The organism is Nonomuraea angiospora, assembly GCF_014873145.1.
GTDB classification, from domain to species: Bacteria; Actinomycetota; Actinomycetes; order Streptosporangiales; family Streptosporangiaceae; genus Nonomuraea; species Nonomuraea angiospora.
Window position 1 is genome coordinate 7044676 of the sequence record NZ_JADBEK010000001.1, and the last position, 111563, is coordinate 7156238.

At 67.6% G+C, this 111563-nt stretch carries 109 protein-coding genes, 4 tRNA genes and 4 pseudogenes (1 of these 117 running past the window's edge); 68 read left to right on the forward strand and 49 right to left on the reverse strand.

Features of this window, described 5'->3' with window-relative positions; translation table 11 throughout:
• Nucleotides 1-362: 362 nt before the first annotated feature.
• Entirely contained in the window at nucleotides 363-1160 is a 798-nt protein-coding gene (locus tag H4W80_RS31820) for a DUF6414 family protein (RefSeq protein ID WP_192788457.1), read from the forward strand.
• Nucleotides 1161-1702: 542 nt separating this feature from the next.
• Here H4W80_RS31820 and H4W80_RS31825 read toward each other — a convergent pair.
• Entirely contained in the window at nucleotides 1703-2131 is a 429-nt protein-coding gene (locus H4W80_RS31825; protein ID WP_192788458.1) for an ATP-binding protein, read from the reverse strand.
• A gap of 186 nt (nucleotides 2132-2317) precedes the next feature.
• Between H4W80_RS31825 and H4W80_RS31830 the strand changes: the two genes are divergently transcribed.
• The 9 genes from H4W80_RS31830 to H4W80_RS31870 all read left to right on the forward strand — a co-directional run bounded on the left by H4W80_RS31830 (nucleotide 2318) and on the right by H4W80_RS31870 (nucleotide 9892).
• Nucleotides 2318-2614, forward strand: coding sequence for a putative quinol monooxygenase (locus tag H4W80_RS31830; RefSeq protein WP_225963776.1), 297 nt, complete (start codon nucleotides 2318-2320; stop codon nucleotides 2612-2614).
• 2 nt (nucleotides 2615-2616) lie between these two features.
• Nucleotides 2617-3813, forward strand: coding sequence for a helix-turn-helix domain-containing protein (locus tag H4W80_RS31835; RefSeq protein WP_225965481.1), 1197 nt, complete (start codon nucleotides 2617-2619; stop codon nucleotides 3811-3813).
• A 323-nt stretch (nucleotides 3814-4136) separates the two neighbouring features.
• Entirely contained in the window at nucleotides 4137-4466 is a 330-nt protein-coding gene (locus tag H4W80_RS31840) for an SCO3933 family regulatory protein (RefSeq protein WP_192788461.1), read from the forward strand.
• Entirely contained in the window at nucleotides 4459-5793 is a 1335-nt protein-coding gene (locus tag H4W80_RS31845) for an FtsK/SpoIIIE domain-containing protein (protein ID WP_192788462.1), read from the forward strand. Before H4W80_RS31840 ends, H4W80_RS31845 begins: the two co-directional genes overlap by 8 nt.
• Before the next feature lie 23 nt (nucleotides 5794-5816).
• A complete protein-coding gene (locus H4W80_RS31850; RefSeq protein ID WP_192788463.1) occupies nucleotides 5817-6512 on the forward strand; it encodes a DUF2637 domain-containing protein in 696 nt (231 codons plus the stop codon).
• A 14-nt stretch (nucleotides 6513-6526) separates the two neighbouring features.
• Entirely contained in the window at nucleotides 6527-6865 is a 339-nt protein-coding gene (locus H4W80_RS31855; protein WP_192788464.1) for a hypothetical protein, read from the forward strand.
• 246 nt (nucleotides 6866-7111) lie between these two features.
• Nucleotides 7112-8452, forward strand: coding sequence for a replication initiator (locus tag H4W80_RS31860; RefSeq protein ID WP_192788465.1), 1341 nt, complete (start codon nucleotides 7112-7114; stop codon nucleotides 8450-8452).
• The gene (locus H4W80_RS31865) at nucleotides 8445-8621 is read left to right on the forward strand and encodes a helix-turn-helix domain-containing protein (RefSeq protein ID WP_192788466.1); all 177 of its coding nucleotides are present in this window, start codon (nucleotides 8445-8447) and stop codon (nucleotides 8619-8621) included. The genes H4W80_RS31860 and H4W80_RS31865 overlap by 8 nt, the downstream gene beginning before the upstream one ends.
• Nucleotides 8621-9892, forward strand: a complete 1272-nt coding sequence (locus H4W80_RS31870; protein WP_192788467.1) for a tyrosine-type recombinase/integrase — start codon at nucleotides 8621-8623, stop codon at nucleotides 9890-9892. The genes H4W80_RS31865 and H4W80_RS31870 overlap by 1 nt, the downstream gene beginning before the upstream one ends.
• A gap of 21 nt (nucleotides 9893-9913) precedes the next feature.
• Here the strand turns inward: H4W80_RS31870 and H4W80_RS31875 are convergent, their stop codons facing one another.
• From H4W80_RS31875 to H4W80_RS31900, 6 genes are all read right to left on the reverse strand, one after another.
• Nucleotides 9914-10555, reverse strand: a complete 642-nt coding sequence (locus H4W80_RS31875) for a hypothetical protein (RefSeq protein WP_192788468.1) — start codon at nucleotides 10553-10555, stop codon at nucleotides 9914-9916.
• Nucleotides 10556-10634: 79 nt separating this feature from the next.
• Entirely contained in the window at nucleotides 10635-10967 is a 333-nt protein-coding gene (locus tag H4W80_RS31880) for an ankyrin repeat domain-containing protein (protein WP_225963777.1), read from the reverse strand.
• Between the two features lie 101 nt (nucleotides 10968-11068).
• Nucleotides 11069-11142 (reverse strand) — tRNA-Phe (locus H4W80_RS31885).
• 5 nt (nucleotides 11143-11147) lie between these two features.
• A tRNA-Asp gene (locus tag H4W80_RS31890) sits at nucleotides 11148-11222 on the reverse strand.
• A gap of 90 nt (nucleotides 11223-11312) precedes the next feature.
• Nucleotides 11313-11385 (reverse strand) — tRNA-Glu (locus tag H4W80_RS31895).
• Nucleotides 11386-12885 carry a metallophosphoesterase family protein gene (locus tag H4W80_RS31900; protein WP_318787159.1) on the reverse strand — a complete coding sequence of 500 codons (1500 nt, stop codon included), beginning with the start codon at nucleotides 12883-12885 and terminating at the stop codon, nucleotides 11386-11388.
• 93 nt (nucleotides 12886-12978) lie between these two features.
• On the opposite strand from H4W80_RS31900, the gene H4W80_RS31905 reads away from it, so the two are divergent.
• Both H4W80_RS31905 and H4W80_RS31910 read left to right on the forward strand, forming a co-directional pair.
• Nucleotides 12979-13329, forward strand: coding sequence for a metallopeptidase family protein (locus H4W80_RS31905; protein WP_225963778.1), 351 nt, complete (start codon nucleotides 12979-12981; stop codon nucleotides 13327-13329).
• Between the two features lie 110 nt (nucleotides 13330-13439).
• On the forward strand, nucleotides 13440-14720 hold the full coding sequence (locus tag H4W80_RS31910) for an MFS transporter (protein ID WP_318787160.1): 1281 nt from the start codon (nucleotides 13440-13442) through the stop codon (nucleotides 14718-14720).
• Here H4W80_RS31910 and H4W80_RS31915 read toward each other — a convergent pair whose 3' ends face one another.
• The gene (locus H4W80_RS31915) at nucleotides 14721-15005 is read right to left on the reverse strand and encodes a PspC domain-containing protein (RefSeq protein WP_192788471.1); all 285 of its coding nucleotides are present in this window, start codon (nucleotides 15003-15005) and stop codon (nucleotides 14721-14723) included.
• Between the two features lie 91 nt (nucleotides 15006-15096).
• On the opposite strand from H4W80_RS31915, the gene H4W80_RS31920 reads away from it, so the two are divergent.
• The 7 genes from H4W80_RS31920 (at nucleotide 15097) to H4W80_RS31950 (ending at nucleotide 24982) form a co-directional block, all read left to right on the forward strand.
• Nucleotides 15097-16251: an acyl-CoA dehydrogenase family protein gene (locus H4W80_RS31920; RefSeq protein ID WP_192788472.1), complete on the forward strand. Its 1155-nt coding sequence runs from the start codon at nucleotides 15097-15099 to the stop codon at nucleotides 16249-16251.
• Between the two features lie 49 nt (nucleotides 16252-16300).
• Nucleotides 16301-16376: transfer RNA gene (locus H4W80_RS31925), tRNA-Lys, on the forward strand.
• A gap of 194 nt (nucleotides 16377-16570) precedes the next feature.
• Nucleotides 16571-17983 carry a tyrosine-type recombinase/integrase gene (locus H4W80_RS63855; RefSeq protein WP_192788473.1) on the forward strand — a complete coding sequence of 471 codons (1413 nt, stop codon included), beginning with the start codon at nucleotides 16571-16573 and terminating at the stop codon, nucleotides 17981-17983.
• Nucleotides 17984-18044: 61 nt separating this feature from the next.
• A complete protein-coding gene (locus H4W80_RS31935) occupies nucleotides 18045-20720 on the forward strand; it encodes a TOTE conflict system archaeo-eukaryotic primase domain-containing protein (protein WP_192788474.1) in 2676 nt (891 codons plus the stop codon).
• A 96-nt stretch (nucleotides 20721-20816) separates the two neighbouring features.
• Nucleotides 20817-21062, forward strand: coding sequence for a hypothetical protein (locus H4W80_RS31940; protein ID WP_192788475.1), 246 nt, complete (start codon nucleotides 20817-20819; stop codon nucleotides 21060-21062).
• Nucleotides 21059-21448, forward strand: coding sequence for a type II toxin-antitoxin system VapC family toxin (locus tag H4W80_RS31945; RefSeq protein ID WP_192788476.1), 390 nt, complete (start codon nucleotides 21059-21061; stop codon nucleotides 21446-21448). Before H4W80_RS31940 ends, H4W80_RS31945 begins: the two co-directional genes overlap by 4 nt.
• Before the next feature lie 885 nt (nucleotides 21449-22333).
• Nucleotides 22334-24982: a tetratricopeptide repeat protein gene (locus H4W80_RS31950; RefSeq protein WP_192788477.1), complete on the forward strand. Its 2649-nt coding sequence runs from the start codon at nucleotides 22334-22336 to the stop codon at nucleotides 24980-24982.
• 179 nt (nucleotides 24983-25161) lie between these two features.
• Here H4W80_RS31950 and H4W80_RS31955 read toward each other — a convergent pair whose 3' ends face one another.
• Nucleotides 25162-26475, reverse strand: a complete 1314-nt coding sequence (locus H4W80_RS31955) for a serine/threonine-protein kinase (protein ID WP_192788478.1) — start codon at nucleotides 26473-26475, stop codon at nucleotides 25162-25164.
• A 107-nt stretch (nucleotides 26476-26582) separates the two neighbouring features.
• Between H4W80_RS31955 and H4W80_RS31960 the strand changes: the two genes are divergently transcribed.
• From H4W80_RS31960 to H4W80_RS31980, 5 genes are all read left to right on the forward strand, one after another.
• The gene (locus H4W80_RS31960; RefSeq protein WP_192788479.1) at nucleotides 26583-28310 is read left to right on the forward strand and encodes a PD-(D/E)XK nuclease family protein; all 1728 of its coding nucleotides are present in this window, start codon (nucleotides 26583-26585) and stop codon (nucleotides 28308-28310) included.
• Nucleotides 28307-29233, forward strand: a complete 927-nt coding sequence (locus H4W80_RS31965; RefSeq protein WP_192788480.1) for a pPIWI_RE_Y domain-containing protein — start codon at nucleotides 28307-28309, stop codon at nucleotides 29231-29233. The genes H4W80_RS31960 and H4W80_RS31965 overlap by 4 nt, the downstream gene beginning before the upstream one ends.
• 9 nt (nucleotides 29234-29242) lie before the next feature.
• Nucleotides 29243-32968 carry a pPIWI_RE_Z domain-containing protein gene (locus tag H4W80_RS31970; protein ID WP_192788481.1) on the forward strand — a complete coding sequence of 1242 codons (3726 nt, stop codon included), beginning with the start codon at nucleotides 29243-29245 and terminating at the stop codon, nucleotides 32966-32968.
• Nucleotides 32965-35688, forward strand: coding sequence for a pPIWI_RE module domain-containing protein (locus tag H4W80_RS31975; RefSeq protein ID WP_192788482.1), 2724 nt, complete (start codon nucleotides 32965-32967; stop codon nucleotides 35686-35688). The genes H4W80_RS31970 and H4W80_RS31975 overlap by 4 nt, the downstream gene beginning before the upstream one ends.
• A 981-nt stretch (nucleotides 35689-36669) precedes the next feature.
• Nucleotides 36670-36840: a hypothetical protein gene (locus H4W80_RS31980; protein ID WP_192788483.1), complete on the forward strand. Its 171-nt coding sequence runs from the start codon at nucleotides 36670-36672 to the stop codon at nucleotides 36838-36840.
• An 18-nt stretch (nucleotides 36841-36858) separates the two neighbouring features.
• Here the strand turns inward: H4W80_RS31980 and H4W80_RS31985 are convergent.
• A pseudogene (locus H4W80_RS31985) lies at nucleotides 36859-38017 on the reverse strand (IS3 family transposase).
• Here H4W80_RS31985 and H4W80_RS64680 point away from each other — a divergent pair.
• The 4 genes from H4W80_RS64680 to H4W80_RS32010 all read left to right on the forward strand — a co-directional run bounded on the left by H4W80_RS64680 (nucleotide 37985) and on the right by H4W80_RS32010 (nucleotide 41938).
• On the forward strand, nucleotides 37985-38314 hold the full coding sequence (locus H4W80_RS64680) for an SDR family oxidoreductase (protein WP_225963780.1): 330 nt from the start codon (nucleotides 37985-37987) through the stop codon (nucleotides 38312-38314). The pseudogene H4W80_RS31985 and the gene H4W80_RS64680 sit on opposite strands and share 33 nt — an antisense overlap.
• A gap of 104 nt (nucleotides 38315-38418) precedes the next feature.
• Nucleotides 38419-39258, forward strand: coding sequence for an SMP-30/gluconolactonase/LRE family protein (locus tag H4W80_RS31995; protein WP_318787161.1), 840 nt, complete (start codon nucleotides 38419-38421; stop codon nucleotides 39256-39258).
• A 304-nt stretch (nucleotides 39259-39562) separates the two neighbouring features.
• A complete protein-coding gene (locus H4W80_RS32005) occupies nucleotides 39563-40003 on the forward strand; it encodes a FadR/GntR family transcriptional regulator (protein WP_192788487.1) in 441 nt (146 codons plus the stop codon).
• A 432-nt stretch (nucleotides 40004-40435) separates the two neighbouring features.
• Entirely contained in the window at nucleotides 40436-41938 is a 1503-nt protein-coding gene (locus H4W80_RS32010) for a glycosyl hydrolase 53 family protein (RefSeq protein WP_192788488.1), read from the forward strand.
• A 65-nt stretch (nucleotides 41939-42003) separates the two neighbouring features.
• Here H4W80_RS32010 and H4W80_RS32015 read toward each other — a convergent pair whose 3' ends face one another.
• Entirely contained in the window at nucleotides 42004-43050 is a 1047-nt protein-coding gene (locus tag H4W80_RS32015; protein WP_192788489.1) for an aldose epimerase family protein, read from the reverse strand.
• A 226-nt stretch (nucleotides 43051-43276) separates the two neighbouring features.
• On the opposite strand from H4W80_RS32015, the gene H4W80_RS32020 reads away from it, so the two are divergent.
• The 7 genes from H4W80_RS32020 (at nucleotide 43277) to H4W80_RS32045 (ending at nucleotide 49577) form a co-directional block, all read left to right on the forward strand.
• The gene (locus tag H4W80_RS32020) at nucleotides 43277-44878 is read left to right on the forward strand and encodes a glycosyl hydrolase 53 family protein (RefSeq protein WP_192788490.1); all 1602 of its coding nucleotides are present in this window, start codon (nucleotides 43277-43279) and stop codon (nucleotides 44876-44878) included.
• Nucleotides 44879-45015: 137 nt separating this feature from the next.
• Nucleotides 45016-45159, forward strand: coding sequence for a hypothetical protein (locus H4W80_RS32025; protein WP_192788491.1), 144 nt, complete (start codon nucleotides 45016-45018; stop codon nucleotides 45157-45159).
• 145 nt (nucleotides 45160-45304) lie between these two features.
• Nucleotides 45305-45460, forward strand: coding sequence for a hypothetical protein (locus tag H4W80_RS32030; protein WP_192788492.1), 156 nt, complete (start codon nucleotides 45305-45307; stop codon nucleotides 45458-45460).
• A 341-nt stretch (nucleotides 45461-45801) separates the two neighbouring features.
• The gene (locus H4W80_RS61295; protein ID WP_318787162.1) at nucleotides 45802-46863 is read left to right on the forward strand and encodes a beta-galactosidase; all 1062 of its coding nucleotides are present in this window, start codon (nucleotides 45802-45804) and stop codon (nucleotides 46861-46863) included.
• Nucleotides 46776-48152, forward strand: a complete 1377-nt coding sequence (locus H4W80_RS61300; RefSeq protein ID WP_225963782.1) for a hypothetical protein — start codon at nucleotides 46776-46778, stop codon at nucleotides 48150-48152. Before H4W80_RS61295 ends, H4W80_RS61300 begins: the two co-directional genes overlap by 88 nt.
• Nucleotides 48149-48787 carry a bifunctional 4-hydroxy-2-oxoglutarate aldolase/2-dehydro-3-deoxy-phosphogluconate aldolase gene (locus H4W80_RS32040; RefSeq protein ID WP_192788493.1) on the forward strand — a complete coding sequence of 213 codons (639 nt, stop codon included), beginning with the start codon at nucleotides 48149-48151 and terminating at the stop codon, nucleotides 48785-48787. The genes H4W80_RS61300 and H4W80_RS32040 overlap by 4 nt, the downstream gene beginning before the upstream one ends.
• Nucleotides 48780-49577, forward strand: coding sequence for a sugar kinase (locus tag H4W80_RS32045; protein WP_192788494.1), 798 nt, complete (start codon nucleotides 48780-48782; stop codon nucleotides 49575-49577). Before H4W80_RS32040 ends, H4W80_RS32045 begins: the two co-directional genes overlap by 8 nt.
• Before the next feature lie 13 nt (nucleotides 49578-49590).
• Here H4W80_RS32045 and H4W80_RS32050 read toward each other — a convergent pair whose 3' ends face one another.
• Nucleotides 49591-50307, reverse strand: coding sequence for a FadR/GntR family transcriptional regulator (locus H4W80_RS32050; RefSeq protein WP_192788495.1), 717 nt, complete (start codon nucleotides 50305-50307; stop codon nucleotides 49591-49593).
• A gap of 179 nt (nucleotides 50308-50486) precedes the next feature.
• On the opposite strand from H4W80_RS32050, the gene H4W80_RS32055 reads away from it, so the two are divergent.
• From H4W80_RS32055 to H4W80_RS32090, 8 genes are all read left to right on the forward strand, one after another.
• Entirely contained in the window at nucleotides 50487-51821 is a 1335-nt protein-coding gene (locus H4W80_RS32055) for an ABC transporter substrate-binding protein (RefSeq protein WP_225963783.1), read from the forward strand.
• A 1-nt stretch (nucleotide 51822) separates the two neighbouring features.
• Nucleotides 51823-52704, forward strand: a complete 882-nt coding sequence (locus H4W80_RS32060) for a carbohydrate ABC transporter permease (RefSeq protein WP_192788496.1) — start codon at nucleotides 51823-51825, stop codon at nucleotides 52702-52704.
• Entirely contained in the window at nucleotides 52701-53597 is an 897-nt protein-coding gene (locus H4W80_RS32065; RefSeq protein ID WP_318787163.1) for a carbohydrate ABC transporter permease, read from the forward strand. Before H4W80_RS32060 ends, H4W80_RS32065 begins: the two co-directional genes overlap by 4 nt.
• Before the next feature lie 13 nt (nucleotides 53598-53610).
• On the forward strand, nucleotides 53611-54849 hold the full coding sequence (locus tag H4W80_RS32070) for a cellulase-like family protein (RefSeq protein ID WP_192788497.1): 1239 nt from the start codon (nucleotides 53611-53613) through the stop codon (nucleotides 54847-54849).
• Nucleotides 54846-55598 (forward strand): SDR family NAD(P)-dependent oxidoreductase, encoded by a 753-nt coding sequence (locus H4W80_RS32075; RefSeq protein WP_192788498.1) that lies wholly within the window; start codon nucleotides 54846-54848, stop codon nucleotides 55596-55598. Before H4W80_RS32070 ends, H4W80_RS32075 begins: the two co-directional genes overlap by 4 nt.
• Nucleotides 55599-55609: 11 nt before the next feature.
• Nucleotides 55610-56755: a galactonate dehydratase gene (gene dgoD, locus H4W80_RS32080; protein WP_192788499.1), complete on the forward strand. Its 1146-nt coding sequence runs from the start codon at nucleotides 55610-55612 to the stop codon at nucleotides 56753-56755.
• Between the two features lie 97 nt (nucleotides 56756-56852).
• Complete coding sequence (locus H4W80_RS61305; protein WP_225963784.1) at nucleotides 56853-57308, forward strand: recombinase family protein; 456 nt, start codon at nucleotides 56853-56855, stop codon at nucleotides 57306-57308.
• 337 nt (nucleotides 57309-57645) lie between these two features.
• Nucleotides 57646-57957, forward strand: coding sequence for a hypothetical protein (locus H4W80_RS32090; protein WP_378526731.1), 312 nt, complete (start codon nucleotides 57646-57648; stop codon nucleotides 57955-57957).
• Between the two features lie 526 nt (nucleotides 57958-58483).
• Here H4W80_RS32090 and H4W80_RS32095 read toward each other — a convergent pair.
• Entirely contained in the window at nucleotides 58484-58945 is a 462-nt protein-coding gene (locus H4W80_RS32095; RefSeq protein WP_192788500.1) for a nuclear transport factor 2 family protein, read from the reverse strand.
• Nucleotides 58946-59060: 115 nt separating this feature from the next.
• On the reverse strand, nucleotides 59061-59576 hold the full coding sequence (locus tag H4W80_RS32100; RefSeq protein WP_192788501.1) for a nitroreductase family deazaflavin-dependent oxidoreductase: 516 nt from the start codon (nucleotides 59574-59576) through the stop codon (nucleotides 59061-59063).
• Nucleotides 59577-59663: 87 nt separating this feature from the next.
• Here H4W80_RS32100 and H4W80_RS32105 point away from each other — a divergent pair, with 87 nt between their 5' ends.
• Both H4W80_RS32105 and H4W80_RS32110 read left to right on the forward strand, forming a co-directional pair.
• On the forward strand, nucleotides 59664-60332 hold the full coding sequence (locus tag H4W80_RS32105) for a TetR/AcrR family transcriptional regulator (RefSeq protein WP_192788502.1): 669 nt from the start codon (nucleotides 59664-59666) through the stop codon (nucleotides 60330-60332).
• Between the two features lie 150 nt (nucleotides 60333-60482).
• Complete coding sequence (locus H4W80_RS32110; protein ID WP_225963785.1) at nucleotides 60483-60851, forward strand: serine integrase family protein; 369 nt, start codon at nucleotides 60483-60485, stop codon at nucleotides 60849-60851.
• 139 nt (nucleotides 60852-60990) lie between these two features.
• On the opposite strand, the gene H4W80_RS32115 is transcribed toward H4W80_RS32110, so the two are convergent.
• Nucleotides 60991-61506 carry an endonuclease/exonuclease/phosphatase family protein gene (locus tag H4W80_RS32115; RefSeq protein WP_192788503.1) on the reverse strand — a complete coding sequence of 172 codons (516 nt, stop codon included), beginning with the start codon at nucleotides 61504-61506 and terminating at the stop codon, nucleotides 60991-60993.
• 13 nt (nucleotides 61507-61519) lie between these two features.
• Nucleotides 61520-61864, reverse strand: a pseudogene (locus H4W80_RS32120) (Tn3 family transposase); the annotation flags it as partial.
• A gap of 208 nt (nucleotides 61865-62072) precedes the next feature.
• Here H4W80_RS32120 and H4W80_RS62940 point away from each other — a divergent pair.
• Nucleotides 62073-62303 (forward strand): hypothetical protein, encoded by a 231-nt coding sequence (locus H4W80_RS62940; protein ID WP_264086017.1) that lies wholly within the window; start codon nucleotides 62073-62075, stop codon nucleotides 62301-62303.
• 240 nt (nucleotides 62304-62543) lie between these two features.
• Here H4W80_RS62940 and H4W80_RS64685 read toward each other — a convergent pair.
• Nucleotides 62544-62930, reverse strand: a pseudogene (locus tag H4W80_RS64685) (helix-turn-helix domain-containing protein); the annotation flags it as partial.
• Between the two features lie 263 nt (nucleotides 62931-63193).
• Between H4W80_RS64685 and H4W80_RS32130 the strand changes: the two are divergent.
• Entirely contained in the window at nucleotides 63194-64312 is a 1119-nt protein-coding gene (locus tag H4W80_RS32130; protein ID WP_225965490.1) for a group II intron reverse transcriptase/maturase, read from the forward strand.
• Here the strand turns inward: H4W80_RS32130 and H4W80_RS32135 are convergent.
• Entirely contained in the window at nucleotides 64301-64864 is a 564-nt protein-coding gene (locus tag H4W80_RS32135; protein WP_192788504.1) for a transposase, read from the reverse strand. The genes H4W80_RS32130 and H4W80_RS32135 overlap by 12 nt on opposite strands.
• 790 nt (nucleotides 64865-65654) lie before the next feature.
• Complete coding sequence (locus H4W80_RS32140; RefSeq protein ID WP_192788505.1) at nucleotides 65655-66140, reverse strand: nuclear transport factor 2 family protein; 486 nt, start codon at nucleotides 66138-66140, stop codon at nucleotides 65655-65657.
• A gap of 103 nt (nucleotides 66141-66243) precedes the next feature.
• Here H4W80_RS32140 and H4W80_RS32145 point away from each other — a divergent pair, with 103 nt between their 5' ends.
• Nucleotides 66244-66837 carry a TetR/AcrR family transcriptional regulator gene (locus tag H4W80_RS32145; protein ID WP_192788506.1) on the forward strand — a complete coding sequence of 198 codons (594 nt, stop codon included), beginning with the start codon at nucleotides 66244-66246 and terminating at the stop codon, nucleotides 66835-66837.
• A 160-nt stretch (nucleotides 66838-66997) separates the two neighbouring features.
• Here H4W80_RS32145 and H4W80_RS32150 read toward each other — a convergent pair whose 3' ends face one another.
• From H4W80_RS32150 to H4W80_RS32200, 11 genes are all read right to left on the reverse strand, one after another.
• Complete coding sequence (locus H4W80_RS32150) at nucleotides 66998-67891, reverse strand: SDR family NAD(P)-dependent oxidoreductase (RefSeq protein ID WP_192788507.1); 894 nt, start codon at nucleotides 67889-67891, stop codon at nucleotides 66998-67000.
• A gap of 128 nt (nucleotides 67892-68019) precedes the next feature.
• A complete protein-coding gene (locus H4W80_RS32155; protein ID WP_192793859.1) occupies nucleotides 68020-68352 on the reverse strand; it encodes a DUF4331 family protein in 333 nt (110 codons plus the stop codon).
• A gap of 23 nt (nucleotides 68353-68375) precedes the next feature.
• Nucleotides 68376-68903, reverse strand: a complete 528-nt coding sequence (locus tag H4W80_RS32160) for a hypothetical protein (protein WP_192788508.1) — start codon at nucleotides 68901-68903, stop codon at nucleotides 68376-68378.
• Nucleotides 68904-69057: 154 nt separating this feature from the next.
• Nucleotides 69058-69273 carry a biotin/lipoyl-binding carrier protein gene (locus H4W80_RS32165; RefSeq protein ID WP_192788509.1) on the reverse strand — a complete coding sequence of 72 codons (216 nt, stop codon included), beginning with the start codon at nucleotides 69271-69273 and terminating at the stop codon, nucleotides 69058-69060.
• Between the two features lies 1 nt (nucleotide 69274).
• The gene (locus H4W80_RS32170; RefSeq protein WP_192788510.1) at nucleotides 69275-70639 is read right to left on the reverse strand and encodes an acetyl-CoA carboxylase biotin carboxylase subunit; all 1365 of its coding nucleotides are present in this window, start codon (nucleotides 70637-70639) and stop codon (nucleotides 69275-69277) included.
• On the reverse strand, nucleotides 70636-71421 hold the full coding sequence (locus H4W80_RS32175) for a LamB/YcsF family protein (protein WP_192788511.1): 786 nt from the start codon (nucleotides 71419-71421) through the stop codon (nucleotides 70636-70638). Before H4W80_RS32175 ends, H4W80_RS32170 begins: the two co-directional genes overlap by 4 nt.
• Nucleotides 71421-72416, reverse strand: coding sequence for a 5-oxoprolinase subunit C family protein (locus H4W80_RS32180; RefSeq protein ID WP_225963787.1), 996 nt, complete (start codon nucleotides 72414-72416; stop codon nucleotides 71421-71423). Before H4W80_RS32180 ends, H4W80_RS32175 begins: the two co-directional genes overlap by 1 nt.
• Nucleotides 72416-73378, reverse strand: a complete 963-nt coding sequence (locus H4W80_RS32185; protein WP_192788512.1) for a carboxyltransferase domain-containing protein — start codon at nucleotides 73376-73378, stop codon at nucleotides 72416-72418. Before H4W80_RS32185 ends, H4W80_RS32180 begins: the two co-directional genes overlap by 1 nt.
• Nucleotides 73379-73388: 10 nt before the next feature.
• A complete protein-coding gene (locus H4W80_RS32190; RefSeq protein WP_225963788.1) occupies nucleotides 73389-74951 on the reverse strand; it encodes a purine-cytosine permease family protein in 1563 nt (520 codons plus the stop codon).
• A 130-nt stretch (nucleotides 74952-75081) separates the two neighbouring features.
• Nucleotides 75082-76584, reverse strand: a complete 1503-nt coding sequence (locus tag H4W80_RS32195; RefSeq protein ID WP_192788513.1) for a helix-turn-helix domain-containing protein — start codon at nucleotides 76582-76584, stop codon at nucleotides 75082-75084.
• Between the two features lie 131 nt (nucleotides 76585-76715).
• Nucleotides 76716-77093: a hypothetical protein gene (locus H4W80_RS32200; protein ID WP_192788514.1), complete on the reverse strand. Its 378-nt coding sequence runs from the start codon at nucleotides 77091-77093 to the stop codon at nucleotides 76716-76718.
• A 33-nt stretch (nucleotides 77094-77126) separates the two neighbouring features.
• Here H4W80_RS32200 and H4W80_RS32205 point away from each other — a divergent pair.
• Nucleotides 77127-77511: pseudogene (locus H4W80_RS32205) on the forward strand (response regulator transcription factor).
• 329 nt (nucleotides 77512-77840) lie between these two features.
• On the opposite strand, the gene H4W80_RS32210 reads toward H4W80_RS32205, so the two are convergent.
• Entirely contained in the window at nucleotides 77841-78473 is a 633-nt protein-coding gene (locus tag H4W80_RS32210) for a response regulator (RefSeq protein ID WP_225963789.1), read from the reverse strand.
• A complete protein-coding gene (locus H4W80_RS32215; RefSeq protein ID WP_318787164.1) occupies nucleotides 78470-79669 on the reverse strand; it encodes a sensor histidine kinase in 1200 nt (399 codons plus the stop codon). Before H4W80_RS32215 ends, H4W80_RS32210 begins: the two co-directional genes overlap by 4 nt.
• 138 nt (nucleotides 79670-79807) lie before the next feature.
• On the opposite strand from H4W80_RS32215, the gene H4W80_RS32220 reads away from it, so the two are divergent.
• Both H4W80_RS32220 and H4W80_RS32225 read left to right on the forward strand, forming a co-directional pair.
• Nucleotides 79808-80746 carry a CPBP family intramembrane glutamic endopeptidase gene (locus H4W80_RS32220; protein WP_192788515.1) on the forward strand — a complete coding sequence of 313 codons (939 nt, stop codon included), beginning with the start codon at nucleotides 79808-79810 and terminating at the stop codon, nucleotides 80744-80746.
• Between the two features lie 103 nt (nucleotides 80747-80849).
• Nucleotides 80850-81164 carry an imine reductase family protein gene (locus tag H4W80_RS32225; protein WP_337960006.1) on the forward strand — a complete coding sequence of 105 codons (315 nt, stop codon included), beginning with the start codon at nucleotides 80850-80852 and terminating at the stop codon, nucleotides 81162-81164.
• Nucleotides 81165-81246: 82 nt separating this feature from the next.
• Here H4W80_RS32225 and H4W80_RS32230 read toward each other — a convergent pair whose 3' ends face one another.
• From H4W80_RS32230 to H4W80_RS32245, 4 genes are all read right to left on the reverse strand, one after another.
• Nucleotides 81247-81636 carry a VOC family protein gene (locus tag H4W80_RS32230; RefSeq protein ID WP_192788516.1) on the reverse strand — a complete coding sequence of 130 codons (390 nt, stop codon included), beginning with the start codon at nucleotides 81634-81636 and terminating at the stop codon, nucleotides 81247-81249.
• The gene (locus tag H4W80_RS32235; protein WP_318787165.1) at nucleotides 81633-81959 is read right to left on the reverse strand and encodes an ArsR/SmtB family transcription factor; all 327 of its coding nucleotides are present in this window, start codon (nucleotides 81957-81959) and stop codon (nucleotides 81633-81635) included. The genes H4W80_RS32230 and H4W80_RS32235 overlap by 4 nt, the downstream gene beginning before the upstream one ends.
• Nucleotides 81960-81981: 22 nt before the next feature.
• The gene (locus H4W80_RS32240) at nucleotides 81982-82416 is read right to left on the reverse strand and encodes an SRPBCC domain-containing protein (protein WP_192788518.1); all 435 of its coding nucleotides are present in this window, start codon (nucleotides 82414-82416) and stop codon (nucleotides 81982-81984) included.
• 146 nt (nucleotides 82417-82562) lie between these two features.
• Entirely contained in the window at nucleotides 82563-83522 is a 960-nt protein-coding gene (locus H4W80_RS32245; RefSeq protein WP_192788519.1) for a GntR family transcriptional regulator, read from the reverse strand.
• A 216-nt stretch (nucleotides 83523-83738) separates the two neighbouring features.
• On the opposite strand from H4W80_RS32245, the gene H4W80_RS32250 reads away from it, so the two are divergent.
• The 6 genes from H4W80_RS32250 (at nucleotide 83739) to H4W80_RS32275 (ending at nucleotide 88965) form a co-directional block, all read left to right on the forward strand.
• The gene (locus H4W80_RS32250) at nucleotides 83739-85106 is read left to right on the forward strand and encodes a carotenoid oxygenase family protein (protein ID WP_192788520.1); all 1368 of its coding nucleotides are present in this window, start codon (nucleotides 83739-83741) and stop codon (nucleotides 85104-85106) included.
• Nucleotides 85107-85339: 233 nt separating this feature from the next.
• Nucleotides 85340-86881 carry an OmpA family protein gene (locus tag H4W80_RS32255; protein ID WP_192788521.1) on the forward strand — a complete coding sequence of 514 codons (1542 nt, stop codon included), beginning with the start codon at nucleotides 85340-85342 and terminating at the stop codon, nucleotides 86879-86881.
• Nucleotides 86882-86995: 114 nt separating this feature from the next.
• The gene (locus H4W80_RS61315; RefSeq protein ID WP_225963791.1) at nucleotides 86996-87709 is read left to right on the forward strand and encodes a transposase; all 714 of its coding nucleotides are present in this window, start codon (nucleotides 86996-86998) and stop codon (nucleotides 87707-87709) included.
• Nucleotides 87706-87918 (forward strand): hypothetical protein, encoded by a 213-nt coding sequence (locus H4W80_RS32265; protein ID WP_192788522.1) that lies wholly within the window; start codon nucleotides 87706-87708, stop codon nucleotides 87916-87918. The genes H4W80_RS61315 and H4W80_RS32265 overlap by 4 nt, the downstream gene beginning before the upstream one ends.
• A gap of 18 nt (nucleotides 87919-87936) precedes the next feature.
• Nucleotides 87937-88206 (forward strand): hypothetical protein, encoded by a 270-nt coding sequence (locus H4W80_RS32270; RefSeq protein ID WP_192788523.1) that lies wholly within the window; start codon nucleotides 87937-87939, stop codon nucleotides 88204-88206.
• A 432-nt stretch (nucleotides 88207-88638) separates the two neighbouring features.
• Complete coding sequence (locus tag H4W80_RS32275) at nucleotides 88639-88965, forward strand: hypothetical protein (protein WP_192788524.1); 327 nt, start codon at nucleotides 88639-88641, stop codon at nucleotides 88963-88965.
• 57 nt (nucleotides 88966-89022) lie between these two features.
• Here the strand turns inward: H4W80_RS32275 and H4W80_RS32280 are convergent, their stop codons facing one another.
• On the reverse strand, nucleotides 89023-89448 hold the full coding sequence (locus tag H4W80_RS32280) for a hypothetical protein (RefSeq protein ID WP_192788525.1): 426 nt from the start codon (nucleotides 89446-89448) through the stop codon (nucleotides 89023-89025).
• 82 nt (nucleotides 89449-89530) lie between these two features.
• On the reverse strand, nucleotides 89531-90289 hold the full coding sequence (locus H4W80_RS32285; RefSeq protein WP_225963792.1) for an NBR1-Ig-like domain-containing protein: 759 nt from the start codon (nucleotides 90287-90289) through the stop codon (nucleotides 89531-89533).
• A gap of 543 nt (nucleotides 90290-90832) precedes the next feature.
• Between H4W80_RS32285 and H4W80_RS32290 the strand changes: the two genes are divergently transcribed.
• Nucleotides 90833-91177, forward strand: a complete 345-nt coding sequence (locus tag H4W80_RS32290) for a hypothetical protein (RefSeq protein WP_192788527.1) — start codon at nucleotides 90833-90835, stop codon at nucleotides 91175-91177.
• 366 nt (nucleotides 91178-91543) lie between these two features.
• On the opposite strand, the gene H4W80_RS32295 is transcribed toward H4W80_RS32290, so the two are convergent.
• The 5 genes from H4W80_RS32295 to H4W80_RS32315 all read right to left on the reverse strand — a co-directional run bounded on the left by H4W80_RS32295 (nucleotide 91544) and on the right by H4W80_RS32315 (nucleotide 94973).
• A complete protein-coding gene (locus tag H4W80_RS32295; RefSeq protein ID WP_192788528.1) occupies nucleotides 91544-92137 on the reverse strand; it encodes a TetR/AcrR family transcriptional regulator in 594 nt (197 codons plus the stop codon).
• Nucleotides 92138-92195: 58 nt separating this feature from the next.
• Nucleotides 92196-92555, reverse strand: a complete 360-nt coding sequence (locus H4W80_RS32300) for a DoxX family protein (RefSeq protein WP_192788529.1) — start codon at nucleotides 92553-92555, stop codon at nucleotides 92196-92198.
• Between the two features lie 327 nt (nucleotides 92556-92882).
• A complete protein-coding gene (locus tag H4W80_RS32305; RefSeq protein WP_192793863.1) occupies nucleotides 92883-93983 on the reverse strand; it encodes an acyl-CoA desaturase in 1101 nt (366 codons plus the stop codon).
• Nucleotides 93984-93988: 5 nt separating this feature from the next.
• Complete coding sequence (locus tag H4W80_RS32310) at nucleotides 93989-94312, reverse strand: STAS domain-containing protein (protein ID WP_192788530.1); 324 nt, start codon at nucleotides 94310-94312, stop codon at nucleotides 93989-93991.
• Nucleotides 94313-94517: 205 nt separating this feature from the next.
• On the reverse strand, nucleotides 94518-94973 hold the full coding sequence (locus H4W80_RS32315; RefSeq protein ID WP_192788531.1) for a DUF5994 family protein: 456 nt from the start codon (nucleotides 94971-94973) through the stop codon (nucleotides 94518-94520).
• A 288-nt stretch (nucleotides 94974-95261) separates the two neighbouring features.
• Here H4W80_RS32315 and H4W80_RS32320 point away from each other — a divergent pair, with 288 nt between their 5' ends.
• The 3 genes from H4W80_RS32320 to H4W80_RS32330 all read left to right on the forward strand — a co-directional run bounded on the left by H4W80_RS32320 (nucleotide 95262) and on the right by H4W80_RS32330 (nucleotide 97753).
• The gene (locus tag H4W80_RS32320) at nucleotides 95262-96200 is read left to right on the forward strand and encodes a tyrosine-type recombinase/integrase (protein ID WP_192788532.1); all 939 of its coding nucleotides are present in this window, start codon (nucleotides 95262-95264) and stop codon (nucleotides 96198-96200) included.
• Nucleotides 96201-96381: 181 nt separating this feature from the next.
• On the forward strand, nucleotides 96382-96642 hold the full coding sequence (locus H4W80_RS32325) for a hypothetical protein (RefSeq protein ID WP_192788533.1): 261 nt from the start codon (nucleotides 96382-96384) through the stop codon (nucleotides 96640-96642).
• A 232-nt stretch (nucleotides 96643-96874) separates the two neighbouring features.
• Nucleotides 96875-97753 carry a universal stress protein gene (locus H4W80_RS32330; protein WP_192788534.1) on the forward strand — a complete coding sequence of 293 codons (879 nt, stop codon included), beginning with the start codon at nucleotides 96875-96877 and terminating at the stop codon, nucleotides 97751-97753.
• 97 nt (nucleotides 97754-97850) lie between these two features.
• On the opposite strand, the gene H4W80_RS32335 is transcribed toward H4W80_RS32330, so the two are convergent.
• On the reverse strand, nucleotides 97851-98753 hold the full coding sequence (locus tag H4W80_RS32335) for an STAS domain-containing protein (protein WP_192788535.1): 903 nt from the start codon (nucleotides 98751-98753) through the stop codon (nucleotides 97851-97853).
• Between the two features lie 472 nt (nucleotides 98754-99225).
• Between H4W80_RS32335 and H4W80_RS32340 the strand changes: the two genes are divergently transcribed.
• Nucleotides 99226-100548: a DUF5994 family protein gene (locus H4W80_RS32340; protein WP_192788536.1), complete on the forward strand. Its 1323-nt coding sequence runs from the start codon at nucleotides 99226-99228 to the stop codon at nucleotides 100546-100548.
• Nucleotides 100549-100612: 64 nt separating this feature from the next.
• On the opposite strand, the gene H4W80_RS32345 is transcribed toward H4W80_RS32340, so the two are convergent.
• Both H4W80_RS32345 and H4W80_RS32350 read right to left on the reverse strand, forming a co-directional pair.
• Entirely contained in the window at nucleotides 100613-101476 is an 864-nt protein-coding gene (locus H4W80_RS32345) for a sensor histidine kinase (protein ID WP_192788537.1), read from the reverse strand.
• A gap of 117 nt (nucleotides 101477-101593) precedes the next feature.
• The gene (locus tag H4W80_RS32350) at nucleotides 101594-102262 is read right to left on the reverse strand and encodes an SDR family NAD(P)-dependent oxidoreductase (protein ID WP_318787166.1); all 669 of its coding nucleotides are present in this window, start codon (nucleotides 102260-102262) and stop codon (nucleotides 101594-101596) included.
• 230 nt (nucleotides 102263-102492) lie between these two features.
• Between H4W80_RS32350 and H4W80_RS32355 the strand changes: the two genes are divergently transcribed.
• From H4W80_RS32355 to H4W80_RS32370, 4 genes are all read left to right on the forward strand, one after another.
• On the forward strand, nucleotides 102493-103398 hold the full coding sequence (locus H4W80_RS32355) for a helix-turn-helix transcriptional regulator (RefSeq protein WP_192788538.1): 906 nt from the start codon (nucleotides 102493-102495) through the stop codon (nucleotides 103396-103398).
• Nucleotides 103395-104243: an SDR family NAD(P)-dependent oxidoreductase gene (locus H4W80_RS32360; protein WP_192788539.1), complete on the forward strand. Its 849-nt coding sequence runs from the start codon at nucleotides 103395-103397 to the stop codon at nucleotides 104241-104243. Before H4W80_RS32355 ends, H4W80_RS32360 begins: the two co-directional genes overlap by 4 nt.
• A gap of 606 nt (nucleotides 104244-104849) precedes the next feature.
• Nucleotides 104850-106262, forward strand: a complete 1413-nt coding sequence (gene gad / locus H4W80_RS32365) for a glutamate decarboxylase (RefSeq protein WP_192788540.1) — start codon at nucleotides 104850-104852, stop codon at nucleotides 106260-106262.
• Between the two features lie 5 nt (nucleotides 106263-106267).
• Complete coding sequence (locus tag H4W80_RS32370; protein ID WP_192788541.1) at nucleotides 106268-107452, forward strand: cytochrome P450; 1185 nt, start codon at nucleotides 106268-106270, stop codon at nucleotides 107450-107452.
• Nucleotides 107453-107584: 132 nt separating this feature from the next.
• Here H4W80_RS32370 and H4W80_RS32375 read toward each other — a convergent pair whose 3' ends face one another.
• Nucleotides 107585-107818, reverse strand: coding sequence for a tyrosine-type recombinase/integrase (locus tag H4W80_RS32375; protein ID WP_378526738.1), 234 nt, complete (start codon nucleotides 107816-107818; stop codon nucleotides 107585-107587).
• A 234-nt stretch (nucleotides 107819-108052) separates the two neighbouring features.
• Between H4W80_RS32375 and H4W80_RS32380 the strand changes: the two genes are divergently transcribed.
• Complete coding sequence (locus tag H4W80_RS32380) at nucleotides 108053-108364, forward strand: hypothetical protein (protein WP_192788542.1); 312 nt, start codon at nucleotides 108053-108055, stop codon at nucleotides 108362-108364.
• A gap of 687 nt (nucleotides 108365-109051) precedes the next feature.
• Here H4W80_RS32380 and H4W80_RS32385 read toward each other — a convergent pair.
• A complete protein-coding gene (locus tag H4W80_RS32385; protein ID WP_192788543.1) occupies nucleotides 109052-109972 on the reverse strand; it encodes an NmrA/HSCARG family protein in 921 nt (306 codons plus the stop codon).
• An 87-nt stretch (nucleotides 109973-110059) separates the two neighbouring features.
• Between H4W80_RS32385 and H4W80_RS32390 the strand changes: the two genes are divergently transcribed.
• The gene (locus H4W80_RS32390; RefSeq protein ID WP_192788544.1) at nucleotides 110060-110650 is read left to right on the forward strand and encodes a TetR/AcrR family transcriptional regulator; all 591 of its coding nucleotides are present in this window, start codon (nucleotides 110060-110062) and stop codon (nucleotides 110648-110650) included.
• A gap of 417 nt (nucleotides 110651-111067) precedes the next feature.
• On the opposite strand, the gene H4W80_RS32395 is transcribed toward H4W80_RS32390, so the two are convergent.
• On the reverse strand, nucleotides 111068-111563 hold the 3' portion of the coding sequence (locus H4W80_RS32395) for a VOC family protein (protein WP_192788545.1). It continues 224 nt past the right edge of the window; the window shows 496 of its 720 coding nt (coding positions 225-720); its start codon lies beyond the right edge, outside the window; its stop codon occupies nucleotides 111068-111070.

The following is a 111563-nucleotide window of genomic DNA, read 5'->3' on the forward strand; positions in this document are numbered from 1 at the left end:
TGTCCCGCCCGGGGGTATGTCGCCCTCGCCACTGAGCTCAGGGACGTCGTCAGCGACCGGGGCAAGGCAGCGCACCAGCACCTTCTACGGTGTTGTACGTCGATCCGAGCATGCCTGAGGCACGGAGACCTACGAATTGTCTACTGTGGGCCGCACTGCCCTGACCCGTTGCGACTACCTGGCAGGCCGGCGCCGCGGCAGCACACTGTGATCAGCCACGCCGTCCGGTGGCAAGGCCCGACGAAGGAGGGCCGCGGCAGCCGATCGCCCTGACCCCGTGTGTTCAGCACCGAAGTGAGCGATCGTCACGGCCTAAGCTAAGCAAGATGCACTCCTACGAACATAGGAATACCCTGTCTGGCATGCTCAAGCGTTTCCTTTACCTGGACGAGCCCAAGCTCGCCGACTATGTAAGCGCCCTCGAAGGAGGGTTGCGTAGCTCTCGCGAGCTGAAAAGCACGCGTGGAGGAAAGAAGGATGCCGGCATTGACGTCAAGGCAGCGAAGGGTGGCATTGAACGGTCGGAACAAAATGAGGAAACACTCTCACTCACAGATACGCCACATGCACGTTTCGAACGCCTACTAGAACTCGCAACCGCTGCTCCCGAGGCAAGCGGGTGGATCGAAGTACTGGATACAAGCCACGGCCTTCAGGACGCTGGGTTCGGAGCGATGATAAGCGTTGAGTGCGACGCCTACATTCCAGAGATCATTAAGGCTTTGGCTCCGCAAGGCGGCCTTGCGGATACCCTAGATCAAATAGAGACCTTCCTGCCGTACGCCGCAACGTTCAATCTCGATGTCTCCGGACTTCCTTCAAGGGAAGAAATAGAAGCCATCAAGGGGGCATCTCAGCTATTCGGTGGAAAACTCGTCGTTGTTGGTGAGCTTGACGATGCAGATTGGCAGATCGCCGGACAACTAGACGCTACCAACATTCGTGATCCTGAGATTGAAGGGCGAGTTATTATCGTTGGGAAGATAACAAAGAAGTGGAGCGCCGGGCAGTGGAAGCCTCTTCTTGCTCTGCCGGGGACATCTCTTCTCCCACGCAACCAGCGTCGCGTTCTAGAGCGCAAGCCTCCAGAGGAGGGCCACGAGGACCAGTACCTGGAAGGTCCAGCAGTCATGATCGAGGTCCTCGCTATCTACCGATAGTCTCTACCGGCTTTGATCTATATCGACTGGACGCAAGTTTGCGTCCGATTGTGCGCCGGGGTGGCCGGGCGGGACCGGCCCGGAGAGGCCGCACGCCCGCCCGGACCACCCCGGCCGCCCGCCGCTCATCGGGCGGCGGCTTGAAACCGTAGAGAAAGTTCTCATCCGCGAACGCATGACCTCAAATGATCTTGATGTATCCAGGCGGAAGTCTCCGCGGTAGACGTCCGTTTCTGTCAATCCCGGCCGGAGGCATGGGTTCGCTCGCGCACGTGGCTACCGTGCGCGCCCTTCGAGTAGGGCGTGCCACGTGGCATACCCCTCTCGCGTGCTCATGCGGTGGGTCTCGAAGGCCTTTCTGGAGTTCGGCTTGGTACGCCTAAGGAACGCTTGGCCGCCGCTGGCGCACAGTTCGTAAATGACGCCATCGCAGTGGCAGGTCCAGAGGAGTGTCCTGCGCCGTGGCTCTTTGCGGGCAGTGAGCCATACGAGCCGTGTGCAGTTCGGTTGCGGCTCGGGCAGGTGGGGAGACAGGCAGTCGTTCATGCGGCTTGGCCGGCGGGGGCGAGCGGGATTAGGGCCCAGACTGTGCGGCCGACTTCGTCTCCTTGGACACCCCAACGCGTGGTCAGGGTCTCCACTAGGTGGAGGCCGCGTCCGCTCAGGTCGTCGTTTTCGGCTTGGCGCAGATGTGGGGCGGTGGGGCCGCCTTCGTCGAGGACGGCGAGGATCAGGAGAGTGCTGCCCGCGTGGAGGGTGACGCCGAATCGGCCACCGGGAAGTCCACTTCGGGTGTGGCGGATGGCGTTGGTGGCCAGCTCGGACACGACCAGTTGGGCGATGTCGGTCTCGGGGCGGTCGCCCAGGTAGTCGGTGACGAACTGGCGTGCCTCGCGGATCTGGGGTCTGGTGCCGGGAAAGTTGCGACACCACCGGTGGATCTCTTTGGGGCTGTTCAGCGTTGGGGACATCGCCGCTTCCTCGCGTTCGTGCAGGTCAAAGCACTGCCAACCGCTATCAGTACTTAAAGTACTAGTGCTATACTTCAAGTACAAGCGACTTGATGTACTTGCGCCGCACAATAAGTACTGGTCGAGTAAAGACAGCGAGATCCCAGACCGTGACGGCGAGCCAGGAGGGCGTACATGTTCGGACTAATGGTTCGATTCACCTGCAAGGACGAGGACAGCGCTGCGGCGTTCGACACCCTCGTCGGTGAGACAATCGAGGCGATCCGCCAGCACGAGCCGGGAACAATCGTGTACGCCTCACACCAGGTGGACGGCCAGCCGCTCCAGCGGATCTTCTACGAGCTGTACCGGGACCGAGACGCCTTCGACGCCCACGAGCAGACCGAGCACACCAGGCGCTTCCTGGCGGCTCGCGATGAGCTGCTGGCCTCGGTCGAGGTCGACTGGCTGAGACTGCAGAGCGGAAAGGGCACGACGTCGTGAGCATGGAGTATCAGCGGGCGCTCGGACGGCGTATCGCCCAGGAACGCAAGCGGCGTGGCCTGTCGCAGGCCGAGCTGGCCCGGTTGGTGGATCGATCGGTGGCGTGGATCTCGCAGGTAGAGCGGGGCGTGCGCAAGGTCGATCGCATGTCCGTGCTGGAGAAGGTCGCCGAGACGCTGGATGTGCCGCTGTCGGAGCTGGCCGCCGAGGCGCCTGTGGTCGCGGCTACCAATGAGGAGATGCCGGGGACGGCCGGGTTGCGGCTGGTGTTGTCCGGCGCCCATTCGCTGCAGGCCATGTTGCACGCCACGCCGGTGCCTGCCACAGATCAGCTCAAGCCGCGGGTGGATCACGCATGGGAGCTGGCGCATGAGAGCCGCTACGTCGAGCTGACGGAGCTGTTGCGCGGGCTCGTGCCGACCCTGGAGAGCGCGGTGCGGTCCGCACCCGCAGACCGGCAGGCCGAGCTGTTCGAGCTGCTGGCGGTGACGTATCAGGCGTGTTCGGCGTCACTGGCCAAGCTGGGTGAACCGGAGGCGGCGTGGATCGCGGCGGATCGCGCCATCGGCGCGGCTGAGCGAGCGGGCAATCCGTTGATGATGGCGGCCGGGGCGTTCCGGCTGGGCTTCGTGTTCCTAGGAGCGCGTCACTTCGACCAGGTGGAGGAGACGGCGCGCACGGCCGCTGAGGCGCTGTGGTTCCTGACCGATCAAGGCAATCTGGAGGCGATGTCGCTGTGGGGTGGGCTCACCTTGCAGCGGGCAGTGGCGGCTTCGCGGCTGAATCAGGCCGACGTGGCGTACGGGCACCTGTCGCGGGCCCGTGAGATGGCGGCGCGGGTTGGCGAGGGGCGCAACGACTACAACACCGAGTTCGGGCCGGCCAACGTAGCGCTGCATGAGGTGGCCGTGGCGGTGGAGGTGGGCGACGCCGGGCATGCGCTGCGTGTCGGTGCCGCGGTGGATGCCTCGACGCTGTCGTTGGAGCGGCGGGCGCGGCTGGCGGTGGATCTCGCGCGGGCGCATGCGCAGCGTCGTCAGGTGGATGAGGCGATGGCTCAGTTGTTGGAGGCCGAGAGCATCACGCCTGAGCAGGTCCGTAACCATCGGGTCGTGCGGCAGCTCGTGTCCGACCTACTGTCGATGCAGGATCCGACGTCGTCTGAGCTGCGGGAACTGGCCGATCGAGTGGGGGCGTAGAAAAAGTACGTGCACACGTACTCTAAGTACTAGCGATTACTCTCAGTATCAGGTAGCGTTCGTGTTGTAGCTGGAACTCTCCGTAATCGGAGGGTGGCAGCCCAGCACGAACGCTCTTCGCGTTTCAGGGGTGGATCAAGGAGGTCCGCTCACGAAAGGCGGAGAGAAGGCCACACATGAAAGTGGCCTGAGCGGGAGACCCGCCCAGGCCGGATGCGTTAGCACCCTAGTTGGCGCTTCGATGCTATCGCGTCCGAGCTGACGGCACGGTCTCCCTCGTCCTGAAACGCCTGATCAACAGGCTGACGAGAGGTGTATTCGCCATGCGTACCGTCCCCATCCCCGTGGACGTCAGCAAGCTCAGCATCACCTGCGTGAAGGCCCCGCGCCCTCGCGTGCTCAACAAGGACACCGGCGAGATCAAGACCGACAAGAACGGCAACACCGTCTACGAGGTCACCGTCTCCGTGGAAGACGAGTTCGGCCGGATCGAACTCGTCAAGATCGGCATCACGGGTGAGCCGCCCATCAAGGCCGGCGACGCCGTCAACGCGGTCGGGCTGCTCGGCTACGTCTGGGAGATCGCCGGACGCTGGGGCATCTCCTACCGGGCCACCGCCCTGCTCCCGCAGCAGGAGGCCACCGGTGTCTGACCAGCTCTACACGGTGCTCGGAGTCCTGGTCGCCCTCGCGGCCGGGCTCTGGGCCTGGCACCGCTGGCACTACCGCTCCTTCTGGCTCTTCATCGGCTTCCCGATCACGGCCATCAGCATCCGGGCGTCCTGGCGCAAGGTCGCCCTCGGCTGCAACCTGACCAAGAAGCGGCAGCGCTTCTGGTTCACCACCGTCCCCGGCCTGGTCGCCTCGACCGGCGTCGTCCGCGTCGGGCGCAAGTGGCAGCGCATCGCCGTGGACACCAAGCCGTTCATGTGGCTACCGCTCCCGACCCGCTACGGCTGGCGCGTCACCCTGCACACCCTGGAAGGACAGATCCCGGCCGACTACGCCGACGTCGCCGAACGACTGGCGCACTCCTGGGGCGTGCATGCCGTGCGCGTCTCCTCCGACAAGCCCGGCCGGGTCCGTGTGGCCGCCACCGTCCGTGACCCGCTGGTCAAGGTGGACGAACTCCCGCCGTCCGCCGAACTGCTCAAGGTCACCGTGGGACGGCTGGAGACCGGTACGCCGTGGGTCATCGACTTCCGCACCGTGCCGCACTGGCTGAACGCAGGAGCGACGCAATCCGGCAAGTCCAACCTTGCCAACGCGCTCATCGTGGGCCTGGCCCCGCAACCGGTCGCCCTGGTCGGCTTCGACCTCAAGGGCGGCGTGGAGTTCACTCCGTACGCGCCGCGGCTGTCCGCGCTGGCCACCACGCGAGCGGAGTGCGGTGGGCTGCTGGATGACCTGGTGGCGCTCATGACGGACCGGATGGGCGTGTGCCGGATGGCCTCGGCCCGCAACATCTGGCAGCTCCCGCCCGGCATGCGGCCGGTGCCCGTCGTGGTCCTGGTCGACGAGCTGGCCGAGCTGTACCTGATGGCTGATAAGTCGGAGAAGGACGAGATCGCCAAGACCTCGACCGCACTGCTCCGGGTCGCCCAGCTCGGTCGAGCGTTCGGCATCTACCTGTTCTGCTGCGGCCAGCGCATCGGCTCAGACCTCGGCCCCGGCGTCACTGCGCTCCGGGCCCAGTGCTCCGGACGGATCTGCCACCGGGTCAACGACCCCGAGACCGCCACCATGACCCTCGGCGACCTCGACCCCGCCGCCCTCGACTCAGCACGGGCCATCGCCGCCGAGACGCCAGGCGTCGCCATCGTCGCCTCACAAGACGGCCAGTGGTACCGCGCCCGGTCCTTCTACGTCAGCGAACAAGCGGCCGAACACGCCGCCCGCATCTACGCCAACCAGGCACCGACCTGGGCCGACGTGATGACCGCTCAACCCATGGAGACGCCCGACCAGCAGACGGCCTGAAACGGCACCGAAAGGGGGTCGAGATGCGCCACATCACCGCCTGGCTGCTCAACACCGGTCCCGTCCTCGTCCTGGCCCTCATCGCAGGAGCAGGCTCATTCACCCACATCCGCGACACCGCCAGCCAGCACGGCCAGACCGGCTGGATGGCCTGGGCCGTGGCCGTCTGCATCGACCTGACCTGCGTCATGGCCGCCCGCGAACGCCAACGCGACAAGAAGACCGGCCGAACCCAACGCGGACTGATCTCCTGGCCCGTCCTCGTCCTGACCGGAGGCATTGTCCTGTCCCTGGCCGCCAACCTCGCCCAAGCCACACCGACCGTCTGGGGCTGGATCACCGCCGCCACCCCGGCCGGCGCCTTCCTCGTCGCGGTCTCCATGCTCGAACGCCGCGCCACTACCCGTACCGACACACCGAAGGACGTCCCGCAGACGTCCTCACCAACCGCGCAGACGTCCCAAGCCGTCTCCGGGGAGTCCCGGCACGTCCCGCACGCTGACCGTCCTGCCCTGACTCCGGCCCACGAAGTCGATCACCAGCACGACGCTCCCGCGCCCGATCCGGCCCTCGTGGCCTACGCCCGCCGCGTCGCCTACGAGCACCACTCCAAGCGCGGCAGCCCGATCACCTCAGACCTCATCCGCGCCCGACTGGGCGTGTCCGACCAACTCGCTGCTGACCTCCTTCACATCCTGCAGCCCGCCCATAGCCAGTGAAAGGAACGCCCTCGATGTCCACCAGCCACTCACGGCCCGCGTTCGTAGCTGGACTCCGCGCCCTGGCCGACCTGCTCGAAGCTCGCCCCGAGATCCCCACGCCTTGGGGCACGACCGTGCACCACTTCGTGCCCGACGCCCAGGACGCGGAGATGCGCGCCGAACTCGACCGCCTGGCCGCCCTGCTCGGCAGCCACATCGACGGGGCGGACGGCCACTACACGACCACGCTGTTCTTCGGCCCGATCGAGTATCGCGCCGTGGCGATCCTGGCCGAGTCCCGCGCCCGCTACGCCGCCCATGACAGCTACCGCGGCTGCGTCATGCCCGACAGCCCGCACGAAGACCGATGACCATGGACGCCACGCTCGCCCACTACCGCTGCTGCACCTGCAACGGCACCGGCCTTACCGACGACCAGACCTGCGCCGACTGCAACGGCAGCGGCATCGACAACCACGGCGCATAGCCGCAAGTGCCCCGGCCTGGCCACACATCCGCCAAGATCCGCGCCAGGCCGGGGGCCATCCACACCAGAGTCACTGGATAGGACAGGACCCATCTTGCTCCACCTTGCTCACAGCCACGCCGTGGCTGGAATGATCCACCGGCTCAACCAACCCGACTACGACCGCTGGGCCAGCCAGATCAAGCGCACCGGCGGCTGCCGTCAGCCCATCCACCTGCACGGCAAAGTCGAACACTACGACCAGGCCACCGGCCAACTCCTACACCGCTACAGCACCACCACCGAACCCAACGGCGTCCTACGCGTCCCGTGCAAGACCCGCCGCGCCTCCCGCTGTCCGGCCTGTGCCGAGGTCTATCGCGCCGACACCTACCAGCTCGTCCGTGCCGGCCTCGTGGGCGGCAAGGGCGTGCCCGACACGGTCAGCGCACACCCATGTTTGTTCGTCACGCTCACCGCACCCTCCTTCGGAGCTGTCCACGTGCGGCGGGAGAAGAACGGCAAGGTCTTGCCCTGCCACGCCCGCCGTGACGCCCAGACTTGCCCGCACGGACAGGTCATGTCCTGCACCGACCGGCACGGCACCGGCGATCCACGCCTCGGAGAGCCACTGTGTCCGGAGTGCTACGACTACGACGGCTCGGTCCTGTTCAACGCCATCAGCCCAGAACTGTGGCGGCGCTTCACGCTCGCCCTCCGTCGCCGCTTCGCCAAGCTAAACGGCCTGACCGTCAAGGCCCTACGCGAACACGTCAGCATCGCCTTCGCCAAGGTCGCCGAATACCAGCGCCGCGGCGTCGTCCACTTCCACGCCGTCATCCGGCTCGACGGACCCGACGGCCCCAACTCACCACCACCCACCTGGGCAACAGCCGACGCCCTGGCCCAAGCCGCCCAACACGCTGCCACAGTCGTGACAGCAGAGATCAAGCCACAGCACCGCACCTTCCAGTGGGGCACACAGCTCGACGTCCGCCGCATCACCATGGACGGCGACCTCACCGAACAAGCCGTCGCCGCCTACATCGCCAAGTACGCCACCAAAGCCGCCGAATGCGTCGGCACCCTGGACCGCCGCATCCAACCCCTCGACAACCTCGACGCCCTACCCATCCGTGACCACGCCCGACGCCTGATCGCCGCCTGCATGCGCCTGGGCGAACATCCCGGCCTGGCCGACCTGAGACTCACCCACTGGGCACACATGCTCGGCTTCCGCGGCCACTTCTCCACCAAGAGCCGCCGCTACTCCACCACGCTCGGTGCACTCCGCGCAGCACGAGAAGAGCACATGCGCACCGAGCAGGTCACCACCGGACGGCTCCCGCTCTTCGACGAGGACACCGTCCTGGTCATCGCCCACTGGACCTACGCCGGACAGGGCTTCTCTGCTGGCGACCAGCTCCTTGCCGCCGCTCTAACCGGCACACCGCTCACAGATCCCGTTCGACCGGAGGCCGCACATGAATGACCTCGTGCTGACCGTCGACGAGGCCGCCGCGCGGCTCCGCGTCAGCCGGTGGACCCTCTACACCCTGATCCGCTCCAACCAACTCCGAAGCTTCAAGGTCGGCCGTCGCCGCCTCATCGAAGTCGAGGCCCTGACCGAGTGCATCAAGACCCTGGCGGAGGTGGCCTGATGGCGAAGACGACACTCAGCACGCCCGAGGAAGAGCCCAAGCGCCGTACCGGCCGCCGGATTCGCAAGCGCTCCAACGGCGAGGGAAGCATCTGGCCACGCAAAGATGGCCGCTACGGCTACGCCGCCTTCGTCCAGACGACGGCAGGCACCGTCAAGCGTGTCCAAGGCTCCGCTCGTACCCAGGAGGACGCAAGGAAGAAGCTGACCGAGCTTCTTCGCCAGGCCGACGAGGGCATCCCCGTCTCGTCCGAGAACTGGACGCTGGCCGACTTCCTGACGTACTGGCTCAAGCACATCGTCAGCCAGGAAAGGCGCCCGAAGACGTACCAAGGGTACGAGGGCGTGGTCCGCCTCCACCTCATTCCTGGCCTGGGCAAGAAGCGCCTCGGCAAGCTCAACGCCCAGGACGTCCGGCTCTTCATCAATCGCGTCCGCACCGAGTGCCAGTGCTGCCGGAACGGCTGGGATGCCTCCCGCGACAAGCCCGTATGCTGCGCTCTCAAGGCCGGCGCGTGCTGTGAATCCCGGCTCTCGACCCGCATGGTCCAGTCCATCCACGCCGTCCTGCGCAACGCCCTAGAGTGCGCCGTCCGAGAGGAGATCATCTCCCGCAATGTCGCCAAGCTCGTCAAGGTGCCAGTGCCCAAGTACAAGGTCAACCGCGGCCTGACCGTCCCCCAGGCTCGCGCAGTCCTCAAGGCTGCTCAGGATCACCGGCTCTATGCCCTGTACGTCCTGGCTCTCTGCCTCGGCCTACGCCGCGGGGAACTCCTCGGACTCCGGTGGGAAGACGTCGATCTCGAAGGCGGCAAACTCGAAGTGGTCCAGAGCCTCCAGCGCGTCGCCGGCCGCCTCCAGTTTGTCCGTCCGAAGACCGCCGACTCGGAACGATCGGTGCCGCTACCTCCTATCTGCATGGAGGCCCTGAAGCAGCACCGCAAGAAGCTGTTCACGGAGCGCTCGGACCGCTGGGAGGAGTGGAAAGAACATGGCCTCGTCTTCCCGTCGCGCTGCGGCACTCCGATGGAGCCGGACAACCTACGCCGAAGCTGGGAAACCATCCGCAAGGCTGCAGGGCTCGACGAGATGCGATTCCACGACTTGCGCCACACTTGTGTGACGCTCCTGCTGAACCTCGGTGTCCCACCCCAAGTCGTCCGCGACATCGTCGGCCACAGCGACATCGAGGTGACCATGACGATCTACGCTCACGCGTCACTCGATGACAAGCGGACGGCTCTGGGCAAGCTCGGTGATGCCCTCAGCTGATCTATCCCTACTCGCTGCGCCTCAGCTCGTTTCGGCTGGGGCGCCTTCTTTCTGCTCGACCGCCTTCTCTTCGGCGGATGCCAACTCTGGCGCGCTGTTCAAGTCCTCATACGGATCTGGCCCATACAAACCAAGATCCCACCGGCATACGTTGCGTAGCTTCCCCACCAAGGGGCCTACGAGGGAAGTAAGCTCCCTGGCCTTATCCTGCTCTCCTGCTTCCAAGGCATCCTGGGCTGCTTCGCCTTCTTGAAGGAGTTGCCGCAGTACATCGCCAACAAGGGGGTGCTGCGCGTGAACATCGACCTCAAAGACCAGATCTTCGAGCTCTGCCCTGGCTGTGTGCAGTTCCTCCCCGAGGGGGTGCGGAACCTGCTTGTCGCCAACCGAAGTCGAAGCCTGCTCGGTGATCGCTTCGAGTTGCCGGCCGTATGCCGCGACCCGCCTTAACAAGGTGGCGTAGGTCTGTCGCCGTGCGTCCAGCCCCTGAACGGTGATGTCCCACTCGCGATCACGAGCTCTACGGGCTTGCTCTCTCTTGTCCTCGCGCGCCTCGGCTGCGGCCTCCTGGCGTGCCCGGAGAAAGACGGAAGCGATCGCGACCAGACTTCCGATCGCGGCGCCAAGAGCAGTCCCGATCACACCGATCCACTGAGGGGTCACAAATCCCGGAAGTTAGCTACGCATCTCCAACCCCGTCAATGATCGCCAGCGCTACAGTGGCCGACGTCGCTGTCAGCGGCTACTCGGGATGATCCCGCAGCCATGCTTCGATCAGCCGGGTCGCCAACCAGTGACCGTTGACGAAGGCGAAGTGCCCCGCCGAGACACCTGCGCCGGCGTGCGATCGCCGCCGTGGATCTGCTCCGTTGGCGAGCAGGAGCGCCGTCATGTCGACATGGAGCCGATCACCTGTTTGCGCGTGACCGTCCACTTCCACATCGATCGCGTGGTGAAGCAGCGTGAGTCCACCGTGTTCCTCGTGAACACTCAGACCTTCATCGAGGAGCCTCTGAAGCTTCTCAGCGTCCTCCATCTCGACGGCGAGATGCGCGGGAGTCATTCCGTGGTCCAACCCATGCTCCATCGCGACGTTGCTGTCACTGTTGCTGTCAGAGAAAACCAAAAAGCCTCGAACGACAATCCGTTCGAGGCGTTTTTGCAGGTCAATGGAGGTGGTCAGGGGCGGGGTCGAACCGCCGACCTTCCGCTTTTCAGGCGGACGCTCGTACCAACTGAGCTACCTGACCCAGAGCGGTCCTGACGGGACTTGAACCCGCGACCTCCACCTTGACAGGGTGGCGAGCACTCCAAACTGCTCTACAGGACCTTGCGTTTCTTGCTGTTTGCGCTCGTTTAGCTTACCAGCTCTTCGGTGGTCTTCGACCATCCGTTTTTCCGGTGCGCTAACCGCTCGCAGTGCCCCCAACGGGATTCGAACCCGTGCCGCCGCCTTGAAAGGGCGGTGTCCTAGGCCGCTAGACGATGGGGGCTCAGGATTCCCTGTCGCCTTCCGTCGGAGACCTCTGAAGCATAGGGGACGATTGCCCCTGATGCCAAAGTGGCTTACCGGCGGACGGCGATTGCGTGCCAGTGATCGGTCCCGTTGGCGACGGGGCGTTCGTTGGCTCCGGGGAAATCATACGTTGTGGGTCGGGCTCCACGTGACGCTGGATGTAGACCGACTGCTCCCCCAGGCCGCCCAGCGTGATGTCGTCCCATGCCTGCATGCGCTTCGTCTCCCTGTCGAAGTACAGAACCGAGGCCTGGACCGGTGTGGGCTGGGCGTGTTCGAGGGCGCGCAGGCCGGCGCCGCCGGTCGAGCCCTGGACGAGGAGGCGGGTGCCCGAGGGGAGCATGGACGTCTTCCGGGCGTGGGTGTGGCCGGCGAGGATCATGGGGGCCGCGCCGGAGAAGCCCTTGCCGACGTCCGGGTCGTGGACGGCGATCACGTCCGGCTGGTTCACCTTGGCGAGGTGGGAGCGGGCGTACGCGCCGAGCACGGCCGGGTCCGAGTCGGCGGCGACGGACTTGTCCGGGGTGAAGCGGGGGTCGCCCAGGCCGTAGATCTTCAGGCCCGCCACGGTCTCGGTGGTGTCGTCCAGGACCACGGAGTTCTTCTGCTTCTCGACCGCTTTCTGGGTGGTCATCGAGTCGTGGTTGCCGCGTACGTACACGTACGGGACTCCGAGGCGGCTGATCTCGTCCACGAACTTGTTCTCGGCCTTGGTGCCATGGTCGGAAATGTCGCCCGTGTCGATGACCATGTCCACGCTGAACTGGTCCTTGAGGGAGCGGATGACGTTCCAGGCGATGGGGTTGATGTGGATGTCGGAGACGTGCAGGACCCGGATGGTCTTGGGGTTGGCGTCGTACAGCGGCAGGGTGGAGACCGTGTCGTACAGTTTGGAGACGTTCGTGACGAGTTTGGTGAGTTGCGAGCGGTACGACTCGAAACGCGTGACGATCGACTCGGCGCTGCCCACGAGCGACGGCGCGGCGGCGACGAGGCCCGAGTAGCGGGGCTCGACGAGAGAGCTGGGGCGGAACGTCAGGGCCGCGAGGGCCCCGGTGCCCGCCAGCGCCACGGAGGCGGCCAGAAGGCCCATCAGGGCCACTCTGGGGCGTCTGAAGACCATCAGGACCGCGATCAGGGCCCCGGCGCCCGCGCAGAGCAGCGAGCGGATCACCAGCGCGCGTACGCCGTCGAGGAGGTCGCCCTCGACGAGCCCCGGCAGGCGGTCGGCCAGGCGCGGGTCCTCGATGAGGGATTTGGCGCGTTCCTGGTCGATGTTCTCGAGCGTGATGCGCAGCCTCAGCGGCGCGTCGTGCGTGCGGAACGTGAGCGTGCCGAGCGGGCTGGCGTCGACGATCGTCTCGCCGCTCCAGGCCGGCCGGAGCGACATGCCGGTCTCCACGGGACCGACCTGGGCTCGTACGGTGCCGCTGAGGAAGATCCCCAGCCAAGCACCCACCGCGGCCACGAGGAGCACCGCCGCGCCCCTCGCCACCCTGGACCGAATGGCTGCCTTTGACCTGTGAACGAACTTCATACGCTTTCTTGCCTACCCGGGGAACGAGGCAGAATGGCAAGGGTGATCGAGGTTACGCGGGAGAAGTTCGAGGAACTCGTGGCCGAGGCGTTGGACACGATCCCTCCCGACCTCACGCGCGCCATGAGCAATGTCGTCGTCACGGTCGTCGATGACCCGCCGGAGCCCCACCTGCTCGGCCTGTACACCGGTGTCCCCCTCACGGAACGCGGCGACTGGTACTCAGGGGTCTTGCCCGACCGCATCGAGATCTACCGCAATCCGATATGCCAGATTTGCGATACGGAGGACGACGTCGTCGACGAGGTGCGCGTCACGGTCGTCCACGAGGTCGGCCATCACTTCGGCATCGACGACGCCAGACTCCACGAGCTCGGCTGGTAACCCTTTGCTTTTGGTTGGCTTCTTTGGGTTGCGGCTTGCCATAATGATCGGGCACCTTAGGTGACGTAGCGACCACTGTTAGTCAGGCACAGCGGAGTCCAATGGGGGCCATGCGGGCAGGTCGTCCGCCGGGACGGCATCGCCGTGCTGAAGGGCACGCCACATATCGGGAAGTCATCGCACTCAGGGAGTTCAGAGCACTCTGGTACGGCCAGGGCCTTTCCCTCCTCGGCGACCAGCTCGCCCAGGTGGCGCTCGCCGTGCTCGTCTATGACCGCACCCAGTCACCGCTGGCCACGGCGGCCGTCTACGCGCTGACCTACCTCCCGTCCATCGTGGGCGGGCCGCTGCTGGCCGGGCTGGCGGACCGGTTCGCGCGCAGGGCCGTGATGCTGACCTGCGACCTGATCCGGGCGGCGCTGGTGGCCGCGATGGCGGTGCCGGGCATGCCGTTCTGGGCGCTGTGCGCGCTGGTGTTCCTGGTGGTGCTGCTCAGCGCGCCGTTCTCGGCCGCGCGGGCGGCGCTGCTGCCCGAGGTGCTCGAAGGCGACCGGTACGTCATCGGCTCGGCGATCCAGAACATGACGAACCAGGCCGTACAGATGCTCGGTTTCGCGGCGGGCGGAGCGATGATCGCCACCATGGGCCCCTACCGGGCGCTCGCGGTGGACGCCGCGACGTTCCTCGGCTCCGCGCTGATCCTCGTCTCAGGGGTACGCCGCCGGCCCGCCGCGAGCCACGACGGCTCGAGACCGTCCATGTGGACGATGACCAGGGCGGGAGCCCGGCTCGTGTTCGGGTCGCGGAACCTGCGGACGCTCGTCCTGTTCGCGTGGTTGTGCGGCTTCTACATCCTGCCTGAGGGCATCGCCGTGCCGTACGCGGCCAAGCTCTCCACGGGGACGCTGTTCGCCACGTGGACGCTGTCCGTTCCGGTGATCACCGGGCTGCTGATGGCGGCGATGCCGACCGGGACGGTGCTGGGGGCGTTCCTTTTCAGCAGGTTCGTGCCGCCGCCGCGGCGGCTGCGGCTCATGGGGTGGCTGGCCATGCTGAGCTGCGCGCCCCTGATCGTGACAGCGCTGTATCCGCCGCTTGAGGTGGTGCTCGCCGCGTGGGTTCTGTCGGGGGTCGGCGGGGCGTACCAGCTCGCGGCCAATGCCGCCTTCGTCCAGCAGGTGCCGGCCGAACGTCGCGCCCAGGCGTTCGGCCTCGTGCAGTCGGGGCTGATGGCCGTACAGGGGATCGGGATCTTGGTGGGCGGGTTCGCGGCGGAGAGACTCGGTCCTGAGCCGGTGGTCGCGCTGGCCGGATTCATCGGCCTGATCTGCGCGGCCGTGCTCGCCCTGCTCTGGACCGAGCCTCGCGAACGCGTGCCCGCCACGGCCTGATCACGACTGGGGCTTCTGCTCGCCGCTCCAGTCGGTCCTGCTGCGGTCCTGCTGCTTGTGGATGAGGTCCTGCACAATGGAGGTGTCGCTGTCCTCTTCGGGCATGAGGAGCCAGCCGATCGCGTACACGCCGACGCCCAGCCCGCCGAACAGCGTCGCGATCGCAAGTGCGATGCGCACCAGGTTGGCGTCGATCCCGACGAACTCGCCGATGCCGGAGCAGACGCCCGCGACGATCCTGCCCTTGTGGGTCCGACGCAGCTTCTTGACGTTGTATTCGCTCATGTCTCAAGACTGCCCCTGGGGCCGGTGTTAGCACATCAGGATTCCCCCTGGTAGAACCCTGGTAGCCCCCTATGTGACGAAGGGACCCGCGATGGACGACCTGCTGCGCCTGGACGACCGGCTCGACGCCGACCAGCGGCTGATCCGCGACACGGTCAAGTCGTTCGTCTCCGACCGCGTGCTGCCGCACGTGGGCGACTGGTTCGAGGAGGCGGTCTTCCCGGCGCGCGAGCTCGCGCCCGAGCTCGGCGCCCTCGGGCTGCTGGGGATGCATCTGCAGGGGTACGGCTGCGCCGGGACGGACGCGGTGTCGTACGGGGTGGCGTGCCGCGAGCTCGAGGCCGGGGACTCGGGGCTGCGCTCCTTCGTGTCGGTGCAGGGTTCGCTGGCGATGTTCCCGATCTGGCGGTACGGCTCCGACGAGCAGAAAGAGGAGTGGCTGCCGCGGATGGCGGCCGGTTCGGCCATCGGCTGCTTCGGCCTGACGGAGCCGGACCACGGCTCCGACCCCGCCAATATGCGGACTTATGCCAAGAAAGACGGATCCGACTGGATCCTCAACGGCTCCAAGATGTGGATCACCAACGGCTCCATCGCCGACGTCGCCGTGGTCTGGGCACAGACCGACGAAGGCGTCCGCGGCTTCGTCGTACCGACCTCCACCCCCGGCTTCTCCGCCCCTGAGATCCACAAGAAACTGTCCCTTAGGGCCTCGGTCACCTCGTCCCTCTATTTCGACGACGTACGCCTGCCCGCCTCCGCCGCCCTCCCGGGCGTCACCGGCCTGCGCGGCCCCCTCTCCTGCCTCTCAGAGGCCCGCTTCGGCATCGTCTGGGGCGTCGTGGGCGCCGCCCGCGCCTGCCTGGAGGCCGCGGTGGACTACGCGAAGACCAGGGTCCAGTTCGACAAGCCGATCGGGTCGTTCCAGCTGACGCAGGAGAAACTCGCCTGGATGTACGTCGGCACCGCCCAGGCCCAGCTCACCGCCCTCCATCTGGGCACGCTGAAGGACGCCGGCCAACTGGAGCCCCGGCAGATCAGCTTCGGCAAGCTGGCCAACGTACGCGCCGCCCTGGACATCGCCCGCCAGGCCCGCTCCATCCTGGGCGGCAACGGAATCACCCTGGAGTACCCTGTGATCAGGCACATGAACAACCTGGAGTCTGTGCTGACGTACGAGGGCACCCAGGAGATTCACACGCTGGTGCTGGGGGAGGCGCTGACGGGTCTGGCCGCTTACCGGTGATTTAGGCGTCGCGGGCAGGGCGGTAATCTCTGTACCCTTGCTGTTGCGAGGGGCGTTAGCTCAATTGGCAGAGCTGCGGACTTTTAATCCGTAGGTTCCGGGTTCGAGCCCCGGGCGCCCTACCACTCATAAGTGCAGGTCGAAAGCGCTTTCTTTGAGACGGCGGCACGACCCGGCGAGACCGGCTCGAAGATCATGTTCCCCCGATGTTCCCGCATCTCACCACGCGATGGCGAAAGGTCCGTTTGTTGATGCGAGTCGTGGCCGTCTGTGCCAGCTGTTTCCTTCACCATGCGTCCTTGGACCGTCAGGGGGAGTTGTGGCGCGGATCATCGAACGCATGGCTAAGAACGGCGCGAGATCGTGGCTGGTGAAGTGGCGTATAGGTGGGGGAAGAGGCGGAAAGGAAGACTTCGAGACCTGCTACGAGCGGCAGATCGCCGAAGACTTCGCGACCTTGGTCGAGCTCAGCGGCGAGAATCGTCCGCACGGCTACCCCAAAGGCTGCCACGGCATCGAGGATCCGCACTTCGACGGCACCCTCGACGCCGACATGCCGACCTTCGAGCAGTACGCGCGCCACGACTATGCCACCCGGCTCGGCGCCGCCCCCACTCAGCGCTTCGTCTACCTGACCGAGGCCGAACGGCATGTCTTCCCCTTTTTCGGCCGCCTGCCCCTGGATCGGGTCACCCGTCGAGTGCTGCGCGAATGGGCGGAATGGATGCTCGCCAAACCATCCGCACGCAACGAACACCAGCCCACCCCTCCCATGTCGGATGAGCAGGCGGCACGACGATGGGCACGAACCAACGACATCGCGGTCAAGAAGACCGGACGCGTGCCGCCCGGCGTGCTGCGGCAGTGGCGGGACGCAGGCTCTCCCCGACCCGCACCACCGGCCCCCGGGACGCTGTCCCCGGCCACAGCGGCGAAGGTTTATCGGGGCGCGATCAAGCCGGTCTTCAAGGCGGCCATGCAGCAGGGTGAGAACGGCGAGCCACCATTTCTCAGCTCATCTCCTTGTGACGGTTTTCGCCTGCCGACTGGCCCGGTGACTGCCCGGGCCATCCTGTACGGCCCCGAGGTCGGCACCTACCTCCAAGCAGTCCACGACATCGACCCTGATACCGCGTTGTTCATCGTTACCGAGATGGCCACCGGCCTCCGCTGGGGCGAGATCGCCGGGCTTCATGTATCCGGCCTGGATCCGGTCGGCTGCGTGATCCATGTAACTCAGACGTACGCCTATTTGCTGGACGAGACGACCGGCCGCCGTCGATGGCAGCTCAGGCTCTACCCGAAGGGTAAGAAACAGCGCGACGTACCCATCTGCCGTGAGCTGGCAACACTGTTGACGCGCCATGCAACCGGCAAGAATCCTGGTCAGCCTCTCTTTCAGGGACACACAGGCGGCTATATCGATTACGCCAACCAACGCAACAACGTGCTGCAGCCCGCCCTCGAACGCGCTCACCAACGCGGCTTGGCCAAGCACATCACCCCGCACGCACTTCGACACACCATGATCACCATGCTCCGCGACGGCGGCGTCGCACCAGGAGTCATGCAACTCATCGCCGGACACGAGTCCTACCAGACAACCGCGGGATACTCCGATCAGCACACCCCTGCCCAACGAACGCTCATCCTCAAGTCCGTTCACCCCGTCATCAAGGCAGCGGGATTCCTGTTCAGCAATCCAGAACACGATCGCGAAGCCCCACCGTAGCGTCGTCTGTGTTCCATGAGCGCACCCATGAAGAGGTCACGTTCGGTGTCTGCTTGGCTGCATGGCGGAAATCGCGCAGGATAGATCCGTGGACTTGTGGCCCGAATGGAACGACCCTGTCGAGCTACGAATGCGGTTGGACGCCGCCTTGGTCGAGATCGCAGAGCTGCGTGAGGAGAACGGCCGGCTCAAGCAACTTCTCCGGCAGCGAGCCTCAGCTGCGGGCGATCGCGACCTCGTCGATCCTGATCAGATCTCCGCTGTCCCCGTCAACCTGCCGCAGGACGGCTTGCCGTACGCGGACGCGTCGTCGCCTCCGTCCGAGAAGCTCGCCTTGTTCAAGGCATTGTTCGTCGGCCGCCGCGATGTGTACGCGACCCGCTTCTTCAGCCGCAAGTCTGGCGGGCACCGGTGGAGCCCCGCGGAGAAGGAGTTCTGGCGAAAACAGGATGACGCCGAGCGGGAGTTTCTGCCGCTGACAGATGAGATTCTCATCGCGCACCTGAGTCGACCCGCCGACGGGCGCGACTCCCATGTCGGGCTGTATCCGATGTTGCCCGACGACACTTGCCGGTTGCTGGCGTGCGATTTCGACGGCGCGGGCTGGCAGGGCGACGCCGCCGCCTACGCGGAAGCCTGTACGCGGGCGGGTATCCATACGGCGGCGGAGATCTCCCGGTCCGGAGCCGGCGCCCACGTGTGGATGTTCTTCACCGAGCCTGTCCTGGCCGCTTCGGCACGTGCCATCGGCATGGGACTGTTGCGGGAGGCGATCGACCGGCGGGGGACGATGTCGCTGGCCAGCTATGACCGGCTGTTCCCCGCGCAGGACTCGCTGCCGGTCAAGGCGGCGGCTCGGTTCCGGTTCGGGAATCTGATCGCGCTGCCGTTGCATGGTGGTAGCCGGGAGCAGGGCACAACGCTGTTCTGCGACCCGCACACCTGGCAGCCGTATGAGGATCAGTTCGCGTTCCTGTCCGGTGTGCGTCGGCTACGCCCGGTCGAGGTGGATGCGCTGGTGAAGGGGTTTGGCCAGATCGACGCCGGGCCGTCGACGTGGGGCAGGTTGCCGAGCAAGCCGCGTTGGGGCGCGCTGGGAGTCGCTCCTCAACGGGTGCACGCGCAACTTGGTGCCATGCTGGCGATCTCGACCGACAGCCTACCTGCGCCGCTGATCGCCGCCCTCAAGCACCTGGCCGCCTTTCACAACCCTGAGTTCTACCGGCGGCAGTCGATGCGGTACTCGACCTTCGCCACCCCACGCTTCGTACGCTGCTTCGACGACAGCGACCCCGACTGGCTACGACTCCCGCGAGGGCTGGCGGAGCAAGCGGAACATCTGATTGCGGCAGCGGGCGGCGCCATCGAGATTGCCACCGCGATCTCGGAGCATGACCCGATCATGGTGCGTTTCACTGGCGAGCTGACGAACGTACAGACCGAAGCGGTCACCGCGATGGCCAAGCACCTCACGGGAGTCCTGATGGCGCCGCCCGGTGCGGGCAAGACCGTAATGGCCTGTGCACTGATCGCCTGGCACCAAGTACCAACTGCGATCATCGTGAACCGCGCCGAACTGCTCGACCAATGGAAGGAACGGCTGACGACGTTCCTCGACCTTGACGCAACGCAGGTGGGCGCCAAGGGCAAGGGCAAGGACAAGCGACACGGTGTCGTCGATGTCATCATGCTGCAGTCCGTAGCCCACCGCGACGCCGACCCGTCGCTACTGGACGCGTACGGCATGGTCATCGTCGACGAATGTCACGCGGTCGGTGCTCCGGCCGCCGAGGCCGCCATCCGTCAGATGGCCGTGAAGCGCTGGATCGGGCTATCGGCGACGCCGTATCGGGCCGACCAGATGGACGCGCTCATCACAATGCAGTGCGGACCGATCCGACATGAGATCACCCCTGAGGTGTCGTTCGCCCAGCGACTCATCGTTCACACCACCGGCTTCAGCACTGAGGAGATCGGATACGACGGCGCCTCCTTCCAAGCGATCTATGGCGAACTGGCCGCAGACGACACCCGGACCGCCCAGATCGCCTGCGACGTCGCGGACGCGGCACGCCGGGGTAGGAACAGCCTGCTCTTGACCAATCGAATGGAACACCTCCAATGCCTGGCCGCAGCCCTGGAGGGCAAGGGCGTGGCCGCGACGCTCCTGCACGGGCAGCTCAGCGCCGCAGAACGCGACCGAGTCCGCGCCCGCCTGACCGATGCCGAGGCACGACCGCTGGTCCTCCTGGCCATCGACAAGGTCGCAGGTGAGGGCTTTGACCTGCCTTGGCTGGATGCCCTGTTCCTCGCGATGCCGATCTCGTTCAAGGGAAAGGTGATCCAGCACGTCGGCCGGATCATGCGAGAGGCCGCCACCAAGCACGACGTCGAGGTACATGACTATCTGGACGCACAGATCCCACAGCTGGAACGCATGTACGGCAAGCGGCGCCGCACCCTCACCCGCCTCGGCTTCACCACCACAACACCCGGCTCAAATGAGCACCCACCGACCACCGACGCTTCCCCGCGCCCTTCCTCGCCAAGGACACCAGCAGAAATCACACGGCCACGCGACCAGCAGCCGACCCCATCGCGGGTGCGCGCGTGGGCTCGCGAACAAGGACTTCCGGTCGCTGACCGCGGCAGACTCCGCCCCGAGATCTGGGAAGCCTGGCATGCCGCCGCCGGCCCCATGCCCGAGGAAACCCCTGACTCGACGAAAACGTCGTGACGCGGGCGGATGCTGCCCGTCGGCGAGAGTAAAGCTCGGCCAGCAGTTACGCTGAAGGGGCAACACAGGCACCGCGACGGAGGGAGTCGAGCGACGGTGAGCGTGGACCTCGAACACGAGCCCCTTCATGACCTCGCCCGCCGGGTCATCCGGCTGGCCGAGGAAACCCAGCACGCCGCTCAAGTGCTCGAACGCCGCCTGGATGCGCTGGAACACCGCCCCGAAGCCGCCGGCCGAGCCGAACGCATCCTGAGCATCGCCGCCGGCATGCGAACACACCTCGGTCGAGACCGACTGTCCGTTGAAGATCTGTACGACCCGGACACGGGTCTTCCCGCATGATCATCGATTCCAGCGCCATCATTGCCGTCATCAACGGTGAGCCAGAGGCCACCCAATTCGCCCACACCATCGCCGCAAACGTGTGCCGCATCTCGGCCGTCAACTACGTCGAAGCGGCCATCGTGGCAGACAACCGTGGTGAGGCCATGCGCAACGCCTTCGACACGCTCGTTGATGAGATGGGCCTTATTATCGAGCCGGTAACACCCCATCAGGCGAGGATCGCGCGCCGTGCGTACCAGACCTACGGCAAGGGCAACAATTCCAAGGCCAAGCTCAACATGGGCGACTGCTTCGCCTACGCCCTCGCCAAGGACCTCGACCAGCCCCTGCTCTTCAAAGGCGAGGACTTCCCGCACACCGACATCACTCCCGCACAGCCCTGACGGTCGTCCGGCATTCCAAGATTCGATTTTGAATGACGGAACTCCCTTTCACCGCTAGATCAAAAATCTCAGGTGATTCGTCCACGCCCCCTTGTACGAGCACCCGCCAAGCGCTGCCATGTGCAGCGCCTGCTTAACTGCATGAGAATCACACAGGTGCGTGGACCAATGAGCTGAATGGGGCGACTCGGTTGAACTACAGGTGCAGTTGAACGCCACTGAATGCCGCGTTGGCCGAGAGCGCAGAGCTATGAGGAGAAACGGCGAGCTACTTCTGCCGCTAACCACGTCCTCGGGCGAGCGCAGTACCGTGGGGTCCTGCCGGGACTTCTCCATGCCCGTCGATCGGCCGCAGGATGGCTTGTCGTATGCCGACTTTTCATCGTCTTCATCCGAGGAGAAGCCACGGATGGAGGCTGGCGGAGAAGGACCTCTGGTGTTAACCCTACCGTCGGTGTTGATCACGCTCGGTCAGGACGCGAGCTCGTCCTCCCAGGTCTTGACAACAGGTTCCACCAGCGGTGTCCTCGGGCTTCGGCTGCTCACGCGGCAGCGCCTGCCGTTCCCCCAGCCGTCGGCACAGGCATGCGACTGGCCATCGTCGCGACGGTCACCGAGCGCACGGGGCGCGTCGAGGTGACAAATTCCCTCGGCGACATCGTCTTCGCGATGAGACTCCCTGCCGCCCCAGGGGGAACGCCCCTTTCCGATGAAGGCGACGATCCAGCTGGGACCGATTGTGAGATGCTCCCGTCAGCGGATCTGCGAGACGGTGGGGAGGCCATGGACGAGTCCCATCACCAGGCCGGGGCCAGATCATCAGCCGGTGGGGCGCGCGCTGCGCGTGGTCTCACCTTCCAGGCTCAGGTTTTCGCTTGGTGGGCTGTGCGCGCCATCGTGGAGATGCCGCTGACCGACCTCGGGCTCGGCGCCGCCGTCCGGATTGAAGCGGTGGGGTGTGAGACCGGGCTCCCCGTCGACGATGTGGGCGTCGCCGTGTCCGGCGGCGGGTTCATCCTCGTACAGGCGAAGGCCGGGATGAGACGGCTGGACGCGCAGACCGAAGATCTGGTGAAGGCCATCGACCAGATGGTGCGCGCCTTCGTCGAAGGTATCCACACGAGTGCGCGTGTGCGCCCCGTCGACCTCTCGCGCGACCGGCTCGTGATCGCCACGAACCATGATGGGAGCCGCGCCTTCGACCAGCTGGGCATCGTGCTCCTGCGCCTCCGTGGACACCCGGCCGACCTCCCTCTCCGGGCAGCGGCGCCGACGATCGCCCAGCGGAGGGCGCTCGAAACCTTTGTCGAGATCATCGAAACTCGTTGGACGGCCATCGTCGGACGCAAGCCCTCTGATTCCGACTTGCGAGCGTTGCTCCGGTGTGCCGAGGTCATGCGGCTGGATCTCAAGGAGCCCGACGGGACCGACCTCTTCCGCAGCGAGCAGGCCCTGCGCGCGGCTCTGGGTGACTCTCTCATCGACGAGCCCTTCAGCAAACTCGCCGGGCGCGGCAGCGGAGCCACGGCGGCCCAGCAGTGGTGGCGGCGGGAAGAGTTGGTTCAGACCGTGCTTCGCGAGGAAGGGTCGATGCAGCCTGCGGCTGGCCCGCGATGCAACCGCCTTCCTGTCCTCCCTCAGCCCTACGTGCGCCGAGGCGACCACGGTCTCCTCGGCCCCGGACCGATGGCGGAGTGTCTCTGCATCGCTGTCACCGGTGGCCCCGGCTTGGGGAAGACCACTCTCGCCATCGACATGGCCAACAATGCTGCCCAGGACTTCCCCGACGGGCAGTTGTTCGTCGACTTCCGAGGCTTCGGTCCGACCGCTCCCATGTCATCCGCCGAGGCGGTCGAGGTGCTCCTGGAACAGATGGGCGAGGCCGATGTGGCCGCAGGAAAGGACTCGGAAGGCCGCCGCCTGCACTATCTGGACGCGGTCGAGGCGAGGCGGTTCGTCATCGTCATGGACAACGTCCGGGACAGCGAGAGCATCCTCCACCTGCTCCCGCGCCACGGGCCCTCCGCCATCATCGTCACCAGCCGCACCAGGTTGGGGACCCTCCTGCGGAGAACCGACGTGACGCACCTTCACCTGGCTCCACTACCAACTCACGAATCCAGGGATCTGCTGATCCGGCACATAGGCGCCGACCGATCAGCCGCCGAGCCCGCCGCTATCGCCACCATTCTGGCCGCCTGCAGCGGCAATCCTCTAGCCCTGGCAATCGCCGGATCCCACATCCGGCACCTGCCTGAGCTGTCACTGGACCAAATCGTGTCCGTTTTGACCGACGCCGACAGCCGACTGGACTTCCTCGACCTGCACGAGTCGAACTCCGCGCTCCGCACCGTCTTTTCCTGGACGTATCACGCACTTCCTACCGAGTTACAGGAATTCTTCGTCCTGGTCGGCTCGGCCCCGGGCCCTGACATCGACACCTCAGGAGCCGCCGCGCTCGCCAGCCTAGAGGACACCCGAGCAGGGTTGGCCCTGCTACGCCGGTTACGCCATTTCCACCTGCTACAGGAGAATGCGCACAACGGCTTCCAGATGCACGAGCTCCTCCGTGACTATGCCCTCTCCCTCTGCCGTGGGGATCGGCGTCTCCAGAACGTCCACGACCGTGCCTGCGAAAGGCTCATCAACCACTACGCCGATCTGGCCGCCGCCACGGGCCCCGATACCCGTCTCGCTAGCCAGCACTCGCCGCGCTTCCTCGCCGCCGTGCGATACGCCGAGGAACACGGCCTGGAGAGCAAGGCCAGGACTATCGTGGACTCTCTCATCGAGAACATGTGGTACCACGGGCGATGGAACGACTGCGTGACGATGTTGCGCTCGATCACGGACGACCCATCGAAGCCTGAGGATCCGGAGATCCGGTCCTACTTTCTCCGCCAGCTGGCCATCACCCTGCGCCGGCTGGGAGCACACGCCGAGAGCGTCGAGTACGGTCGGCAAGCCTTGTCCACGCTGGGGCCGGGAAGGTCGGCACGCGCGGAAGCCGACTGCCGCTACGTCCTGGCGGTCAGTCTTGCCTACGCGGAGGATCACGAGGCGGCCCTGGAGCAATACCACCTCGCCGCCGACGGATTCCGCGAAACTGGCGCCGAAAGCGGGCACGCGGATGCCCTGAACGGCATCGGATGGAGCCTGGCCATGCGGGGAGAACTCCAGGAGGCCCTGATGTACTGCACACGAGCCGCCGACCTACACGGCGAGCTGAACGTCCCCAACAGCCGGGCAGCCGATCTTGACAGCGTCGCTTGCATCTACCAGTTGCTCGGTGATCACAAGGCCGCGCTCGGCTATTTCGAGCAATGCCTTCGCCTGTACAGGGAGATCGGCTACCGCGCCAACGAGATCCGTACGCTGGACAGCATGGGCGACAGCGCGCTGGCGTCAGGCGACCCGAACAGCGCCGTCGAGCACTGGCTCCTCGCCATCGCCGTTCTTGAGGACATCGGTCACGGGGACACCGACCAGGTCCGCGAGATACGGGCTAAGGAGGCGGCATTATTCCAGAAGTAGCCATCGCTGGACAAGCAGAGGCGATATACTGGCCCAGTAGTTCAGCTGGCCGAATGCTCCGCGGATTGCCGCGGAAACTCTCAGAACCGGGAGACGCTATGGCGAAGAAAAAGCGGCCCACGAATCCGAAGCGGCCGAAGCGATAGCACGAAGACGGGCGGGCCAGACTTCCTCGCCCGTCATTCTTTCGCCGACTCGTATCTCCTTAGCAGCTCACGCACTTCCACTGCCCGCCTGTCCCGTCTGCCCAATTTGGTCTCTAAAATCCGGAGCATGTCGCTGAGCTCGCCGACCGCCTCGCCCTTGCGCCCCGCGGCGCGGAGCCACTCCGCGTAGAGCCGCCAGACCCGCTCAGCCCCTTTCCCCACATCGCCCTGCTCCCGCTTTGCCTCCTCCATTACATGCTTGATAAGACGGAATGCCGCGTCACGGTCGCCCGAGTCCCAGAGCTCGCGTGCACGTCCCAGCTGCGCGTCTTCCGCCGACATGGCGACCCCCGCCACGGCTACCATCGCTGGCCGGAGACTGTCGTTCGGTCGCATGAGCGGAGCGAACGGCGTTCTGAACGGCAGCGTGACGTCGAACTCCACGTGATGACCGATACCCGGAGGACCGGTCGCGGGGACATGCCTCCTCATCAGGGCCGATACCTCGCGGGCGCCGACGAGGCGCTCCGCCGGATCCTTGGCCAGCAACCGATCGACCACTTCACCCAGGTCTCGCGGAACCGCCGGCCTCCGTTCACACAAGGGCTGCGGGTCCTTGTACAGATGCGCGGCGTCGAGGTCCGTAGCTGTGGCCGCACGAAACACAGGTCCCCCCAGCAGCTCGTATACGACGATTCCCAGCGCGTAGAGATCGGCCGCGGCGCCTCCCGGGCTGGCTCCCTTCAGAACCTCCGGCGCCACGTATCCGCTCGTTCCCGGGCTGGAGTATCTGCTCCTCGTGATCCTCGATTTCTCGGAGTCGACGATGAACGCCACACCGAAATCGATGATCTTTATCATTCCTGAGGGACTGACCATGAGGTTCGCCGGTTTGAGATCGCGGTGCACCACGTTCGCGTCATGCGCCACTGTGAGCGCCGAACACAACTGCACAGCCAGACACGCCGCCTCCTCCGGTTCAAGGAAGCCGCCCCGCTCCTCCTGCAGTTCCTCGACGGTCTTGCCCTCGATGTACTGCATCACAAGGTAGGGCATCTCCCCTCCCGAGGAGCCGCGCCAGACGCCCCGGTGGTGAACGGCCGGAATCGCCGGGTGATCGAGCGCAGCCGTCGCCAGGCCTTCCCGTTCGAATCGTCGGCGCAGGTCGTGGTAGTCCTCCGTTGAGATCACATCAGTCTCGCCGATGACGGACTTCTCGATCATGAATTTGATCGCGACCTTCCGCTCGAAGTCCTCATCCCACGCGAGCCAGACGTCGCCCATCCCTCCGCGCCCCAGCCTGCGCTTGAGTTCGAAACGATCCTGGATTTTGTCCCCGACGTCCACCACACCTCCTGCGCAGCTGCCCAAGCAGCAGAAAATCCTTTAGCCAGTAACTAATCGGCCCTTATGTGTAGCGAAAGCTATGCTAACGTGACGCCCCCGGAGGTCAAATGAGTCCGTCGAAACACGAGCACGACGATGCCGTCATCCGTGTCTACAGCAGCTCGGCCACGACTTCTCAGAAGAGTTGTCCGACCTATCTGGCGGCCAAAACTGACTACTCGGTGAAACGGCTGGCAAGAAAAAAATTTTCACGTCTCGCCAACATGGCTTTCTCACCCTTCAATGCCGTTCTCGAACTCGTCGAAAACCACCAGGTATCACTGGACGAAGCCTTCTCGCGCCTTCCCCTCCGCGGCGACACGGCGCGTGACATCGCTGGCGAGCTGATCCCCCCGCTACACGAGGGGCTGCTGGCGTGGACACATAACGCGGTGCGCAACTATCTTCGCGCGTTCGAGGAGGACCATCACCTCCAGACCGCGACCGGCCTCGGGTCGGCCGGGCCCTGGGTGCGGCAGTATCCATCCAGCGACGCCGTCGTCAACTCCCGTACCTGGGAGCTCTGCACGTGGGGACGCGGCTACGTCTATCGCCACGGAGGCGACACCGTTCGCGAGCTCCGCATCCCGGCCATGGGCAGGGCGGGCGCCAAGCGACGCGCCGACGCGGAGCTGGCCACCGCCGCCCATGTGCTGGCGACCGGATCGTGCGTCGACCGGGATGTCGTGGACAGGGAACCCGGCCCATACCGTGGTGGCAAGCCGTTTCCGCTCCTTCCCCTTACTTCTTCGTCCCATGCCGCCGCGCTCCCGAGCCGGGTCCGCCTCGTGGAGATCGGATGCATAGACGGGCTACCGCGGGTACTCTACGACGATACGGCTGAAGCCGCCGAAGCCTTCTTCGTCTCGGAGGCCGCCGACACCCTGAGTGCACTCCGCCGTCCGATCACGGAGATCGCGGGACGAGACTGCCTTGACTGCAAAATCCGGTCGGAGTGCCGTCGGCTGTACAGCGCTCCTGGGTTCTTGGACATCCGTGACTCGTCCCGCCCAAGACGGATCTGGTCGGTAACGACCGGGAGATACTTCAGCGACTGTCCCGCCAAGGCACATTTCCGCGCACTGGGTCTCCCACCCGATGAGGAGTCCGAGAAGACTGCGTTCGTACGCCGGGGCGATGCCGTCCACGCGTGGCTGAAACTGCTACATGGTAGGAAACCCAGAAGGCCATGCGCTCCAGGCGACCTCCCAGAGAACCCTGATTTCTGGTCAGCGGGCGAGTGGACGTTGGAAGGAGAGCACGCGCGGCATGGAGCTGCGATGCTCGCGGCCCACCTGGAGGTGTGCCCCTTTCTGGACACGGCACCCGACAGCGCTGCGTACCCCGAGCAGACGGTAGCCGCCGATGACAAGCACGCGGATGTTCTCATCGTGGCGGACGCAGATCTCCTCTACCGGCGCGACGGTTCGTGGGTGTACCGCGAGCTGAAAACCACGGCAGGCGGTTTCGTGGCCGATGGTGCCGACCTACTGACCTGGTACCCGCAGCTCGCGCTGGCTGTACTCCTGTTCAAGGCCGGGGCGATTCCCGCGGGCCCGGGCTCCGCCGTCGAGCTGGAACTACTCACACCTCTTGGACCCGACATCCGGGTGGTCGACCCCAACTCGACGTCTGTTCAGGAACGGGCCAAAGATATAATTCACGCCCTCACCCGGAGCTGGCATTCGGACGAGGAATATCTCCCGACGCCCAGCGAGAAGGCCTGCAGCCGTTGCTCTTACCAGCGATGGTGCCCGGTCTCGCCGAGGAACAGACCGGACCGGAGCGCTCCATGACGGACCTTCCACTCCCCTCGTCCACGCCCACCGCCTTCGACCATGCCATAGGCGAGGCCTACAACGAGGCCGAGTCCCGGCGCATTATCGGCATGGTGGCTGCGACGGTGGCGCAGCTGGCGGACTGGCCGAAGGAGAAGGCTTTCAGCGTTCCATACCCGCCGCTTGCCCAGTACGTGCTCGACCGTATCGCCCTCATCGGCGTGCTGAGGCATCCAGGTGGATACCGCCTAACACCCTACCGCGAACGCCTGAGCTGCCCTCGAACCCTGGCCGATCTCATGGCCCTCTGCTGGAGCAGCCCTATAGACGCATGGCCATTCCTCAACCTCCCCGATGACGAAGATTTGACCGGGCTACTCATCGAGCTCGATCCGATCCGGCCGTCGGAGCTCTGCCTCAGGCTCTCCCTGGAGTTCGCCCACCCGGACGCACCCGACAGAAGCCTAGAACGGCTCGCTCTGCTGGGAGCTCGTGCACTCTACGAAGAGGCTGGCCACCCCGGTGGCTTCCCGGAGTTGCGCGAATGGCTGATCGCCCATCCCGTCCTGTCCAGCCAGGAGATCGCGTTCCTAAAGCTCGAGCGAATCGGTGGCTTCCAGGTGACCGACGAGCTGATCGACATTCTCTACCTCCGTGTTCACGAGCGGTACTTCAGCTCCACAGACGAGATAGCTGTCTGTGGCCACTGCGGCCTGGTCCTGGTGCCCATCAAAGGCGGCTCCGGAGAGCGCTGGCAGTGCGAGACAACGAAGTGTCGCGGCCGACGCAACGTACTGATCGGCGACGTGCGTCACGTTGCCGAGAATCTCCACCACGCCGCCCGGCCGATCCGCGAGTTCGTCATCGCAGGCTCCCGGCTCCGCGCCTCGGAAGGCTCCAACCGCCAAGCCTCAAGCCCGCTCAGGGACGTCGAATGCTGAAAGACTCGCATGCGTAACCTTCGCGACCACCTCCGTGAGGCGTTGTCGGCCATGCCTGCTGCGGAAGCTGCCGAATACGATGACCTCAGCAAGAGGCTCGACTACACCGTCGAACTTGGGCTCCGTGTCATCGAGCTGGTCAGCCCGCAACTCGCTCCCATCGACGGATGGCCCTTGTTCGGTGGATATCCCTTTTCCCGCGCCCGAGGGCTTGTCGCGAGCCGCCCGGATCACAGGCTTCGCCGAATCCTGCGCGCGGCCCGATACCACTTGGAGTCCATGCACCGGCGGGAGGTCTGGCGTTCCGCCCTGCTGCGGTACCGGCACCTGCCGGAGCGGCACCGCGCGTACGATTTCGCGGAAAGCCTGGCCTGGCCAGCGGTTCAGAGACAACCCTCGCTCGCGGCGCATCGCCTGAAGCTGTACGACGCCCTTCTGAATTCTGCGCCGCCCTTCACCACGAGCCGGATCACCATCGCGGAACCGGGTCCGCATCTCTTCCATGGGCGCACCAGTGGCGCTCAGCACATCGACATCCCTGAAAACCTGCCGCCTCCGGTGGACTCCCGTCTCGCTTTGGAGGCCCAGCACCTCCGAGAGCCCTTCAACCAACCCGTGGAATCGCTGCGGCAGACCGCCAAGAAGATGGCGGACCTCGACCAGCCGAATCAGGGCCAGTCCAAGGCGCTCACCGACTGGGAATCACGGTATCTCGGGATGGAGCTCTCCACGTTGGACGAGGAGAGCGGGCGCTTTGCTAAAGCGGATCGCCTGGTCGTCAACGGTCTGCTCAACCTCATCGGGATTCCAGGGGTGGGCAAGAGCACGCTGCGCGACATCCTCGCCACACACGCCGTGGCCGAATTGGGACAGCGCGTCGTCCTCGTCGTCGGCGACGTCGCCGAGGCGCTCCGTGTGGCACAGGGCTTCAACAAATTGCGTGAGGCCGCCGACCGAAAAATCAAGGAAGGCGACAAGGCGTACATCGGCTGGGACAGACTGCACGCGATCCCCCTCATTGGAGCATCCACCCGCGACCAGCACACCAGACGGCTGCACCGGCGGCTCCGGCAGGTCTCTCCGCTGCCCCTCCTGCATCAGGATGCCGCGTTCGCCTACCTGAGCACCGCCTGCCCGCTCAGCGCGTTGCGGGGCGCGGAGGCGGACGGGCCACTGCCGTACCTGGAGGCTCCATGCCAGAGGCTGATCCCGCTGGACCAAACCGCCCTAACGGGCGAAGTCGCCGCCGATCTCGTGGAGGAAAAGCGGAAGTCCCGGCGAGGGTGTCCGATCTGGAGTCACTGTCCGAGGCATGATGCCGCACGAGGACTCCGTGAGGCGACCATCTGGGTCGCCACTCCGGAGGCACTCACAGTCTCGTCAGTGCCCGTTCAGCAGAACCCTGAACGCATCCGCTACCTGGAGCTGGCCTGCAGGACCGCGGATCTGCTGATCGTCGATGAAGCCGACCAGGTCCAGATCAGATTGGATCACCTCTTCGCCCCGACTGCGACGTTGTACAAGCGGGGCGACGACTCCTGGCTGGACGAGATCAACCGGCACAATGTCGCCGAGTTGGCACGCGAGGGCCGCATACAGCTCTCCAACGAGATGGTCCAGCAATGGACCGCCGCGCTGGACACCGTATCGACCGCGGCCAATCGCATCTACGCCATGATCGTGAGTGACGACGAACTTCGCGAGTGGCTGGGGTCGGATCTCTTCACCGTCTGGTCGCTCCAGCTTGAGCTAGTGGGCCAGTGGCCCGCGACCCGGCTGCCCGACCGGATTCCGTTAGCAGCCGAGTGGGCGAACCCTAAGCACGAGACGAGGCAGGAGGCGAGCGCGAAGCTGCTGGCCTACCTGAGTCAGGACCCTGGCGTCGCTCAGGAGTCCCGCGACAAGCGACGCGAAGCAATCCTGAAGATACTCGACGGCTTCCGTGATGACCCCGTTGGCGACAACGACGAGGCCGAACTCTCCGACGACGCGCCGGCCAGAGAAACGCTCCAGCTCGCGGAGCTCGCCCGACGTCTGATCACCAGCAAGCCGGGCAGCCCGAGAGTGGCCGAGGAGCTCAAAACCCTTCTGGCCCAGCTCGCTGGCTTGCGTGACCCTGAGGAGCTCTCCGGCAAAAATCTGAACGCTGAGGTGAAGGAAAATGTCAAGGAGGAGCTCCGTCGGGAACGCCGCAGGTTCGAGTTCACCCTGCTCGTCGCGATCCTGCATGACCGGCTGAACCTACTGACGACGCTCTGGCCCAGAGTGGAGATTGCGCTCAATCTCGATCCCTCCGCCAACGCGCTTTACCACAGCTCCCCGACCGACTACGCTCCAGTGATCCCCGAATCCCCTATGGGCAACATCCTGGCGTTCCAGTTCGTCCCCGACGCCAGGGACGTCTATGCCAAGACGGGCGAGCTAAGGTTCATCCGGTGTACAGGGGTGGGCCGCGAGCTTCTGTCCGTCCTCCCCACCCTGCACGACGTGGACGGCAGCCATGGACCCAACGTAGTGCTGATGTCCGGAACGAGCTGGGCAGGCGCATCCACCCGCTATCACCTCGCCGAGCCGGTGAAAGCGGTACTGCATGCCAAAGCACGCGCGGAGGAGCCGAAGAAGCCCTCCAGCCCGAAGATCTCCATGTTCACGTCCTTCGTCTATGACGCCGTCGAGAACGCCTCACCAGGGGAACCCATGAGGCCTCTGCAGCTCTCCGGCACGTCGTCCAATCGGAACGACGTGTTGTGGAAGATGCTTCGCGGCCTCGCCGATCCAGATCCGGCGGACCAAGGCGGGCGTTCCAAGTTCACGCAAGAACTTGGAAACCTGCCGCCCAGCCGTCAGCATCTGCTCGTACTCACCGGCAGCTACAAAGACGCCAAAGAAGCGGGCCGGGCTCTCCAGAGTTTCAGAGAGTGGAGAAATAGGATCTGCGTCCTCATCTCAGATGACGAAGAGGCCTCCGACGTCCCGCGCCACGACCAGGACAGAAGCCGAGACGCTCCCACGCTCCGTCGCGGCGACCTCGCTACCTTCGGCGCGACCAAGTACACCATCCTTGTCGCACCGCTCCAGTCGGTCGAACGCGGACACAACATTCTCAATGATCAGGAGAAGGCCCTCTTCGGATCGGTTTACTTCCTAGCCCGTCCCCTTCCCACGCCTAGCGACGTCAGCGTGCTCATCCACGCGCTCAACGACCTGACCGTCCGCCGTACCCGTCCCGGCGGCACCTTCGACCAAGTCGTCCAGAGCGCAATGTCGTTGGACGCCGCCGGTTTGGAATGGCGGAAGCAGGCGCGCAGGGAGCTGCACCGGCTTGCCAATCGGGAGATGATGTGGAAGCGGCTGAGCGACGCCGACCGCGAGTACCTCACGTGGGACCTGCTCGTGGTGATGTGGCAGGTGATCGGCCGGTTGACCCGGGGCGGCGTGGGTGCTCGCGTGCATTTCGTGGACGCGGCCTTCGCTCCCCAGCGCGCCGCCGGGCTTCGCAGGGATAACCCGCGCTCCAGTCTGCTGGTCAGCATGCGCGATGTCTTGGCCCCGTACTTCGGGGACGCGCCGGAGTGGCAACGCCATCCCGCTCCTCCGCACCGGCTCCCCGCAACCGAGGCGAACATCTATCTCGCGGACGCCCTCTACCGGCCGCTCTACGACGGCCTGAAAAAGCTTCTGCTGCGGTCTCCCGAGGCCGTCCCCCTCCATGGCGACGAGAGGAGATGGCAATGACGTACGAATCGATCACCTTGACCGCCTATCAGCCCTCAGAGAACTCACTGCTCAAGCCCTTCCAGGTCCTGCATGTCCCGAATGAGCTACGGGCCGCGTTCGCGGAGGCCCACCGGTCGGGGCTCAGCGACACTCCTGAAGACCAGGTGAAGACCTTTCCTATTAGGTCACTCAATGCGCTCCTTCCCCTGGCCGCACCGGATGTGATCTCGGTGGGCCGGCGGGTCTCCATGGAGGACGACGTCCCTTGGCTCTACGCGCATCACCCCGTGGACGACCGGATCGTCCGCGGGCTTCTGGGGGTCTGGCTCCTCGGCATGCGCGGCGAGGAGGACCTCCGTGAGCACGCCTACGACCTGCTCATGAGGACCGCCCTGCCATGGCGGACCAAGTTTGCCGATCTGGCCGGGCGCACTTTGAGTGATGGGGAGACCGCCCAGCCCGAGCCACCCTTGTACCACCTGCTTCCCGACTACGTGGCCCGCCTCATCCAGCGGCATGGCGAGTTCAGGGGAGTCAACGGTCCCTGGTCGTTTCTGGAGACCCCGACCACCGACCGGCGAGCGGAACTCGTTTCATGGCCCCCGCGTGGTGATCTGTCGGAAACCCCAGGGGCGCTGTTCTCCTACGTCATTACCATCACGGTGCAGACCGTGCCGTTCACCTCGCAGTTCCGGCTACACATGCGAACGGGCGTCCGGCGCTGGGTGACCGAAGTGAACGCCCAGGGGACTGTCTACACAGCAGGCCGGTCGGCGTCCGTGCACGTGATCACCGACACGCAGTGGCCCGGAGTATCGGGAGACAGCACCCGGATCGCGATCCACCGGCTTCGCTACGACTCCAGGAGAGCCGAGCACACGTGGCGGGCCATCGACAGGCCCGACCTGCTCCCAGCAGCCAGTCTGGTGCGCTCCGCGGTGGACGCAGCGGATCTCGGAAAAAATCCCAGAAAATACCTGGAGGGACTCGCGGGGATCAGAGCAGGAATTCCGCACCATGCGACCATGGGAACCCACGGAGTGGGTGCCGGGCTCATGTCCGCGGACAGAGTGCCGCTCATGGCGTGGATCGACGAGGCACTCTTCCCCGAGTTCACCCGAGCCCCCGCTTGCCGTCGCGCCCCTTGGCCTGCCAAACCGTCCAACGCGCCGAAGAAGCTCCTAGCGCCAAGGAAGGTAGCCGAGGCCGATCGGGTGCGGATCCTGGAGCACAAGAAGGCGGAGCAGGCGGCCAGAGAGGCCGTCGAACGACGCCGATTGCTCCGTGAGGCACTCGAGGGTGCACCGCTGGTCGCCCGCGTCCATTGGCAGGAAGAAGCGACCCGCGACGCCCTGGTCACGTCCCTAAGTAGCTTGCTCGACCTGCCCGCTCCGGACAGCGCGGACGAGACCCTCATCTGGCGAACACCTGAGCTCGACGTGATCCTGCAAGTGCGGTCCACTGGGGACATCGGCGCCGCGCTGGAGGTCAGCGCCGCCAAGACCCCCAGTAACAAACAATTGGGCGAGGCCATCGCCAAGCGGCGGAGCGAGATCGTGGACGCCATGAACGATGAGGAGGGACCCAGGCCGCTGGTCGCGCTGGTAGAGATCGAGAAGGATTTCAAGATCAAGAGTTCCGACTCGAAGTTCGCCGTCCGACTGGGTTATGCTGGCGCCGGAGTGATCACGCAGTTCCTCCAAACCGCCGTAGACAAAGCTCTTATAAAGAACCGTCCCCACCGCGCGAAGATGGCGTGGATCGACGCGTTTCGACAGCTCGGAGCCTTACGCGTTCCGCTGCACACTTTCGTGGACACACTCCCAGGGGACCTTCAGTACGTCGCGGTATGGATGGCGAAACGCAGGAAGGACGGCCCCACCCGCCAGGCCATCCGGCAACTGCTCGCCATCAGGGTGCGTCCGGCAGATGGCGTACGCGGAGTGTCGGGCTGGATCGAGGACGAACGCCGCTGGGCGCCCTATCCCGAGTATCTGCTGTGGCTGGCCAAAGGCGTCGACTCCCACGCTTCCGCAGACGAGATCGCGGCGGACGACGAAGCTGCCGAGGGCGGTACCCAAAGCTCCTTCTCCCAGTGGGACAAAGAGCAGAAGAACTTGCAGAGGAGAACGGCGGCCTTTCTCCGGCCGCTACTGGCGCAGCTGCGCGATCGGCCAACGCTCTTCATGGTGCATGCGCAGAATCTCCGTGGAGGCTGGCCGTGGCTGAACAACGGCATGGTCATGCGGGATCATATCTGGGTCGATGACGGTGCCCCCGTGCCCGTCGCCCTTTGGGGGGACCGGCTGCGTCTCCTGAGGGTGAGGGACAGCAGCCGCGACGAAACCCCTCAGTGGTACGCCACGGACGGCAACCATGGGATCCCGGCCGGCCTCTGGCCCCTCACCGAGGCGCACGGCGAACGGGTCTTCTACAGCTCCGCGGATAGACCCGGCACCGCGAAGAAGGCGTCCATCAAGGCACGGAAGGAGGGTGTGCGGACTGACCGGACGGGCAAGGAAGTCCGGGACACCGACAAGAACGCCTTCAACCCCAATCTGCTGGAGATCGCGGTCCTCGCCTGCCGACGCGGAGAAGAGCCCGGCGAGTGGGCCGCCTGCGTCCACCAGTTGCGCCACGCACCCGACATCGACGCGCCCCTGGCCCTTCCCTTCCCTCTTCACCTAGCGAAGAAGGCCGTGGAGTATGTGCTCCCCAACCCCAAGGACGGTGCCTGACCGCAGCTCAGACCGAGGAGATCCGGAGGGACGTTTGATGTCGGCGTCGCGGTGCCGCGGGGCTTCGTGTGACGAGGGGCGAGCCTGGGTCCGTTCCCGAACCCCACGTCCCCGTCTTCGGTCGTGGACCAAGTACCAGTTCCCGCGCGGAGATGAAGGAACGGCAAAGATGAGAACGGTCAAGGAACCGCCGCCGCCCTGACGTTGCTCGTCGGATGCTCTTCAGCATGTAGTACGGCGCACCACTGACCGTCATCCTCGGACGATTTAGATGGTGGCACCGGTAACCAAAGCGGCACATCCCAGCACAGTACGACAGAGCCCGGCACGAGGACTGTCGACTTTTAATCCGTAGGTTCCGGGTTCGAGCCCCGGGCGCCCTACCACCCTCACACCCCATCTGACCTGCACTTTCTCGGTTCCCGACCGTCTCCTGCGAGGCGAAGATGGCCGAGTTCATGCTCGTCACATGCTCTTCGGCACGCGACCGGCACACCGGCGGACCGGCAGCGAGGGTGAAATGCGCCGTTTGCGCTGCCGGGTATCGGCCACCTTTGGTCGAACCGTAAAGCCAGACCCGCACGACCTCCAAGAGAAGTGCTGGATGGAAGCGTTGGCGAGCGGGACACGCCCGACTTGATCGCAGGCCCGTCCAAGCAGTGGTCAAGCCGCCCTTCGGCCGAGTCCACGTGCGGTCGACGCGGCGGCCGTCCATCTTGCATAGCTCGAATCATTGATCCATGCGCCGACCTGCAGCCCCCCGCAGGTTTGCAGATCTTGAGCGGTTGACGTCTGAGCAGTTGCTCAAATGACTTGAGTGACTCTCAAACGGTCCCGAAACTTAAGAGGAAGTCCAAGATCAATAAGACTGTTTGTCGGTTTCCGAAGTCGCCTGCACGGATTCGCGAAGTGGTCTGCACGGCGACGTGGGAGCCCTGAACGGATTACCAGCCGCGAGAGGACATTCGTCATGATCGACGCATGGATTACATCTTTGACGCCAGCCAGGTGCACTTTCGAGCAGCTATTGATCATGCGAACCTGACCAGCGAGCGCCGCCGTGAGCCGGAGAACGAGCGTCAACAAGGCCTCTCCGGCATGGAACCGCGCAACCGTGAGACCGACGCCGCTGGAGTTGCCCCGGCTCAGTAGACACATCAGGGCTTGCGACTAAGCGGCAGCGTAGTCGATATCTTGGATGTTCTTGAGGGTGTGTAGGCGCTTGTATTCGGCAGGGTTGAGCTGGCCATTGGCGGAATGCCGGCGACGTAGGTTGTAGAACCCTCGATGTAAGTGAATAGGGCACGTTCGGCTTCCGACCTGGTGCGGAAGGTTCGCCGGTCGATCAGTTCACACTCCAGCGAAGCAAAGAAGCTTTCGGTGATGGCGTTGTCAAAGCATGTCCCGGTGCGGCCCGTCGACGGGCGGGCGCCGGCCTGTTCACATCGCTGGCCGAAGGCGATCGAGGTGTACTGCTGCCCTTGTCGCTGTGATGAATCACCCCGGACACCTGCCTCGGGCGGCGCTGGTGGATCGCCATCGCCAGCGCGTCGGTCACCAGTTCGGTGCGCATGTGATCGGCCATCGCCCAGCCGACGATCCGCCGGGAAAACACATCCAGCACCACCGCCAGGTAGACAAAGCCCTCCCACGTCGGCACGTACGTGATGTCGGCGGTCCAGATCCGGTTCGGCTCCTCGGCGCAGAGCCGGCGCCGGACCAGATCGGAGGCGGCCGTGGCGCGCGGGTCACCGATGATAGTGCGGCAGCCCTTACGCCTGCTTACCCCGGCCAGCCCGGCGGCGCGCATCAGCCGCGCCACTCGCTTGCTGCTCACCCCGGATCCCGTCGAGTTCACGCAGGTCGGCATGGATACGCGGCGCACCATAGATCTCGTCCGAGGCCCGGTGATGCTCGCGGATCCGATGCGTCAACTCGGCGTCGCTGCGGGATCGAGTCGATGGGCCGCGCCGCTGGCGAGCCGCCCAGGCGTAGTAGCCCTGGCGCGACACACCCAGCACCCGAGTCAGCAGGGAGACCTCATCGTGGTCCTTCTCCGCATCGATCAGCCGGAACTTCATCTCGGCAGATCCGTCTCCCGCGCGAAGAAAACCGCGGCCTTCGCAAGATCTCCTTCTCCTCGCGCAAGACCTTCACCTCCCGCCGCAGCCCGGCAAGCTCGTCCTGCATCGGCGCTGGTCAGGCCGTCCTGGCGGCGGCCGTCATCCACATCGGCCTGGCGCACCCAGGTTCGGATCGATTGCGTGGACGGCTGGAACTCCTTGGCCAGTTCCTCATGCGTGCGTCCCGCGCGCACCAGCTCCACCATCTGCCGGAGAAACTCGGACGGATAGTTGTTCGGCACAGCAGACTCCTTCTTCCGGGAACCAGGGTCCTCAGAGATCAGGTGTCCACCAAACCGGGCCAAGTCCAAGCCTGGCCTAGCCGACTCCATAGCCGAACAGACCGTGATCAGAGCCCACCCGCTGGGCCGCATCGAACCCCACACGAGGTCGCCGAGGTCGCCTGCTTCCTCGCCTCACCGGCCGCGTCCTTCGTCACCGGCGCCGACTGGTGCGTCGACGGCGGCCTCACCGCCCACTACGGCATTCCCGGCACGCCCTGACGACCATCACGGCGCGCCGGAACCCGTACAGACTGTCGGCACGCCATGCCGGATCCAACCATCGACCTTATATAGTATCAACTCATTCAATAATATTATCAGGAGTGATTTTGGATCAGGTGACGGGGCCGGCGGCCTTCCACGGCGAGGGCCCGGTATGGTCGCAGGAGTGGGGTGGCCTGCGGTGGGTTGACATGCTCGCCGGGGACGTGCTGTCCCTGGACGGCGAGACCGGGACGGTCGAACGCGAACACGTGGGCGCCGTCGCCGCCGCCGTGCGGCCGCGCGCCGGGGGCGGCATGGTCGTGGGCGTGGAGAAGGGATTCCTGCTCATGGACGGCTCCGGCGGCCGGGCCGAAGTGCCCGCGCCGATCGCCGACGGGGTCCGGATGAACGAGGGCGGCTGCGACCCGTACGGCAGGTTTCTGTGCGGGTCGATGGGCTATGACGCCGAGCCGGGTCGCGGAGCGCTCTACCGGCTCGGCCGGGACCTGATGGTCGAGACGATCCTGCCCAAGGTGACGATCTCCAACGGCGTCGCCTGGAGCCCCGACGGCCGCATCATGTACTACGTCGACACCCCCACCAGCCGCATCGATGCCTTCGACTACGACGTCACCGGCGCCGTGTCCGGGCGGCGGGTCGTCACGCACGTCACCGGTGGCGGGCCGGACGGCCTGACCGTGGACGCCGAAGGGTGCCTGTGGGTGGCGCTGTGGGGCGGCAGCGCCGTCCACCGGTATGGGCCCGACGGCGCGTTCCTGGGGCGGGTGGAGGTTCCCGTCGCGCAGGTGACCGCGTGCACGTTCGGCGGCCCCGACCTGGACGAGCTGTTCATCACGACCTCCCGGTACGGGCTGGCCGAGCCAGAGCCAGAGGCCGGCGCAGTCTTCCGGGAGAAGGTCGGCGTCCCGGGGCTGCCGACGGTGGCGTTCGCGGGCTGACCAACGACCCGTTCCCCGGCTCGAGGGGCCGGGGCAGCAACGTGTCAGTGTTCGATCAAGCGAGTCAGCGGTCGGTCCTCAAAGGCGGGTGGGGCGGCTACCACTCGGCGAAAGCGCCGTCGGGGTGCCGCCACACGGGGTTATGCCAACGGTGGGCCTTCTGTCCGGCGCTCAGCCGCCGTTCTGCAAAGCGCTTCGGGTCAGCCGGACCGTGATCGGTGAGGCCCTGCTCGCCCTGGCCGCCAAGAGCCTGGCCGGGGCACGCCCCCGGCGCGGCACGTTGGTCGTGCTCCGCGAGGAGTGAGTGCTGCTGGACGCCGCCGTGCTGCGCTGGCGCTTCGCCAAGCACATCGATGAGACCTTCCTGGACGAGCTCGGCGAGGTCCGCCTCACCATCGAGCCCGCTGTGGCCCGCTTCGCCGCGCTGCGCCGCACCGACCGGGACCTGGCCGACCTCGGAGATGCTCTCGCCGCTATGCGCATCGCAGCCGACGCCGAACCCGAACGGCATGTCGAGGCCGACCTTGCCTTCTACACGGCGCTCCTGCGCGCCGCCCGCAACAGGCCTCTCACTAGATGGCTGTGGCGATCGAGGTTGGCCTGCGGCCGCCGACAAGCACGCCGAGGTCCTGCTCGCGATGCGCGCCCGCCGCCCAAGGCCGCCGAGGCCTCGATGCGCACTCCGATCGAGCGCTCCATCGAGGACGTCGACACCGCCAAGAACGTCCACCCCACCGAGGAATAGGCCGGCTGGATCCGCGCGCCGTTCAGCCGGCACCGCCGTCCCGGACCGCCTCCGGGTCCGAGCGTCTCCTCCGGCCTGCCCCGAATGACCCGAGTCGCCACAGGCGGAGGGCTTTTCAGTACCGGGGTACCGGCACGCGGGCGGGGGTGATCGCCTCGGATCGTTCATAAAGATATTACTAGATTATTGACTAGTACTACTAAGCCAATACATTCTCGTCTCCGGACCACCTTGATCCGGCAGCCCCGGCAGGGCTGCCCCACCCCCTTCGTGCGCCTTCCTGGCGCACGCATCCGGAGGACACCCGTGCAGCACACCACACGCTGGAGGACCGCCATCGGAGCGGCTGGCCTCGCCTCCCTCCTTGCATCCACCCTCCTGGCCGCTCCCGCGAACGCGAGCGACAATGACGGCGCCGGACCGAACCTGCTGGTGAACCCTGGCTTCGAATCCGGCGCCGCCGGATGGCAGAACACCGGGACCGCCGGTGCCGCGGCCGTGGTGAAGGGCCGCGCCTATCGCGGCAAGAACGCCGTGGTCCATCAGGCGGCTTCCGCCTGGACGGCCACCACCACCCAGACTCTCACCGGCCTGGCCCGCGGCACCTACACCTTCACCGCCTGGTACAGGAACACCGGCCTCACCACCGCCGCGATCCAGGCTTCCGGCTGCGGCGACACCGCTCAGAGCCTGGACCTGCCCACCGCAGCCACGTGGACGCGGGCCACGCTTGCCGTCAGCGTCCTGTCCGACTCCGACTCCTGCACCGTCGGGATCACCTCCAGCTCCGAGACCGGATCCCTGACCGTCGACGAGTTCGCCTTCACCCGCAACGTCCCCGGCCGCGGCGGCGACATGCCCGTCGGCGGCGATATCACCTACCGGCGGCTGAACGCCGCCGTCGGCGTGCAGTACGCCGACGCCTACGGCCGCGTCCAGGATGTCCTGGACATCCTGAAGCGCAAGGACTTCAACCTCGCCCGCATCCGGGTCTACAACCAGCCAGGCACCCCCGTCGTCTACAACGGCGTTCCTTACAACGGCGTCCAGCCCGGTTACCAGAACCTCGACGACGCCGTCGAGAACGCCAAGGCCGCCAAGAAGGCCGGCATGAAGATCTTCTTCTCGCTGCACTACAGCGACTGGTGGACCAACCCCGGCATCCAGACCCGCCCCGCCGCCTGGGCCGGATACGACCAGGCCCAGCTGGAACAGGCCGTCTACGACTTCACCGTGCACTCCCTCACGCGGTTGAGGAAGGAAGCCGGGGTCCGGCCCGAGTTCATGTCCCTGGGCAACGAGATCAACAACCTGCTCCTGGAGACCGACCGGTTCAACGACCCCGCCGCCTACTATGCGCTGCTGAACAAGGCCGCGGCCGCCGTCCGCGCCACCTCACCCAAAACCAAAATCGTCATGCACCTCACCACCCCCGACAAGTGGCTGTACAACGACTGGATCACCAAGGCCAAGACCTACAACCTGGACTACGACCTGATGGGCATCTCCGCCTACCCGTTCTGGACCAACCAGACCATCGCCACCCTGTCCAACTTCGCCAGCTGGACCAGCGCCCTGGCCGGTAAGAACGTCCTGATCTGCGAGGTCGGCTACCCCTGGACCCCGGACGCCCAGGGCGCCAGCGAGCAGACCTACACCGAGCAGCACAACCTCGACCCCGACGGTCCCGAGAACTACGGCGCGACGCCCGAAGGCCAGCTCACCTACATGCGCGAGTACTTCCGCGCCATGGACAACACCGGCGTCGTCGAAGGCGTCTCCTACTGGGACCCCATCAGTGTCGACCAAGGTGACGGCCCCGACCCCAACGGATGGATCGTCGGCGGCGACGTCGGTGTCGAGGACACCGCCTTCTTCGACTACGGCTTCCCCCACAAGGCGCTCCCCAGCCTGGACGCCTTCAAGACCTGGTAACCCCGCCATGCACGTCCTGTCCGGTCTCTCATCTCTGAAGAGACCGGGCCGGACCCGTCACGGATCTACGGGCCGTCAAGACGGTCGCCGTCAGGCCGGCGGCGAGCGGAGAATTGGTAGGTCGTCGTGGAGAAGTAGGTCTCCCCGGGCCGCAGCACCGTCGTAGGGAACTCCGGCTGATTGGGGGCGTCGAGGTGACGCTGGGTTTCCAGGCAGACGCCCGCGCCGCAGGGATAGGGGCGGCCCGAAGTTCCCCGGACGGTCCCGTCCAGCAGGTAGGCGCTGTACAGGTGGACCGTGGGTTCGGTGGTGGTGACCTCCATCGAGCGTCCCGAGGCCGGGTCACGCAGGGCTATCGACCCGGTCAGGAGGTAGGAGTGGTTGTAGCCTTCGCCGAGCCCCGGGTCGCTGAACGGTGGGCCGATCGGCCGTAGCGTCCTCAAGTCCAGAATCGTGCCCGCGACGGGCGCCGGCGCGCCGGTGGGAATGAGGTCGGCGTCGGTCGGCAGGTAGTGGTCGGCGTCGATGCGCAGCAGGTGGTCGTTCACCGGGCCGGTGCCTTCACCGGACAGGTTGAAGTAGCTGTGGTTGGTGAGATTGATGATCGTGGGCGCGTCGGTCGTGGCCTCGTAGGTGATCGTCAGGGAGTTCCCGTTGAGGACGTAGGTGATCCAGGCGCGGAGGTCACCGGGGTAGCCCTCCTCCCCGTCCGGACTGGTCCGGGTGAGGGTCAGGGAATCGGCAGTAGCGGTCGCCGCCACCCACAGCCGCCGGTCGAACCCCTTTCTGCCGCCGTGGATGGAGGTCGTGCCGCTGTTGACCGGCAGCCGGTACTCCCGCCCGTCGAGGGTGAAGCGCCCGCCGGCGATCCGGTTGGCGAAACGACCGATGACCGCGCCGAAGTAGGCGTCGCCGTTGAGGTATCCGTCCAGATCCGGGTAGCCGAGGACCACGTTGGCCTCCTGCCCGTCGCCACCGGGTACCTCCAAGGTCTGGAGGACACCGCCGTAGGTGAGAATCCGGGCGCGCAGGCCGGTCGTGCTCTGCAGGGTGTAGCGGTGCACCAGCCGCCCCGAGGGCAGGGTGCCGAAGACCTCGCTCACGAGAGTCATCCCTTCCAGTGCGGCCCTCCGCCGCCCTGAAACGGTTGAGGTCTGCGAGGGCACAGACCAAGTGGCCCGTCGAAGCCGGCGACGAGGACAAATATTACTAGAATATTGACTAATACTACCAATCTGGTTAATTCTCGTATCCGGATCACGACGATTCGGCAGCCGGCGCCCGGCTGTCTCACCCCCCGTGCGCTCATCCCGCGCACCGTCATTCGGAGGCGATCCCTTGCGTCGACCCCTACGGTGGACGGCCGCCCTCGCCGCGGCCTGCCTCGCCGCGGCCCTGACGTCCCCGCTCCAGCCCGGCCCGGCGGCCGCCGCCGGGCCGAACCTGCTCGCCAACCCCGGTTTCGAGTCCGGCTCCACCGGCTGGACCCACACCGGCACCTCCGGAGCGGCCTTCGTCCAGACCTCCAGCCCGCACTCCGGCACCTCCAATCTGGCCCACTACTCCGGCTCCGCCTGGACGGCGAACACCGTCCAGACCGTGACCGGGCTGACCAAGGGCACCTACACCTTCACCGCCTGGACCAGGAACTGGGGCGTCACCGGCGCCGGCCTGCAGGCATACAACTGCGGCGACGCCACCCAGAGCCTCGACCTGCCCGTCAGCTCGACCTGGGTCAAGGTCAGCCTGGCCGTGAGCGTGCTGTCCACCTCCTGCACTGTCGGCATCTGGTCGAACTCCAGCACCTCCTCGCTGGTCGCCGACGACTTCTCCTTCACCAGGATCACCCCCGGTAACGGCGGCACGATGCCGGTCGGCGGTGACATCACCTATCGCCGCCTCAACGCCGCCGTCGGCGCCCGGTACGCCGACGCGAACGGCAACGTGAAGGACGTCCTGGACGTCCTGGCGCCGAAGGGCTTCAACCTCGCCCGCATCCGCATCTACAACCAGCCCGGCAACCCCGTCACCTACAACGGCGCCACCTACCGGCTCCAGTCCGGATACCAGGACCTCGCCGACGCCGTCCAGAACGCCAAAGCCGCCAAGGCCCGCGGCATGAAGACCTTCATCTCACTGCACTACAGCGACTTCTGGACCAACCCGGGCCTGCAGGCCCGGCCGGCCGCCTGGGCCGGATACAACCAGACTCAGCTGGAGAACGCCGTCTACGCCTTCACCGTCGGCGCCCTCACCCAGCTCAAGGCGAACGGCGTCACGCCCGAGTACGTCTCGATCGGCAATGAGATCAACAACCTGCTGCTGGAGGTCGACCGCTTCACCAGCCCTGCCAATTACTACCGGCTGCTGAAGAGCGCCTCGGCCGCCGTCCGCGCCACCTCCCCGACCAGCAAGATCGCCATCCACCTCACCACGCCGGACAAGTGGCTGTACAGCGACTGGGTCGCCGGCGCCGTGACCAACGGCCTGGACTACGACGTCCTCGGCGTCTCGGCCTACCCGTTCTGGACGAACATGTCGATCGCGTCACTGGTCAACTTCGCCTCTTGGGCCAACGCGATGAGCGGCAAGCGGATCATGATCTGTGAGGTCGGCCATCCTTGGACCCTCACCGCCCGGGGCGCCGGCGAGCAGACCTTGATCCAGGGGAACGGCCTGGACGCGGACGGCCCCGAGAACTACGGCGCCACCCCCACGGGCCAGCTCACCTACATGCGCGAGTACCTGCGCGCCATGTCCGACACTGGCAAGGTCGACGCCGTCTCCTACTGGGACCCCATCAGCGTCGACCTCGCCAACGGCGCCGACCCCAACGGCTGGGTCGTCGGCGGCGACAACGAGGTCGAGGACACCTCCTTCTTCGACTACGGCTCCCCGTCCAAGGCGCTCCCCGGCCTCGGCGCCTTCAACACCTGGTAGACCTCTCCGACACGCGACCCGCCCCGGCGCCCGGGGCGGGCGCACCACGTTTCGGCCGAGGAAACCCCCATGTTCGTCGATCTGCCCCTCGACCGGCGCGGCGGCCGTCACGACGGCCAGCGGGTCGTCGAGGACGCGTGAGCGCACCGGGTGGACGCGCCCTGCAGCACCCGAGTGTCACCGAGCCGCGAGACGACGAGCGCGTCGTCGGCCACATGGCGTGCTCCTGGAAGGCGGCCGTCGCCGCGGGCATCACCCAGGTGCTCAACCGGGCGAGGTAGCCGCACCTCCGCATCGTTCTGGGGGACGCACCTGCGCTCCCAGGGAATCGAGGTCGTCCTCTCTGCGCGGGCTGGACGAATACCCTACCCGTCGATCCGCTCTCGCGTTTTCGCGCAGGCGCTGTACGACCACCGCGCGCTCACGATGCCGGCCGCCTTCGACGCCGCCACGGCGCGGAACCTGATCGACACGGATCGGAAGGGCTGCCCGCTCCGATTCGACTCGTTCACCCTCGACCCCCAGCACTACCTCGCAGTCCGCGAGGAGGCCAACCGGCAGCTCGCGCACGCGCGCTCCTGAACGTACCCTGGGCCGACTCATGCTCCACGGCCGGCTGACCCGCAACTACGAAACACGGCCAGACCCCGCCGCAGCCATGGGCTTCACGGACACATGAATACCGGCCTAGTCGAGCACGGATGGATGGGCCGCACCGAGGACCGCGACGTGGCGTTCGTGCGGTTGCCGACCTCACCGGGCTTGCGCCGGGCAGTGCCCTACACGTAACCCGCACCACGGCCCTGAGATCGACTCTGTGGATCATCGTGCACCGGCCGGCAGCCCACTCGAACTAGTAGTATTTTTTTCTCATAGTCATAGTACTGTGCAGCCGTTGTGCGGCTTGAAGGAAAGGTGCAGCTGTGCGACGACTCGACATCCCGAATCAGATTCCACCGCTGGTGGAAGGCCATTTGCGGCTGGGCGATCTCCCCCACCAGTCCGACGCGATCACCGTGAACTCCCGGTACCTGAGCCGCAGGGGCGAACCGTGGTTCCCAATCATGGGAGAGTTCCACTACGGCCGCTACCCGGCGGACGAGTGGCGGGAAGAGTTGCTGAAGGTGCGGGCGGGCGGGGTGACGGTGGTCGCCACGTACGTCTTCTGGAACCTGCACGAGGAGCGGCGCGGCGTCTTCGACTGGAGCGGCGACCGCGACCTGCGCCGTTTCGTGACTGCCTGTGCCGAGCTGGGACTCGACGTGGTGGTGCGGATCGGGCCGTGGGGGCACGGGGAGTCGCGTAACGGCGGCTTCCCCGACTGGGTGCTGGCGGCTGGCTGCGTGCCGCGTACCGACGATCCCCGCTACATCGAGCTGGTCTGGCCGTTGTTCGAGCAGATCGGCGGGCAGTTGTCCGGCCTGACCCGCAAGCACGGCGGTCCGGTGGTGGCGGTGCAGGTGGAGAACGAGCTGTACGACCAGCCGGGCCATCTCGTCACGCTGAAGCGCATCGCCCAGGCGGCGGGCATCGACGCGCCGCTGTGGACGGCGACCGGGTGGGGGCACGCGCGGTTGCCGCCGGACGAGGTGATCCCGCTGTTCGGCGGCTACCCGGAGGCCGCGTGGGACACCGCCCATGACGGATGGCCGCAGCAGAGCCGGGCCCACTACTTCTTCGGCCCCGGCCGGGACGACGACTCCATCGGCGCGGACCTGCGTACGACCGAGGTGACCGGCTCGGACGAGAGCCATCTGGCCCGCTACCCGTTCGCCACCTGCGAGCTGGGCGGCGGGATGTACACCTCCTACCACCGCCGGCCGGTCATCGAGGCGACCGACATCGCCGCGCTGGGGCTGGTGAAGCTGGCAGCGGGTCGGTGTGGCAGGGCTACTACATGTACCACGGGGCGTCCCAGAAGATCGGCGCGCTGTCCACGCTGCAGGAGTCGCACGCGACCGGCTACCCGAACGACTGTCCGATGATCAGCTACGACTTCCAGGCGCCGCTGGGCGAGTACGGCCAGTTCCGTGAGTCGTTCCGCCATCTGCGGTTGCAGCATCTGTGGCTGGCCGCCGACGGGCCCGACCTGGCCACCATGACGCTGACGATGCCGCTGGACGCCCCCGGCGACACGGCCGACCGGGAGACGCTGCGCTGGTGCGTGCGCTCTGACGGCCGTTCGGGATTCCTGTTCGTCAACAACCACCAGCCGGTCGAGACCCTGCCCGCCCACGAGGAGGTACGGTTCGCGGTCGAGCTGGGCGGGCGCGAGCTGGCGGTGCCGCGCGAGCCGGTGACGGTGCCGTCCGGGGCGTACTTCGTCTGGCCGCTCGCCCGCCCGGTCGGCGGCAGCCTGCTGCTGACGGCCACCGCGCAGCCCATGGGGGTGCTGGACGCCGACGAGCCGGTGCACGTCTTCTGCCGGACGGCCGGCATCCCGGTGGAGCTCGTCTTCGACGCCGCCACCGTCACCGAGGTCGAGGGGCCCGCGACGGTGGAGCGCGACGGCGACCGCCTCGTGATCACCAACCTCGCGCCGGGCACCGGTTGCCTGCTGCGGGTGCGCGACGCGGCCGGCGCCCGCGCGGCCGTCCTGGTACTGGACGCCGCCCAGGCTCTGACCGCCGCCCAGGGGCGGCTGTGGGGAGCCGACCGGCTGGTGCTGAGCGAGCGGCCCGTGGTGATCGAGGAAGGCCGCCTGGTCGTCTACGGCCAGGACTCCTCCGACGTACGGATCTTCCCCGCCCCGGCCTCCGCGACGGGCACCGACGGCGTGTTCGGCCTGCTGCCGGCGCCCGCCTTCGGCGGTCAGGCGCCCGAGGCGAAGGTCGAGGAGGTCAGGCAGGCGGGCCCGGCGCGGCAACCGGTGATCGATCCCGCGTCCGGACGGGCCTCCGCGCCCACCGACGCCGACTTCGACCAGGCCGCCGTGTACCGCGTCGCCGTTCCCCCGGAGGCTTTCACGGGCGAGGAGGAGGTGCTGCTGCGGCTGGACTGGACCGGCGACGTGGGCCGCGCCTACATCGGCGGGCGGCTGGTGGCCGACCAGTTCTGGTACGGCCCGGCCTGGGAGATCGGGCTGCGCCGCTTCCGCGAGGAGGTCCTGGAGCACGGACTCGAGCTGCGGCTGCTGCCGCTGAGCGAGGACGCCCCCGTGTTCATCCCCCCCGGGGCGCGGCCGACCGCCTATCCCGGCGGCTCCGTCCTGGAACTGCGCTCGGTCACCCTCATCCCGGTGCCCCGCACTGTGGTCATCGAGGAGGAGCGATGACGACACTGGACGAGGCGCTGGCCGCTCTACCGGTCATCGCCATCATTAGAGCCGCCGACTCCCGCCACCTTAACGCCGTGCTGGAGACCCTTGCCGATGCCGGGGTCCGCGCGATGGAGGTCACCATGACGACTCCCGGCGCGGCCGAGGCCATCCGATGGGCGACCGGGGGCGGACTCCAGGGAGCGGCGGTCGGGGCGGGCACCGTGCTCGACGCGGCCTCGGCACGCCAGGCCGCGGACGCCGGCGCCGGCTATCTGATCACACCGGCCGTGCTGCCCGAGGTGATCGAGGAAGGGCGGCGGCTCGGTGTCCCCGTCGTGCCGGGGGCGTTCACGCCGACGGAGATCGTACAGGCGTGGTCGCTAGGGGTCGCCATGGTCAAGGTCTTTCCGGCGGGCGCGGCGGGCGGCCCCGGCTACGTCAAGGACGTGCGGGCCCCGTTGCCGCAGATCCCGCTGGTGCCGACCGGGGGCATCCGCATCGAGGACGTGCCCGGCTACCTGCGGGCCGGGGCGCGGGCCGTGGGGATGGGCTCGCCGCTGCTGGGTGACGCCTGCGCGGACGGTGACACGGCGGCGCTGGCCGCCCGTGCCGAGCGGCTGGTCGAGATCGCCGAGGACTCGGATGGGTGAGCTGGTCGCCTTGGGCGAGGTGATGGCGGTGACGCGGGTGTCCGGCATCGGCACGCCGTCCCCCGGTGCCGCGGCCACGCTGTCCTACGCCGGCGCGGAGGCGACCGTCGCGATCGGCGTGGCCAGGCTGGGACACCGCGCCACCTGGCTGGGGCGGCTCGGCCGGGACGCGGCGGCGGACATGATCCTGACCTCGATGCGGGGCGAGGGCGTCGACGTCTCCCGTACGGTACGCGACGGCGACCGGCCCACCGGGCAGCTGACCCGTCACCGGCGAACCGCCGACCGGGTGGTGGTCTCCTACCACCGCAAGGACGGGGCCGGGGCGCGGCTCTCGCCCGGCGATGTCGCCGCCGAGGCGATCGCCGCGGCGGACGTGCTGCATCTGACGGGCATCACGCCGGCGCTCGGCCCCGGGCCCGCGGCCGCGGTGGAGCGGGCGCTAGCGGTCGCCGGGCAGGCGGGCGTGCCGGTCAGCTTCGACGTCAACTACCGTGCCCTGCTGTGGCCGCCGGAACAGGCCGGTGAGGTGCTGCGGCGGCTCGCCGGGCGGGCCGAGGTGGTGTTCGCCGGCCTGGAGGAAGCGCGGCTCGTCGCGCAGAGGGCAGCGGACGTGGACGATCCCGGCGTGCTGGCCCGGCTGCTGCTGGAGCTGGGGCCGCGCGAGGTGGTCATCAAGCTGGGGCGCGACGGCGCGTACGTCACCGATGGGAACGCGGCGCTGCGGGTGCCCGCCCGTGAGGTCAGCGAGGTGGATCCGGTCGGGGCGGGTGACGGCGTGGCCCGCTGACGTCCGGCCCTGCTCATCCGCCGTGATCGTCGTGCACCTTCTTGGCCAGGTCGACGTCCGCGATGGAGCGCTCGATGAGCGCCCGCATCGCGGTCTCGGCCGCCTTCTGCCGCTGCTTGCGCACGGCGAACAGCACCTCGGCGTGCTTGTCGGTGGATTCGCTGGTGAGTGCCGTGTGCACGAACTGGTCGCGCAGCCGCAGCCCCGCCTCGATCGCGGTGGCCATCTGCGCCATCAGTTCGTTGTGCGCGGCCCGCAGCAGGGCGTGGTGAAAGGCCAGGTCGGCCTCCACGTGATCGACGGCCGGCCGGCCCGCCGCCGTCCGCATGGCGGCCAGGGCGTCTTCCAGATCGGCCAGGTCACGATCGGTACGGCGCAGCGCCGCCATACGCGCCACAGCCGGCTCGACGGTCAGCCGCACCTCGCCCAACTCGTCCAGGAACGTCTCGTCCACCCGGTCGGCGAAGCGCCAGCGCAGCACGTCGGCATCCAGGAGCGCCCACTGCTCGCGCGGCGCGACGAAGGTGCCCCGCCGGGGCCGGGCTCCCACCAGGCCCTTGGCAGCCAGCACGCGCAGCGCCTCACGCACGGCGGTCCTGCTCACAGAGAACCGCTCCTGCAACGCCGCCACGTCGAGGTCATCGTCAGGGGAGATGTCACCATTGACAATGGCCGCGCCCAGGCTGCTGACCACCCGGTCGTGCGCACCGGCTCTCCCGATCTCCGTCATGGCGGAATCATGCCACGCCCGCACTCCCGGCCACCGCCCCCTGGCTCGCCTTCACCGTCTAAAGCATACTAGTGCAAAAAGTAATCGTATTTATCGTTGACTTTGGCGAGGTGGGACGGCATTCTGCTCGTCAAGTCCCGTATCCGGGCATCTCACAACCCCCAACGAAGGAGTCGACGATGAGCGACGTGACGCGGCGGACCTTCCTGCGTCGGACCGGTCTGATCGGCGGTGGTCTGCTCGCCGCGCCGGTGCTCGGCGCCTGCGGCGGCGGGACCGGCGGCGGCCCGGCGGTCACGTCGGGCGCCGTAACGATCAACCTCTGGACGCACGACCCGAACATTACGAAGACCTTCATCCAGTCGGCCAAGCAGCTCAGCGATGCGCCGGGCGGCGCCTTCGACTACACGCTGAAGACCACCCAGGCCGACAGCGAGGCGCTGGTCACCAAGATGGTCTCCCAGGGCGCGGCCGGCACCGGCACCCCCGACATGATCGGCATCGTCATCAGCGTCTTCCCCCGGGTCATGGCCGGCGGTATCGGCAAGCAGCTCCTGCTCGACCTGGACAGCGTCGTCGCCCCGGTCAAGGACGACCTGCTACGCACCTCCCCGTACAGCATCGACGGCAAGCTGTACGGGCTGGAGACCGACACCTGTCTCAGCGTCCTGTACTACCGCGAGGACGAGTTCAAGAAGAACGACATCCCGGAAGACGTCGGCACCTGGGAGGAGCTGGCGGAGATCGGCGCCCGGCTGCACAAGAAGACCGGACAGTCGCTCGGCATAGTCGCCACGGGCGACAACACCTCCATCACGAACATGTTCCTGCAGTTGCTGCTGCAGCGCGGCGGCGGCTACTTCGACCAGAGCGGCAACCTCACCCTGGACTCCCCCGAGGCCGTCGAGGTGCTCGACTTCATGGCCAAGGGCGTGGCCAGCGGCTTCCTGCTGGCCCTGCCCGACCCCTACGGCGCGCCGAACACCGCCGCGCTCAAGAACGGCAAGCTCATCGCCGCCGTCATGCCGAGCTGGTACAACGTCTACGGCCTGCAGACCAACGTGCCCGAGCAGAAGGGCAAGTGGCGGATGCGCAACCTGCCCAAGTTCGCAGGCGGCGGACACATCGCCTCCGCGCTCGGCGGCACCGGCTTCGCCGTGCTCAAGGACAAGCCCAACACCGCGGCCGCCACCGAGCTCCTCAAGCGGACCTACCTGACCAAGGAAGGGCAGTTCCTGCGCTTCCAGCACGGCGGCTACCTGCCCACCCTCAAGTCGCTGTACCAGGACAAGGACTTCCTCGGCTACGAGGACGAATACCTGGGCGGGCAGCGCCTGTTCGACATCTACACCCCCGCCTCTCAGGACAGCCCGGTCTTCTACCAGAATCCCAATCTGAACGTGCTCATCGAAGCGCTGGGCGGCCCCATGCTGGAGACGCTGCAGGGCAAGAAGAAGCCCGCCGAGGCGATCAAGGAGGCGGTGGCCGCCTACAACAGCAAGAAGGGCAACTGACGTGCTGTCCGTCGCGCGGCGGCGGGCGCTGGCGCCCTACGCGTTCATCTCGCCGTTCTACCTGCTGTACGCGCTGTTCCTGATCGTCCCGATCGGCATCGGCGGCTACCTGAGCCTGACCGAGTGGGCCGGGCTCGGCACCCCGCTGTGGGTCGGCCTGGACAACTACACCCGGCTGTTCGGCGACGCGAGCTTCCTGACCGCAATCGTCAACACGCTCCTGTACGTGCTGTTCTCGGTGTGCGTCGTGGTGCCGGCCGCGCTGCTGATCGCCCAGGCGCTCAACGCGCGCGGCCTGCGCGGCCGCGACTTCTTCCGGTTGACGTTCTTCATCCCCGTCGTGCTGTCGCCGATCATCATCGCGCTGCTCTTCACGCTCTTCTACGACCGCGAATACGGCCTCTTCAACGCCGCCCTCCGAGGGTTCTTCGGCTGGGGCGGCATCGACTGGCTGGGCGAGCCCTCCTGGGCGAAGCTCAGCGTGATGCTGCTGGTCCTGTGGCGCTGGACCGGCTACCTGACGATCTTCTTCCTGGCCGGCCTGAAGAACATCCCGCGTGAGCTGTACGAGGCCGCCGCCATCGACGGCGCCGGCCGCGTGCACACCTTCTTCAACGTCACCCTGCCCATGCTCAAGCCCGTCACCGCGTTCGTCGCCGTCACCGTCATGGTCGGCACCGCGCAGATCCTGGAGGAGCCCATGCTGCTGACCAAGGGCGGGCCCGGCGAGGCGACCCTGTCGGTGGCCATGTTCATCTACCGGGAGGCCTTCACCCGCCAGCAGCTCGGCTACGCCGCCGCGGCCGGCGTCGTGATGTTCGTCATCGTCTTCCTCATCGGCCGAACCGCCAACGCGGTGCTCGGAGTGGGGAGGGAGAAGTGAGCGCCCTGCAGACCAGGCGCGCCCCGGCCGGGCCGGGCGCCCACCGGACCGCCGCGCCCGGCTCCAAGAGCCCGGCCACCCGCCGGCCCCGGCTGGTCTACGTGCTGCTGATCGCGCTCGTGGTGATGTTCGTGCTGCCGCTGCTGTGGGCGCTCAGCTCGTCGTTCAAGCACCGCGGCGACATCTTCACCTACCCGCCGCAGCCGCTGCCGTCGCCGTTCACGCTGGAGAACTACACCCGCCTGCTGGACACCCAGCCGTTCTGGGGCTGGTTCGCGACCAGCACCATCGTGGCCGTGGTGTCCACCACGGTGTCGGTGTTCGTGTGCGCGCTGGCCGGCTTCGCCTTCGCCAAATACCGCTTCCGCGGCAAGCGGCTGCTGTTCGACGTGATGTTCAGCTCCATGGCCGTGCCGTTCGCGGTGATCGTCGTGCCGCTGTTCGTCATGCTCGTCAAGGCCGGCGTCACCAACGTCTACTTCAGCCTGATCGTGCCGTGGGTGGCCCCCGCGTTCGGCATCTTCATGATGCGCCAGTACGCCGAGCAGGCCGTCCCTGACTCGGTGCTGGAGGCGGCCCGCATCGACGGCGCCTCGGAGTTCGGGCTGTTCACCCGCGTGGTGCTGCCGCTGCTGCGTCCCGCGTTGGGCGCGCTGGCCGTGTGGAGCTTCCTCAACAGCTACAACAGCTTCTTCTGGCCGCTCATCGTGGTCTCCGACCCCGCCCAGTACACGCTGCCGCTGGGCATCCAGTCGCTGTACGCCGCCGAGGGCCGTCAGGTCGACCTGGTGCTGGCCGGCAGCGTACTCGCCGCCGTCCCCAGCCTGATCATGTTCATCCTGCTGCGCAAACAACTGCTCGACGGCCTGACCGCGGGCGCCGTCAAATCCTGAGGGAGCCGACCTCTTGTCCAAGCTGACCATCACGCTCTGGGACTTCACCTGGTACACCAGGACCGGTCCCGGGGAGCCGTTCGAGGATCTCGACCGTGCCTTCACCGAGGCGGTGGCGCGCGGGTACAACACCGTGCGGATCTGCGCCATGCCGTACCTGCTGTTCGGGTCCGGGCTGGACACCTCCGCGCTGACCTTCGCCCCCTTCGGTCGTGGCTACGGCCTGGGCACGCGCTGGTACGACGTCCGCGAGAGCGCGACGCTGGACGGCCGCGCGCACCTGCTGGCGCTGTTCCAGGCCGCCCGGCGGCACGGCTGCCAGGTGATCGTGTCCTCCTGGGAGTACCAGCAGAGCTCCAGCTTCCTGACCGACCCGGCCTGGTACGAGGCGTTGCGCGCGGTGCCGGCCGAGCGGCGCGCGAACGCGCTGGCCGGGGCACTCGCCGACCTGGTGGATTTCGTGACCGGGCACGGCCTGGCCGAGCAGATCGCGTTCGTCGAACTGCACAACGAGATCCAGTCCACCTGGCTCACCGAAGCGCTCGCGCCCGGCGAGTCCCGGATGCTCGGCCTGAAGCCGTACCTGGAGAAGGCCGTCGACGCGTTCAAGGAACGGCACCCGGACACGCTCATGACCGTGAACTATGCCCGGGTGCCGCACGCCGAGATGCGCGGCATCCCCGCCAACATCGACGTCGCCGTCTTCCACCCCTACGTCTACGGGGTACTGGACGAGCTCATCGACACCTTCGCGCTACGCGACACCACCGTGCCGTTCCCGCAGGAGCGCGCCCGGCGGGAACTGCTGCGCCCCGACGCCCCCGACCTCGCGGACTGGTATCCCGAGCAGCAGTGGCGCAGCGCGGCCACGGTGGTGCCGGCCCGCGAGGTGTACCTCCACGACTGGTGCGATCCGGCCCGGTTCGACCGCTGGCTGTACGACCGGCACGCCGGCTACCGCTACGGCATGGCCGAGAGGCTGCGCATCTGGATCGAGGTGGCCGCCGACTGGTCCGCCGCCCGCGATCTGCCCCTGGTGTTCGGCGAGGGCTGGGTCGGCTACACCCCGCTGCACGGCACCTTCGAAGAAGGGCCCGTAGGAGCCGGGATCTGCCTGGACGCTGTGGAGCACGCCCAACGAGTGGGCGCGTGGGGCACCGTGGTCTGCTCGAACGCGGCCCCGCACCATCCGATGTGGGCCGACGTGGATTTGCAGGTCACCGCCAACGCGCTGTTCGAGGGGCAGCGATGAACGGCCGCTTCGAAGCCAGGACGGCTCTGGTCACCGGCGCCGCCTCGGGCATCGGCGCGGCCACCGCCCGCCGCCTGGCCGCCGAGGGGGCGCGCGTGCTGCTGGCCGACATCGCCGACGAACAGGGCCGCGACGTCGCCGCCTCGATCGGTGAACGGGCCGCCTTCGTGCACCTGGACGTCTCCTCCGCCCGCGACTGGGCCGCCGTCGCGGAGCAGGTGCGCGATCGCTTCGGCCGTCTGGACGTGCTGCACGCCAACGGCCCGGGCCGGGTCGTGCCCGCCCGGCCGGTGCACGAGATGCCCGAGTCCGACTGGGACCTGCAGATCGACGTCTCGCTCAAGGCCGCCTACCTGGCGGCGCGCACGTTCTGCTCGCTGCTGGCCGCGACCTCCGGGGCGCTGGTCATCACCTCATCCGTGCACGCCCAGACCGGCATCCCGGGCTGCGCCCCGTACGCCGCGGCCAAGGGCGGGCTGCAGTCGCTGACCCGGCAACTGGCCGTCGAATACGCCCCTCAGGTACGCGTCAACGCCGTCGTCCCCGGCCCGATCATGAGCCCCGCCTGGGACGGCATCGACGAGCAGGGCCGCGCCGCCACCATCGCCGAAACCCCGGCAGGTCGCTTCGGCACCCCCGACGAGGTGGCAGCCGCCGTCGCCTTCCTCGCCGCGCCGGAGGCCTCCTTCATCACCGGCGCCTGCCTCAACGTCGACGGCGGCTGGAGCATCTCCACCACTTCCTCCTAGAACGGAACCCCATGAAGATCGTCTCCATGGACACCTTCCTCGTCCCACCGCGCTGGCTGTTCCTGCGCATCCGCACCGACGAGGGCATCACCGGCTGGGGCGAACCGGTCGTCGAAGGCCGGGCCGAGACCGTCCAGGCCGCCGTCGCCGAGCTGGCCGACTACCTGATTGGCGAGGACCCGCTCCGGATCGAGGACCACTGGCAGGTCCTGACCAAGGGTGGCTTCTACCGGGGCGGCCCGGTGCTGTCCAGCGCGGTCGCCGGCATCGACCAGGCCCTGTGGGACATCGCCGGCAAGGCCGCCGGGCTGCCTGTGCACCAACTGCTCGGCGGCCCGGTGCGGGAGAAGGTCCGCATGTACGCCTGGATCGGCGGCGACCGGCCCGCCGAGGTGGCCGATCTGGCGGCGGCGCAGGTCGAGGCCGGGTTCACCGCCGTCAAGATGAACGGCTCGGCCGAGCTGACCGCCATCGACACCCCGGCCCGCACCATGGAGGTCATCCAGCGCGTCGCCGCCGTGCGCGAGGCCATCGGCGAGCACCACGACCTGGTGGTGGACCTGCACGGCCGGGCCTCCACCGCCATGGCCCGGCGGCTGCTGCCACTGCTGGAGCCGTACCTGCCGCTGTTCGTGGAGGAGGCGGTGCTGCCCGAGCACTCGCGCAACCTGGCCGCGCTCGCCGCGAGTACCAGCATCCCGCTCGCGACCGGTGAGCGGTTGTTCTCGCGGTGGGATTTTCGCGATGTCATCGGGCATGGCATCGCGGTAGCCCAGCCGGACGTGAGCCATGCCGGCGGAATTTCGGAGGTCCGCCGGATCGCCGCGCTGGCCGAGACCTATGACGTGACCATGGCCCCGCACTGCCCGCTCGGCCCGATCTCGCTGGCCGCCAGCCTGCAACTGGCCTTCGCCATCCCCAACTTCCTCATCCAGGAACAGAGCGTCGGCATCCACTACAACGAGGGCAACGACGTCCTGGACTATCTCGTCGATCCCGCCCCGCTGACCTTCCCCGGCGGGCACGCCACCCGCGCCACCCGCCCCGGGCTCGGCATCGAGATCAACGAGGCCGCGGTGGAGCGGATGGCGCGGCAGGGCCACCGCTGGCGCAGCCCGCTGTGGCGGCACGCCGACGGCTCTTTCGCCGAGTGGTGACGGTTACCAGATCCGGAAGGCCGTCAGGGTGGTGAGAGCCCGAGGGGGCTGCCGTAGTCGAAGAGCCGTTCAATACCACACCGCCCGCTTCCGGCTCGTGCCCGCGCTCGCCAAGGCTCTCACCGTGGCCACCCCACCGGTCCGCAAGCCGGGTACGGCCTGGATCGAACTGCCTCGCCCGGCCACGGCCGGCACTGAGCCGGCCGGGCACGTGCGGATCGGCTACGCCCGCGCCTCCACCGTCCGCCAGTCCCTCGACGCGCAGCTCGACTCCATCAAGGCCGCCGGCGTTCTCATACGAGGCGGCGGTGTCGAACTTGCGGTACCCGGCGGCCAGGGCGTCGGTGACGGCCTGCTCGGTCTGTCTGCCGGGATGAATCTGGAAGACCCCGAAGCCCTGGTGGAAGTGGATCACGATGTCGCACGAACGCCCCAGCGAGGCGTGGAAAGCCTGGTCGGGCGACCAGAAGCCGCCGCCGATCACCGGGTGGGGCGAGCCTGTGCCAGCCACTGCTTCGCGGGGCGCGGTGCCGTACGAGAGTCCAGGACGTAGTCACATCGTGATCCGCAAACAGCGCAGCTCATCATGGGCAAGACCCGACACAAGAACCCCCGCACCGCCATGCGCCACGTTAAACCGGCGCCGAGGCCATCGCCAAGGTCACCGAGGTCCTCACCCCGTCGCCGTGCCCACTGATCAATTGAGTGGTGGCCGGCCGGAGCCGCAGGAATTTCCGGCACTCGAGCTCGCTGTCTGCCACCTCACCTACTGGGCGACTGGTCCGTCCAGGTGGGATGCGGCTGCTGGGACGGGAAGACAACCGCCAGCCCCACGGGCCTGAAGACGGCCCGCCTACGACGGCTGCTGGCGGCCATTCCAGCTCGCCTTCATGCTGCTCTGCCTCGATGGCATCGTCGACCCGGAACACGACGATCGAGGCATCGCCGACCTGCTCTGGTTCCCCACCGGTGGTGGAAAGACCGAGGCCTATCTCGGACTCATCGCCTTTACCGTTTTCCTCCGCCGCCTCCGTAACGGCGTGTTGGGAGGAGGTGTCACCGCGTTGATGCGCTACACACTCCGCCTGCTCACCCTGCAGCAGTTCGAGCGCGCCGCCGCGCTCATCTGCGCGATGGAGATCATCCGAAGGAACGACCGGACGAGTACGGAGCAGAGACCATCTCCATCGGCATGTGGGTAGGATCCGCCGCAACCCCCAACAAGCTGAAGGACGCGGCGCGGGCGACTGCCGCAGTAAATGCGGCATTTACTGCGGCAGTGTCGGTGGCGGAAAGATCTACCGGATGATCGTCAATTCTTCCTGACGGCGGCGAGGGCGCTCCGCAACGATGTGCGGACGAGCGACAGCGACACCATGCCCGGACCAGGCGAGCCGGACCGCCGGAGGGTTCTCCTGGCTCACGCGCGCCCGCCGGTTGTTGACGGCCCAGCTGTCCGGGAGGGGACCCGATTCGGTGGCTTGCGTGTGGGGGCGAAGAGGTGCGGGCGTGGCCTGGGGCCATGGGCGCCTGTCGCCCTCGCACAATGGAAATATGTAAATGAGGATGCGGCGCGCTGATCAGCGCCGGCTGGATCATCCGGTGCCGGCCCGCACGACTTGCTGCTGACACAGTTCGCCGCGTCGAGGACGGTGACAGTGACGGTGTTGGGCCGGCACAGGAGCCTGGCGGACACAGCGTTGCGCCCTACTGGCCGACCAGGCTCCGCTAGGAGACGGATGTGGTGAGCACCGAGGAGTCACCATTGCTCCACATTCCCCGGATCTTACGCCGGGTTATTTTCCAGTCCGCGTCCGTGCGGCGGAGAGTGTCGTGATAGGTGCCGCCAAGGATGTACTGTCCGCTGCCGGTCGCTTCCGCGCGCACGTGCTGGGCGATGAAGGTGGCATGGGTGGTGGCCATGTCTCCGTTGACGGTGATGCGGAGATTGCCCACGAGATGCTGGGTCGCGTCAAGCGGTTCTAGGAACGCTTTGGTTCCCGCGATGATCGCCTCACGGCCGGCGACATTGGCGTTGACGTAGTCGCCTTCGGCTTCCGGGGCATAGCAGGTCGCGAACAGATCCCAGTCGCGGGCGTCCATGGCGTGCGCGACGGTGTAGATCACCTCGGTGATGGCGGACTTGTCCAACAGTTCTCGAACGGAACCGGATTCTGCGGAAAATGTCATGCTGGTTTGCTCCTTGGAAACGAGCGCGCGTCGGCGCTCTGTTACGGCGGCTTGAGGCCGACCACCAGGTTCTTGGTGAGTTGGATCGTGCTGAGTCAGGGGAATGGCGTGAGCCCTATCCGTCTACGCGCTCGAGCACGACAACGGGGATCTGCCTGCCCGCAGCTGCCTCGAACTCGGCGAACTTCGGGACGAGCGCCACCTCTTTCGCCCACAGTTGCTCACGCTCTTCTCCCTGCGCGAGCCGGGCCATGGCCGGCACGGTCCGCGTGCCCACCTCGACGGTCACCCGCGGGTGCGCCATGAGATTGCGGACCCACGCCGGATCACGCGGACTGCCGCCGTGGGTTCCGAAGACGGCCCAGCCGTTGTCGACCGGCTGGAAGAACAACGGGTTGATCCGCTTGCGCCCGCTCCTGGCCCCGATGTTGTGCACCAGGATGAGCCGCATGCCTCGTTCGTCGAAGCCGGGCATCCGGGGCGGGACAGGGCGGCCGGCGGCGAACTCCGCCTCGCTGCTCCAGGACACGTACCCGGCGTTCGCCCGGAACTCGGCGATGATCCGCTCGTTCCAGGTGCTGCCGTCCGGCTCGGTGACATCGTTCTCGCTGGTCGTGGACGGATCGGACATGGCTTCCCTCTCACTATCCGGAGCATATGCTCCTGTAAGGTAGCACATTGGGAGCACGTGCTCCGGATAAGCGGGTAGGCTTGGCCTATGGCAGTGGCTGAACCGGAAGAACCGAAGAGATCGGAAGGCACCACGAGGCGCCGCGCGGTGCGCGCGGACGCGATCCGCAATCGGGAAGCGATCATCGAGGCCGCCTCGGAAGTCCTGGCCGCACAAGGCACCGCGGTGGACGTGCGCGAGATCGCTGGCCGCAGCGGAGTGGGCATGGGCACCCTCTACCGGCACTTTCCCAAGAAGGAAGACCTCATCCGGACGGTCCTGCGCAGGGACTTCTCCAAATGGGCGGACTCCGCACGCCAGGCGGCCATCGAGGCCCGAGACCCCTGGGCGGCCTTGACCGATTTCTACCAGCAAGCCCTCACCGGTTACGCACGGCACAGCGCGATCATGGAGAACTTCGCACTGACCTGGTCGGCCCCCGATGTGGCGGGCATCCAGCAGCTTCGCCTGGTCATCGAGGAACTGCGCGCCCGCGCCACGGACGTGCTGCGCCCCGGCGTGACCACCGACGACCTTCTGCTCCTGCTGGTCTCCCTGGGACACGCCGTCCAGGTCACCGACGAGTGCCGCCCGCACATGTGGAACAGGCTGCTGCACATCTGTCTCTCCGGGCTGCGTGCCGACCACCGCGAGCTACTGCCCGCCGAGGCGGCACCGGACACCAACTCCTGGACGAGACTACTCCCAGGATCGTGATCAACACCCGCAATCTGGGCTTCTGCGACTGTCACGACATCGGGGTTTGATCAGCGGGCAACTCCGGGCAGAAATGCCTGCTCGTCTGCGGCGATGTCATCTGGCAGACCCTGCTGGCCGGGCTGCCGCTTTAGGTGAGACGAGCACATCGTGCAGCCCTGGCCACTGCGATACCGCGACGTCGCCCCCGGCCAGCGCGAGCTGCAGGGCTCCCACGCCCCCTCGGGTGTGGCGTTCACCGTGCTCGCCGCCCTGTCCGGGATGGAACGCGAGTACATCCGCGACCGCACCCTGGAAGGCCACGAATCCGCCCGCGCCCGCGGCAAGGCCATCGGCGGCGCCGCCGTCACCGACGAGAACATGCCTTCCATGGCCCTGCACCTGCGCGACCAGGACCTCAGCCTGCGCGACATCGCCGCCCGGCTCGTCATCACCAGCGGCAAGAAGAAGGGCCGCCGCCCCTCGGCCGCGACCGTCCTGCGCATGCTGCGCGACCACGACCAGCAGACCGCGACCTGACGGGACAGGCCCCTCACGGCTCGGGGAACGACTGAACGCGGGGAAAGCTATTGCAGGCGGATCGCCTCGGCCGCGCGGCGGCAGACCGGGTACACCGAGTTCCCGCCCGCGTCCAGCCCCTCCACCAGCCGGTCATCGATCACCACGATGTCCCACTCGCCCGGTGCGGCCATCCCACCACCAGCCCCGTCAGCCACGGCCACGACGTCTCATCGGTGTCGCCGGCCGTCAGCGGGTGGCGGACCCGCACCAGCGACGCGTCCGGGAACGGGTTCGCCTGCCGGGCCAGCGCTCCCGCCAAGGTCTCCACGCCCAGCTCCAGGTCCGGCTTGGCCAGCGTCTTGTTGACCGTGCCCGCAGCCAGTTCATCGGCCAGCGCCAGGATGACCGTGTTGCTCGCCGCGAACGCCTCCACCGCGGCCGCGTACTGTCGACCTTCGCGGCCTCGGCCGCGGTCAGGTCCTGGGCCTGCCAGCGCTCGCCGGTGCTCGGCGGCGGCCTGCCCGGCCACGTCCGGGTCGGCCAGCTCATCCACCTCCTGCAGCAGCAGGATCGTCGGCTGGATCTGGCGGACGACCTCGGCCAGCCGCGGCCAGCGTCCCTGCGCCCGCGCCGCGTACTGCGCGTTCTGACTCATCACCGTGATCGTCGCCATGGGGTGAGGCTCCTCAGTGGCCCGCAGCCGGCAGGCCGGTCAGCTCCAGGCGGCGGTCGGTCCTCAGCTGGATCTCGCCGTACGGGCTCATGTTCGAGTGGAAGATCGGAGTCAGGCCGCGCCGGTCGGCGTCGGTGAGCACGTCCCGCCACTCCGGCAGGGCGAGGGTGTCTTGGATCATGAGCGTGTTAATCAGGCCGAGGCAGCTTTGGAGGATATGGAGGCACAGCATGCCCAGTTCCTGCTCTTCCCGCCGGTTGGAGGCGAGCTCCCCGCGTTTGCCGAACCGGATGTAGTCGTTGACGCCGTTGTAGTTCTCCACCACGTTCAGCCCGGATTCGGTCTCCCGCTGCAGGTCTGCGCCTGCCGACAATTCCATCCACGCAGCTCAAGCGGCATGTGAGTACTCGTGGAGGACACCGCCAAGCCGGGCTCGTCGGCGTATCTTCAAATTGGTGACTCGCTCTGGCTCCGTGATCGGCTCCGGGGCCGGACGCAGCGGGGCGGCTGGCCAGAGCTTGATGGGCTCGGTGCCCGTTATAGAACAGTTCATACTTGCGTAGGGCGTGCCGAAGGTGGCGTTCGTTCCAGACGAGGCAGCGGTCGAGAAGCTCGTGGCGGCAGGACTGCACCCACCGCTCCATGATGGAGTTCATCCGCGGCATCCGAATGCCGGTGAGCACCGTGGTGATGCCGGCCTCGGCGAGGACCTCGTCCATGAGGATCGGGAACTTGCCATCCCGATCTCGGAGCAGAAAGCGCGCTCGGCAGCCTGCATCTTCCAGGTCCATCACTAGATTCCTGATCACCTGGGTGGGCCAGTTCGCACTGGGGTGAGCGGTGGTGCCGAGCACGCGGACGCGTCTGGTGGCGTGCTCGATGACCGCCAGGACGTACTGGCGTTGCCCACTGAGGGTGACGGTCTCGATGAAGTCGCAGGCCAATAGGGCGTCGGCTTGCGAGCGCAGAAAGTCGGCCCACGTGGTGGAAGCCCGCTCGGGTGCCGGGTCGAGGCCTGCCTGTTTGAGGATCTCCCAGACGGTGGACGGCGCGACCTTGATACCAAGCGTGGTGAGCTCTCCGTGGACCCGCCGATAGCCCCAGCTCGGGTTCTCCCGGACCAGGCGCAGAATGAGGGCGCGGATGGAGGGGACCGTGGGTGGGCGCCCGGGCCGCTTCGGCCGGCAGATACGGGCGTGACGCCGTCTCATCAGATCGCGGTGCCAACGCAGGACAGTGTCCGGCCGGACGAGAAGCCTCAACTGGCGCAGAACCTCGCGGGGCAGCGACGTCAGGAGAGCGGCAAGGAAGGCCCGGTCCTCGGGCGCGAATCGCACTCTGGTGTCGGCGCCGAGTTGGCGTTCAAGGACGGCGATCTGGTGACGCAGGACGAGAATCTCCACATCCTTGTCCCGATCGCTCATGGGGAGCAACCGCGGCGCGGCGAACGCGTTCGTAACGGTGAGGTAGGCCAGGCGAAGGAGCACAGCGGATCATCCTGCCGTACGCGCTTCCGTCTTCGGGCGGCCGGAGCTCGCGTACACCACGCGAAGCCCTCACAGAGTCATGACCTGGGCGGATGTAGTTATCGGCAGGCGCAAAGTTCGTCGAAACAGCTCTTATACCAGAACACACCCGGGGTAAACGCAGAGCACACAACCGTGCCTACACACAGGTCGTGCGCGAGATGGCACGGGCCCGCCGCCGCGGTGACCGCGCCGCCCTGCGCCAGCTGCGCAAGCAGCAGCGTTGTCTGCCCAGCGGGGATCCTGACGATCCCGGCTACCGGCGGCTGCGCTACTGCCGATACGCAGACGACCAGATCCTCGGGTTCACCGGTCCCAAAGCCGAGGCCGAGCAGATCAAAGCCCGTCTCACCCAGTTCCTGCGCGATGAACTCCGACTGGAACTGTCCGCGGACAAAACCCTGATCACGCACGCCCGAACAGGCGCAGCGCGCTTCCTCGGCTACGACATCACCGTCCAGCACGCCGATCGCAAAGCCACCCGTGGTAAGCGGTCGATCAACGGCGGTATCGCGTTGCAGGTGCCCACGGCGGTGATCAAGGCCAAGACCAGCCCCTACCTCAAAGGCGGTAAACCCGCGCACCGGTCCCAACTGGTGAACGAGAGTGACCACACCATCGTCAACACCTTCGGAGCCGAATACCGGGGTCTGGTCAACTATTACCTGCTGGCCGGCGATGTTTACAAGCTGAGCCGGGTGCGGTGGGTCATGGAAACCGCACTGCTGAAAACGCTGGCCTGCAAGCACGCCTCGACGGTGTCGAAGATGGCGGCCCGCTACAAGGCCAAGATCGATACACCCGACGGGACCCGTACCTGCTTTGAGGCCCGCGTCGAACGCGACGGCAGGAAACCTCTGGTCGCACGGTTCGGTGGACAGCCACCGAAAAAGAAGAGAAACGCGGTACTGGTGGACCGCAAACCGGTCCCGGGCATCGTCCGGCACAAGGAACTCATCAACCGGCTCCTGACCGGACGATGCGAATCCTGCGATCACCAAGGCGAGGTGCAAGTACACCAGGTCCGGAAGATCGCAGACCTCACCAAACCGGGAAGGCCACAGCCCCCATGGATGGAAACCATGGCAAAACGGCGACGAAAACCCTCATCGTATGCGCCACCTGCCACGACACCATCCATGGACGACACCCCACCGCGACAACCACGCAGCAATCACTGGAGAGCCCGTTGCTCGGAAACGGGCACGGCGGGTTCGGGAGGGGGCCGTCCGGAAAAGGACCAGCACGCTGGCACCTCGCCGGACGGCCTACCTCGCTGAGCTGCGTACCCGGTCAGCACCAACCGCAGGTGCCGTTCGTTGTAGATCAGCATGCGGCGTCCGCGGCGGCGTCTTCACCACCGTCACGCCCACGCCGGCGAAGACCGCGTCGAAGACATCAGTGAACTTGGTGTCTCGGTCACGGATGAGGAAGCGAAACGAGCCGGGCCGCTCGCCGAGGTCCATGAGCAGGTTTCGGGCCTGTTGGGCTGTCCAGGCTCCGGTGGGGTTGGCGGTCGCGCCGAGGATATGCACGCGCCGGGTGGCGACTTCCATGACAATCAGCACGTACAAGCGCTTCAAGGAGATGGTGTCGATGTGGAAGAAGTCGACGGCCAGCAGTCCTTTCGCCTGGGTGCGTAGGAAGGTCTTCCACGGGGTGTCGGCGTCTCGTGGAGCCGGGCCGACCCACCGGCTCAGCAGGATCCGGCGTACGGTCGCGTCGCTGACCTGGTAGCCGAGTCGGAGCAGTTCACCGTGCACCCGGCGATATCCCCAGGACGGGTTCTCCCGCGCCAGGCACATCGCCAACTCCCGGATCTCCTTGCTCATCCGGGGCCGGCCGGACTGGTGCGGATACGTCCATCGGCGTCGGACCATGCGGCGGTGCCAGGCCAGCAGGGTGCCCGGCGTCACCAGCCGGTGAGCCCTCAACCCGGGTGGTAAGAAGCCGGGATAGCGCGGCCAAGATCGCTCGATCCTCCCAGTCCGGCTTCGGCCGGGCGACTTGCCTCCGCAATATCGCCACTTCATGCCGCAGCACCACGATCTCGACGTCCTTCGTCGCCTCGCCTTGGCCCAGCAGCACCAGCCAGCCGAACAACCGAATCATGATCATATACAGGAGACGGACAGACACAAGAACCGATCTTGCCCGTACCGCCGCATCAGATCGACCTGCAGGTCAAGCGCTCTGCGATGACTTTTGAAGCGGTACAGGATAGTTGTTCGGCACAGCAGACTCCTTCCAGGAACCAGGGTTCCCCAGAGATCAGGTGTCCACCAAACCGGGCCAACTCCAATACAGCAGACGCACCGGCACAGAACGCGATCTTGCCCGCGTGGCCTCTGGAGGTCAAAGCCGCAGATCAGGTACCACCGGACGAGTTATGAAGTGGTACAGGGAACCAGAACGGCAGATCGACGAGACGATCTGCGGTTCGACACGGTGCACAAAGACCTCCAAGTCACTCAATATCCGACGGCCGCAAGTCTTCCACGCTCCCCGCCGCTGCATCTCGGCCTGGTGCTCGAACCGGCTGCCAATCCGCCGGTTCGAGCACCAGGCCCCGGCTGGCGAAGGAGTCGGCGTCCTGACCCAAGAACCCTACGACCGGATCGGTCAGCAGCCGGGCGCGCCGAAGGTATTGCAGAATGTCACCGGATTGCCGTACTCCAGCCCTTTCACCACTCGCCCGCCGCGCCATTCGAAGTGGTACACGTACACGTTCTGGTAGGGGCGGCCGTCGGCGGTCGTGAAGTCACCGTTGGCCTGGACGAACGACTCCTTGCCGTCGGCGCTCACGCTCACCTTGACGTTGACGAAGTCGATTCGTCCCATGATCGTGAAGGCGTTCTTCACGTACGCCAGCACCTCGGTCTTGCCTGTGAAGTGGGCGGCGTCCTCTCTTCGACCGGTGAATGACAGCGGCAGCGTCAGAGTGGCGTCGGCGTCGAAGAGCGCCGACACGGCTTGGAGATCCTTGCGTTCGAACGCGAGGATGAGCGCCTTCGTTCGCCGTTTGGTGTCCTGAGCTCGACTCGAAGCTGACGCGGAGGCGGGGAAGGATGCAGCAAGGGCAAAGAGCGCTATCGCTAGGGCCAGCATGTTTCGTGTCCTCATGATGCTCCTCGATGACAGTGTGATACTGAGTATCCTATGAGATTCGATCTCATTATGCATCAATGAGGGACTCACTAGACTGTCCGGCATGGATCGGCAGCACGGGCTGGCAAGCTCGCTCCGGGAGCTCAAGCAGCAGCGGGCCCGGGAAGCGCTCGTCGAGGCCGCACATGCGTTGTTCGACGAACGCGGCTTTGAGAGGGTCACGGTCACGGACATCGCCGCGCGTGCCGAGGTCGGACGGGCTACGTTCTTCCGCTACTTCGGTGACAAGCAGGAGGTCGTCTTCGCCGACGTCGGCGAACTCGATGCGGCGATGGCCGAAGCCGCACGGATCCCCTCCGGCGGCCCGATCGGCGCCTCGATGCCGGCCGCGCTGGCCTTCGTGCGCGCCGTGGTGGTCTCCTACATGCTGCGCTTGACGGCCGAACCAGACACCTACGCGCGGCACGAGCGACTGGTGGACAGTCACCCCGAATTGCAGGCGCGCAGCCTCATCAAACAGCGCCGGTACGCCGAGGCGCTCCGAGGCTTGCTAGAGGACAGAGGAGCTGAGCACGAGACCGCAGCCATGGCCGCGGAGATCGGTCTGGCCGCCTTCTACGCCGGGCGCAGGATCGCCGGCAACGATCCCGAGCGCCTGCCCGGAGCCGTCGAGGCGGCGTTCGATCGCCTTACCTGACTGCTCCTCTGCCGTCGGTGTTCCACATGCCGACGATCTGACCGTCGAGGACATCACAGACCGCGCCTATACCGCCACCCGCCAATTCTTCGCCCTGGCGGAGAGCGGCCTCCTCTAACCCGGCCATGATGTCCCGACGGCAGCATCAAGGCCGCCTCGCTCAGATTCCCGCCAGCATGCCGCCGTCCACCAGCACGGACACTCCGGTCAGGAAGCTCATGTCCTCGGAGGCCAGCGCGAGGGCCGCCGTGGCCAGTTCCTTCGGCCTGGCCATCCGCTTGAGCCCGTCGATGCCGGGTTGCGGGCCGGCCTTGAGCGCCGCCCATTCCTCGTCGCTGGCGTCGGGGGCCATGATGGACCGCCAGCCGTCCACCATGGCGGTGTCCGTGGTGCCGGGGGAGAGCGCGACGACCCGGATCCCGGAGGCGCCGAGCTCGACGGCGGCCGAGCGCACGAGGCCGGTCACCGCCCCCTTGCTGGCGGCGTACGCGCCGGCGTACGGCCTGGTGGCGAACTCGTTGGCCGAGCCCGTCACCAGAATGACCCCGCCGCCCGACTCCTTGATGTGGGGGGCCTGATACTTGATCCCGAGCCACACGGCCCTGGAGTTGGTGGCCAGCGTGTCCTCCCACTCCGCCAAGGTCATGTCGGTGAGGTACTTGCGGTGCTGGACACCCGCGTTGTTCATCGCGACGTGCAACCCGCCGTACGTCCGCACGACCCGGTCCACGAAGGTCTGGAGCTGGCGGGGGTCGCGTACGTCGGCCTTGATGTAAGTGGCCTCCCCGCCGCTCTGCTTGATCTCCCGTTCCACCTGCCAGCCGAGGTTCTCGCGCCGTCCGCAGAAGCCCACCTTGGCACCCTCGCCAGCGAAGGCGATCGCGGCCTCCCTGCCGATGCCCGAGGTGGCGCCGGTGACGAGCACCACCTTGCCCTCGTACCGCCTGCCCGTGGCCGCCGCGGCCGGAGCCGCCTGCGCCATCGCCATCCCCGCCACGCCGGCCATCCCGGCTGCTCCGGCCAGCAGCGAACGGCGCCCAACATAACTGCTCATCGCCCTTACCCTCATCTTCGAACAGTCCGCATATGCAAGTGATTGCTCGCAAAAATATACGAGCTTTCGCTCGCGTTTGCAAACCGCGATCGGTCACGCAGGCGTCGAGGGACGTTGCCCGGCCTCCCTCACCTTCCGAAGATCCGGCCCCTCGGCGAAGGCGTGCAGGCGTACGGGCTGGGGCCGGCGGGTTCTCCCATGAGCATTCGGATGGTGATGGCGCCGACGTCGTCGCCGAGTCGACGGCCGTTGGGGAAACCCTGCATGTCCCCGCCGAGTAGGCCGAAGCGGTTCGGTCGGTTGGTGGGCGCGGTGGTCATGTTGAGCCGTAGTTCGTCAGATGGCGCGAACGCCAGTGGATCGGCGTCCTGGTTGAGCAGTTGAGAGTTCAGAACGGTGTCGATCAGCCCGGGCGCGCAGCGTCTCGGATCAGAGCGGCCCTGGCCGCAACGAGGGACCAGGGCCGTGTCTTTCCACGATCAGATCAACACCTGATGCGCCGGTAATGAACCTTGTCGTGGAACGTTATCGACTGACTGCCGCGAAGGACCGAGAACACATGCAGCTTCGTCTGGATGCGGTAAAGCTGGCTACCGCCCGAGCACTTCCAGCGCACGTCCTGCTTGATGGTGAAGGCCGGTGTCGCGTTGCTGTCCTTGGCGGATCGGGTGGCCTTGGTTCGCCAGTAGCCGAAGCCCCGGTACTGCTGCAGCGTGGTCGTGATCGACATGTGCCGGCCCCAGCCGCCCTTGTTGCAGTGCAGCTGCCTGCTGGATTTGATGTACCGGCCCTTCTTGTAGGGCGGTATGTGGCGCTGCCAGCCGCGACATTGGGGGTGGTAGGCGGTGTCGAAGCCGTCCTTGCGCGTCCAACGCGGCGCGGCCGACTGAGCGCTGGTGGCCTGGGGTCCGGCGCCGCGCTCTTCCGGAGCGGCGTTGGCCGACGCGGTCGCGAGCAGGGGACTCAGGAGGGCGGCGGTCGTCAGGGCCGCCTTCCCGGTGATCGACGTCATGGTTCCGTGATTCATGAAGTGACGGCGGGCCTGCTTGTCAGAGTGCGTCGCCCGGCCCGTTGTTCCGTCGTTCGGACGTCTGGCCTTTCGAGTCCACTCTGCGGCGGTCAGGCTCGCGCGTCTGTGTCGAAGTGCACACTCGTGGAACTTTTTGTCAGGAGATCTCCGCGATCAGATCCCCTTCGTCCAGGACGTCACCTTCGCTGACGGGCAGCGCGGTGACGACGCCGGACGTCTCGGCCTCGACAGGGATCTCCATCTTCATGGATTCGAGGATCACCAGCGTGTCGCCGGCGGCGACGCTGTCGCCCGTGGAGACGAGCACCTTCCAGACGTTGGCCGCCAGGTCGGACGTGATCTGCTGGCCCATCTCAGCTTCCTTTCCTTGGGGTGGCGCGCATCCGCGCGACCAGCGCGGTGCTGTACGAGCCGTCGGCGAACTCGGGTTCGTCGAGGAGTTCGGTGAAGAAGGGCAGGTTCTGCTTCGGACCCGCGATCGTGAAGGTGGCCAGCGCGTCCCGTGCCCTGGCGAGCGCGTCCTCCCGGGTGCCCGCGTGCACGACCAGCTTGGCCATGAGGGAGTCGTACGCGGGGGTGACCCGATTGCCCTGCCCGTAGGCGGAGTCGACGCGGATGCCGTCGCCGGACGGCTCGTTCCAGGCGTTGATCGTCCCCGGGCCGGGCAGGAACCGCACTGGATCCTCGGCGTTCACGCGGAACTCGATGGCGTGCCCGCGCGGGCGCAGCGTGGTGAGGTCCATCGACGGCGGCTCGCCCGCCGCGACACGAAGCTGTTCCTCGACCAGGTCGACGCCCCACACCGCCTCGGTGACCGGGTGCTCGACCTGCAGTCGCGTGTTCATCTCCAGGAAGACGAACCCCTGGGCGCCCGGTTCGCCGTACACCAGGCACTCGACGGTGCCCGCGTTGCGGTAACCGACGGCCTTGCCCACCTGCACGGCCGCGGTGAGCATCTGCTCGCGCAGGTCCGGGTCCAGGCAGGGGGACGGGCTCTCCTCGACGAGCTTCTGGTTGCGCCGTTGCACCGAGCAGTTGCGCTCTCCGAGGGCTATGACGGCACCGTCAGCGAGACCCAGGATCTGCACCTCGACGTGCCGTGCGCCGGCGTAGTAGCGCTCCAGCAGGATCGCCGGATCGCCGAACAACCGCTCGGCGAATCCGGACACGGCCGCGTACTGCTTGCGCAGGTCGTCCTCGTCGTGGGCGACGGCCATGCCCATGCCGCCGCCGCCCGCCGCGGCCTTGACCATCAGGGGATAGCCGATGGCCGCCGCGGCTTCGAGCGCGGCGGCCTCGCCCGCCACCGGCTCCGGGGTGCCGGGCGCGACCGGGACCCCGGCGGCGGCGACCGCGTTCCGGGCGTTGATCTTGTCGCCCATCAGCTCGATGACGTCCGGCGCGGGACCGACCCAGACCAGTCCAGCCTCCTGGACGGCGCGGGCGAAGCCGGCGTTCTCCGACAGGAAGCCGTAGCCGGGATGGACGGCCTCGGCGCCGGTACGGCGGGCTGCCGCCAGCACCTTCTCGGCGTTGCGGTAGGACTCGGCGGGAGCCGCGGGGCCGAGCTCCACCGCCTCGTCGGCCTCGCGGACGAACGGCAGGTCGGCGTCGGCGTCGCTGTACACCGCGATGGTGCGCAGGCCGAGCCGCCGCGCGGTGCGGATGATCCTCCGGGCGATCTCGCCGCGGTTGGCGACCAGCAGAGACTCCATCATCGGCGGCCTCCCTCCGCTGAGCTGCCGAGCAGCACGGCCAGCGGGGCCAGCTCGATCCCGTGGCCGGTCAGCGCCCTGTGCACCGCCTCGGCGATCTCCGGGCCGTTGGGCGCGTCGCCGTGCAGGCACAGGGACACCGCGTCCACGTCGAGTTCGGTGCCGTCGTCGGCGGCGACCTTGCGCTCCAGCACCATGCGGACCGCGCGGCGGGCGACCAGCTCGGGGTCCCACGCCTTCTTGACCGGCTCGATGACGAGCTTCCCCGTACGGTCGTAGTGCAGGTCGGGGAACGCCTCCAGGACCAGCCGCACCCCCTCGGCGGCCACGGCGTCCGCCGCGGCGGAGGTGAGCAGCATCAGCGGCAGCGACGCGTCCACCTTGGCCACCGCCCGGGCGATCGCGGCCGCGACGGCGGGGTCCTCCGAGGCCATCACGTACAGCGCGCCGTGCGGTTTGACGTGCGCCAGCCGGCCGCCGGCAGCCCGCACGAAGGCCTGCAGGGCGCCGAGCTGGTAGAGGCAGTAGTCCTCCAGGTCCTCGGCCGGGATCATCATGCGGCGGCGGCCGAAGCCCATCAGGTCGGGGAAGGCCAGATGCGCGCCGATGGCCAGCCCCTGCCGCACCGCGGCGGCCACCGTGCGCCGGATCGTCGGCGGGTCCCCCGCATGGTAGCCGGTGGCGATGTTGACCGAGGTCAGGTACGGCATCATGCCGAGGTCGTCGCCGAGGCTCCAGCGGCCGAAGCTCTCGCCCATGTCGCAGTTGAGGTCCACGCGCGGCATCAAAGCTCCTCGTAGTGGTGCGGGTCGGTCGTGTAGTCGACGCGGGCGGCGAGCGCCAGCGCCTCGTCCAGCGACACCTCTCGGAAGCGGATCAGGTCACGGCCGGGACGGAGCTGGCCGACCTTCCACAGTCCGGCCTGGACGACGGCGGCGATCACGGTGAAGCCGCCCGCGGTCGGGCCGTCGGGCCCGAGGATGACCGGCACGTCCCCGTTGGTGTTGATGCCGCCGATCGGGTAGCTCCCGTCCAGCACGTTGGACGGGTGCCCGCCCGCGACCCCGCCGGACGGCCTGGCCCACTGGAAGCGATGCGACTCCAGCCGGGTGCCGACGCGGTTGGAGTTGAGATCGACCTTCCACTCCCGGCCGACCAGATCCTTCCAGTCCTGCTCGGTGAGGAAGTCGGGGTCCGCGTGCGGGCCGCGCATCACCTCCACCTCCCAAAGGTTGGCCAGCGCGGGCCGCAGCGACGCCGGCACGCGGAGCCGCGGTGGCGGCGCGGTCACCGCCCGCGCCCGCAGGACGTCGCCCTTCACCAGAGCCCGGCCCTCGACGCCGCCGATGCCGCCCATGGTGTACGTCGCCCGCGACCCCATCACCATCGGGACGTCGATGCCACCCGCCACCGCCAGGTACAGCCGGAACCCCGGCCCCTTGACGATCGAGCAGGCGATCTCGTCCCCGGGCACCACCCGGACGGTCTCGCCCAGCGGCATGGGCCTGGAATTCAGCCGGAGGCCCGAGCCCTCGGCCCCGGTGACGGCGACCCAGGTCTCGGCAAGGGCACGCAACGTGAGCCGGCCCATCGGGATCTCCAGCGCGGGCGCCCCCGGTTCGTTGCCGACCAGCGCGTTGGCGATGCGGAAGGACACGTGGTCCATCGGCCCGGAGGGGAAGAAGCCCTTGGACTGCAGGCCGCGGCGGCCGGGGTAGTCCTGGACCAGGGTCTGCAGCCCCGGCATGACGATGTCGAAGACCGCGTGCGAGTCGGTCATCACGGCACCTCCGTTCTGGCCGCGGCGGCCTCGCGGGCGGACCGCAGCGTGTCGGCCTCGGCGCGCACCTCGGCGGCGCGGGCGAGGTAGTCGGTGACCGAGAACTGGTCGTTCTCGATCACGTACTCGTAGCGGTTCTCCAGGACGTCCCTGCGGGCCGCCAGGAGCTGGTCCTCGCTCACGGGCTCGAATCGCACCCGGTCGCCCGGCCGGATCAGGATCGGATCGTCGCGGAACACCTCGTGCCTGGCCAGGACGTCGTAGACGGGTACGGTCCGGCCGAACAGCTGGTAGCCGCCCGGCGCCTCCACCGGGTAGATCGCCACGCAGGGTCCCCCGATGCCGACCGCCCCCTCCGCCGTCCAGGTGCGGGTCGGGTTGTATTTCGGCACGGTGATGGCGTTGCGCGGATCGAGCGGGAACATGAACGGCAGGCCGGGGAAGAAGCCGGTGTACGCGTTCCACCACTCTGTGCCGGTGACCGCCGCGTACAGGGCGTCCCGGCCGGACAGGCCGTTGTACTCGACGATGTAGTCGATGTTGGAGTTGTCGCGGATGTTGGGCGCCTCCTGCCGGATGGTCGTCGCGTAGCGGCGGACCGCTTCGCGGCTCTCGGAGTCGTCGAACGCGATCGGCAGCGTGATCAACCGGCTGGGCAGGACGAGCGAGCGTACCGACCGCTGCGCCCGGTGCGCCTCGTCGACCGCGTCGATGAGCGCCTTCCGGTCGATGATCGCGGGCTCGTGGTGCAGCAGCAGCGAGCGGAAGCCCGGTGCGGCCTCCACCAGCCCCGGCACCGGATGCTCGGCGAGATGGGCCGTGACGGCGGTCACGAAGAAGTTCAGCTCCAGGTCGAGCGCCATCTCGCCGTACTCGACGAGGACGTGGCGGTCACCGGCGGCCCGGTAGACGATGGCCGGCCGGTCTCCTTCGGCCGGACGGCGGTTGATGATGGCGGTCATGGTTCCTCTCTCAGCGGCCGGCCGGCGCGGTGGCACCGGCCGGAGCGGTCGAGTCGGCGGCGCAGGCGGAGCAGACGGCGGCTCCCCCCGCGTTCGGGTCGCGGTCCATCTCCACGGCCACGTATGACCGGTCGCAGGAGTGGCACCTGATGCGGGCCTCCCAGATGTCCTCGACCTCGTCTCGCGGGTCCTCCCCGGCAGGCCGTACGGCGCCGGGGGCGGTGACCAGGGCGGCGTAGTAGAGGCCCGCGGCGACGGCGACGGTGATCAGCGGTGCGAGCTGCGCGAGCACGGGGCTGGCCGACTGCTCGGTGAGCACGATCCCCACGGCGGAGGCCGCGAGCCAGGCCCCCGCGCCCGCGGTCACCGGCTTGAGCCGCCGTGGCCGGAACTCGGGCAGGCCGTCACGGTCCGCGCCCCGCACCGCGATGTGCACCATCGCGATCGCGACCCACGCGGTCACGAAGACGCCCTGCCAGGCGAGCGCGCGCAGCAGGTAGCTCAGCACGTCGGTCAGCATGAACAGGTAGGCGAGCACGCCTGCCACGACGGTCCAGACGGCCCGCGGCAGCCTCAGCCGGAGTACCCGCGTGGCGAACGCGTCCAGGTTGGTGGAGGCGAGATAGTAGTTGGCGGTGTTGATCCGCGTCTGGGAGACGAAGATCACCAGTACGCCGGCGAAGCCCAGCGACCTGACGAACGCGGTGACCACACCCGTCTCGGTGCCCGCGATGTCCCAGGCGCGCAGCAGATAGATGCCGATCAGGCCGTTGACGGCGAAGGTGAAGGCGTAGAAGACCCAGCCGAAGGTGACCGTACCGTGGAACTTCTGGTCCTCCGCCCGGCCGAAGCGGGCGTAGTCCACGGTGTACATCATCATGATGTACACACCCATGTAGATCAGGTACGCGGTGAGCCAGCCGGGCAGCGGGCCGCTCGGCGCCGCCGACTGAAGCCAGTCCTGCGGGTAGCCCCGCTGGACCGTCGCCGCGATCACCACGGCGACCAGGCCGACCACGTACAGCGGCAGCAGCACGCCGTTGAGCTTGTCCAGCCAGGTCCGCACGCCGCCGATGACCAGCGGCAGCGCGTACGCCACGACCACGAGGTACCAGATCTCGATGGCGCCGCCGAAGTACTGCTGGAAGGCCACCGCGACGATCGAGCCTTCGAACACCGCGTAGTACAGCGCGGTCGCGGCGAAGATGAGCGGTGCGAGTGCCGAGCCCAGCATGCCGAACAGCCGCCGCGACAGCAGCGCGACCGTCAGGCCGGTGCGGGCGGCGTACCTGGACAGGACCAGGTTCACGACTCCAAAGGTGGCCACCGTCAGCACCATGCCGACGATGGTCGCCGGGGTGCCGACGGCGTCCGCCGCGGCCACGGCGACGTAGAGCCAGAACATGGCCGAGAACAGCGCCCACCAGGCCATGGCGAGCGACCATCGGCCGGATCGCCAGGACCTGGGCACGACATGGTTCGAGTAGTCCTCGGTGGCGGCCTCCTTGACGACCTTCGGGTCGTCGGTGAAGGAGACCTCCAGCGCCGGGGGGCCTGCGGAGGTGAGGGACATGCGGGTCTCCTGCGAGCTTTGGGGGTGACGTCGGCTCAGGCCAGGATGTGTCACGACGGCACGCCCGCCCCATCCGCGATCCGGGCAACCGCGCGAGCTGTTTGCGCCATTCGCGTAATTCGCGGTTAACTCACCTGTCCCGTACGGTGAACGCCATCCACAACTCCGCGCGCAGTCCCGGGTCGGAGAAGCGCCTGCCCAGCAGCGTCTCGGCGCGTCCGAGCCGGTAGGTGAGCGTCCGGCGGTGGACACCGAGCGCAGCCGAGGCAGCCTCCGTGTTGCCGTTGTGCGTCAGGAAGGTGCGCACGGTGCCGAGCAGGTCGATCCTGCGGGCCTCCTCGCTCTCCAGCGGGGCCAGCATCGCGATCGCCCATCCCTCCGCCTCGGCCGGGCCGACGTGCGCCAGCAGCCCGACGTCGGCGACGTCCCTGGTGGTCAGCAACGTGTACGGCGCGGAGGCCGGCACCGTGTCGGCGAGCGCGGCCACCCGCGGCCAGACACGAGCCAGGTCGGTCCATTCGACGGCCGCGCCGATCACGCCCCGGCCGCCCTTGACGGAGCTGAGCACCGACTGGAGCACGCCCACGTGCCCCTCCACGGCGGGCAGCACCACCACCATGCGGCCCCGCGCATCGCCCGCGACCAGCGCCGACACGATCTGCAGGCTGCGCTCGTTCTCCAGCGCAACCAGCAGGTCGCCGGGGTGCCCCGGGTCGGCGGTGACGACGGCGATGCGGACGAGCCCCTCGGGGAGCGGGATGCCCAGCGATTCGGCCGCCTGCTCGGCCGCGGCGTACCGGCCGGCCAGGACCAGGGCGAGCACCGTGGCCCGCTCTCTGCGTTCGCTGGCGAGCAGCTCCGCCGCCCGCGCGACCTCCAGCGAGAGCAGATCGACGGCGAGGTCGACCACGCCGCGATCGTGCCCGGACAGCGGATCCGGCCTGCCGACCGCGAGCACGCCCGCGGGCCGGGCCGGCTCGCTCACCGGCAGCAGGGTGACCCGGGTGTCACCGAGGTCGAACATCGCCGAATGCCAGGAGCCGGTGCGCGAGACCTCCAGCCGCACGCGTTCGGCGTTGCGCCGGGCGTGGTCGGGAGCGCCCGCGAGCACGTGACCCTCGCGCGAGAGCAGCAGTACCCACGCGTCGAGGTGCGCCGCCAGGCTGGTGACGATCGAACGGTGCGCGGGAGCCGTCAGGGCCGCCTTCACCAGGATCCGGTAGCGCTCCATCGCCGAGGTCTGCGCGGCCCGCTCGGCGGCGGCGATCCCGTCGGTCACGGCGCGCACCACGGAGCTGAACCGCGTCGGCTCCGACACCTCCACCACGCTCACCCCGAGCCGGTCGGCCGCCTCGACCAGCGTCGGCGGGACGATCGCGTGCCGCAGCCCCACCCCGAACCCCAGCGCGGGCACTCCCGCGCCCACCAGCCGCTCGACGTATTCGGGCCACTGGCTGCTGGTGCGCCCCAGGCTCAGCCCGGTCGTCAGCAACAGGGTGCCCTCGTCGAGGTATGGGGTGGGGTCGAGAAGCTCGCTGATGTGCGCCCAGCGCACGACGACGTCGCCGCGCCCGGCGCGCAGGGTCAGGCCGAGATCGCCTTTGGCGACCAGACTGGCGAGCGTCTCCGGCATCTGCCCAGGTTAACGGCTCGACGACCTGGCCAGACAGGGCGCCGGACCCGCCCGGTTCGTCGTACGGCCGGGTCGACTGGAGCGAGCCGACCCGCCGCCCGGCGTGTGCTTGACCGATCGCCCGGAACGGCTCACTGACCCCGGCCTGATCCGTGCCTTCCCCTGGCGCCGATCAGCGCATGAATCTGCAGCGTGCCGGCCGGAGGCGCATCGCCGCCGTGCACCCGCTCATCGCGGCGCGCCGCCCTGCTCCGGCGGACGCGTTCGCTGCGGCGTGCCGCCTCGGCGCGAAGGGCCGACTGGCCGCGCAGTGCCTGCCAGGCGGTGATGGCGAACAGGGCGCCGTAGCCGAAGATGACGACTCCGGCCAACTGGGCGCGGACGCGTTCGCCGCGCAGCCGGCCCACCCGGGCCGCGAGGGCGGCGAGGACGAGCGCCGTGAGCACGAACCCCTGGATGGAGTGCAGGCCGATGAAGTGCGGGACGCGCAGGTCGCCTGTGGGTGCCAAGAACGCGGCCGCCCTATTCTGATCAGGGGCGCGCTGGCCGCGCTGCTGGAGTTGGAGGACGACCTCACCGTCACCGCCGAGGCCGCCACCTCGACCGACGCCGTACGCCTGGCCCTGGAGCAGCGCCCGGACATCGCCGTCCTGGACCTGGATCATCCGCAACATCGCGGCCGGGCGACGCTATGTGGACCCCGACATCGCCTCCTCCGCGCTGACAGAGGGCGACTGCCCGCTCAGCGACCGCGAACTGGAGGTGCTGCGGGCGTCACGCACCGGCGCCTCGATCAGGGAGATCGCCGACCAGGTCCATCTGGCGCCGGGCACCGTACGCAACTACCTGTCGGCCGCCATGAGCAAGCTCGGCGTCAGCTCCCGCCACGCCGCCGCCCACCGCGCGTGGGAAGAAGGCTGGATCTGAGACGTCGCGATGACCTCCACCACTGATGACCGGTTAATGGCCTGGTCCAGCCCTGCGAAATGGTCCAGTGTCTTTCGGCACGGATCGCGTGCACGTGGGTTATGTCCTCCAGCCCCTCAGGTAGGCGTTAATGCAGGCTCGGTTCCGCGACACCGCGCCTGCGCCTGCCGGTAATTACATCCGCCCAGGTCATAACCCCGCGAGGGCTGTACTGGCATGCGCGAGTTCCGGCCGCCAAGAGAGGCGAACGCGTGCGGCATGATGATCGGCCGTGCTCCTGAGCCGGTAGCTCACCGTGTGGGCCGGCCATACCTCATTGCACGCTGTCCTCATTGCACGCGGTGCTTCGACACGTGGATGGCGAGCTGCGTGCGGTCGCGCAGGCCGAGCTTGCGCAGAATGCTGGAGATGTGGTTCTTGGTCGTGCCCTCGGTGATGAACAGCCGCCTGGCGATCTCCCTGTTCGTAGCGCCGTCGCCCACGAGCACCGCCACCTCGTGCTCGCGTTCCGACAGCTCCGCCATGGGGCCCGGCGCGGCCGGCGCCCTGTGCAGCTCGGCCACCACCCGCTCGGCCGCGACCCCGCCGAGCACCATCTCGCCCCGCGCCGCCTTCCCGATGGCGGCGACCAGCTCGTTCGGCGGTGTGTCCTTGAGCAGGTAACCCCTGGCCCCCGCGCGCAGCCCGCCAAAGATGTAGTCGTCGTCGTCGAACGTGGTCAGGATGATCGACGGGACGTCCAGCCGCCGGATCAGCTCGATCCCGTCCATTCGCGGCATCCTGGCGTCCACGAGCGCCACGTCGGGCAACGCTCCCGGCGCCATCGAGGCGAGCAGGTCGAGCGCGGCCAGCCCGTCGGCGGCCTCCCCTGCGATCTCGATGCCGTCCTCCATCTCCAGCAGCTTGCGCAGTCCCTCGCGCATCAGGACCTGGTCGTCCACGATGAGCACCCGCACGTTCAAGCATCCACCTCCACCTTGACCGGTACCTCTGCCCGCAGCGTGAACCCCCCGGCCGGGCCGGACTCCGCGCTGAGCCTGCCGCCCAGGGCCAGAACGCGGTGACGCAGGCCCGCGAGCCCGCGCCCGGCCTCCAGCGGGTCCCCGTCGGCGCCCCGCCCGTCGTCGGTCACGGTCAGCTCGACCTGATCTCCGTCGGCGCGCAGCACGACCTCCACGCGCCTGGCCCCTGAGTGTCGCACGGCGTTCGTGAGCCCTTCCTGCAGCACCCGGTAGAGCGCCAGCTCCGCCTCCTCCGCCAGCGCGAACCGGGTCCCGTGCGCACGGAACGCGACCTCGATGCCCGTCCCGCCGAATGACCTGGCCAGCTCCTCCATGGCCGCGGGCCCGGCCCGCCCTTCGAGGGCCAGCGGCTTGAGTGCGCGCACCCAGCGCCGGGTGTCGGCCAGCGCTTCCATGGTCAGCCGTTGCACCTGCGCCACCTCCTCCCACGCCTCGTCGGGCCGCGTCTGGCGGAAACGGCGGGCGTTCTCCAGGCCCAGGTTCATCACGGTCAGGTAGTGGCCGACGGAGTCGTGCATCTCCCTGGACATGCGGGCGCGCTCTTCGGCCACGGTCAGCTCGCGCACCCTGGCGGCGTACCGGCGCAGCTCGGCGTGGGCCTCGGTGAGCTCGCCGAGCAGGCGTTCGGTCTCGGAGGCACGCCGCCGCGCCCCCAGCAGGATGCGCGCCGTCAACAGCGCCCAGCCCGCGAACACCCCCACCACGACCGCCTCCGTCACAGCCCGCGCGAGCTCCCGTCCGGCCAGCAGGTGAGCCCAAATCGCGGTCGCCGTCATCAAGGCGCTGAGCGTGACCCCGCCGCCGAAGCCGAACACGCACACCGCGTGCACGATCGTGACCGCCATCAGCGGCAGGCCGGTCAGCCCGTTGCCGATCCCGAGCCCGATCAGCGCGGTCAGCAGGAACACCACGCTGAGCGCCCGGCGTCCGGCTCCGGCCCCGCGCTCCCAGTGCAGGAACGGCCAGAGCGCCGCCATCAGCACAGGCGGCACGCAGTACGCCCACGGCCAGAGCCCCGTGCGTGCCGCCTCCACCGTGCTCCAGAGCAGCAGCAGGTCCGCGCAGGCGAACAAGGCGCTCAGGATGTACGGGGCCCTCTTCCCTGTGCCGTGCGTCCAGTGATCGCCTGCCGCCACGCTCTCACGCTAACACCGGGGAGCTGCCCGTCCGCAGGATCATGCGCCGAACATGACCTCCGGCACATCCCGAGATCGTCCCGGAATGGGCCGCGAGCTGGATCCGTGCGGGGGCACCATGTCAATACGTTCGGCCCCATGACAGCCGCACGTTCCGTTCGTGACACTCATCCCCTGCTCGCCGTCTTGCTGGCACAACTCATCTATGCCGCGGGCGTCGTCGCCGGCATCGCGCTCGCTGCGCTGCTGACCCGGCCGTTCGCGGAGGCGGCGCCGTCGGGGCCGCTGATCGCCGTGGTCACGCTCCTTCAGACGGTGGCGGGCCACGCGCCGATCTTCCTCCTGCTGTGGGCGTGGCTGCGCTTCTACGAGCGCCGCCCGTTCGCCTCGCTCGGCCTGCCATGGGGCCGGACCGCATGGCGGTGGCACGCGGCGGGCTTCGGGCTGGGCGCGGCATTCATCGCGGGCTGGCTGGCTCTGCAGTACGCCATGGGGAACCTGCGGATCGAGGACACGTTCGCCGGTTCGGCCGCAGGAGTGTCCGCCCTGTACCTGCTGCCGATGTTCTACCTGTCCAGGATCGGCATGATCGCCATCGAGGAGATCCTGTACCGGGGCTGGCTGCTGCGCACCGGCACGGCACGCTGGGGCACGACGGCCGGCGTCGCCGTCTCGTCGGCGGCGTTCGCGCTCTTCCACTTCGTCGGGCCGCTGATGCTGATCACGCCGCTGCATCGGTTCCACTGGGTGCTGGCGCTCAACCTGGTGCTCTGGTCGGTGCTGGCGGCGCTGCTGACGCTCACGTCGGGCAACCTGTGGGCGGCGATGGCCTTCCACGCCACCCCGCTCTGGCTGGCGAGCCAGGTCTTTGTGGTGAACGACGGGCGCCCGCAGGTGCTCGCCATGGTGCTGCTGAGCCAGCCGAAGGCGAGCCCGCTGATGGGCGAGGCCGCGCTCGCGGGCCCGTTCACTGGGCTGCCGACGACGCTGCTGCTCGCCCTGCTGTGCGCCGGTGCGCTCGCCGTCCACCTGAGGCGCCGCCTGCCCGTCCCGGCCGGTCCTGCTGGGGGCAGATGATCCACACCCCACCACCCCTGCCGGCGCCTGGACCGTCACCGCGCCCACAGGTGGGCTCCTTGCCACCGTCCGCCTCGACGAGCAGGGCCGGCCGTCGCTGGCCGTGTCGCGGGGCCAAGCGGCACTGCTCGACTCGGTGGGTACCGCCCCTGAGGCGTTCGCCCCGCCGGCGGCCCGATGGCTCCACGAGATGGCCGGGTTCCTGCCCGAACTTGCGCGCGAGGCGGGATCAGCGGCGTATGCGGATGGGGTCTCCACGGTCGACCTGAACCGGGCCGGGATTGACAGCCTCATCCAGCTCAGCAGAGCCAGCGATATTGCCACCGACGTCCATGAACCGCTGAAGGCCCTGCTCTACAGGCGGTCAGCCGGCGGCCACGGGCGGGATGAGCTTCTCCAGCGTTTTTCGAGCTGCTGAGATCACCACACGGTCCTGGTCATTCAGAGGTCGCCGTTCATGCTCCCGACCTTGGTCTGCACGAAGTAGCTGTGCCAGGACATCAGGATCGGCTGGACTCCGCGAGCAGATGTACGACACCGGCCGGGTTCTTGATCCAGTGGGTTCTGGAATCGAGGTTCTCCAGGGGCTCCACCTCGTCACACGGGTGGATGCCGATGCCGGCCAGCTTCCTCGTCGCTGCGTCCAGGTCGTCGGTGTGGAGTTGCAGCCACAGGTCGGGCCGGCTGTAGTTGTCGACGCAGTCGAGCCACAGCGTATTGGGGCCGAACCGCACCGAATGGGTTCTCGAGACGGTCGGAGCGTAGGAGACGTCGTCCTCTTTGACGTCGAAGCCCAGAGTGTCGCGGTAGAAAGCCACAGTGGCCTCGTACTGCGCCTTGGGGATCTTCATGGCGATGTTCAGGCCGGCCGTGAATTCAGGCTCGCTCATTCTTGCGGGACTCCTTGGTTCATGTCAGTGGTGTCCAGTGCGCGTTCCAACGCGGCCAGCCGGTCATCCCACCTGTGGGCGAGCATGGCCAGCCACACCTGGGCTGTGTGAATGGCGGCCGGTTCCAGCCGGTAGGGATGGCGACGGCCGGCGGGTTCGCCGGAACTGATCAGGCCCGCTTCGGCGAGCTGGCCGAGGTGCTTGGCGATCGCCTGGCGGCTGACCGGCAACCGCCGCGCCAGGTCGGTGACGGTTGCGGGACCCGCCCGGGCGAGCTCCTCCAGCAGCGCCCGCCGCGTCGGATCGGTGAGTGCCGCGAACACCGCGACGGCCTGCCGTTCTGCATCAGGCGGCCGCATCGAGGTAGGTCTCCAGGTCGACGAGCTCCGTGTCCCATCCTTGGCTGTTGGCCTTGTGAGCGGATCGGGCCGCATCGTCGGCGGCCTGGGCGAACCCGCTCTCCACGAGGCGTAGCCGAGTGCCGTCCGGCACCGGCTCCAGGGTGAAGTCCACGAGCGTCTGGGGTGTGCCGTACCCCGGCAGGCCCTCGATGGCCCACCGGAACGCGAAACGGTGTGGTGGATCGACCACGGCGATCGTGGCGACGGATTCCTGGTCGAGGTCGTCCCAACGGAAGAACGCTCGCCCGCCGGGCCGCAGATCTATCTCCGCTGCCGAGCCGAACCACCGCGAGAGCCCTTCGGCGGAGGTCAGCGCGGCCCACACCCGCTCGATGGGGTGTCGCAGTACCACCACACGTTCGATCGCGTCCGAAATCATGCCCCACCCTCCTTCGCAACCTATAGGTTGCTATTTAGTGGCAACCTATAGGTTGCGATCGTTGCCCGCAAGTCGCCTCCGTCCCCGAGGGTGCAGTTCAACGCCGAGATTGCGCGGAGCGTACGGGGGCCGCGCGAAGCGCGTTCCTACGACAGGCGCTGCCGGCCGATCAGCACGGCGACCCCGTCCAGCAGGAGCTGCAGGCCGCTCTCGAAGAACCCGGTCAGGTCGAAGGTCGCGGGCGCCACGTGCGCGGGGAGAGCGCTGGAGGGCAGGCCGGCACGGAACCTCGGCAGGTGGGCCGAATACCACTCCCCAGTGGACAGGCCCGTATGCCGCTCCGATTCGGCCTGCGGCTCCAGGTTCGTGGCCGTCCCCCGGACGTAGTTGGACACCGCCCACCACACGAGCCTGCCGGCATCCGGCTCGATCCCCAGCTCGCGCACGACGCCCATCCCCCAGTCCCCGTATCTGAGCATGTTGGGCATGGGCTGCGGGTGGGTGAGCGAGACGAGCCGGGGCAGCCAGGGATGCCGCAGGTAGAGTCGCCACTGCAGACGGGCCGCGAGTTCCAGCCGCGCCCGCCAGCCCGCCGGGGGCGTCGCCGGAAGCTCCAGCTCGCCGAACGCGGCGTCGGCCATGAGCGCGGCCAACTCCTCCTTGCCGCGCACGTGCCCGTACAGCGACATGGTGGGGATGCCGAGCGCGGTCGCGACGCTGCGGATGGACACCGCGTCGAACCCCTGGGCGTCCGCGATGGCGATCGCCGTACGGACCATCCGCTCCCGCTTGCCGTCGTGGACGGTCGCAGAAGCGGGCCGTTTCCTTTCCTTCCGTTGCGGGGCGCTCGGCACGCGAGGAGGCGGGAGCGAGCCGGGCGCGGACTCCGCCACGACGGTGCCGACGCGGGAGATGGCCACCACCACTCCCTCCTGCCGCAGCGTGTTCAGCGCCTTGGCTGCGGTCGCGAGGGCCACCCCCCACTGCTCGGCGACCTGCCTGGTGGAGGGAACGCGGTCGCCGGCACGCAGCTCGCCGGCCTCGATGCGCCGCTTGATCTCACTGACGATCCGCAGGTACGGCGGCGCAGCGCCGGGCCGGTCCATGATCGATCGTCTCCTCACGCCGGAAGCGGCTGCTGTCCTAGTACAGAAGGTATGGCCATCCCCCGCGAAGGACGCCGTCACCTGCCTGGTGGAGGCGATGAGAGCGATGAATCGTGTCCTAGTACAGGATCGATTGCCGCCCGCTGAACCGCTGATCACCACCTATACGCAGGATACCGTTCCGGTCGTACGCCGTACCAACAGGAGGAAAGAACCATGCAGAACGCCGCCGAAGACCGGCGCAACCGCTACTTCGAAGGCCACTTCGCCCCTGTCAAGGAGGAGGTCACCGTCTACGACCTGCCCGTGACCGACCGTCTGCCCGCAGACCTGTCGGGCCGCTACCTCCGGATGGGGCCCAACCCGCTGGGCGTGGAAGATCCCGCCACCCACTTCTACGCCTTCGGCGCCGGCATGGTGCACGGCGTCCGTATCCGGGACGGCCGCGCCGAGTGGTACCGCAACCGCTGGGTCCGCTCGACAGAGGTCGCCGACGCCCTGGACCGGCTGCGGCGCGGGGAGGAGCCGCCCGCGTTCCTGCCTCCGTCCCCGAACGTCCACGTGATCGGCCACGCCGGCCGCACGCTCGCCCTCGTCGAGGCCGGCGGGCTCCCTCACGAGCTCGGCTACGAGCTGGACACGATCGGAGCGTGCCCGATGGCCGCCACGCCCGAGGGCTCCAGCGCCAACGCGCACTCCAAGGTGGACCCGCGCACCGGCGACCTGCACTCCCTCGCCTATGCGATCGGACGGCCGTTCGCGCAGTACATCGTCACCGACCCCGCCGGCACGGTCACCCGTGTGACGGACATCCCGCTGTCCGGTGAGACCCCATTCCTGCACGACTTCGCGCTGTCGGAGAACTACGTCATCGTGTTCGACATCCCGCTGACGTTCAGCATGACAGCGATGCTGTTCCGGTGGGATCCCGGGCACCAGGCGCGCGTCGGCGTGCTACCCAGGACGGGCGGTGACATCCGCTGGCTGCCGGTCGAGTCCTTCTATGTCAGCCACATACTCAACGCCTACGACGACGGCTCCACGATCACGGTCGACCTGATCAGGTCCGAGGGGCCGGTCGACGTCGCCGATCCGGGCGCGATCTCGCCCACGCTCGACCGCTGGACCATCGATCCGGCGAGCGGCAGGGTGGACCAGCGCCGCATCGACGACCGGGCTCAGGACTTCCCCCGAGTGAACGACGCGTTCGCCTCGCGCCCGCACCGCTACGGCTACTCCGCGGTGAGCCCGATGTACGGCGTGCCGTTCACACCCGACGGCCCGCACCCCGACGAGGCGTTCACCAACGCACTCGTCAAACACGACCTGCGGCGTGGCACGACGGAGGTGCACGGTTTCGCACGCGACGCCGCCGTCGGGGAAGCGGCGTTCGTCGCCAACCCGTCCGGCCGCGGCGAGGAGGACGACGGCTACCTGATGTCCTACGTCGCCGATCCCGAGCGGGGCGCCTCCGACCTGGTGATCCTTTCGGCCCAGGACTTCACAGGAGCGCCCGTGGCCCGCATCCACCTGCCCGTGCGCGTCCCGCTGGGCTTCCACGGAAACTGGATCCCCGACGCCTGAAGCCGAGCGACGAACGCCTCGTGAGCTGGAGTACGCGAACCATACCGGCAAGCCCAAGCCCGCCCGCGGGCGAGCGTCGTGGGCCGCCCGCCGCCAAGCGGCACGAGGTAGAGAAGGCGGGCAAGGCACTGCGCCGGTCACGGGCCACCGGCCGCTTGCCACCGACCCCATCAATCGAAGTCGAGGACCATGACCAAGCTCTGTTATTTTCGGACATGACACAATCTCCCCCCATGCCTCGCCGGATGCTGGCCCTGACCGCCGTACTCACGCTGGCCACGACCGGGTGCGGGGTGCTGCCGAAGAAGGAAGCCGCGCCCTCGCCCGCCATCACCGCGCCGACGTCGAGTGCCCCCGCCACCAGCGCTCCGCCCGCCACCCCCACGGCATCGGATCAAGACACCCGACCGGCCCTGGCCGAAACCCGCAGCACCATGACCGAGAACCTCAAGGTCGAGGTCATCGGCCTCAACCGTGTCGAGGGCAAACACCTCATCGCCCAGATCCGCCTGTCCAACACCGGCACCGACAAGCACCTGTCCTGGCCCGGCGAGATGGGCGACCGCACCCGCCCCCTCGGCGAGATCAGGTGGGCCTCCGGCATCGGCGTCCTCGACGCGCAGGCCCGCACCTGGCTCCTGCCGTACCAACCCGCCGGCTTCCCCTGCCTGTGCAGCGACCGGGACCGCGACGGCCTCGGCCGCTTCATCGACCCCGGCCAGTCGATCACCGTCTACGCGGTGCTGCCCGCACCGTCGGGCAACCCTGCGACGACCACCGTCGTCACCCCCGTGGGCCCGCCGATGCTCAACGTGCCCATCAGCGACGAAGCCCCGCCCGGCGACTTCCCCGACCCCGATGCCGAACCCGTCACCCCGGTCACCCGCCGCCTCATCCTCCCCTCCGAATCCCTGGACAAATCAGAGGAAACCGCCGACGACGGCAAGGAGTTGCAGGTCAACCTCTCCTCCGACGTGCTGTTCGCGGTGGACAAGGCCACCCTCACCACCCAAGCCAAGTCGATCATGGCCCGGACGGCCGAACTCATCGACTCCTCCCCCGCCACAGAGGTGACGGTGGCGGGCCACGCCGACTCCTCCGGCAACGACGCCATCAACGACCCACTGTCGCTGCGCCGCGCCCAGGCGGTACAGCGCGCCCTGTCGGCACTGGTGCCCAGGGACGGCATCCGCTTCCAGGCCAAGGGGTACGGCTCGCGCCGCCCGCTGTACGACAACGACAGCGATGAGGGCAAACGCCGCAACCGCCGCGTCACGGTCACCTTCCCCAAACCTCAGCCCACTGTCCAGGCGCCGGTGGCCACGACCGCTCCCGGCGCGACCGGCCTGACCGGCACCACCAGGGCCGACGGCCAGCCCATCGCCATGGAAGTCTCGGGTCTGCGCCGACTGCCCGGCGGCCTCGGCCTGCTCACCTACAAGATCACCAATCAGGGATCGGCCGAGACCTGGTTCAGGGACCTTCACCACACCCAGGACTGGGAGGCGTACAAGTATCAGGCCGCAAGCAACGTCCGCGTGACCGACGTCGCCGCCCGCCGCCAGTACCTGCCCGGCCGCCTGGAAGTCCCCACCGACAACGGCGTGGACTCCTACTGCGCGTGCACGGACGTCTCCGGCGTCCGCCTCAGCACCGAGAAGTTCGCACCGGGCCAGACCCGCGAGTTCTGGAACCTCTTCGCCCTGCCCGACACCGCCGACACCCTCAAGGTCAAGATCGGCCCGTTCCGCGACCTCCAGGTCCCCATCCAGTAACGGCCGGGGATGCGGCGAAGGAGGCATCCCTTCGCGGGAGCAAGCGAACAGGATCCACCGATCCCTGACCCCCAGGCGCGCGAGCTTCGAGCAATGAAGAGCGAGGAGGAGGCGATGGCCGCGACTTCCATGCTGGCACGCGCGGCAGCCGGTGTCCCAGCGCTTGGCGGGGAAGGCTCTCACGTTGAGGCGCTGAGCGAGCTGTCGGAGTTTCGCGAGGTCCTGCACGGCTGCCTGACGGCCCGGCCAGATGAACGGTTCGAGCTGGTCGACGCGGTGGTATGCGCCGACGGGCCGGTACGGACGCTGGTCGGGCTGGCGTTGGTGCCCGAGCATCGGCGCGGGCACGGCGCGCTGCATGACGCGATCAACCACGGACGGATCGAGATCGGCAGACTGCGGCGGGCATTGGCCGCCCTGCCGCTGCCCCGCACGGCCGGTGGCCGGATCGTGCTGGCCGCCGATGTGTCCCCGTGGCTGCGCCCGGATGCCCCCACCAGCCCGGACCGGCTGTTCTGCCACACCTACGGCCGCGGGCGGAACGCCGAGCCGCGCCACGGCTACGGCATCGTCCAGGAGGTCGACCGGCTCTCCGGAGGGCGGGTGCAGCTCAAGATCGGCTCCCTGTACGGCGTCCTCGACCGGCTGGCCGCGGAAGGGCTGGTCGAACTCGACCGCGAGGAGGTCCAGCAGGGGCGACTGCGCCGCTACTACCGGCTGACCGACTCCGGCGCGCGCGCCCTCCACGAGGACGCCACCCGACTCGCCGACACCGCCGGCGTGGCGATCACCCGCCTGCGAGCCAGGGCCGCCGGAGGCGCCGCGTGACCGCGTTCCTGCTCGAACAGCGTTACCGCCACGTCCTGCGACTACTTCCCGCCTCCTACCGCGCCGAGCGCGAGGAGGAGATGGTGGCCGAGTTCATGGACATGTCCGGCGAGGTACCCGACGAGGTGAACCCCCGGCCGCGCTGGGGCGAGATCGCCAGCGTGCTGGCACTGTCCGTCCGGATCCGGCTCGGCATCACTCCTCAGTAGGTCGCCTGGGGCGAGACAGTGCGGCTCGTCGCGGTGCTCGGAGTGGCCTTCCGGCGCGCCCGGCTGGCCAAGGTGACTGCGGCGCTGGGCGGCGCCTGGTCCCTGTCCCTGGTCAACATCCACGGTTCCTACCTGATGGGAGCGTCCTCCGTGCTGCTCGTGGCGGTGCCGGTGCTGGCCGCGCTGGTGGGCTTCCACGGCGACGCCCCACCGGCCCGCCGTCCCTGGTGGGTGGCTCTGCTGCCACTGACGGCAGTGGCGATGCTGGCGTGGGCGGCCCCTTGTTGATGACCGAGGACACGCTCTGGTCGTACCCCTGGCTCACTCAAATGGGTATCGCCGTCCTGGCGATCGCGGTGGTCGGGACGCACTGGCTGGTCCGGGGTGGGTCACCGGCACTGCCGCTCGCGCTGGGCGTGATGGCCGCGAGGTCCTGCGCCCGGTGGAACGCATCGAGCTGGACGGACGTGGCGGCGCCCGCGTGTTCACGGCAGTGGATGCGGAAATCCCGGTGGGCGGACGGGACGGCGCGGAGTGAAGTCGCCTGGTCCAGAGCTTGATGGGCCCGATGCCGGTTGTAGAACTCCTCATACTCGCGCAAGGCATGCCGTAGATGGCGCTCGTTCCAGAGCAGGCATCGATCCAGGAGTTCTCGACGGCATCCATCGCACGCGTCGCCGAACAGTGCCCCCTCCGCCGCTGCCGGGCAAGGTGGTGGACGTGAAGCTGACCGACACGACGTCCGGGCCGATGGGCGTGACGGTGACCCCGGGCAAGGTCCCGGAGGGCACCGTATCGTTCCACGCGTCCAGCACGGGCACCCTGGCCCACGAACTCGTCGTGCTGTCGCTCGCGAAGGGGCAGGCCATCGGGAAGCGGCCGACGGGATCCGATGCTCGCGTGAGCGAGACGGGCAGCCTCGGCGAGGCGTCGCGCAACTGCGGCGGAGGCGAGGGCCAGGGCATCGCGCCGGGCTCCGTGGGCTGGGTGACGCTCACGGAGCACTCTGGACGGTACGAACTGCTGTGCAACTTTCCGGGGCATTAGGCCGCGGGCATGCGCGCAGCGTTCGATGTCACCAAGTGACGCGGAACCCGCGTGAGGTCAGCGAATGTGGAAGGCAGGGTTGCGGGCCTTGAACGTGCACTCACCCACGAACTTGACCGTCTTGCCGGGCCTGATGCTCTTCCAGCCGGTGCTCTTCTGCTGCGAACCATTGCCGATCATATTTTTGCACCAGAACACCAGGCGAGCCTTACCGGTTCTGTTCCCCTTGTTCCAGCACTTTCCCCAAACGGTCGTGTTGCCAGTGCCGGGGGCATTGCATACCACCCTCGCTCCGCTTGCCGTGAACGTGGAGGAGGCCGCCGCCTGCGCAACTCCGCCGCCGATCGACATCAGTACGGAAATCGCGCCGACGCCGACGCCGACGGCCAGCGAACGCATTACCTTGGTCATCTTCGTTTCTCCCGTGGTCGGATATTCGTGCGTCTGAATGGGAAAGGTGCCGTATCGCGCCTTGGCCACCATGCTGACACCCGGCCCTCCAGCCGACCAAGGAATCTTTGTCCAGAGCCCGTCCAAAGCGTGGTTGGACAAATGAAATCGCAGGTCAGGACGGGCCCACTTGGACGTCGAGGAACACCCCGCGTTTGAGCGGGAACAGCACTCGACCCTGCGCATCGGTCATCTTCCAGTAGATGTGGCAGCTCCCAGGCCTATCCGGCGCCTTCACCCGCACCGCGATGTCCACGGTCTGGCCGGGCGCCGTCGAAGGTATGGCCACCTTTTCCTGCGACCGGCACGGTGACTTGTTGACACGTGCCAGAAACCGGCCCTCCCAGGCGACCGTTCCTGTGTTGTGAATTCTCCATACCTTCTTGAAGGAAGAGCCCGGCCGCACTTTCGAACCGTCCGGGTATGTGACGTCGGCCACGAATTCGGAGTTGTCCACGGGAGCCGGGCTCATCATCGGCTCTGAGGGTGGAGGATTGTTTCGGAGCACCTTCGTGGCCAGCGTGAAGAACACCGCTCCAGCCACCGCCATCGTGGCCGCGGCCACCACGTAGAAGAGGAGACGGCTGCGCTGCGCAGGCCGGGGTGGGAGAGCCGGATCCGTCCCCGCGTCAAACGGCGGCGCCTCGTCCTGCGTCCCGTCGACGGTGCCCATGCCGGCAGGGGAACTGTCCGCCCTGGCACGCTCCCAGAGGTCCCGCCACTCCTGCCGGGTCTTCTCCGGGTCGCCGCCCAGGCGGTCGACCGCCAGGACCCGGACGTACTCCCAGGTTGTCTCCCACGTTGGAAACTTGCGTCCTTGTGCGGCGCTGGCCAGGGACGACTTCGAGGCCGCCGCACCGAGCCGGGAGGCCATCTCCGCGTAGGACGGGTCGCCGGCCGCCTGCTTCAGTTGCACCAGCTTGTCGGCGAACGCCTCTGTCGTTCCTGAGTCGGGATCGGGCCGAGTCGGCTGTCGTCCTCGTCGCTTCCTGGGACCCTGCGTCTCCATGTCCTGTTCACCTTCCTCGTGTGTCGACTACCGGTGGCTGGCGGTGGCGCCTTTCTCTTCCTCCCACCGGCTCCGTCCAATGTCCAAGCCCGATCCTTGGACGGAGCCTGGACAAAGTTCGCTGGGATTGGCGGCCATCCGATGGCAGGGTGGTGGACATCCCCGCCGGCACGTCGCCGCGATCATCGGTGTGACGTCCACGCTCACGGCGTCACATCTTGGCCCTGCGAAGGGACTCCCAACGGGGGGTGATTCAGCCCGCCAACCGTCGCGGCTGTCGGTGTCGCCTCCGTCCTGTCGGCCGTCGGAGGCGTCGTCCCTGCCGTCGACGTCCCCGGGCACGCCGGTCCGGCGGGCTGAATCCACAGCTCGGCGAGGCGACCTGAGCACAGTAGAAAGGAACTGTTCATGTCCGTGATCACTCGTATGGCCAGCCTGCGGACCCGGGCGGCCGTTGTCGCCGCCTCCACCGCCGTTGTCGCCGGTCTGGGCGTCGGTGTCGGCGCCACTCCGGCGTCGGCGGACGTCCACCGCGGAGTCGCCGGGTGTTTCGCTTGGTCCTGGGGAGACGGCAACACGTCCGTGACGGTGTACTGGCGCAACCGGTGCGGCAACAAGCGCAAGCTGTACATCAAGTACAGCCTGGGCTGGACCACCAAGAACTACACGGCGGTCGTCAAGGCCGGCGGCAAGGGGCACAAGAAGTTCCAGACCGCTTCGATCGTGTCCATCAGGGACGGAGGCCGCGCCTAGCCCGAGGGCCGCGACAACGGAGATGAGCACATGACTCCTTGCCGCTCCTCGTGTGCTGCCGTTTGCTGTATCTGATCTTCATCCGGGTTGCGGGCCGGCTGATCCTGCCGGCTCGCAGTAACCACCGCACGAGACGTGAAGTGATCGGCGCCGGAGATGGGCAGAACCTATGACGACGGTGCCGTGGTCACACTGGCGCCGGCTCGGGAGTGAGGGAGACGACCAGGGTTCACAGCCTCGGCGGGATCAGGGCGGAACATCGTCAAGCCCGTGGTGTCTCCCACCCGCTGATAACGCTTCGGCCCTGACCAGCGCCCATGCCCCTTCATGGCTGGGGAAAGGGGGAAGGGCCTGCGCATGGCCGCGTCACGGTGGTGACGTCGTGCCGTCCCGTGTCTGGCTGGAGCTATCCGGTACGAGGGGTAGGAGGATTTCATAGAGGTCGCGAAGCTGGTCAGCGTCGACGGGAGGAAAGACGACAGTTGCTCCAACCGCAAGCAGGTAGGGCAACAGGGCCGCCGTCCGGGCCTCCTCGTCGCTGGCGACGGCTGATCGCCACACCCGCTGGAGTGCGGACAGTCTGGCCTCGTCCAGGCGGGTCTGCACGGCACGCACATCCGCATCCCATGTCGCCCACGCCCGCACTGCGATATCGAGTTCTGGACGATAGAGTCCTGTGCCGCCAGGGCGGACGAGTTTCGTCAGCCGTGCCAGAATTACCCGGGCACCAGCCGACTCGCCGACGTCGGCAATTGCATTCTCGAGCGTTTCGATCGATAGGTGCTCGAAATGGGCGAGAAGCGCTTTCTTGTATCCCTCTGCGCCATCGAAGTGATGGTGGAACGACCCTTTCGACAGGTTAAGCCGAGCGGCGATCCGGTCGATTCGAATCCCTGCTGCGCCTTCTTCAGCGAGGACCTTCAAGCCTTCGTTCAACCACCGGTCTCGTGCCGTACTCATCCGGCAAACATACCATCAGGTATGGAGCGGTCCGCGCTCGCCGAGGCGCATGCGAGCTTCATGCCATGAAGCTGAAGAAGCCGACGGCGATGCAGATCAACAGCATGGCGGTGGCGTTGAGGAAGAGGTTACGGCCGAAGTCTCGGGCCGCGATGTGCATCGCGATGGCGACCATGAAGTAGAGGACGAGCGCAGCACAGGTCACGGCACCGAGGTACGGCAGCCAGATGCCCAGGATCAGACCGGCCGCGGCGGCGAACTTCAGCGGGGGCATGATCCACCAGTAACGTCGCGGCCAGTTCACGTCTTCGAAGCACTGGGCGATGAACGGAACGGGCTTGATGCACATGACGGCGTCACCGACCTGGATGATCGCTAGGACGACAACCGGCCAAACCGGATCGGGCAATGCTGACATGTCTCTCCTCGGGCAATGAATTGCTCACGATGCACTAGTACCATACCATACGGTATAGTATGGTCAGCGCAGGCCATTCAGCTTGCACGGCTACCACCAGCGATACCTGGCCGATCTGCCGGTCAGCGGACGTGGCGCGGTCGTCGAGGTGCCGGTGCGGCGACCGCCCCTCCCAAGCTCCCTTTTCGGGAAGATCATCACGGGTCGAGTGCCCGATCAAACCCTCCTCAGGCTCACAGGGGCCTGACCTGGGCGGATGTAATTATCGGCAGGCGCACAGCCGACTGGCGCCCAGCGGGCCGCCCAGCATCCGCTCACCATCACCTGTCACCCTGGCGCCTTCCTGGAGTTCCTCCCCTCACCATAGATCTCCTCTCTGTGTGGAACGAGGTTCTCTGGGGCGTGCTGACCAGGGCTAACGTCTCCCAGGCGCGCCGGGAGGGTGCCGGTGCGCAGCATGTGTTTGCCGGCCACCGTGCGTTGGTGGCCGAGGACGTCGGCGGGCTGCCAGTGCACGTTGGTGGCCCAATTCAGGCGTTCGAACAGGCTGATGAGTGCGGCGGAGGGGTCGATCTGGCGGCCGGTGCGGCCGTGCCGGGCGCAGTTGGGCTGGCTGTGGTGGCCGTTGTGCCAGCTTTCCCCGAAGGACAGCAGGGCCAGCGGCCACAGGTCGGTGGAGCGGTCGTGGCGGCGGGTTTTGTGCGGCCGCTCGCCAATCACGTGGCACAGGGAGTTGACGCTCCAGGTCACGTGCTGCAGCAGGGCGATGCGGACCAGGCCGGCCCAGATGAACGCGGTCAGCCCACCGTAGAGGCTGCCGCTGATCGCCCAGCCCGCCGCGAACGGCAGGAGCAGGGAGGCGGCGCACAAGGCGGGGAAGGCGCGCGAGATACGCAGCATGGCCGGATCGTTGCGCAGCAGGTCGGGGGCATACCGTGTGGCCGAGGTGGGTTCGCTGGAAAACAGCCAGCCCAGGTGGGCATGGGCAAGGCCGCGCAGTTGTCCGCCGGGACCGGTGCCGTAGCGGTAGGGGGAGTGCGGGTCGCCCGGCTGGTCGGTGAAGGCGTGGTGGCGGCGGTGGACGGCCACCCAGTCGATCAGCTTGCCCTGGAAGCTCATCGACCCGGCCACGGCCAGGATAACGCGTAGCCAGGGGCGGGCGGTGAAGGAGCGGTGGGTCAGCAGCCGGTGGAAGCCGACCGTCACTCCCAGCCCGGTCGCGACGTAGAAGACGGCGGCCAGCAGCAGGTCGGTGAGGGTGACCCCACGTCCCCACGCCAGCCAGATTCCGGCGCCCAGCGCGATGAACGGCGCGATGACGATCGTGGCCGTCAGCGCCACCTGCCCGGCATGGACACTGAGGCGCTGCTGGGCGTGCGGGAACGGAGATCGCCCGTCGTATGCCGCAGCCGGGGCCTGGGCGCGCATCTCGCTCACGCCACCATCGGCAGGCCGCGGTCCAGGCCGGTGGTGCGCAGCAGCCGGGACATGAACGGGCGGGGCGCCCTCAGGGCCAAGGTGATGCCCATCCGCCGGGCGCGGTGCTGGATGCCTACCAGGACGGCCAAGCCGCCGGCGTCACAGAAGGACACCTGCGACAGGTCGATGATGAGCAGGCTCGTGCTGTAGTGCAGCGTGTTCAGCAGTCGCCGGCGAAGCGCTGCGCTGCTGAAGATGTCGATCTCGCCGGACAGATGAACGGTGGTCGTACTTGATGGGTTGGCCACGCCGAGTGGCGCGGTGTCGATGACGGTCATGGAAGTCTCCTTTGGAGAAGCTGAAACGAGCTGAGATGCCTGCCGACCGGAAAGCCGGTCCGCCGCCAGAACGGGCGGTCCTGGAACCGTTCGATCCGGTCGGCAGACGCACGCGGGTCACGCCGGTGCTGACGGCCGTCTGGTGGAGGAGGGCATCTCTTGGCCGATGAGCGACCCGCCCTCGTTCTCGCAGCAGCCCGTGCCGTCAGCGGCCGTCCGCGCGCAGGGGCGCAGCGGGGTTGGGCGGCAAGCGCGCGACGGTGAGAATGTCGTCGATGCTCAAGCCGGCGGTGTCCTGGGCGGTGAGCTTGAGCGTGGCCTCGGCAGGTCCGGCGGCGGTGTCCGGCGGGATGACCAGCAGTACGACCGGCTCGCCGGCCGCGAAGATGAGAGTGATCAGGCGCGGGTCGGTGTGGCGGAACCAGCCGATGCGAACCTGACGCCCGCATGCCGGGATGCGGTGCGGGATGCTCTGCCACGCGTCGCGATGCAGGCCGATGCGCAGCGTGACTCGATCAAGCAGCCGGTCCACGGCGGCGATGAGGCCGGGTAGTTCGGCGGCCGCGTCGCGGGAGTAGGGCCACCAGGCCCCGTCCACCACGGCTCGCCGATCCAGCACCGGGTGGAGACCGAGCCGTAGCGCGGAATCGACCCGAGGCATCGCGGGCGCGGTGGAGCTGAGCGGTGCGGGTCGAGAAAGAAGTGCCGGCGTCATGGTCGCCTGACCTGTCCAGGCCCCCGAAAGGGGGGCCACGGTGAGTGATTCGCCAGAGGCGACGCGGACCTGAATGCCAACGCTCGAAAAGACCCCGGTGTCTTCACTCTACCGGCTACTTCCGGAATTCCCTAATTCCGGAAGTAGACTGGGTAGATGACTTCCGGAAACTCACCTTCAGAGCTCACGCAACCGGCCGGAGTAGCTTCCGGAAACGCAAGCCGATCGCGGGCCGTGCCGCTCTCCGCTCCCCACGCCGCCGTCCTGGCCGACTACACCGCCGCACTCGAGCACGCCCCGCTGGCCGACTCCACCAAGACCAAGTACGCCTCCCGGCTGCGCGGCTACCTGGCCTGGCTGGCCGGCCAAGCCGACGCCGGCGCCCTGAACGGCGACCCGCTCAACGACCCGGTCGCCGCCACCGGCGCGGTACGCGACTTCCGCCGCCACCTCAAAAACGGCCGCCGCGCCCCCAACACCATCGACACCTACCTGTCGGCCATCGACGACTTCTACGCCCGCCAAGGCCTCGGCAAGCCCCAAGCAGGCCGCGAACGCGACACCCGCCGCACCGCCCCCCGCACCGCCCCCCGCGCCCTGGACGCCCGGCGCGCCCGCCGCTACCTCCGCCACGTCCAGCTCACCGCATCCCCACGGGACAAGGCCATCGCCCTGCTGCCTTACTACGCGGGCCTGCGCATTTCCGAAGTCGTCGGCCTCGACCTGACCGACGTACGCCTGTCGGCCCGCAAAGGCGAACTCCGCATCCGCGGAAAAGGCCGCGACGCCGGCAAGATCCGCCTGCTGCCCGTCCACCCCGACCTGCGCCAGGCCCTGGCCGACTGGCTGGCAACTCGCACCGGCTGGAAGGGAGCCGGCACCCACACCGCGCTGTTCCTCAACCACCGCGGCGCCCGGCTGAGCGACCGCGCAGCCCGAGAGATCATCACCGGCCTCGGCGACGCCATCGGCCTGGGCGACGACCCCACCGAGCCCTTCAGCCCACACGTCCTGCGCCACACCTTCGCCACCCAGCTCATCCGCGACGGCAAGGACCCCATTCTGGTTGCCGAGTTGCTGGGGCACAGCTCGTTGGACACCACCCGCCGCTACGCCCTGCCCACGGAAGCTGACAAGGCCGCCGCCCTGGACGCTCTCATCACCGATCACTGACCGGAGCCACACCAGAGCAAACAAACCGGTTCGGAGCGGGTGGCGTGATTGTCACTCCGTATCCCAGCTTGATCGGAGGGCACCGCATCCGCGCCACAGTAGGCGAATGTGGAGGGCAGCCGCCTACAGCGTTCGACGCTGGGCAGGGGTCCCTTGCGGATTCTGGCGAAAGGAGCCGGCTGTGCCTGAGAATGTCGCACTGATCATTCGATTCCACCTGATGAGCGGCGAAGACGTCTCCGTGATGAGCGGGGACTTCGACGGAGAGCCGGAGGCGGTGGCGGCGATCGCTCATGCTATGGACGAGCGGCGCAGCCTGGTGTTGATGCGGGCGAGATATGGCCGTGAGACCGACGTGAACGGCGTAGTCGTCAACCTCGCCAACGTGGTGTCGGCGCGTGTGTCGAAGACAGCCAGCGCCGAGGCGGGCCAGTACCTGTAGCGGTGGGCTGCCACGACACGCCCTGACATTGGCCAGCCGGACGGTGTCCTCGGCGAACCTCTCACCGGAGCCCGGGCGTGGTCCGGCTGAGGTCGTCGATGAAGGCGAACATACGCCCATCAAGGGCTGATCCGATTGTTGCTACGTAAGATCGTCGCCGGGGTGACCGGAAACACCTCCGCCCACCGGCAAGCTCACGTCCGAAGCAGAAAGTTCCCTCGTGGGAGGCAGGATGAGCGATCAGGGCAACAGGCGGTCCATCCTGGTCGGCTACGACGAATCGCCGGGAAGTGAGCAGGCGTTGCGCTGGGCGGTCGAAGAGGCGCGGCTGCGTCGACTTCCCATGCTGGTCTGTCACGCTTGGCAGTGGCCATACCCTTTGCGCCCCATCAGCGAGCAGGTGCTGGTGCACCTCGAGAATATCGCCACCAACGTGGTGCACAACGGTGTCGACCACGCGCGCGGATTCGACGCCCGTGTCGAGGTCCGGCCGTTGCTGGCCAAGGGTCCGGTTTCGGCGGTGTTGTTGGATGCGGCACACGAGGCCGCGCTCGTGGTGTTGGGTTCCCGAGGGGTAGGAGGCTTCGAGGACCTGCGGGTGGGGTCAGCAGCCGTGCAGGTCCCCGCTTACAGCGTCAGGCCCGTCATTGTGGTACGGCCGGAGGAACCGGCAGGTCAGAGCAGTGTACGGGTCGTGGTCGGCATCGACGGCTCGCCCGCCAGCCAGGCGGCGTTCGCTTTCGCCCTGGAGGAGGCCGCATTGCGTGGCGGGACAGTGAGGGCCATTTGCGGCTGGTGGGATCCCGGAGCTCTGCCAGGGCCTGATCAACTTCCCTTTGTGGACGCCGCGACGATGCGCGCTGGAGCTGAGGCCCGCTTCCAGCAGGTGATGTCGGTACCGACCTCCCAGTACCCAGATGTGCCGGTGACGACCGACTTTGTGGACGAGCGTCCCCCGCGGGCGATCGTCGAAGCCGCCAAGGGCGCGTCATTGCTCGTGCTGGGAGGACACGGGCCCGGTGTGAGGTCTGGCGCCCTGTTGGGAGTGGTTACCCAGGCTGCGCTATCCGAAGTTCACTGCCCGGTGGCCGTGATCCCGTTCCCGAACTGATCCGTCCTGACTCTGCCAGAGGTCACGCCGGCCTCCGGACCGCCTTCCGAACCTCTGAGTGCCGGGCCTCTTCACCCGGTGGCAGAGAAGCCACGCTTCACACCATCGGCAGGCTGCGGTCCAGGCCGGTAATGTGCAGCAGTTTGGACATGACTGGGCGGGGCGCGGCCAGGGCCAGGGTGATACCCATGGTTCGGGCGCTGCGCTGGATGCCGACCAGGACGGCCAGGCCGGCGGCATCGCAGAATGACACCGCGGACAGATCGAGGATGAGCAGGCTCGTGCTGTACTTCAGGGTGCCCAGCAGACGCGAGCGCAGCGCCGGGCTGGTGCAGATGTCGATCTCGCCGGCGAGGCGGACAGTGGTCGGCACCGTTGGATCGGCTCTGCCGAGCGGGAAGGCGTCGGTGACGGTCACGCCATGCTCCGATCGGAGGAGAGACGCGCGTGGCTTCCGGTCGGCTTGACCGGCTCGCTGCCCGCGGGGTACGTCTTGTGGATCCTGTTCGATGACAAATCCGCCCTCGTTCTCCCAGCCGGCCGAGGCGTCGGCCTCCGGCGTGCTGGCGACGGGCTCGGCGGGCCGGTACGCGCTGAGCAAGTGCGCCGCCTGGTGAGGTCCCGCGTCGGGCGGAACAACCAACAGCGTGACGGGTTCGGTCCCCGTGACGGTCAGGACGATCAGGTGCGGATCGGCCCCACGCAAGCAGTCCACCCTGACCTCCCGGCCGCGAGCGGGGATACGGTAGGGGATGTCGTCCCAGGCATCGGCGCGCAGGCCGACGCACTGCGTGATCCGGCTCAGTCGCTGGTCGACCGCGGCAATGAGATCGGGCAGTTCGGCGGCGGCGTTGCGGGAGTAGGGCCACCACACTCCAGCTGTGGCGTCCCGCCGGTAAAGGATGGGATCAAGCCGGAGCCGGACCGCGGAGTCGATCGCGGGGTGCGTGTCGGCAACGGCGTTCAGCGGTGCGGGATTTGTAAGCAGTGCGAGGTTCATGATCGTTGGCCTGTCTGGGCCCTCTCAAAGGGCTGTCGTCTATCGCCGGGGGCGACGCCGACCTGAATGCCAACGCTCAAAAAATCCTCGGTACTTTGATTATACCGCTAGATCCCGAAATTACTTTATGCTGAATGCAAAAGCCTGTCGCTCAGGCTGCGGCGAACCGCGCGGTTCCAGGCGGGTAGATGAGCAGGCAGCCCTCCCACCTCGGTTATACCACGCGCCTGTATACGCAACACCAGTGTTGCCGCGTACCCGGAATTCTTGGACTTCCTGCCCATCACTGCTTCTCGTCCCCCCACTCACCCACCACAATCATTCACGCCCCCTACACGGATACCGCGATACGTGAGATATGGATTGGGCGGCGTATGGTGGATTCACCTGGGACATTCCGCATGTCGGCAGCCGCGTCGACGTCACCTCAGGCACAGCCGGCCTTTCACGCCGGAGACAGGCGGCACGCCAGATGCCGAACCACCATCCACCGGTCACGCCCCTCGCTCTCCAGCCGGCCCGGGTGTTCCTGGAGCCGACGCTGACCCGGGACGGAACGCTCGACGGCGCCTGGTGGCCCCACTCCACCGACCTCCAGCGCGAACTGCCCGCCCTCATCCGCATCCTCCAGGACCGGCTCGGTCCCATCCTCCGGGTCCGGCTCGACACGGCCGCATGGGACGGCATCCCTGCCCACCTGTTTGTCGACGGCCGGTTCCTGCGCGTCAGCGGCCTCCCGGCGGTACCCAACACGATCAGAGTGATCCGCGGCAACCAGGACGGCTTCCTGCTCCTGGTCATCCCACCCGACACCACCGGACCCATCGCCGCCGCCGCGATGAGAACCGCCGCACGAACAGGCAACACGTTGTCCGCGAACGAGATCCTCGCCCACTGCCACTCGGCCGCCCACGGCGGCATACCGAGCACGAGGATGCGCCGCTACCGCGACTCCGACGCAGACGCCGTGCTCGCGCTGATCGACGCCGACCGCCTGCCCGGCCAGCCTGCGTGCACGCCCGACAAGCTCGGCCAAGCCGTGTCCGGGTTGTCTCAGCGCGACCCGGCCCTTTGGGCCGATCTCGAACACTCCAGAACCGACGTGCTGGTGGATCAGGACGACCGGGTCATAGGCGCAGTGTCCTGCGCGGTGCATCACAACGACAGCACCGGGCAGATCCTGTGGTTGCACGGACGGGAGATCCTGGACGTCGTCGAGGCCCTCGTCTCCCACGCCCTGCGCGAGCTCGGCGGCAGGGACATCATCCACGCCTTCACTGCCGCGCTCGGCCTCGGGCTCGCCGCCCTGCCGACAGGCCGCCGACCCGTCACCACAAAAGTACTCGAGCGCGCCGGGTTCGCCGGACGAAACTCCTGGCGATACCTACACCGCACCACACCACGTGACCTCGATGCCATGGCATGCTCGTTGGTCGAGGTGGTCTGCAGCAAAGCTCCGCCGGGATGGTGGCTCAAAGCCCGAAATGACGACTGCTCCGCCCAACTCGTCGCCCAAGAGCCGACGGACGGCCTCGGCGTCCTGTGGTGGTTCGGGGCGGACGCCGGCCACGCCGACGAGACGCTCGAACGAGCGCTCCTCCAGGAGGCCGACGGCCTCCTGCGCAAACATGGAGCGTCGGAGATCACCCTGTACGCGGCGGGCGATCCGGAACCGGCCTGGGCACCGTTCGACGCCGGCTTCACCGAAATCGACCATCTCGTCTCCTACACCCGACGAACGTCCCCGCTGGCCGCCCGACCCGTCGCCCGGCGAAGCGCTGATCAGGGGCCCTGATACTGGACGCCGCCGCCTGGTCGGACACGGCGCGCCGGTCCCCTTGGGACAGCCACCGGCTGCCTCAGCTTTCGGGTCCCGAGGGGACCGCGAGGGGCAGTTGAACGATGAAGCAAGCCCCGCCGATAGGGGCCGGCTCGACCCATACGGTCCCGTGGTGGGCTCTGACGATTTCCCAGGTGATGGCCAGGCCGAGGCCGGTGCTGGTACTGCCATGCTGAGGGATGGTCTTGAGCCGGTACAGCCGGTCGAAGACGCGTTTCCTGTCTTTCTCCGGCACGCCGGGGCCGTCATCGCGGACCATCAGTCGCGCCATGCGGTCGCTGCGGTCGACTTGGACCTGCACCTGGTGTCTGGCGTAGCGCTGGGCGTTGTCCAGCAGGTTGGTCACGATCTCGCAGATCTGAGTGGGCATAGCCTTGACCAGCACACCGGGAGTGCAGATCACTTCAACCGGGACGGGGTCGGTCCGGACAGCGACTTCCCGCCTGACCAGCTCGCACAGGTCGATCTGTTCCCACTCTATTTCGGCGGCGCGACTGCGAGCGATCAATAGCAGATCAGTGGCCAGCGCCTCCACCCGATCCACCCCGCGTAGCACCCCTTCGAACACCCCGGAGTAGTCGACCCGGTCAGGATCGGCAAGCGCCTCTTCCACCGCGACGCGTATCCCGGCCAGTGGGGAGCGGATCTCGTGGGCGATGGTGGAGGCGAACCGCCGCTCACGGTCCAGCATGTCCAGACTCACGTTGATGTTCTCGACCAGTTGCGCTACCTGCGCCAGGTCACGCCGCTGGACGATCTGGCCGTACTCATCGCTGATGTTGATCTTAGCGAGATCACCGGAGATACTGCCCACCCGCCGCAGCATCCGGACCGTTATCCGGCCGGCCACCATGGCAGCCAGCAACCCCACCCGGTTGCGCAAGCGCCTCCCAAGACCACCGACCCAAGAACCCGCCCGGTCCAGCCCCCAACGCAGCGTTGACGTACCCATCGCATGTTCCCCCCGAGCAAGCCCCCCACAGCCAGTCTAGCTGCGGTGCTATGCGCCCCTTTTAATCCGTAGGTTCCGGGTTCGAGCCCCGGGCGCCCGCGCGGATCTCGGCGAGCATCGACTCCAGCTGCTCGATCGCCATTCTGTACGCCGGGGCGCCCAGCAGCAGGCGCTGGGGTGGGTGTCGGCGGCGAGGGCGGTGATGAGCGCCCGGGCGGCGGAGTGGGGGTCGCCGGGCTCCTTGCCGGTGTCCGCGCGGAACGCGGCACGCTGCGCGCCGGCCGTGTCGGCGTAGTCGGCGATCTCCCGCTCGGGCAGCGTCTCATGGGCGGAACGCCCGGCCCAGTCGGTGCGGAAGGGGCCGGGCTCGACGAGCAGCGTGCTGATACCCAGCGGCGCGACCTCCTGGCGCAAGGAGTCGGTCAGGCCCTCGACGGCGAACTTGGTAGCGGCGAAGTAGCCGATGCCGGCGTTGTTGACCAGGACGTCGATGCCGCCGAACCGCTCCTGGGCCGTGGTGACGGCGGCGCGGACCTGTCCGGGGTCGGTGACGTCCAGCGGCAGGGCCAAGGCCCGGCCGGGTGCCGCCTCGGCAAGGTCCTTGATCTGCTCGACGTTGCGGGCGGTGATCACTGCCTGGTCTCCGTGGGCCAGAACGGCCTGAGCGAGGGAGCGGCCGAAGCCGGTGGAGCAGCCAGTGATGAGCCAGGTCTTCACGATGCGAAGTTCCTTTCGTGCGGCGGCGCGCGAGGCGTCGCCAGGTCGGTCGGTTCGGGTGCGGTCCGGGTGCCGCGGGGCGATCGGGTGCCGCTCTTCCACGACATCACCGGCCAGGGGCGGGGCAAGGGCCGGTAGCGGGGGAGGACTGTCCTGGTCAACGGCTTCCTAGGACGCGGCGACCCAGGCTCGTGGCGTTCCGCGGCACGGTCGGCGGGGAGCATGGAGGTATGGCACGAAATGTGGACCTGAGTGAGTTTCTGCGCCGCTGCCGTGCCCGGATCAGCCCGAAGTCGGCGGGCCTGCCCGAGCGCGGTGCCTACCGGCGGGTGCCGGGCCTGCGGCGCGAGGAGGTCGCTCAGCTGGCCGGGGTGAGCACCGACTACTACACGCGGCTGGAGCAGGGGCGGCAGATCAGCCCCACGCCCGGGGTGCTGGAGGCGATCGCGGGCGCGCTGGGCATGGACGACGCCGAGCGGGCTCACCTGTTCGACCTCGTGCGGCCCCAGCCCGCCGCCCGCCGGAGCCCGCCGCAGGTGCAGAAGGTCCGCTCCGGGCTGCATCGGTTCCTGGATTCCCTCACCGACCAGGCCGCCTTCGTCCTGGGGCGGCGCGGCGACGTCCTGGCCGCCAATCGGCTGGCCAAGGCGCTGCTGGCCGGCGCCATGCCCTACCGGGAGCGGAACCTCACACGGTGGATCATCCTCGACCCCGCGGCCCGCGACCTGTACGTCGACTGGGAGAAGATCGCCTCGGAGATGACCGCGATCCTCCGCCTGGACGCCGGCCGCCACCCCGACGACACCCGCACCGCCGAACTGGTGGGTGAGCTGTCGATGAAGAGCGAGCACTTCCGCCGTTGGTGGGCCGACCACAAGGTCCTTAACCGCAGCTTCGGCACCAAACGGTTCCGCCACCCCGTCGTCGGGCCGCTGAGCATCGACTACCAGGCATTCACCATGCCCGGCACCGACGACCAGACCCTCTTCGTCTACCTGCCGACCGACGACCAGTCCTCTCAGGACGCCTGGCGCCTTCTGGCCAGCTGGGCCGCAGATCCCCTTCCCCGGCCCGCAGCCGATCAGGCCGCTGCCGACCCGGTCGATCCCGCACACGACCCCAGGAGCACCTCATGAGCACCAACCACCGCAATTCCGGCCGCCCTCTCGCCCTGGTGACCGGCGCGTCCGCAGGTATCGGCTACCAGCTGGCCCTGCTGTTCGCCCGCAACGGCTACGACCTGGTCGCAACCGGCCGCAGCGACAGCATCGACCGCGCCGCCGCCGACTTCGAACAGCACGGCGCCCACGTCGTTCCCGTCCGGGCCGACCTGTCCGAACGCGACGGCGTCCAAGTGGTGTGGCAGGCCGTCCAAGACACCGGCCGACCGCTGGAAGCAGCTGTGCTCAACGCCGGGCGCAGCATCGGCGGCGCGTTCCTCGACACCGATCTGGACGACGAACTCGACCTGCTCGCCCTCAACGTCACCTCCGTCGTCGCGCTCGCCAAACCGGTCGCGCGGCACATGGCCGACCACGGCAACGGCAAAATCCTCATCACCTCGTCCCTCTCGGCGACGCTGCCCACCCCGTACGAGACCGTCTACGGACCCTCCCGCGCGTTCACGTACATGTTCGCCGAGGCACTGCGCCAAGAGATGAAGGACCGCGCGCCCGGCGTCACCGTCACCGCGCTGCTGCCCGGCGCCACCGACAGCGACTTCCACGCCCGCGCCGGAATGGGCAACACCGCCTTCGGCCCCGGCGCCAAGAAGAACAGCCGCATCCAGGTCGCCGCCCAGGGCTACCGCGCCCTCATGGCCGGCAAAGACCACGTCATCGGCGGAGACCTGCGCACGAAACTCACCGCCCTGACCAACCGGCCGCTTCCCGAACCCTTCAAAGCCGCCCGCCACGCCCGCAAGGCCCAGCCCCGCGACACCGCGCCCCGGCAACGCGACACCGCCACGGCCTCTCGCTGACCGGCCGCGGCCCGGGCCCTTCTCGATGGGCGTCATCTCCAAAAATCCGGTTCAGTGCATAGCCTTCAAAAATCACCTATCGAAAGATCGTTGGACTGTTCAACAATCTGGAGGTCGCGTCGGCGTTGCCGCTGGCAATGCGCTCGGGCCGGTGCAGCGACGGACCCGGGGCTACGAGGGCGAGGTGGGGCGGAACCTGACCCCCTCCACCTTGTCCCCCAGCTCGATCATCAGGTTCCTGGCCTGCTGTTCAGCTTGAGCACGCAGGAACTCACCCCAGGCTGGTCCCGCGCGTCGCGGCGCTGGGTCAACGCCGGCCTTCCCAGAGCGGCGAGTGCCTCGGCGATCCGCCGCTAACCCCACTGCGGATTCTCCCCGAGCCAGACGAAGTACCAAGGTCCAGATGGTGGCGCGGGGGCGTGCCAGCGCAACAGCATGCCCGGCGTCACGAACAACTGCCGACGACCCGCTGGAGACGGCCGAGTTTCGGGCACCCACACGCTCACCCACGTGGACGTCAGCGCGGCCACAATATTGACTCTTAGTAAACAATTGCCTACCGTGAGTGTTTGACGTGGCGTAAAGCTCTTTCGAGGGGTGAAGCTCATGCTCAGACGAGTCGAATCCGACCGGTGGCAAGAATCACTCGATGTCAATCCCCTTTACAACGGGCTGGTGCCGGAAGGCGGCGTGCCCCGGTTCAAGATGCCGGCCAGCCCGATGAATCCCACAGCGGCCCAGGCGCTCATCCGCGACGAACTCCTGCTCGACGGCAACGCCCGGCTCAACCTGGCCACCTTCTGCACGACCTGGATGGAGCCCCAGGCCCGCGAACTCATCGCCGAAACCCTCGACCGCAACCTCGTCGACCACGACCAGTACCCGCAGACGGCCGACATCGAGGCGCGCTGCGTCAACATGCTCGATCACCTGTGGAGCGACCCGAACGGCTCCAGCGTCGGCTGTTCCACGGGCGGCTCCAGTGAGGCGGCCATGCTCGGGGCGCTGGCGATGAAGTTCCAGTGGCGCGAGCGGCGCCGGGCGGCCGGGCTGTCCACCGCCAACCCCAACCTCGTGATGGGCACTGCCGTCCACACCTGCTGGCCGAAGTTCTGCCAGTACTGGGACGTGGAGCCGCGCTGGATACCGATCGAGGAGCCGGCCTTCACCTTGAACCCGGCCCGGCTCGGCGAATTCTGTGACGACAACACCATCGGCGTCATCGGCGTGCTCGGCTCCACGCAATGCGGCAAGTACGACCCGATCGAGCAGATGTCGGCCGAGCTGGACCGGCTGGAGGCCGAGCGCGGGCTGAGAATACCGCTGCACGTGGACGCGGCCGTGGGCGGCTTCATCACCCCGTTCCTGGAACCCGACAGGGTGTGGGACTTCCGGCTTCCCCGGGTGCAGTCGATCAACACCTCGGGGCACAAGTTCGGTCTGGTGTACCCCGGCGTCGGCTGGATCGTCTGGCAGGAGCCGGACGCCCTGCCGCAGGACCTGGTGCTCTCCTGCGACCTGCTCGGCGGCAACATCGACACCTTCACGCTCAACTTCTCCCGCTCCGGCGCCCCGGTCGTCGCGCAGTACTACAACTTCCTTCGGCTCGGCTTCGAGGGCTACCGGGCCGTCCAGCAGACCTGCCGGGACGTGGCGACCTACCTCGGTGAGGAGATCGCGAAACTCCCCGAGCTCTCGCTCATCGCCGACGGCTCGGAACTGCCGGTGCTCGCCGTGCGGACCGCCCCCGGCTACGACGGTTTCACCGTCTTCGACCTGGCCGCCCGGCTGAAGATGCACGGCTGGCAGGCCCCGACGTACTACCTGCCGCCCGACCTGGAGCACATAGCCGTCATCCGCTTCGTCATCCGCAACGGCTTCAGCCAGGACATCGCCGCCAAACTGCTGGCGAACGTGCGCACCGAGGTGGAGCACCTGCGCGACAATCCGGTTCCGCGCCCTCGCCGCGGCGGCGACGAGGCGGCCGCCGAGCAGCCGGGTGTGCCGACGGGAAGGTGACGTCGATGAACGACTTCGCCGCGTCCATCACCTTCGACCAGCTCGGCAGTGACCCCTATCCGATCTTCGCCAGGCTCCGCCGCGAAGCGCCGGTCGTCCTGCTGCCGAAGCTCGACCTGTGGATGGTCACCCGCTGGGATGACGTGCGCCAGGTCCTCAGTGCCTACGAGTCGTACACCAGCGCCTTCCCCTCGCTGGCCACGCAGATATTCGGGGAACGGTCCGTACTCAAGGTTGAGGGCGACGCCCACGCCGATCTGCGAGCCGCCGTTGACACGCGATTCGCCCACGAACGCATCGAACGGGCCACCACACTCACCCGCGAGGCCGCACGGCCGTACGCCAGCGAGCTCAGCAGCCGGGACGAGCTGATGTCCAGCTACTTCGAACCCGCCGCGAGCACCGCCCTCGCCCGTTTCATCGGCCTGCCGGACGTGGACACCGACACGCTCATACGCTGGGCCCGCAACCTCAGCGCCGGGATGAGCAACTTCACGGCGGACCCGGCCGTACACGAACAGGCGATGGCCGCCGCCACCGAGATCCGCCAGACGATCGAGCCCTTCGCCCGGCAGGCCACAGACCAGCCCGATGGCTCAGTCCTGTCACAGCTGCTCCACAGCGGCTGCCCGGCCGATACCGTCCGATCCGCCGAGGACATCATGCCCACCTTCATCGAGATCCTCTCGGCGTTCCTGGAACCGGCGGCCGGCGCCGGGCTCACGCTGCTCGCGCTGCTCCAGCACCCCACGCAAATGCAGGCCATCCGCGATGACCCGCGCCTGATCCGCAAGGCCGTCCACGAAACGCTGCGCTGGCTGTCGCCAAACGGCGCGCTCAGCCGCCGCGCGACCAAAGACGTGCTCCTCGCCGGACAGATCATCCCCGCCGGAGCGAACGTCATGGCGGCCATCTCCTCGGCAGGCCGGGACGAGAGCATCTTCACCGACCCAGACACCTTCGACATCAACCGGGACCCCTTCCCCAACCTGGGCCTCGGATACTCCCGCCACGCATGCCTCGCCGCCCCAGTCGTCGGTGCCATCATCGCGGCCCTGCTGGACGTGCTACTCGAGCATCACCCACGGCTCTCCCTGGACCCCGAACAGCCGCACAACGTGCACGGCTGGAAATTCCGCGTGCTGACGAACCTGCATGTCCGCATCGGCGATCCGGCCGGTGGAAGCTGAGTGCAGAAATTGGCGGTAGCGACCTGCGACTTCTTCGCTCGAGCCCCGGGCGCCCTACCACCTCCACCTGCAGCTTCCGGCGATTCTGTAGCCGAGTCGTCTGATCGTGAGTCACGGTGAGACACCTGTGAGTCACGTGCCGGCGCGTGCGTTGTTCACCTTGCGGGTGGTCTTGCGGGCTGCTTGGAGAACAAGCCGGGCGGTGGCCCGGGCGCTGTCGTGATACAGCTGGGGCAGCACCGACGTGTACGTATCGGCGGTGAGCGCGATGCCGGCATGTCCGAGTAGGCCCTGCACCACACGGAGGTCAGCTCCTGCTGCCAGGGCCAGCGTCGCCGCTCCATGCCTCAAGTCATGCAGCCGCACCGGGGGAAGACCGCTGGCCAGGACCAGCTTGTGGGAAGCGGTAGCTGAGGTAGTCGGCATCGATCGCAGCGCGCAGTATGACGCGGGGGCGGTGCTTGGCTGGTGAATGTGTCGACGTAGGCCCTGGCAAGCATGACGGGCGTCGGTCACACAACCATGCTACATACAGTAAGTAGTCATTTCATTACTCATCGTAGATGCTGGGTGGGTAGTTTCTTACGGAAAGGACCCGCCATGCGCTCCATCCCCGCCTTGCTGGCCGTCGCCGCCACGACCCTCGCACTCACCGCCACCCCGGCCTCCGCCGCACCCGGCAACGTCTACGTCCGGGACCGCTACGGCATGCCCGGCAGCAACCTGAGGACGTTCCAGAACCCGAACCCCTACGAATGCCACGACCTCGGCCAGAGCCTCTACGACGTGTATAACAGCACCGAGGGCCCTATCGGCTTCTTCAAGGAGCCGGGGTGCGGGGGGTATATGCAGTTCCTGCCCCCCGGGGAGAGGGTCACGGACGTCTTCGCCTCCTTCTTGGCGCTGAGCTGACCACCGCCGTCCCTGCTCGCGCGGCCCTCCTGCAGCCTCGCCCCGGGCGGGCCGCCGGGCGGCGCGCGGGTCGGGGCGGGCGGGCGGTTTGACATAAGGCCCCAGATCGGTGATCGGATGCGGGGCGGGACGTAGCGGAGCCTGCGCCTGCCGAAGATGCCATCCGCGCAGGTCGTCCTGATCAAACCTTCCCTGTGGGCTCTTCGGCACGCGTCCGGCACACCAGCGGGCCGAACACGAGAGCGAACTGTCCCGGTTTGCGCTATCGACGGTCGGCCACCTCGGGCCGCACCGTAAAGCCGGACCCAAACGACACCCAACAGAAGGACCCCAGGGGAAGGGGCGGCGGGCGGGACGCGCCCGAAATGCTCGCAGACCCGTCCAAGCACTGGTCAAGCCGCCTTCGGCAGGACTCGCACGACTTCACAGCCGCTGCCGTGCTGGCCTCCTCTGCGGTACGGAACTGCTCGTTCACTCTGCTGCGAAGCAGCATCTTCGTCCTGCCCGCAGCCCCCGCGGTTGCTGCTTCGTTCTCAGGACGGGGCCCCAGGAGAGCTTGGTGCGGAGCGTCCGGGGCTCGGCTGATAGGCCGTTCCGGTCAAGTGGTTCAAGCTGGGAGGAGGGCCTCGGCATCCGAGTTCGACGCGCACACGAGCGGCCGAACCGGTTCCTGGTGGATCGGACGGGTCAGCCTTCGAGGAGTCTGGCGATGGCTTCGGCGCCGCCTTGGTCCAGCCAGCTTGGGAAGTTCAGCAGGTCCGGGTGGCGGTGGCGTAGGGCGGGGATGTCGGCGCGCCATAGTCCGCGTTGGGCGGTGAAAGCCCGAGTGGCGTCCTTGCTCAGATTCAGCTCCTCGCCGGCGACCTGCCGGTAGGTGATCTGGCGCCCGAGATGCCGGCTGATCAGGCGCACGGTGGCCTCGGGGGTCAGTTCGTCGCCTGCCAGCTCCAGGGCCTGGCCGAGATAGGCAGTGGGGTCGGCGAAGGCGAGGGCGGCAAAGGCGCCGATGTCGCTCACGGCGACGAGTTGCACGGGCACATCGGGGGCGAACAAATGGCGCAGGACTCCGTCGGCGGAGATGCCGCCCAGCTCAAGCCCGGGGATGGCGTGGTTCTCCATGAAGCGCACCGGTCGCAGGATGGTGGCCGGCAGTCCGAGGGCAGCGATGTGCTGCTCGATGGCCCACTTGCTCTCCCAGTAGGAGATGCCGGTGCCTCGCTCGGCACCGCCGACGGAGGCAAAAACCAGGTGGGCAACGCCAGCCGCAGCCGCAGCCTCCGCCAGGTGACGGCCGCGCCGGATCTCGCGTTCGCTGTCCGGGTCGTCGGGGGTGACGGCGAAGACGCCGTAGGCGCCGGCCATGGCCGCCTTGAGACTGCCGGGATCGTCCAGGTCACCCATCAGCAGCTCGGCGCCCGTTGCGGCCAGTCCGCGAGCGGCCGTGGCGACGGGATCCCGGACCAGAACGCGGACCGGCCAGCCGTCGGCCAGCAAGCGTGCGGCGGTGGCTCCGCCCTGTCGGCCTGTGGCGCCGGCGACCAGGACAGGCTTGCCGGCCCTGCTCGCGGCGGTGGTGGAGGAGAGCGAATGATTCACGGGTGTGGTCATGTGAGGGACCTCCGGAAACGGTAAAGTTGAGACTGTCTCGAGAAAAATATCGAGACAGTCTCAACTTTTCAAGCGAGGGTTCTGCTCATGAACGCCGGCACACCGCCACCCCGCCGTCGCATGCGGGCCGACGCACACCGCAACTACGAACGGCTGCTGACCGAGGCGGCGGCCGCGTTCGCCGAGCACGGCGCGGACTTCTCCCTGGAGGCGATCGCGCGCCGGGCCGGGGTGGCCAACGGCACGCTCTACGGCCACTTCCCCACCCGCCGGGCCCTACTAGAGGCGCTGATGGGTGATCGGATGCAGGCCCTGGCTGCGACCGGCGCTGAACTGCTCACCGCATGCTCACCCTTCGATGGCCTGGCCACCTGGGCGCGGGCGGCAATGGTGCACACGACGATCTACCGAGGGCTCGGCGCCACGCTTATGCAGGCCGTCGAGGATGAAACCTCCGAACTGCACGCGGCGTGCAAAGCGGTGCTCGCCGCCGGAGAGGAGTTGCTGGCCCGGGCGCGAACGGCCGGCGAAGTACGGCCGGATGTCACCGCCCCGGACCTGTACGCGCTGGTCAACGCGGCGGCATGGGCGGGCGAGCAGAGCTCCCCACCCCAGGGAGAGCGGCTGCTGACCTTCGGACTGGATGGATTCCGGACCTCGGCCACCGATCGCGAGTGATCGCGCGCCTGCCCTCGGCGATCCGGCCGCCGAGAAGAACTCCAGGCTCCGCCGACAACTCGCCGAAGCGCTCGGCCGCCTTCGACTGGCCGACGCGCGCGCGCCGGACAAGCCCGCACCCGCACCGACTCCCGCGAGCCGCTCTTCGGTAACGATCGGCCCCTGCTGACCGACGCTTCTCAGACCGCCTGCGGCCTCGTCGCGGACACCGTCTCCAACGAGGCCGCCCAGGTCAGAGGCTCCGTGACGACCAGCCGCTCAAGATAATGAGGACCTGTGAAACACGGCCTGCCCAAACACGAGCCGGCCGAGCTGAGCACAGACCCCGACCTACGGCGCAGTCCTCAAGGAGGACGTGCGCTACCTCGGCGACCTCATGACCCCCGCTTGGCGGCCCCGCGCAAGCGCCGTACCCGGTCAGAGACCTAGCACGGCCTCGAGGTCGTCGATGGCCGCCAGGGGCTGGGCGAGCTGCTCGCGTTCTGCCTCGGTCAGGGTGAGGGCGCGCGCCCGGGCCAGGGCGTGCCCGGCGGCGGCGTGGTCCCTGGCGCGGACGGCGAGCTCGGCCCGGTAGACCAGCGCCTCCAGCAGCTCGGCCGCCGACCCGGTGTCCTTGTCCCGCTCCAGGGCGCCGTCCAGGATCTCGGCCGCCCGCTCGTGCTTGCCGTGGGAGTCGCCCATCACGACCGCCCGGTTCAGCGAGGCGGTGAGCCTGCTCGTGGCCTCCTCCTTCTCCGGCAAGGGGCGGGCGGCCATGAAGCGGATCCAGTTGCCGCCGGGGTCGATGACAGCGAAGCCAGAGTGGTTGCCGTCGTTCTTCCGCCTGCGGGGCCGGGTCATCCGGGGGATGCCGGAGACCAGGAGCTTGCCGTGCGCCGCGCGCATGCCCGAGGCGAACGCCTCGAACAGCTCT

Excerpts from the sequence above, each read along its gene's own strand:
- H4W80_RS32140 (WP_192788505.1), bottom strand. The coding sequence starts at position 66,140 with ATGCTGGCCCTAGCGATAGCGCTCTTTGCCCTTGCTGCATCCTTCCCC.
- H4W80_RS32150 (WP_192788507.1), bottom strand. The coding sequence starts at position 67,891 with ATGAGCAGTTATGTTGGGCGCCGTTCGCTGCTGGCCGGAGCAGCCGGG.
- H4W80_RS32185 (WP_192788512.1), bottom strand. The coding sequence starts at position 73,378 with ATGACCGCCATCATCAACCGCCGTCCGGCCGAAGGAGACCGGCCGGCC.
- H4W80_RS32130 (WP_225965490.1), top strand. The coding sequence starts at position 63,194 with ATGGCACGGGCCCGCCGCCGCGGTGACCGCGCCGCCCTGCGCCAGCTG.
- H4W80_RS31850 (WP_192788463.1), top strand. The coding sequence starts at position 5,817 with ATGCGCCACATCACCGCCTGGCTGCTCAACACCGGTCCCGTCCTCGTC.
- H4W80_RS32310 (WP_192788530.1), bottom strand. The coding sequence starts at position 94,312 with ATGACCGTCATCGACACCGCGCCACTCGGCGTGGCCAACCCATCAAGT.
- H4W80_RS32195 (WP_192788513.1), bottom strand. The coding sequence starts at position 76,584 with ATGCCGGAGACGCTCGCCAGTCTGGTCGCCAAAGGCGATCTCGGCCTG.
- H4W80_RS31835 (WP_225965481.1), top strand. The coding sequence starts at position 2,617 with ATGGAGTATCAGCGGGCGCTCGGACGGCGTATCGCCCAGGAACGCAAG.
- H4W80_RS31920 (WP_192788472.1), top strand. The coding sequence starts at position 15,097 with ATGGACGACCTGCTGCGCCTGGACGACCGGCTCGACGCCGACCAGCGG.
- H4W80_RS32055 (WP_225963783.1), top strand. The coding sequence starts at position 50,487 with ATGAGCGACGTGACGCGGCGGACCTTCCTGCGTCGGACCGGTCTGATC.
- H4W80_RS32285 (WP_225963792.1), bottom strand. The coding sequence starts at position 90,289 with ATGGCCTCCCGGCTCGGTGCGGCGGCCTCGAAGTCGTCCCTGGCCAGC.
- H4W80_RS31910 (WP_318787160.1), top strand. The coding sequence starts at position 13,440 with ATGCGGGCAGGTCGTCCGCCGGGACGGCATCGCCGTGCTGAAGGGCAC.
- H4W80_RS31975 (WP_192788482.1), top strand. The coding sequence starts at position 32,965 with ATGACGTACGAATCGATCACCTTGACCGCCTATCAGCCCTCAGAGAAC.
- H4W80_RS32380 (WP_192788542.1), top strand. The coding sequence starts at position 108,053 with ATGCGCTCCATCCCCGCCTTGCTGGCCGTCGCCGCCACGACCCTCGCA.
- H4W80_RS61315 (WP_225963791.1), top strand. The coding sequence starts at position 86,996 with ATGGCCGCGACTTCCATGCTGGCACGCGCGGCAGCCGGTGTCCCAGCG.
- H4W80_RS32180 (WP_225963787.1), bottom strand. The coding sequence starts at position 72,416 with ATGACCGACTCGCACGCGGTCTTCGACATCGTCATGCCGGGGCTGCAG.
- H4W80_RS32190 (WP_225963788.1), bottom strand. The coding sequence starts at position 74,951 with ATGTCCCTCACCTCCGCAGGCCCCCCGGCGCTGGAGGTCTCCTTCACC.
- H4W80_RS32315 (WP_192788531.1), bottom strand. The coding sequence starts at position 94,973 with ATGCCTCGGGTCGATTCCGCGCTACGGCTCGGTCTCCACCCGGTGCTG.
- H4W80_RS31820 (WP_192788457.1), top strand. The coding sequence starts at position 363 with ATGCTCAAGCGTTTCCTTTACCTGGACGAGCCCAAGCTCGCCGACTAT.
- H4W80_RS31945 (WP_192788476.1), top strand. The coding sequence starts at position 21,059 with ATGATCATCGATTCCAGCGCCATCATTGCCGTCATCAACGGTGAGCCA.
- H4W80_RS32290 (WP_192788527.1), top strand. The coding sequence starts at position 90,833 with ATGTCCGTGATCACTCGTATGGCCAGCCTGCGGACCCGGGCGGCCGTT.
- H4W80_RS32385 (WP_192788543.1), bottom strand. The coding sequence starts at position 109,972 with ATGACCACACCCGTGAATCATTCGCTCTCCTCCACCACCGCCGCGAGC.
- H4W80_RS61300 (WP_225963782.1), top strand. The coding sequence starts at position 46,776 with ATGTACCACGGGGCGTCCCAGAAGATCGGCGCGCTGTCCACGCTGCAG.
- H4W80_RS32100 (WP_192788501.1), bottom strand. The coding sequence starts at position 59,576 with ATGTCCGATCCGTCCACGACCAGCGAGAACGATGTCACCGAGCCGGAC.
- H4W80_RS31980 (WP_192788483.1), top strand. The coding sequence starts at position 36,670 with ATGGATTACATCTTTGACGCCAGCCAGGTGCACTTTCGAGCAGCTATT.
- H4W80_RS31970 (WP_192788481.1), top strand. The coding sequence starts at position 29,243 with ATGCGTAACCTTCGCGACCACCTCCGTGAGGCGTTGTCGGCCATGCCT.
- H4W80_RS31915 (WP_192788471.1), bottom strand. The coding sequence starts at position 15,005 with ATGAGCGAATACAACGTCAAGAAGCTGCGTCGGACCCACAAGGGCAGG.
- H4W80_RS31840 (WP_192788461.1), top strand. The coding sequence starts at position 4,137 with ATGCGTACCGTCCCCATCCCCGTGGACGTCAGCAAGCTCAGCATCACC.
- H4W80_RS32370 (WP_192788541.1), top strand. The coding sequence starts at position 106,268 with ATGAACGACTTCGCCGCGTCCATCACCTTCGACCAGCTCGGCAGTGAC.
- H4W80_RS32145 (WP_192788506.1), top strand. The coding sequence starts at position 66,244 with ATGGATCGGCAGCACGGGCTGGCAAGCTCGCTCCGGGAGCTCAAGCAG.
- H4W80_RS32340 (WP_192788536.1), top strand. The coding sequence starts at position 99,226 with ATGCCGAACCACCATCCACCGGTCACGCCCCTCGCTCTCCAGCCGGCC.
- H4W80_RS31825 (WP_192788458.1), bottom strand. The coding sequence starts at position 2,131 with ATGTCCCCAACGCTGAACAGCCCCAAAGAGATCCACCGGTGGTGTCGC.
- H4W80_RS32390 (WP_192788544.1), top strand. The coding sequence starts at position 110,060 with ATGAACGCCGGCACACCGCCACCCCGCCGTCGCATGCGGGCCGACGCA.
- H4W80_RS32045 (WP_192788494.1), top strand. The coding sequence starts at position 48,780 with ATGGGTGAGCTGGTCGCCTTGGGCGAGGTGATGGCGGTGACGCGGGTG.
- H4W80_RS32360 (WP_192788539.1), top strand. The coding sequence starts at position 103,395 with ATGAGCACCAACCACCGCAATTCCGGCCGCCCTCTCGCCCTGGTGACC.
- H4W80_RS32355 (WP_192788538.1), top strand. The coding sequence starts at position 102,493 with ATGGCACGAAATGTGGACCTGAGTGAGTTTCTGCGCCGCTGCCGTGCC.
- H4W80_RS31960 (WP_192788479.1), top strand. The coding sequence starts at position 26,583 with ATGAGTCCGTCGAAACACGAGCACGACGATGCCGTCATCCGTGTCTAC.
- H4W80_RS32240 (WP_192788518.1), bottom strand. The coding sequence starts at position 82,416 with ATGATTTCGGACGCGATCGAACGTGTGGTGGTACTGCGACACCCCATC.
- H4W80_RS32040 (WP_192788493.1), top strand. The coding sequence starts at position 48,149 with ATGACGACACTGGACGAGGCGCTGGCCGCTCTACCGGTCATCGCCATC.
- H4W80_RS32075 (WP_192788498.1), top strand. The coding sequence starts at position 54,846 with ATGAACGGCCGCTTCGAAGCCAGGACGGCTCTGGTCACCGGCGCCGCC.
- H4W80_RS32255 (WP_192788521.1), top strand. The coding sequence starts at position 85,340 with ATGCCTCGCCGGATGCTGGCCCTGACCGCCGTACTCACGCTGGCCACG.
- H4W80_RS32245 (WP_192788519.1), bottom strand. The coding sequence starts at position 83,522 with ATGGACCGGCCCGGCGCTGCGCCGCCGTACCTGCGGATCGTCAGTGAG.
- H4W80_RS31965 (WP_192788480.1), top strand. The coding sequence starts at position 28,307 with ATGACGGACCTTCCACTCCCCTCGTCCACGCCCACCGCCTTCGACCAT.
- H4W80_RS31855 (WP_192788464.1), top strand. The coding sequence starts at position 6,527 with ATGTCCACCAGCCACTCACGGCCCGCGTTCGTAGCTGGACTCCGCGCC.
- H4W80_RS32335 (WP_192788535.1), bottom strand. The coding sequence starts at position 98,753 with ATGAACCTCGCACTGCTTACAAATCCCGCACCGCTGAACGCCGTTGCC.
- H4W80_RS32160 (WP_192788508.1), bottom strand. The coding sequence starts at position 68,903 with ATGACGTCGATCACCGGGAAGGCGGCCCTGACGACCGCCGCCCTCCTG.
- H4W80_RS32300 (WP_192788529.1), bottom strand. The coding sequence starts at position 92,555 with ATGTCAGCATTGCCCGATCCGGTTTGGCCGGTTGTCGTCCTAGCGATC.
- H4W80_RS32105 (WP_192788502.1), top strand. The coding sequence starts at position 59,664 with ATGGCAGTGGCTGAACCGGAAGAACCGAAGAGATCGGAAGGCACCACG.
- H4W80_RS32115 (WP_192788503.1), bottom strand. The coding sequence starts at position 61,506 with ATGGCGACGATCACGGTGATGAGTCAGAACGCGCAGTACGCGGCGCGG.
- H4W80_RS32230 (WP_192788516.1), bottom strand. The coding sequence starts at position 81,636 with ATGAGCGAGCCTGAATTCACGGCCGGCCTGAACATCGCCATGAAGATC.
- H4W80_RS31905 (WP_225963778.1), top strand. The coding sequence starts at position 12,979 with ATGGCAAGGGTGATCGAGGTTACGCGGGAGAAGTTCGAGGAACTCGTG.
- H4W80_RS32330 (WP_192788534.1), top strand. The coding sequence starts at position 96,875 with ATGAGCGATCAGGGCAACAGGCGGTCCATCCTGGTCGGCTACGACGAA.
- H4W80_RS32095 (WP_192788500.1), bottom strand. The coding sequence starts at position 58,945 with ATGACATTTTCCGCAGAATCCGGTTCCGTTCGAGAACTGTTGGACAAG.
- H4W80_RS32015 (WP_192788489.1), bottom strand. The coding sequence starts at position 43,050 with ATGACTCTCGTGAGCGAGGTCTTCGGCACCCTGCCCTCGGGGCGGCTG.
- H4W80_RS32250 (WP_192788520.1), top strand. The coding sequence starts at position 83,739 with ATGCAGAACGCCGCCGAAGACCGGCGCAACCGCTACTTCGAAGGCCAC.
- H4W80_RS31870 (WP_192788467.1), top strand. The coding sequence starts at position 8,621 with ATGGCGAAGACGACACTCAGCACGCCCGAGGAAGAGCCCAAGCGCCGT.
- H4W80_RS31865 (WP_192788466.1), top strand. The coding sequence starts at position 8,445 with ATGAATGACCTCGTGCTGACCGTCGACGAGGCCGCCGCGCGGCTCCGC.
- H4W80_RS32090 (WP_378526731.1), top strand. The coding sequence starts at position 57,646 with ATGCTGCTCTGCCTCGATGGCATCGTCGACCCGGAACACGACGATCGA.
- H4W80_RS31935 (WP_192788474.1), top strand. The coding sequence starts at position 18,045 with ATGGCGGAAATCGCGCAGGATAGATCCGTGGACTTGTGGCCCGAATGG.
- H4W80_RS32170 (WP_192788510.1), bottom strand. The coding sequence starts at position 70,639 with ATGATGGAGTCTCTGCTGGTCGCCAACCGCGGCGAGATCGCCCGGAGG.
- dgoD (WP_192788499.1), top strand. The coding sequence starts at position 55,610 with ATGAAGATCGTCTCCATGGACACCTTCCTCGTCCCACCGCGCTGGCTG.
- H4W80_RS32280 (WP_192788525.1), bottom strand. The coding sequence starts at position 89,448 with ATGGTGGCCAAGGCGCGATACGGCACCTTTCCCATTCAGACGCACGAA.
- H4W80_RS32295 (WP_192788528.1), bottom strand. The coding sequence starts at position 92,137 with ATGAGTACGGCACGAGACCGGTGGTTGAACGAAGGCTTGAAGGTCCTC.
- H4W80_RS64680 (WP_225963780.1), top strand. The coding sequence starts at position 37,985 with ATGCGTGCGTCCCGCGCGCACCAGCTCCACCATCTGCCGGAGAAACTC.
- H4W80_RS32175 (WP_192788511.1), bottom strand. The coding sequence starts at position 71,421 with ATGCCGCGCGTGGACCTCAACTGCGACATGGGCGAGAGCTTCGGCCGC.
- H4W80_RS32030 (WP_192788492.1), top strand. The coding sequence starts at position 45,305 with ATGCCGGCCGCCTTCGACGCCGCCACGGCGCGGAACCTGATCGACACG.
- H4W80_RS32305 (WP_192793863.1), bottom strand. The coding sequence starts at position 93,983 with ATGCGCGCCCAGGCCCCGGCTGCGGCATACGACGGGCGATCTCCGTTC.
- gad (WP_192788540.1), top strand. The coding sequence starts at position 104,850 with ATGCTCAGACGAGTCGAATCCGACCGGTGGCAAGAATCACTCGATGTC.
- H4W80_RS32165 (WP_192788509.1), bottom strand. The coding sequence starts at position 69,273 with ATGGGCCAGCAGATCACGTCCGACCTGGCGGCCAACGTCTGGAAGGTG.
- H4W80_RS31860 (WP_192788465.1), top strand. The coding sequence starts at position 7,112 with ATGATCCACCGGCTCAACCAACCCGACTACGACCGCTGGGCCAGCCAG.
- H4W80_RS32135 (WP_192788504.1), bottom strand. The coding sequence starts at position 64,864 with ATGAGCAAGGAGATCCGGGAGTTGGCGATGTGCCTGGCGCGGGAGAAC.
- H4W80_RS31830 (WP_225963776.1), top strand. The coding sequence starts at position 2,318 with ATGGTTCGATTCACCTGCAAGGACGAGGACAGCGCTGCGGCGTTCGAC.
- H4W80_RS32220 (WP_192788515.1), top strand. The coding sequence starts at position 79,808 with ATGACAGCCGCACGTTCCGTTCGTGACACTCATCCCCTGCTCGCCGTC.
- H4W80_RS32050 (WP_192788495.1), bottom strand. The coding sequence starts at position 50,307 with ATGACGGAGATCGGGAGAGCCGGTGCGCACGACCGGGTGGTCAGCAGC.